This is a genomic window from Paenibacillus sp. FSL H8-0280 (assembly GCF_045040665.1).
GTDB lineage: Bacteria > Bacillota > Bacilli > Paenibacillales > Paenibacillaceae > Paenibacillus > Paenibacillus xylanexedens_A.
Map to the genome: position 1 here is coordinate 230,685 of NZ_CP150296.1, position 115,343 is coordinate 346,027.

General features: G+C 47.5%; 89 protein-coding genes, 17 tRNA genes, 3 rRNA genes and 1 riboswitch (2 of these 110 cut by a window edge). Of the genes, 87 read left to right on the plus strand and 22 right to left on the minus strand.

Going from position 1 to position 115,343, the window contains the following annotated elements; genetic code table 11:
- The 21 genes from MHI12_RS01085 to MHI12_RS01185 all read left to right on the plus strand — a co-directional run.
- A protein-coding gene (locus MHI12_RS01085) for an SPFH domain-containing protein (RefSeq protein ID WP_405171262.1) crosses the window boundary here: on the plus strand, positions 1–1,020 show its 3' portion. It extends 24 nt beyond the left edge of the window; 1,020 of the gene's 1,044 nt are visible here — the last part of the coding sequence; its start codon lies beyond the left edge, outside the window; it ends in the stop codon at positions 1,018–1,020.
- A gap of 248 nt (positions 1,021–1,268) precedes the next feature.
- Positions 1,269–1,496 (plus strand): DUF896 domain-containing protein, encoded by a 228-nt coding sequence (locus MHI12_RS01090; protein ID WP_076254330.1) that lies wholly within the window; start codon positions 1,269–1,271, stop codon positions 1,494–1,496.
- Between the two features lie 145 nt (positions 1,497–1,641).
- Positions 1,642–2,598 (plus strand): ring-cleaving dioxygenase, encoded by a 957-nt coding sequence (locus MHI12_RS01095; RefSeq protein ID WP_405171263.1) that lies wholly within the window; start codon positions 1,642–1,644, stop codon positions 2,596–2,598.
- 60 nt (positions 2,599–2,658) lie between these two features.
- A complete protein-coding gene (locus MHI12_RS01100; protein ID WP_405171264.1) occupies positions 2,659–3,747 on the plus strand; it encodes a low temperature requirement protein A in 1,089 nt (362 codons plus the stop codon).
- Positions 3,748–4,204: 457 nt separating this feature from the next.
- On the plus strand, positions 4,205–6,988 hold the full coding sequence (locus MHI12_RS01105; RefSeq protein ID WP_405171265.1) for a glycoside hydrolase family 3 C-terminal domain-containing protein: 2,784 nt from the start codon (positions 4,205–4,207) through the stop codon (positions 6,986–6,988).
- Between the two features lie 189 nt (positions 6,989–7,177).
- Positions 7,178–7,369 (plus strand): hypothetical protein, encoded by a 192-nt coding sequence (locus MHI12_RS01110; protein WP_017691199.1) that lies wholly within the window; start codon positions 7,178–7,180, stop codon positions 7,367–7,369.
- Between the two features lie 215 nt (positions 7,370–7,584).
- Positions 7,585–7,830 carry a hypothetical protein gene (locus tag MHI12_RS01115; protein WP_405171266.1) on the plus strand — a complete coding sequence of 82 codons (246 nt, stop codon included), beginning with the start codon at positions 7,585–7,587 and terminating at the stop codon, positions 7,828–7,830.
- A 64-nt stretch (positions 7,831–7,894) separates the two neighbouring features.
- Positions 7,895–8,617: a copper homeostasis protein CutC gene (locus MHI12_RS01120; protein WP_405171267.1), complete on the plus strand. Its 723-nt coding sequence runs from the start codon at positions 7,895–7,897 to the stop codon at positions 8,615–8,617.
- Positions 8,618–8,690: 73 nt separating this feature from the next.
- On the plus strand, positions 8,691–10,151 hold the full coding sequence (locus tag MHI12_RS01125; protein WP_405171268.1) for an alpha-L-fucosidase: 1,461 nt from the start codon (positions 8,691–8,693) through the stop codon (positions 10,149–10,151).
- Position 10,152: 1 nt separating this feature from the next.
- On the plus strand, positions 10,153–11,934 hold the full coding sequence (locus tag MHI12_RS01130) for a beta-galactosidase (RefSeq protein WP_405171269.1): 1,782 nt from the start codon (positions 10,153–10,155) through the stop codon (positions 11,932–11,934).
- A gap of 105 nt (positions 11,935–12,039) precedes the next feature.
- Positions 12,040–12,906: a sugar phosphate isomerase/epimerase family protein gene (locus MHI12_RS01135; RefSeq protein WP_405171270.1), complete on the plus strand. Its 867-nt coding sequence runs from the start codon at positions 12,040–12,042 to the stop codon at positions 12,904–12,906.
- A gap of 253 nt (positions 12,907–13,159) precedes the next feature.
- Complete coding sequence (locus MHI12_RS01140) at positions 13,160–14,218, plus strand: Gfo/Idh/MocA family protein (protein ID WP_405171271.1); 1,059 nt, start codon at positions 13,160–13,162, stop codon at positions 14,216–14,218.
- A gap of 961 nt (positions 14,219–15,179) precedes the next feature.
- Positions 15,180–16,592, plus strand: coding sequence for an alpha-L-fucosidase (locus MHI12_RS01145; protein WP_405171272.1), 1,413 nt, complete (start codon positions 15,180–15,182; stop codon positions 16,590–16,592).
- Between the two features lie 314 nt (positions 16,593–16,906).
- A complete protein-coding gene (locus tag MHI12_RS01150; RefSeq protein WP_405171273.1) occupies positions 16,907–17,884 on the plus strand; it encodes an ABC transporter permease in 978 nt (325 codons plus the stop codon).
- 15 nt (positions 17,885–17,899) lie between these two features.
- The gene (locus tag MHI12_RS01155) at positions 17,900–18,808 is read left to right on the plus strand and encodes a carbohydrate ABC transporter permease (protein WP_017691189.1); all 909 of its coding nucleotides are present in this window, start codon (positions 17,900–17,902) and stop codon (positions 18,806–18,808) included.
- Positions 18,809–18,937: 129 nt separating this feature from the next.
- Entirely contained in the window at positions 18,938–20,575 is a 1,638-nt protein-coding gene (locus MHI12_RS01160) for an extracellular solute-binding protein (RefSeq protein ID WP_083677571.1), read from the plus strand.
- Between the two features lie 175 nt (positions 20,576–20,750).
- A complete protein-coding gene (locus MHI12_RS01165; RefSeq protein WP_405171274.1) occupies positions 20,751–22,970 on the plus strand; it encodes a helix-turn-helix domain-containing protein in 2,220 nt (739 codons plus the stop codon).
- Positions 22,971–23,020: 50 nt separating this feature from the next.
- Complete coding sequence (locus MHI12_RS01170; protein ID WP_405171275.1) at positions 23,021–25,333, plus strand: glycoside hydrolase family 3 N-terminal domain-containing protein; 2,313 nt, start codon at positions 23,021–23,023, stop codon at positions 25,331–25,333.
- A complete protein-coding gene (locus tag MHI12_RS01175) occupies positions 25,330–28,461 on the plus strand; it encodes an alpha-mannosidase (protein ID WP_405171276.1) in 3,132 nt (1,043 codons plus the stop codon). The genes MHI12_RS01170 and MHI12_RS01175 overlap by 4 nt, the downstream gene beginning before the upstream one ends.
- A 17-nt stretch (positions 28,462–28,478) precedes the next feature.
- Complete coding sequence (locus MHI12_RS01180; RefSeq protein WP_405171277.1) at positions 28,479–29,354, plus strand: sugar phosphate isomerase/epimerase family protein; 876 nt, start codon at positions 28,479–28,481, stop codon at positions 29,352–29,354.
- Positions 29,355–29,366: 12 nt separating this feature from the next.
- On the plus strand, positions 29,367–30,239 hold the full coding sequence (locus tag MHI12_RS01185; RefSeq protein WP_405171278.1) for a sugar phosphate isomerase/epimerase family protein: 873 nt from the start codon (positions 29,367–29,369) through the stop codon (positions 30,237–30,239).
- 48 nt (positions 30,240–30,287) lie between these two features.
- On the opposite strand, the gene MHI12_RS01190 is transcribed toward MHI12_RS01185, so the two are convergent.
- The gene (locus MHI12_RS01190; RefSeq protein WP_405171279.1) at positions 30,288–31,049 is read right to left on the minus strand and encodes a MerR family transcriptional regulator; all 762 of its coding nucleotides are present in this window, start codon (positions 31,047–31,049) and stop codon (positions 30,288–30,290) included.
- A gap of 16 nt (positions 31,050–31,065) precedes the next feature.
- Entirely contained in the window at positions 31,066–31,941 is an 876-nt protein-coding gene (locus MHI12_RS01195) for a type II CAAX prenyl endopeptidase Rce1 family protein (RefSeq protein WP_405171280.1), read from the minus strand.
- 177 nt (positions 31,942–32,118) lie between these two features.
- Here MHI12_RS01195 and MHI12_RS01200 point away from each other — a divergent pair, with 177 nt between their 5' ends.
- From MHI12_RS01200 to MHI12_RS01210, 3 genes are all read left to right on the plus strand, one after another.
- A complete protein-coding gene (locus MHI12_RS01200) occupies positions 32,119–32,346 on the plus strand; it encodes a hypothetical protein (protein WP_017691180.1) in 228 nt (75 codons plus the stop codon).
- A gap of 78 nt (positions 32,347–32,424) precedes the next feature.
- Positions 32,425–32,985, plus strand: coding sequence for a hypothetical protein (locus MHI12_RS01205; protein ID WP_405171281.1), 561 nt, complete (start codon positions 32,425–32,427; stop codon positions 32,983–32,985).
- Between the two features lie 167 nt (positions 32,986–33,152).
- Complete coding sequence (locus MHI12_RS01210) at positions 33,153–33,581, plus strand: VOC family protein (RefSeq protein WP_047841503.1); 429 nt, start codon at positions 33,153–33,155, stop codon at positions 33,579–33,581.
- Between the two features lie 108 nt (positions 33,582–33,689).
- On the opposite strand, the gene MHI12_RS01215 is transcribed toward MHI12_RS01210, so the two are convergent.
- Positions 33,690–34,544 carry a hypothetical protein gene (locus MHI12_RS01215; RefSeq protein WP_405171282.1) on the minus strand — a complete coding sequence of 285 codons (855 nt, stop codon included), beginning with the start codon at positions 34,542–34,544 and terminating at the stop codon, positions 33,690–33,692.
- Positions 34,545–34,768: 224 nt separating this feature from the next.
- Between MHI12_RS01215 and ytxJ the strand changes: the two genes are divergently transcribed.
- From ytxJ to MHI12_RS01265, 10 genes are all read left to right on the plus strand, one after another.
- Entirely contained in the window at positions 34,769–35,308 is a 540-nt protein-coding gene (ytxJ, locus tag MHI12_RS01220; protein ID WP_405171283.1) for a bacillithiol system redox-active protein YtxJ, read from the plus strand.
- Between the two features lie 110 nt (positions 35,309–35,418).
- Positions 35,419–36,177: a hypothetical protein gene (locus tag MHI12_RS01225; RefSeq protein ID WP_017691175.1), complete on the plus strand. Its 759-nt coding sequence runs from the start codon at positions 35,419–35,421 to the stop codon at positions 36,175–36,177.
- Between the two features lie 32 nt (positions 36,178–36,209).
- Positions 36,210–37,406: a helix-turn-helix domain-containing protein gene (locus MHI12_RS01230; RefSeq protein WP_405171284.1), complete on the plus strand. Its 1,197-nt coding sequence runs from the start codon at positions 36,210–36,212 to the stop codon at positions 37,404–37,406.
- A gap of 340 nt (positions 37,407–37,746) precedes the next feature.
- Positions 37,747–37,809 (plus strand): potassium-transporting ATPase subunit F, encoded by a 63-nt coding sequence (locus MHI12_RS01235; protein ID WP_353884092.1) that lies wholly within the window; start codon positions 37,747–37,749, stop codon positions 37,807–37,809.
- A gap of 59 nt (positions 37,810–37,868) precedes the next feature.
- A complete protein-coding gene (gene kdpA / locus MHI12_RS01240) occupies positions 37,869–39,548 on the plus strand; it encodes a potassium-transporting ATPase subunit KdpA (protein ID WP_405171285.1) in 1,680 nt (559 codons plus the stop codon).
- 208 nt (positions 39,549–39,756) lie between these two features.
- Entirely contained in the window at positions 39,757–41,757 is a 2,001-nt protein-coding gene (kdpB, locus tag MHI12_RS01245) for a potassium-transporting ATPase subunit KdpB (RefSeq protein ID WP_405172910.1), read from the plus strand.
- A gap of 59 nt (positions 41,758–41,816) precedes the next feature.
- Entirely contained in the window at positions 41,817–42,377 is a 561-nt protein-coding gene (kdpC, locus tag MHI12_RS01250; RefSeq protein ID WP_405171286.1) for a potassium-transporting ATPase subunit KdpC, read from the plus strand.
- Between the two features lie 105 nt (positions 42,378–42,482).
- Positions 42,483–44,822 carry a histidine kinase gene (locus tag MHI12_RS01255; RefSeq protein ID WP_405171287.1) on the plus strand — a complete coding sequence of 780 codons (2,340 nt, stop codon included), beginning with the start codon at positions 42,483–42,485 and terminating at the stop codon, positions 44,820–44,822.
- The gene (locus tag MHI12_RS01260) at positions 44,823–46,421 is read left to right on the plus strand and encodes an ATP-binding protein (protein WP_405171288.1); all 1,599 of its coding nucleotides are present in this window, start codon (positions 44,823–44,825) and stop codon (positions 46,419–46,421) included. It begins immediately after the preceding gene.
- 1 nt (position 46,422) lies between these two features.
- A complete protein-coding gene (locus MHI12_RS01265; protein WP_405171289.1) occupies positions 46,423–47,124 on the plus strand; it encodes a response regulator in 702 nt (233 codons plus the stop codon).
- 116 nt (positions 47,125–47,240) lie between these two features.
- Here the strand turns inward: MHI12_RS01265 and MHI12_RS01270 are convergent, their stop codons facing one another.
- Complete coding sequence (locus tag MHI12_RS01270) at positions 47,241–48,542, minus strand: alpha-glucosidase/alpha-galactosidase (protein WP_405171290.1); 1,302 nt, start codon at positions 48,540–48,542, stop codon at positions 47,241–47,243.
- Positions 48,543–48,744: 202 nt separating this feature from the next.
- On the opposite strand from MHI12_RS01270, the gene MHI12_RS01275 reads away from it, so the two are divergent.
- Complete coding sequence (locus tag MHI12_RS01275) at positions 48,745–49,572, plus strand: AraC family ligand binding domain-containing protein (RefSeq protein ID WP_405171291.1); 828 nt, start codon at positions 48,745–48,747, stop codon at positions 49,570–49,572.
- A 76-nt stretch (positions 49,573–49,648) separates the two neighbouring features.
- Positions 49,649–49,841, plus strand: a riboswitch (cobalamin riboswitch).
- A 720-nt stretch (positions 49,842–50,561) separates the two neighbouring features.
- Here the strand turns inward: MHI12_RS01275 and MHI12_RS01280 are convergent.
- From MHI12_RS01280 to udk, 4 genes are all read right to left on the minus strand, one after another.
- Positions 50,562–53,501: a DUF5704 domain-containing protein gene (locus tag MHI12_RS01280; protein ID WP_405171292.1), complete on the minus strand. Its 2,940-nt coding sequence runs from the start codon at positions 53,499–53,501 to the stop codon at positions 50,562–50,564.
- 437 nt (positions 53,502–53,938) lie between these two features.
- Positions 53,939–55,216, minus strand: coding sequence for an S-layer homology domain-containing protein (locus MHI12_RS01285; RefSeq protein ID WP_405171293.1), 1,278 nt, complete (start codon positions 55,214–55,216; stop codon positions 53,939–53,941).
- 338 nt (positions 55,217–55,554) lie between these two features.
- Positions 55,555–55,884 carry a chaperone CsaA gene (gene csaA, locus MHI12_RS01290; protein ID WP_405171294.1) on the minus strand — a complete coding sequence of 110 codons (330 nt, stop codon included), beginning with the start codon at positions 55,882–55,884 and terminating at the stop codon, positions 55,555–55,557.
- 112 nt (positions 55,885–55,996) lie between these two features.
- Positions 55,997–56,629, minus strand: coding sequence for a uridine kinase (gene udk / locus MHI12_RS01295; RefSeq protein WP_017691162.1), 633 nt, complete (start codon positions 56,627–56,629; stop codon positions 55,997–55,999).
- Between the two features lie 313 nt (positions 56,630–56,942).
- Between udk and MHI12_RS01300 the strand changes: the two genes are divergently transcribed.
- The 4 genes from MHI12_RS01300 to MHI12_RS01315 all read left to right on the plus strand — a co-directional run bounded on the left by MHI12_RS01300 (position 56,943) and on the right by MHI12_RS01315 (position 62,374).
- Entirely contained in the window at positions 56,943–57,788 is an 846-nt protein-coding gene (locus MHI12_RS01300; protein ID WP_341005793.1) for a PRD domain-containing protein, read from the plus strand.
- 139 nt (positions 57,789–57,927) lie between these two features.
- Positions 57,928–59,856 (plus strand): beta-glucoside-specific PTS transporter subunit IIABC, encoded by a 1,929-nt coding sequence (locus MHI12_RS01305; RefSeq protein ID WP_405171295.1) that lies wholly within the window; start codon positions 57,928–57,930, stop codon positions 59,854–59,856.
- 94 nt (positions 59,857–59,950) lie between these two features.
- Positions 59,951–61,408: a glycoside hydrolase family 1 protein gene (locus MHI12_RS01310; protein WP_405171296.1), complete on the plus strand. Its 1,458-nt coding sequence runs from the start codon at positions 59,951–59,953 to the stop codon at positions 61,406–61,408.
- 6 nt (positions 61,409–61,414) lie between these two features.
- Complete coding sequence (locus MHI12_RS01315) at positions 61,415–62,374, plus strand: 2-keto-3-deoxygluconate permease (protein WP_405171297.1); 960 nt, start codon at positions 61,415–61,417, stop codon at positions 62,372–62,374.
- 104 nt (positions 62,375–62,478) lie between these two features.
- Here MHI12_RS01315 and MHI12_RS01320 read toward each other — a convergent pair whose 3' ends face one another.
- On the minus strand, positions 62,479–63,162 hold the full coding sequence (locus tag MHI12_RS01320; RefSeq protein ID WP_405171298.1) for a type 1 glutamine amidotransferase domain-containing protein: 684 nt from the start codon (positions 63,160–63,162) through the stop codon (positions 62,479–62,481).
- A gap of 383 nt (positions 63,163–63,545) precedes the next feature.
- On the opposite strand from MHI12_RS01320, the gene MHI12_RS01325 reads away from it, so the two are divergent.
- Entirely contained in the window at positions 63,546–64,010 is a 465-nt protein-coding gene (locus tag MHI12_RS01325) for a hypothetical protein (RefSeq protein WP_211175745.1), read from the plus strand.
- A 145-nt stretch (positions 64,011–64,155) separates the two neighbouring features.
- Here MHI12_RS01325 and MHI12_RS01330 read toward each other — a convergent pair whose 3' ends face one another.
- Positions 64,156–67,176, minus strand: coding sequence for a DEAD/DEAH box helicase (locus tag MHI12_RS01330; protein ID WP_405172911.1), 3,021 nt, complete (start codon positions 67,174–67,176; stop codon positions 64,156–64,158).
- A gap of 5 nt (positions 67,177–67,181) precedes the next feature.
- On the minus strand, positions 67,182–68,960 hold the full coding sequence (locus MHI12_RS01335; protein WP_405171299.1) for an SWIM zinc finger domain-containing protein: 1,779 nt from the start codon (positions 68,958–68,960) through the stop codon (positions 67,182–67,184).
- A gap of 280 nt (positions 68,961–69,240) precedes the next feature.
- On the opposite strand from MHI12_RS01335, the gene MHI12_RS01340 reads away from it, so the two are divergent.
- The gene (locus tag MHI12_RS01340) at positions 69,241–70,059 is read left to right on the plus strand and encodes an endonuclease/exonuclease/phosphatase family protein (protein ID WP_405171300.1); all 819 of its coding nucleotides are present in this window, start codon (positions 69,241–69,243) and stop codon (positions 70,057–70,059) included.
- 161 nt (positions 70,060–70,220) lie between these two features.
- On the opposite strand, the gene MHI12_RS01345 is transcribed toward MHI12_RS01340, so the two are convergent.
- A complete protein-coding gene (locus MHI12_RS01345) occupies positions 70,221–71,048 on the minus strand; it encodes a methyl-accepting chemotaxis protein (RefSeq protein ID WP_017691152.1) in 828 nt (275 codons plus the stop codon).
- Positions 71,049–71,418: 370 nt separating this feature from the next.
- On the opposite strand from MHI12_RS01345, the gene MHI12_RS01350 reads away from it, so the two are divergent.
- From MHI12_RS01350 to MHI12_RS01525, 36 genes are all read left to right on the plus strand, one after another.
- The gene (locus MHI12_RS01350) at positions 71,419–73,671 is read left to right on the plus strand and encodes a glycoside hydrolase family 105 protein (RefSeq protein WP_405172912.1); all 2,253 of its coding nucleotides are present in this window, start codon (positions 71,419–71,421) and stop codon (positions 73,669–73,671) included.
- A gap of 180 nt (positions 73,672–73,851) precedes the next feature.
- Positions 73,852–75,192, plus strand: a complete 1,341-nt coding sequence (locus tag MHI12_RS01355; protein ID WP_405171301.1) for an ABC transporter substrate-binding protein — start codon at positions 73,852–73,854, stop codon at positions 75,190–75,192.
- Positions 75,193–75,239: 47 nt separating this feature from the next.
- A complete protein-coding gene (locus MHI12_RS01360) occupies positions 75,240–76,190 on the plus strand; it encodes a sugar ABC transporter permease (protein ID WP_315939021.1) in 951 nt (316 codons plus the stop codon).
- Positions 76,187–77,035, plus strand: coding sequence for a carbohydrate ABC transporter permease (locus tag MHI12_RS01365; RefSeq protein ID WP_405171302.1), 849 nt, complete (start codon positions 76,187–76,189; stop codon positions 77,033–77,035). The genes MHI12_RS01360 and MHI12_RS01365 overlap by 4 nt, the downstream gene beginning before the upstream one ends.
- A 28-nt stretch (positions 77,036–77,063) precedes the next feature.
- Complete coding sequence (locus MHI12_RS01370) at positions 77,064–78,932, plus strand: sensor histidine kinase (protein WP_405171303.1); 1,869 nt, start codon at positions 77,064–77,066, stop codon at positions 78,930–78,932.
- Positions 78,929–80,533 carry a response regulator gene (locus MHI12_RS01375; protein ID WP_405171304.1) on the plus strand — a complete coding sequence of 535 codons (1,605 nt, stop codon included), beginning with the start codon at positions 78,929–78,931 and terminating at the stop codon, positions 80,531–80,533. Before MHI12_RS01370 ends, MHI12_RS01375 begins: the two co-directional genes overlap by 4 nt.
- Before the next feature lie 51 nt (positions 80,534–80,584).
- Positions 80,585–81,130 (plus strand): GNAT family N-acetyltransferase, encoded by a 546-nt coding sequence (locus tag MHI12_RS01380; protein ID WP_405171305.1) that lies wholly within the window; start codon positions 80,585–80,587, stop codon positions 81,128–81,130.
- Between the two features lie 630 nt (positions 81,131–81,760).
- Positions 81,761–83,313: ribosomal RNA gene (locus MHI12_RS01385) — 16S ribosomal RNA — on the plus strand.
- A 308-nt stretch (positions 83,314–83,621) separates the two neighbouring features.
- Positions 83,622–86,547: ribosomal RNA gene (locus tag MHI12_RS01390) — 23S ribosomal RNA — on the plus strand.
- Between the two features lie 80 nt (positions 86,548–86,627).
- Positions 86,628–86,744: ribosomal RNA gene (gene rrf, locus MHI12_RS01395) — 5S ribosomal RNA — on the plus strand.
- Together the 16S, 23S and 5S rRNA genes with 17 tRNA genes alongside form the textbook arrangement of a ribosomal RNA operon.
- A gap of 38 nt (positions 86,745–86,782) precedes the next feature.
- Positions 86,783–86,856, plus strand: a tRNA-Ile gene (locus MHI12_RS01400).
- 34 nt (positions 86,857–86,890) lie between these two features.
- Positions 86,891–86,966 (plus strand) — tRNA-Ala (locus tag MHI12_RS01405).
- A gap of 1 nt (position 86,967) precedes the next feature.
- Positions 86,968–87,043: transfer RNA gene (locus MHI12_RS01410), tRNA-Asn, on the plus strand.
- A gap of 4 nt (positions 87,044–87,047) precedes the next feature.
- Positions 87,048–87,119: transfer RNA gene (locus MHI12_RS01415), tRNA-Glu, on the plus strand.
- 122 nt (positions 87,120–87,241) lie between these two features.
- Positions 87,242–87,317 (plus strand) — tRNA-Val (locus MHI12_RS01420).
- A gap of 17 nt (positions 87,318–87,334) precedes the next feature.
- Positions 87,335–87,408: transfer RNA gene (locus MHI12_RS01425), tRNA-Met, on the plus strand.
- Positions 87,409–87,435: 27 nt separating this feature from the next.
- Positions 87,436–87,513 (plus strand) — tRNA-Asp (locus MHI12_RS01430).
- An 18-nt stretch (positions 87,514–87,531) separates the two neighbouring features.
- Positions 87,532–87,607, plus strand: a tRNA-Phe gene (locus MHI12_RS01435).
- Positions 87,608–87,627: 20 nt separating this feature from the next.
- Positions 87,628–87,703, plus strand: a tRNA-Thr gene (locus MHI12_RS01440).
- Between the two features lie 9 nt (positions 87,704–87,712).
- Positions 87,713–87,798 (plus strand) — tRNA-Tyr (locus MHI12_RS01445).
- A gap of 10 nt (positions 87,799–87,808) precedes the next feature.
- Positions 87,809–87,884 (plus strand) — tRNA-Lys (locus tag MHI12_RS01450).
- A gap of 6 nt (positions 87,885–87,890) precedes the next feature.
- Positions 87,891–87,971, plus strand: a tRNA-Leu gene (locus MHI12_RS01455).
- Between the two features lie 10 nt (positions 87,972–87,981).
- Positions 87,982–88,056, plus strand: a tRNA-Gly gene (locus MHI12_RS01460).
- A gap of 7 nt (positions 88,057–88,063) precedes the next feature.
- Positions 88,064–88,140 (plus strand) — tRNA-Arg (locus MHI12_RS01465).
- A gap of 17 nt (positions 88,141–88,157) precedes the next feature.
- Positions 88,158–88,236 (plus strand) — tRNA-Leu (locus MHI12_RS01470).
- Between the two features lie 7 nt (positions 88,237–88,243).
- Positions 88,244–88,317: transfer RNA gene (locus MHI12_RS01475), tRNA-Pro, on the plus strand.
- Between the two features lie 10 nt (positions 88,318–88,327).
- Positions 88,328–88,398: transfer RNA gene (locus tag MHI12_RS01480), tRNA-Gly, on the plus strand.
- A gap of 391 nt (positions 88,399–88,789) precedes the next feature.
- Positions 88,790–90,655: a 3D-(3,5/4)-trihydroxycyclohexane-1,2-dione acylhydrolase (decyclizing) gene (iolD, locus tag MHI12_RS01485; protein ID WP_405171306.1), complete on the plus strand. Its 1,866-nt coding sequence runs from the start codon at positions 88,790–88,792 to the stop codon at positions 90,653–90,655.
- Between the two features lie 53 nt (positions 90,656–90,708).
- Complete coding sequence (gene iolE, locus MHI12_RS01490) at positions 90,709–91,611, plus strand: myo-inosose-2 dehydratase (protein WP_341005807.1); 903 nt, start codon at positions 90,709–90,711, stop codon at positions 91,609–91,611.
- A 197-nt stretch (positions 91,612–91,808) separates the two neighbouring features.
- Positions 91,809–92,819: a 5-dehydro-2-deoxygluconokinase gene (iolC, locus tag MHI12_RS01495; RefSeq protein WP_405171307.1), complete on the plus strand. Its 1,011-nt coding sequence runs from the start codon at positions 91,809–91,811 to the stop codon at positions 92,817–92,819.
- A gap of 99 nt (positions 92,820–92,918) precedes the next feature.
- On the plus strand, positions 92,919–94,394 hold the full coding sequence (locus MHI12_RS01500) for a CoA-acylating methylmalonate-semialdehyde dehydrogenase (protein WP_405171308.1): 1,476 nt from the start codon (positions 92,919–92,921) through the stop codon (positions 94,392–94,394).
- A gap of 68 nt (positions 94,395–94,462) precedes the next feature.
- Positions 94,463–95,515 carry an inositol 2-dehydrogenase gene (gene iolG / locus MHI12_RS01505; RefSeq protein WP_405171309.1) on the plus strand — a complete coding sequence of 351 codons (1,053 nt, stop codon included), beginning with the start codon at positions 94,463–94,465 and terminating at the stop codon, positions 95,513–95,515.
- A gap of 109 nt (positions 95,516–95,624) precedes the next feature.
- A complete protein-coding gene (gene iolB, locus MHI12_RS01510) occupies positions 95,625–96,431 on the plus strand; it encodes a 5-deoxy-glucuronate isomerase (protein ID WP_405171310.1) in 807 nt (268 codons plus the stop codon).
- A gap of 131 nt (positions 96,432–96,562) precedes the next feature.
- Positions 96,563–97,570, plus strand: a complete 1,008-nt coding sequence (locus MHI12_RS01515; protein WP_405171311.1) for a LacI family DNA-binding transcriptional regulator — start codon at positions 96,563–96,565, stop codon at positions 97,568–97,570.
- A 327-nt stretch (positions 97,571–97,897) separates the two neighbouring features.
- Positions 97,898–98,425, plus strand: a complete 528-nt coding sequence (locus MHI12_RS01520) for a hypothetical protein (protein WP_405171312.1) — start codon at positions 97,898–97,900, stop codon at positions 98,423–98,425.
- Positions 98,422–98,928 (plus strand): GNAT family N-acetyltransferase, encoded by a 507-nt coding sequence (locus tag MHI12_RS01525; RefSeq protein WP_405171313.1) that lies wholly within the window; start codon positions 98,422–98,424, stop codon positions 98,926–98,928. Before MHI12_RS01520 ends, MHI12_RS01525 begins: the two co-directional genes overlap by 4 nt.
- A 149-nt stretch (positions 98,929–99,077) precedes the next feature.
- Here the strand turns inward: MHI12_RS01525 and MHI12_RS01530 are convergent, their stop codons facing one another.
- The 3 genes from MHI12_RS01530 to MHI12_RS01540 all read right to left on the minus strand — a co-directional run bounded on the left by MHI12_RS01530 (position 99,078) and on the right by MHI12_RS01540 (position 100,971).
- Complete coding sequence (locus MHI12_RS01530; protein ID WP_405171314.1) at positions 99,078–99,437, minus strand: hypothetical protein; 360 nt, start codon at positions 99,435–99,437, stop codon at positions 99,078–99,080.
- 261 nt (positions 99,438–99,698) lie between these two features.
- Positions 99,699–100,538, minus strand: a complete 840-nt coding sequence (locus tag MHI12_RS01535; RefSeq protein WP_405171315.1) for a DUF4261 domain-containing protein — start codon at positions 100,536–100,538, stop codon at positions 99,699–99,701.
- Positions 100,539–100,614: 76 nt separating this feature from the next.
- A complete protein-coding gene (locus MHI12_RS01540; protein WP_179198648.1) occupies positions 100,615–100,971 on the minus strand; it encodes a DUF1304 domain-containing protein in 357 nt (118 codons plus the stop codon).
- Positions 100,972–101,238: 267 nt separating this feature from the next.
- On the opposite strand from MHI12_RS01540, the gene MHI12_RS01545 reads away from it, so the two are divergent.
- Complete coding sequence (locus MHI12_RS01545) at positions 101,239–101,772, plus strand: MOSC domain-containing protein (protein WP_405171316.1); 534 nt, start codon at positions 101,239–101,241, stop codon at positions 101,770–101,772.
- Positions 101,773–101,788: 16 nt separating this feature from the next.
- On the opposite strand, the gene MHI12_RS01550 is transcribed toward MHI12_RS01545, so the two are convergent.
- The 3 genes from MHI12_RS01550 to MHI12_RS01560 are packed head-to-tail and all read right to left on the minus strand — an operon-like array spanning position 101,789 to position 103,930.
- Positions 101,789–102,628 carry a DUF6597 domain-containing transcriptional factor gene (locus MHI12_RS01550; protein ID WP_405171317.1) on the minus strand — a complete coding sequence of 280 codons (840 nt, stop codon included), beginning with the start codon at positions 102,626–102,628 and terminating at the stop codon, positions 101,789–101,791.
- 28 nt (positions 102,629–102,656) lie between these two features.
- Positions 102,657–103,394, minus strand: coding sequence for a WecB/TagA/CpsF family glycosyltransferase (locus MHI12_RS01555; protein WP_405171318.1), 738 nt, complete (start codon positions 103,392–103,394; stop codon positions 102,657–102,659).
- Positions 103,391–103,930 (minus strand): SUKH-3 domain-containing protein, encoded by a 540-nt coding sequence (locus tag MHI12_RS01560; protein WP_341005817.1) that lies wholly within the window; start codon positions 103,928–103,930, stop codon positions 103,391–103,393. Before MHI12_RS01560 ends, MHI12_RS01555 begins: the two co-directional genes overlap by 4 nt.
- A 226-nt stretch (positions 103,931–104,156) precedes the next feature.
- Between MHI12_RS01560 and MHI12_RS01565 the strand changes: the two genes are divergently transcribed.
- Positions 104,157–104,606 carry an SRPBCC family protein gene (locus tag MHI12_RS01565; RefSeq protein WP_036671932.1) on the plus strand — a complete coding sequence of 150 codons (450 nt, stop codon included), beginning with the start codon at positions 104,157–104,159 and terminating at the stop codon, positions 104,604–104,606.
- Between the two features lie 177 nt (positions 104,607–104,783).
- Positions 104,784–106,313, plus strand: a complete 1,530-nt coding sequence (locus MHI12_RS01570) for a PAS domain-containing protein (RefSeq protein ID WP_405171319.1) — start codon at positions 104,784–104,786, stop codon at positions 106,311–106,313.
- A gap of 143 nt (positions 106,314–106,456) precedes the next feature.
- Here the strand turns inward: MHI12_RS01570 and pyk are convergent, their stop codons facing one another.
- Positions 106,457–107,872: a pyruvate kinase gene (pyk, locus tag MHI12_RS01575; RefSeq protein WP_036607968.1), complete on the minus strand. Its 1,416-nt coding sequence runs from the start codon at positions 107,870–107,872 to the stop codon at positions 106,457–106,459.
- Positions 107,873–107,985: 113 nt separating this feature from the next.
- Between pyk and MHI12_RS01580 the strand changes: the two genes are divergently transcribed.
- Entirely contained in the window at positions 107,986–108,765 is a 780-nt protein-coding gene (locus MHI12_RS01580) for an AraC family transcriptional regulator (protein ID WP_047841163.1), read from the plus strand.
- A gap of 134 nt (positions 108,766–108,899) precedes the next feature.
- Here MHI12_RS01580 and MHI12_RS01585 read toward each other — a convergent pair whose 3' ends face one another.
- Complete coding sequence (locus MHI12_RS01585; RefSeq protein WP_405171320.1) at positions 108,900–109,571, minus strand: phosphatase PAP2 family protein; 672 nt, start codon at positions 109,569–109,571, stop codon at positions 108,900–108,902.
- Between the two features lie 305 nt (positions 109,572–109,876).
- On the opposite strand from MHI12_RS01585, the gene MHI12_RS01590 reads away from it, so the two are divergent.
- From MHI12_RS01590 to MHI12_RS01605, 4 genes are all read left to right on the plus strand, one after another.
- Positions 109,877–110,665, plus strand: a complete 789-nt coding sequence (locus tag MHI12_RS01590; RefSeq protein WP_405171321.1) for a CPBP family intramembrane glutamic endopeptidase — start codon at positions 109,877–109,879, stop codon at positions 110,663–110,665.
- Positions 110,666–110,815: 150 nt separating this feature from the next.
- On the plus strand, positions 110,816–111,052 hold the full coding sequence (locus MHI12_RS01595; RefSeq protein ID WP_036607962.1) for a DUF6953 family protein: 237 nt from the start codon (positions 110,816–110,818) through the stop codon (positions 111,050–111,052).
- Positions 111,053–111,447: 395 nt separating this feature from the next.
- Positions 111,448–111,648 carry a cold-shock protein gene (locus tag MHI12_RS01600; RefSeq protein WP_024633772.1) on the plus strand — a complete coding sequence of 67 codons (201 nt, stop codon included), beginning with the start codon at positions 111,448–111,450 and terminating at the stop codon, positions 111,646–111,648.
- A 188-nt stretch (positions 111,649–111,836) separates the two neighbouring features.
- Entirely contained in the window at positions 111,837–112,064 is a 228-nt protein-coding gene (locus MHI12_RS01605; protein ID WP_017691121.1) for a cold-shock protein, read from the plus strand.
- A gap of 243 nt (positions 112,065–112,307) precedes the next feature.
- Here the strand turns inward: MHI12_RS01605 and MHI12_RS01610 are convergent, their stop codons facing one another.
- A complete protein-coding gene (locus MHI12_RS01610) occupies positions 112,308–112,655 on the minus strand; it encodes a hypothetical protein (protein WP_405171322.1) in 348 nt (115 codons plus the stop codon).
- Between the two features lie 164 nt (positions 112,656–112,819).
- Here MHI12_RS01610 and MHI12_RS01615 point away from each other — a divergent pair, with 164 nt between their 5' ends.
- A complete protein-coding gene (locus MHI12_RS01615; RefSeq protein ID WP_341005821.1) occupies positions 112,820–113,554 on the plus strand; it encodes a class I SAM-dependent methyltransferase in 735 nt (244 codons plus the stop codon).
- A 58-nt stretch (positions 113,555–113,612) separates the two neighbouring features.
- Here MHI12_RS01615 and MHI12_RS01620 read toward each other — a convergent pair whose 3' ends face one another.
- Entirely contained in the window at positions 113,613–114,257 is a 645-nt protein-coding gene (locus tag MHI12_RS01620) for a GntR family transcriptional regulator (protein ID WP_338590119.1), read from the minus strand.
- A gap of 319 nt (positions 114,258–114,576) precedes the next feature.
- Between MHI12_RS01620 and MHI12_RS01625 the strand changes: the two genes are divergently transcribed.
- Positions 114,577–115,343 carry the 5' portion of a transporter substrate-binding domain-containing protein gene (locus tag MHI12_RS01625; protein ID WP_405171323.1) on the plus strand. Its footprint extends 61 nt past the window's final position, so only the first 767 of its 828 coding nucleotides appear in the window; the start codon lies at positions 114,577–114,579; its stop codon lies off the right edge, out of view.

Here is a 115,343-nt window from a genome sequence, read left to right on the forward strand (position 1 = left end):
TCGAATGTGGTGGAATGGGAAGAGTTCAGAGATGACATGATATTTTGGAAGTGGAGTAACCGGGAGATCAAGAAGGGGAGTAAACTTATCATCCGTTCGGGTCAGGACGCCATTTTCCTAAATAACGGTAAAGTGGAAGGGATTTTCGAGGACGAAGGATCATTTAATATCGATTCCGAAATCATTCCGTTTCTTTCTACATTAAAAGGATTCAAATTTGGATTCAACAGTGGCATGCGGGTCGAAGTCTTGTTTGTAAATACAAAAGAGTTCACCGTGCGCTGGGGCACACAAAGCCCGGTGTTGATTCCAACACCACAACTCCCTGGCGGGATGCCGATTCGGGCCAACGGAACATTTAATTTCAAAGTGAGTGACTATGTGACCCTGATTGATAAGATTGCAGGCATCAAACAGAGTTATCTGGTGGAGGATGTCAAAATCCGAATCACTTCTGTGCTGGATCAGCTTCTAATGAAGTGGATCAGCCGTGAAGGGAAGGATATGTTCAACCTGCAGGCCAATGCATCGGATATTGCCAAAGGTATTCAGGAAGATCTGGATATGCAGATGATGGATATCGGAATTGGGATTACCGGTTTCCAGGTGATGAGCTTCAATTATCCGAAAGAGATTCAAGATATGATTACAAAGACCGCTTCGCATGAGATGATTGGTAATCTGCAAAAGTATCAGCAGGTCAGCATGACAGACGGTATCTCATCCGGTAAAGTGCAGGGCGGCGGCGCGGCCTCGGATATGGCGGGGATGATGATGGGCATGAACATGGCCAATGAAATGATGAAAAACATGAACCAGAACCAAGGCCAGAATCAGAACAATAATTCCAATTCGTCTCAGAATCAAAATAACGACCAGAAACCAGCGGGAAACAACAACGGTGATTCAGGTAACTCTTCATCTACAGAAGGCAACAAGAAGCCAAACTTCTGCCCGAACTGTGGAGCCAAAAATGAAGGAGCCAACTTCTGTCCGAATTGTGGTCAAAAGCTGGGCTAATGAAATAAATACATGTAGGGATAGTTCAGCAATGGTTGAGATATTGCGGAGCTATCCCTTTTTTGTTTCGTTTCATAGTTAAAGCAACATGACGTAAGGTGGGGAAGCAGGTTCATTTATTTTAGTTTAAATAAAAGAGTTGACAACCGATCATAAATCATTTATCTTTAACTTAAGATATTTAATTTAAATATAAATAACAACCAAAAACAAATATCTTTAATCCATTATGAGGAGAGATCAAGATGATGATCCCAACATTGACCAGAATAAATGAACTTTCAAGAAAAGCCAAAGAGGGCGGATTGACGGAGATGGAGAAAGAGGAACAGGTTCGTCTTCGCCAGGAATATCTGCAAACTTTTCGCGGTTCGGTCAACGACATTCTGTTGAATGCAACCATCTATGATCCAAACGGCGATGACGTGACTCCTGATAAATTGAAACAAGAACAGGCCAATCAAAATAACAACTAGAATATAATTCGCTAGATCATATATCTTAATTTTAAGATAATTCAAACTTATTATAAATCAATTAACTAACTCATTTAACTAACTTAAATATATATAACACCTACTCAATTCAAAACATGCTTACCAAACCAAGGAGGAATTAATCATGACTATTCAAACAGCAGGTATTCACCATATTACAGCTTTCGCAGGAGATCCACAGGCCAACGTTGATTTTTATGCCGGAGTTCTGGGACTTCGTCTGGTGAAAAAAACAATCAACTTCGATGCACCTGATGTATATCATCTGTACTTTGGCGATGAGCACGGAAGCCCGGGTACCATCATTACCTTCTTCCCATCGGCTGGTTCACCACGGGGCAAAATTGGCGGAGGACAGGTCGGCATCACTTCCTATGTCATTCCTCCTGGGTCGATTGGCTTCTGGCAGAATCGTCTGGAACAGTATAACATTGAGGTAACCAAAACAAGTCGCTTCAATGAAGACCTGCTTCAATTCGAAGATGGCGAAGGCCTGCGGCTTGAGCTTGTTGAACGGGAAGAGGGAGCAACCAGCACTTGGGCGCACGAAGGCATTCCAACAGATAAAGCAATCAAAGGCTTCGGTGGTGCTGTCCTGTTCAGTGTTAACCCACAAAGAACGATGGATGCTCTTGAGAAAATTTTGGGATTTGTCAGAGTGAGTGAAAATGAAGAGTATGCTCGTTTCCGGTCGAGTGGAGACATCGGTAATGTTGTGGATGTTCCAGTAACCCGTATACCTCTGGGCATGGGTGGAGCTGGAACGGTGCATCATATTGCATGGCGCGCCACAGATGACGTGGAACATGCACAGTGGAGTGAAGCTGTACGTGATTACGGGTACCAACCGACTCCAGTTCGGGATCGTCAGTACTTTAATGCAATTTACTTCAGAGAAGCTGGCGGCATTTTGTTTGAAATTGCTACAGATCCTCCGGGCTTTGCCAAAGATGAACCTGCTGATTCGCTTGGACAAAAATTGATGCTGCCTGAGTGGTTTGAGAAATACCGCCCTCAAATTGAGGACAATCTGCAACCGATCGAAGTCAGAACGCTCGTACCTGCTACAGCTGCGAATTAATTGGAGGGTTATTCTGTCATCAAAGTGTAAGTGTAAATGAAACCAAAGGAGCATTGAAGGATGATGGAGAAAAAGGTTACCTGGCTGGAGCTGTTTTACGATCTGCTCTTTGTAGCAGCGGTCGCCAAAGCGGGTCATGTCTTGTTACATGCCGAACATGGAGTAATTACGTTTGAATATTTAATGAAGTTTGTGCTTATTTTTATCCCTGTTTGGTGGGCATGGGTCGGTCAGACCTTGTTTATTAACCGCTATGGTCAAGACATCCTGATCCATCGAATATTCCTCATCCTTCAGCTTCTGTCCGTTATGGTCATGACGGCAAGCCTCTCTACCCATTTTGACCAATACTACCTGTCCTTCTTCATTGGATATATCGGCTCACGGGCATTTACGGCGATTCAGTATCTGACGGCTCACAAGTCAAAAGGCGAGCATCAGCAGCAAGCGGCTCGTTACTTGGGTATCTGTTTCCTTATTGGCATATTGATCTCATCGGGTTCATTGTTCTTCGATTCTTGGTTACGCTACGTGATTTTGTATGCGGGGATTGCCGTGGACATCATACTTCCGTTGATCGGACGCAAAAATCTGGTGAAGGTACCGGTTCAGACCCATCACTTGTTGGAACGTTTTGCGCTCTTTACACTCATCCTGTTGGGTGAATCGGTAGTGAGTATTATCGCTGTGCTGCAAGCCGACCATTGGGATATGAAATCCATTCTGTTTGCCGCCTTTACGTCCATATTTGTCATTGCGATATGGTGGCAATACTTCGACAACGTGGAGAAAAAGGTTAGCAAAGAGATCCAGACTGCCGGGCAAGCGATCATATACGGCCATCTGTTCATCTACATCTCCATGAGTATGATCGCTGCGTCCATTCAGCTGTTGTATCAGAATCAGCTGAACTATGTGTTCATGATAGGGTTTGTATTTGGATCAGCGCTACTGTATTTCTTGTCGACCTCACTTGTGTTCCACCGATACAGACACGCACATCTACGACTCCGGCCACGTCATCTGGCAGTCATGGTGGGGTTACTGGTGGCATTTGTCCTTGTTGATCTGGTCTACCGGGTTCCGGGTTATGTCATCATGGGCGAAGACATGTTATTCTTCCTGGTGTATGCGAAACTTACGACTTAATATGAGTACTATAAAATGAAGAAAAGTCACGGACAACAGGTGTCCGTGGCTTTTTATTATGCCGCTAATCCTGGACATTTTTTAATAATATAAATAAAGCACAAATCTAATTTAATTTCTTCTATAGAATCTGTTAATATGAGACTAGGTACAAGTGAATCTTCCAGATCATAGAATATCTTTTATATAAAATGAGTGTACGTTTTGTTATATAAATTGAACTAAACATTTACACGAAACGGAGAGGACAGAAAAAACCTGAAGAAGCGAAAGCGTTCGCCTTTATCCCCGGATTTTCCCCATATAAGGGGGATTCATAAAATCTGGGGATAACAGCGATCGGAAGGTTATTCTGTCATCGGAGTGTCCAGTGTAAATATTCTTTAGTTCAATTTATATAGTTCATTTTATATATAGCGATTCGTAGGTATGGGGATGACAATCAGGAGGGAAATCATTGAGCACACATCAAATCGGAGTTCCATTGGAAGGGTTTGCAGAGTTTAGTCGTACGGTTGCCGCTGAAGGAGCCGTTTTACTCAGAAATGAAGGCCAAGTGCTTCCACTTCGTGAAGACGAAAACGTTTCAGTTTTTGGACGGATTCAAGTCAATTATTATCGCAGCGGTACAGGTTCAGGCGGTAGTGTTCATGTAGCCTACACAACGAATCTATTGGATGGTCTGCGCAGCAAGAAGAATATAACGGTCAATGAAGAGCTAGCAGCTGTCTATGAGAAGTGGATTGAGGAAAATCCATTTGATGATGGCGGAAAAGTATGGGCGGCCGAGCCATGGAATCAGAAAGAAATGCCTTTGACGGATGAACTTGTTGCACAGGCTAGAAGCAAATCCAGCAAAGCCATTATCGTGATTGGACGTACAGCAGGAGAAGACCAGGATAATGCGGATGCGCCAGGAAGTTACCAACTGACAGAAGATGAGAAAGCGATGTTGAAGCAAGTTACTTCGCAGTTCGAACACACAATCGTTGTGTTGAATGTCTCAAATATCATCGACATGAGCTGGTTAAACGAAACGTATCTACATCCGATCCAAGGCGTAATTTACTCCTGGCATGGCGGTATGGAGGGTGGTAATGCGATTGCCGATGTGCTGGCGGGGGACGTTACACCAAGCGGTAAACTGACAGATACGATTGCATATTCCATTGAAGATTACCCTTCGACAAGCAACTACGGCAATGAGTTCAAGAACCTGTATCAGGAAGATATCTATGTAGGTTATCGTTATTTCGAAACGTTTCGACCTGAGCGCGTTCAGTTTGAATTCGGTTACGGCCTGTCTTATACGACGTTTTTGGCCCAACACGAAGAAGCAAAATCAGTGTCCAAAGACGGCCAAACCTACATTGAAGTTCGTGTAAATGTGACCAACTCAGGTACAACATATGCGGGCAAAGAGGTTGTACAAGTCTATTATGAAGCACCACAAGGCAAACTGGGACAACCGGTCAAGGCTTTGGTGGCTTTTGGCAAAACAGGATTGTTGCAGCCGGGCGAGTCAGAACTTCTGACGATCAGCTTCCCGATCCATGCCATGGCATCCTATGATGATGCAGGCGTTACAGGTCATGCTTCCGCATACGTTCTGGAAGAAGGAACATACCGACTGCATGTAGGAACCAGTGTGAAACAAGTGCAGCATATCAGCATTGATGGCCAGGATGGATATGTGATTGAATCTCTTCAATTGGTGGAGCAACTGCAAGAAGCGATGGCCCCAACTGAAGATTTTACACGGATGAAACCAGGTACGCGCAAGGAAGATGGATCTTATGAACTGACTTATGCAGAAGTACCGAAACGTAAGATATCCATGGCGAACCGGATTGAGCAGAATCTCCCGCAAACGCTGGAGCAGACGGGTAACCAGGGCCACAAGCTGAGTGACGTTAAGGCTGGCAAAGTGAGTCTGGAAACCTTCATTGCTCAACTGAGTGATCAGGATCTGGCGGCGATTGTCCGTGGTGAAGGCATGAGCAGTCCGCTCGTTACTTCGGGGACGGCATCTGCTTTTGGTGGTGTCAGCGACAGCCTGTTTAACTACGGTATTCCGGTAGCATGTACGGCAGATGGCCCGTCCGGTATTCGTATGGATAGTGGCGAGAAGGCAACACAGGTATCCATTGGTACGTTGCTTGCGGCGACATGGAACAAGGATCTTGTTGAAGAGTTGTATGTGATGGAAGGACAGGAATTGCTGAGAAATCAGGTGGATACCCTGCTCGGACCTGGACTCAATATCCGCCGGAGCCCGCTTAATGGCCGGAACTTTGAGTACTTCTCCGAAGATCCACTGATCTCGGGTGTATTTGCCGCAGCATGTACGAAAGGTATCATGAAGGGTGGTTCCAATGCCACACTGAAACACTTTGCCTGCAACAATCAGGAGAAACACCGCAGTAAAGTAGATGCTGTTGTCTCCGAACGTGCACTGCGTGAAATTTACCTGAAAGGGTTCGAAATCGCTGTAAAAGAAGGTGGAGCGAACTCCATCATGACTTCCTACAACCCGGTTAACGGGCACTGGGCGGCATCCAATTACGACCTGAATACGACGATCCTGCGCGGCGAATGGAATTTCGAGGGTATCGTAATGACCGACTGGTGGGCGATTATGAACGATGTGACCGAAGGTGGAGAAGCTGATCGCAAATACACCAACTGGATGATCCGTGCGCAGAATGATCTCTACATGGTTGTACCGAACTACGGCGCAGAGATCAATGGCTGGGACGACAACACGATTGAATCCTTGGAAAATGGAACATTGACTCGTGGAGAGCTGCAACGCTCGGCGATCAACATCTGCAAGTTCATCATGAATGCACCAGTGTCCGGCAGAAAACACGAGATCGTGGAGAACGTTGCTTCGTTCCAAGCGAATGCCTCCCTATCTGCTGCACAAGCTCAGGCGCTGGTTGAGAACGCACAGGTAAAACCTGCGGTAGCTGAACCGGTCTACATGAAAGTGGACGAGGCAGGCCATTACCGGATTATCGTACAGATCATGTCCCCAGAGCCGGAACTCGCTCAAAGTGCATGTAACCTGCTCCTGAATGACCAGTTGGTGACTACCATTCAAACGAATGGTACGGAAGGCAAATGGATCAGACAGAAACTTGTCAAAGTAGATCTTGAAGCAGGACTGTATGAATTGAAACTGGACTTCACGAAACCAGGCCTCCAGATTGACTGGATCGAATTCAAGCAGGTGTAGAAGATAATCGGAAATATCAGGTGATAAGAGCAATCGAAAGGTTGTTCTGTCATCCAAAGCAGAATACGTGGGTATATGACAAAGGACACTGTACGCGGGTGTCCTTTGTTGTAACACAGAATAGCTACTGTTATGATAGTGTTATGAGATTCGTAGTTCTGAACAATGGGGTCAGGGGTGTTGCGAGGAATGAGAAATTATAATTTTTTGAGTCCAATCCTGCTGGTTGTGGTGGCGCTGATTGTAAGAGGCCTGGTGACTAACCTGGGAGTTCTTTTCGGACTATCACAAGAAGTGGCGAGTAATATTGCCATGATAGCCATGATTATTGCTGCACTGATTATGTTTAATCGAATGACGAAGGCTCGGCGTAGAAAATAGAAAAGCTCGGATAACCAGAAGGTTATCCAAGACACGAAGACACCCTCCGGGTGTCTTTTTTTGTATTGACGTTCTGATCCTAACGTTTTAGACTATTGCTAATAAATAATAACATTAATAATAACGAAAATAACAAAATGATCAGACAAAGTACATGAAATCCGTTGCGCTCTCTATTTGCTAGCCCATTCCGGTCCCCAAAGGAGAATCCAATCATGAAGATCATTGCCGACAAACCATATATCGTTCAGGAAGGTCAGCCTTTGCAGATTAAGAAGCTGACCGTCGTCATAATGATGAAGAAGGACCGCAGGAGCGCTGATGAAGCGTTCAGTCGGTCCTTTATGTCATGGATCAGGCTGTGTGCAAGTTCGAGTGATGTCTATCAATACTGGTTAACGATGCGAGGGTTGGGTGAGAATACGTCATTGCAATCTCGGAAGTATCTACTTACGACATAATGTCCTGCTGAAGATCACCTTAATACGCTGGAATAATCTACGATGAAGTGAAGGGAGCTACATTATGGAAAGACAGCCTGTATTGGAAGTCATCGCTGTAGATGCGGCAGATGCCAAAGCAGCTGAGGAGGGAGGGGCTGATCGGATTGAGCTGGTGTCTGCGATGTCTGAAGGAGGACTTACCCCCAGTTATGGCGTCATGGAGCAGGTGGTGTCCCAGGTATCCATTCCGGTGTATGTCATGATCCGTCCGCATAGCCGCTCGTTCCGCTATAGCGCAGATGACATCCACGCCATGACCAGGGATGTACGCGTGGCGAGGGAACTTGGAGCCGCTGGCATTGTGATCGGCGCCCTCACCGGAAATGGTGAAGTCGACCTCATATCCTTGCAATCATGTATGGCCGAAGCTCAGGGTTTGGGCGTTACGTTTCATCGTGCAATTGATGTGAGCACAAGCTTGACTGAGGCGCTCAAGGCCATTAACACATTGGGCAACGTGGAGCGTGTGCTTACATCGGGAGGGAAACAGACAGCGCCTGAAGCCATACTGGAACTGAAACAGCTTCAGCAATTGGGGCAAACCTTGAACATCGCTGTCATGGCAGGGTCGGGGGTCACCATAGAGGGAATTCAAACGCTAGTGAGTCAGACAGGTATCACGGAAATCCATATGGGATCAGGCGTGAGGTACGAAGGCAGCTTTAATTATCCCATTGATCCACATTTGGTTGAAGAAGCCAAGCAGCAGTTATTGCTTGCATCACAGCCATTTCATGGACAGTAGTGCACTGAGTAGCGGTCCAAGCAAGGGTGGTCCAATGATATAGGGATGCGCTAAATAAAAGGAGTGATACGCCATGAATCAAGAACTGCAACCAGCCGAATGGATTAAGTCCGCAGCACAGGTCAGCCCATCCGAACGCCAGTTAAGGTGGCAGGAGATGGAGTTCTACGCGTTTATTCATTTTACGGTAAATACATTTACGGATCAGGAATGGGGCACTGGGGAGGAAGACCCGGCGATCTTCAATCCTTCTGAACTGAGCGCAACGCAATGGGTGGAGGCGTGTAAGGCTGCGGGGATGAAAGGGCTGATTTTGACGTGTAAGCATCATGATGGATTTTGTTTGTGGCCAAGTCAGTTTACAGCGCATACGGTCGCGGCTAGTCCGTGGAGGAATGGTGCGGGGGATTTGGTTCGGGAAGTCGCCGATGCCTGCCGTGAGGGTGGATTGAAGTTTGGCGTGTACCTGTCTCCTTGGGATCGGCATGAAGCCACTTATGGAGATTCCGAGAGGTATAACGAGTTTTTCCTCCAACAGTTGCGCGAGCTGCTTACGAATTATGGCGACATCTTCTGTGTATGGTTCGACGGTGCGTGTGGGGAGGGCCCGAATGGCAAAAGGCAGGTCTATGACTGGGACGCCTATTATGCGCTTATTCGTGAACTTCAGCCCGAAGCTGTCATCTCGGTATGTGGCCCGGATGTTCGCTGGTGTGGCAATGAAGCGGGACACACACGGGAATCGGAATGGAGCGTTGTGCCAGCGCATATGCAGGATAATGAGAAGATTCAGGAGCAATCGCAACAGGTGGATGATGGTGAGTTCGCCACAAGGATCAATACGCAGGACAGTGATTTGGGAAGCCGAGAGATCATTCGTTCCCAAGGTGACCAACTGATCTGGTACCCTGCCGAGGTGAATACCTCAATTCGCCCAGGATGGTTCTATCATGCCAGTGAAGATGATCAGGTCAAAACACTGGAAGAACTGCTCGCCGTCTATTACGGCGCAGTGGGGGGCAACGCCACCTTTTTACTCAATCTGCCACCGGATACACGTGGTCTCATTCACGAAACGGATGTCGAGCGACTACAGGAATTGGGAGATTCGCTGCGCACCATTTTTCAGGAAAATTTCGCCTTGCAGGCGCTGGTAAAAGCATCGGAGACGATGGATGAACAACATGCTGTATCGGAAGTGCTGAGGGAACGACGGGATACGTATTGGTGTCCTCACGAAGGAACGGAGCAGGCTTGGATCGAGCTGGATTTACAGGAAGAACGATCGTTTGACCGGGTGGTACTGATGGAACATATCCAGACAGGCCAACGGATTGAGCATTTTACACTGGAGTCACTGAGGGCAGATGGTGGTTGGGAAGAGTTTTACAAGGGGACGGTGGTGGGGCATAAGCGAATTTGCTGTTTCCCACAGGTCACATCGAGAAAGATGCGTTTAAGCATTCATGAATCCAGATGGTGCCCTACGTTGTCCGGGTTAGGCATATATCTGAGCGAGCGGGGAGGGTTGTAAAATGGCGGTGCTGACGTATAAAGGTTCACAATTTATGTATGATGGCGAGCCCATTCGGATTTTGTCGGGTGCCATCCATTATTTCAGAGTGGTCCCCGACTATTGGGAGGATCGGTTACTCAAGTTGAAAGCCTGCGGTTTCAATACGGTGGAAACGTATGTGCCGTGGAATGTTCATGAGCCGCAGCCGGGGCAGTATTGTTTTGAAGGCATGACTGATCTGGAACGATTTATTCGCACTGCGGGAGATGTGGGTCTGCATGTGATTGTTCGCCCAAGTCCTTATATATGTGCCGAGTGGGAGTTTGGCGGATTACCTGCCTGGCTGCTCGCTGATGATGAGATTCGTCTGCGATGTAATGATGCAAAATTTCTGACGAATGTGGATCGTTATTATGATGTGCTTTTGCCCAAATTGAAACCCCTTCTGAGCACCCATGGTGGGCCGATCATCGCGATGCAGATTGAAAATGAATACGGCAGTTTCGGCAATGACGCAAGTTACCTGCAATATTTACGGGATGGCATGGTAGAGCGGGGTATGGATGTGCTTCTGTTTACTTCGGATGGACCGACAGATCACATGCTACAGGCAGGATCGGTACCAGGGCATCTGGCTACAGTCAATTTCGGATCAGGGACGGAAGGAGCGTTCGCCAAGCTGCGTGAGTATCAGGCAGAAGAACCTTTGATGTGCATGGAATATTGGAACGGCTGGTTCGATCACTGGGGTGAGTCGCATCATACCCGGGATGCCGCAGATGTGGCTGGTGTGTTTGAGGAGATTTTTCGGGCAGGAGCTTCGGTTAACTTTTATATGTTCCACGGTGGAACGAACTTTGGATTTTATAACGGGGCGAACTGTCAGCAGAAGGATCAGTATGAACCCACCATTACAAGTTACGACTACGATTCACTGCTCAGTGAATCCGGGGAGCCAACAGCAAAATTTCATGCCGTACGTGATCTTATTGCTCGGTATATCAACGAAGATATGGGTGAGCTTGTGCTGCCAGAATCGAAGGGGACCCTCGCCTATGGGCGAGTGGAGTTGAACCAGCAGGCGTCATTACTTACACAATTGGACCGGATATCAGCCCCAGTGCAACGCACGAATCCAGAACCGATGGAGAAGCTGGGTCAGGATTATGGATTTATTTGTTATCAAACCCGAATTTCCAGGCCTAGAGAGCAACAGGAACTGGTGATTCAGGAGGTGCGTGACCGTGCGCTTGTGTTTGTGGATGGGCAATTTCAGGGCGTGCTGGAACGGGGGAATACGGCGTTATCGATTTCCTTTGAAGTACCGCCAGAGGGCGCAGAACTATTGATCCTTGTTGAAAATATGGGGCGAATCAATTATGGTCCGTACCTGAGAGATCCGAAGGGGATTACGGAGGGGGTGCGACATGGCTTTCAATTTTTATATGATTGGACGATTCATTGTCTGCCATTAACTGATCTGTCGGGTTTACAATTTAGTGATGTGATTAGCGAAGCAATTAAAGAAACAATTAATGAAGTACAGGGACCAGCATTTTATCGAGGAGAGTTTAATATCAGGGATGTAAGAGATACTTTTTTGCGACTGGATAGCTGGACCAAAGGGGTTGTATTTGTAAACGGATTCAATCTAGGTCGCTACTGGAATAAAGGACCGCAAAAAACATTGTATGTACCTGCTCCGCTCCTTCACGAAGGTGAGAATGAAATCATCGTATTTGAGCTTCATCAGACGGCTGATCTGGCCGTAACGTTTGTGGATACACCGGATTTGGGCTAGGAAAAGGAAAAAAGTAGAGCCAAACGATTATTGGCAATTGTCGTGTCCGCCGGAAAAAGGTATACGTTGGATATGGACATCGACTACAGGAGAGGATGAGGAAAAATGAAAATTGGACTCAGCACCTACAGTCTGCAACAAGCACTGGATCGCAAAGAATTAACCGTGCCGGATGCCATTCGCTGGATCGCCGATCAGGGCGGAGAACATGTGGAGATTGTTCCAATGGGATTCAGTCTGATTGATAATCCGGAGTTGATTGATGAGATTAAAGCTGCGGCAAAAGAGGTGGGGATCGACATTTCGAATTATGCCATCGGCGCTAACTTTGCTGTGCAGGAGGACGCCGAAGCGTTGGAGCAAGAGATCCAGAATGTGATGCGACATGTGGATGTGGCTGCTGCATTGGGTGTGAAACTGATGCGTCATGACGTGGCTTTCCGCCCTGCACCAGAGGGAACTGTAGCACAGTTCGAGATCGACCTGCCGGTACTGGTGAAAGCCTGTCAGCGGATAGCCGATTATGCAGCGGGTTTTGGAATCACAACAAGCGTGGAGAACCATGGGTACTATGTGCAGTCGAGCGAGCGAATTCAGCGTTTGTTACACGAAACGGCGCGGAGCAACTTCAAAACTACACTGGATGTTGGCAATTTCCTCTGTGTGGATGAAGATCCGGTGAGTGCCGTAAAAAATAATATTCCGTACGCATCGATCGTGCACGCCAAAGACTTCTACTGGAGACCTTCCTACCGGAATCCCGGTGAAGGGTGGTTCCAAACCTCGCATGGCAACTACCTACGAGGAGCCATTGTAGGCCAAGGTGATATCGACATGCCAGAGGTTTTCCGTGTGTTGAAACAATCCGGGTATGACGGATATATCTCGGTTGAATTTGAAGGCATGGAAGATTGCAAAACCGCCTCACGCATTGCTATGGAAAACGTCCGCCGCCTATGGGAAGAGGCATAGGGCTGAGTACTTGTTTTACATGAATAAAATTGAATCAAATTCTAAAGAAGGCGTGAGTAACAGTGGGGAAGCTTGGAACTGTAGGAGCGTTAGCGACCGCCTTTGTCTGCGGATTTCAACCGCTAGAGCGGTCAATAAAAGAAATTTGCAGACAACAGCGGCCGAAAGTCCAAGCATTCACCGTCGTTACGTTAAGCCGAATATTATAATTTCTTGAGTCAATTCATATGAAAACGATGGAGGAATCAGCACTATGTCCAAATTGAAAGTCGCCGTCATCGGTGCCGGATCCATATCCGATTGCCATTTGCAAGCCTACGCCAGTAACCCGGACGTTGAAATATACGCTATCTGTGACCTGAATGAAGCACGTGCCACGGAAGTGGCAAAGCAATATAATGCACCTCATGTGTTTACCGATTACAAAGAACTGCTCGCACTGCCCGAGATTCATTCCGTCAGCATCTGTACATGGAACGACTCCCATGCGGAGATTAGTATTGCTGCTCTGGACGCAGGCAAAAACGTGTTATGTGAGAAACCACTCTGCCAAACGGTGGAGGATGCGCTCGAAGTAGAGAAGGCGGTTCATCGCAGCGGAAAGCTGCTGCAAGTTGGTTTTGTTCGCCGCTATAGCGACAATGCACAGATTCTGAAGAAGTTTATCGACGAGGGTGAGCTGGGCGAGATCTATTATGCCAAAGCCTCCAGTCTGCGTCGTCTGGGCAATCCGGGTGGTTGGTTCTCGGATATCAACCGTTCCGGAGGTGGTCCGCTGATCGATATCGGGGTGCATGTGATCGACATATGCTGGTATCTGATGGGCAGACCGAAGGTGAAATCCGTCTCCGCTAACGTGTCTAACCGATTGGGGAACCGCTCGAACATTAACAATCTGTCGTTCTACAAAGCAGCGGACTATGATGCGGAACAGAACACTGTTGAGGATATGGCAAATGCCCTGATTCGTTTCGAGAACGGCGCGAGCCTACTCGTGGATGTCAGCTTCACGCTCCATGCCAAAGCGGATGAGACTTCGGTCAAACTATATGGCGACAAAGGCGGTGCCGAGTTGGAGCCGGAAATTTCGATTATTGGCGAGAAATTCAACACCATTTTGAACATGACTCCACAGGTGGATTTCAAATCATTCGACTTTATGGGCTCATTCCGCAACGAAATCAACCATTTTATCGACAGCACACAGGGCCGTAAAGAAACCCTTAGCCCCGTCGAGGACGGCGTCGAAGTGATGAAAATGCTTTGTGCCATCTACGAATCGGCACGCCAGGGACACGAAATCACGCTGTAAAGGTAGGATTGTATGGCGTTGTTACGCTACGTTGATACTTTACTACTCCGTTTCATTGAAAGTTATGAGCACTTCGCTCCTTTTCAATGAAAAGCTTCGCTCCGAGCAGGTATGGATTCGTCCTCTCCTCTTGCGGTTGGAGCAGAGCATGGAGCGAGCGCTAACGAATCTGAGGCGTCTTATTCAAGGATTCGAAGCGCTAGCAGAAATCTAAGGAACCTGACACACGCTATATCAGAATAAGCAGCAGTATACAGCGTTTCTATCAGCTGATTTCGTGAAATAAGGTGTCTGATGTTCCTTACAATTTATAAAGTGGACCTAAGGACCAAATAAGACGCCCTAAGTTCTTTAGAAAGTTTTCTACCCATTCGCAAGGATCAACCGCTTGGATTTCGAGACGTTATAAACGCGCTGACATCTATCATCGTAAATCTTCCCTGAACTGAAGTTGAAGACACATCCTATAGAGACTTACCGTTTACGCCATAAAAGAGAGTGCAGAACCAATCGAAAACAACGAAGCGCACTCTCTCTACCCTTGGATTTCCCTATAGAAACGAGGGAAATAAGGGGTTCCATAGTGACTGGAGAGGGCACCGCACTCAAAATAACAGAGTTACTAAGCCCCTTAACAGTTAAGTGAACCGTTTACGCCAAAACGGAGAGTGCAGAACCAATCCGAAGCAGCAAGCTAAAAGCTTCGGAAGATCCTACTACACTAAAAATGACAGGATTTAGGATGTCCTTCTTAGTTGAATTAATCGTTTACACGATAACGGAGAGGGCAGAAGAAATCTGAAGAAGCGAAGCGCTCGCCTTTATCCCCGGATTTCCCCTCTAGGGAAATAATCAAAAAAATCTGGGGATAACAGCGATCGAAAGATGGTACTGCACTCGGAGTGACCAGGCGTAACTTGCATGGTTTATCTTTTATCCAATCCAAAGGAGATGAAACAGGATGAGCGAAACCAAAGAAACCGTACTGGAGCAGGAAGAGCAGATCGTCGAAGCCGGGGTGCACAATTTTAGCAAAGAGGATGAGTGGATCAAACCGGAAGATCCGTTGCTGAATGAGCGGCTGGAGTGGTTCAAGGATCAGAAGCTGGGGTTGATGATGCACTGGGGGCCGTATTCCCAGCTTGGCCTCGTGGAATCCTGGGCGCTGAGCGACGAGGACGGCGATTGGTCGCGCGATGACATCGACTGGACGGATGACATGGAAGACTTCAAGCGGGAATATTTCGATCTGAACAAAACCTTCAATCCGATTCGCTTCCAGCCTGAGGAATGGGCACAGATGGCGGCAGATAACGGGTTCAAATACTTCCTGTTCACCACCAAGCACCATGACGGTTTCTGCATGTGGGATACCAAGACGACGGATTACCGGATTACGGGCAAGGACACGCCTTTTCATACCCATAAGTATGCGGACATCTGTCGAGCACTGTTTGACGCTTTTCGGGCCAAAGGACTCGGCATCTCAGCATATTTCTCCAAAGCGGACTGGCATACCCCGTATTACTGGGCACCGGGCATGGAGCGTGGACGGCATATGTGGCGCGGGCCCTCGTATGATCCCCATAAGTATCCATGGCTGTGGGAGAAATTCGTAGAGTTCACACATGAGCAGATCATGGAGCTGCTGACGAATTACGGGCGGATCGAATGTCTGTGGCTGGATGCCGGCTGGGTGCGCGAAGGTCGCCATGGTCAGGATATCAGGCTCGGGGAAGTCGTGGAACGGGCGCGTCAGACCACACAACCTTGGCTCCTGTCCGCAGATCGTACCGTCGGTGGACCGTATGAGAATATTGTTACCCCCGAGCAGACCATACCGGAACATCCGATGAACATTCCATGGGAAAGCTGTATTACTGTGGGGAACTCCTTTGCTTTCGGATTCGATGATCAGTATAAAACGGGAAGACAGCTGGCACATATTCTACTTGAAGTCGTGTCCAAGGGTGGTAACCTGGCGTTGAATGTAGGACCGCAACCCGATGGGCGTCTGCCAAAAGGGGCAATTCGAGGCATCAAGGGCCTCGGTGAATGGTTGGGAACTCATGGAGAAGGCGTCTATGGAACCCGGATCTGCGGGCCATATTTTACGAAGGATTGGGCTTTCACCCAGAAGGAAGAGATCAACACCGTATATGCCTTCCGTTTATACCGAAACGAGAATGAGAACGTACAACCACAGTTAATCATTCCTTATCTGGAAAAGGTAGAGCGGATCGAACTCGTCGGTAGCGATGACGTACTTTCGTATCAGCAGACGGAAGACGGACTTCTTGTGGATCTGCCACAATCCGCTGCAACGAGTGAAGCGCCGATCACACATACGTTCAGATTAATCACAAGCGCATAGAATGCCATGTCAATTCCGGGGGAGATATAACCACCTCCGGGATTTTTTTATTCATACATAAGGGACACAATTCCCAATAGAAACGGCTCGCAATCGCTTGTCACACAAGGGTTTGTGGAATAAAGAGAAGTCGGAGAAAATTGCAAATTGATAAAAGTTTATCGGGCGATGTACTATCAAATCAAGAAAGCGCTACCTGATATGAATGTTTACATCGTATTCGCTGAAGAAGGAACTAAGAACAGAAAAAAGGATGTTTAAGGGATGTAAATGTAATGTATTATTACACTTGAGGTGTAGAAGGAGTGACGCAAATGAGTCGAGCTACGGAAAGCATACCCGCCAAGATGGAACTCCAACAGAGGAAGCATGTGGAGCCCAAGCGGCAGCATCCATTCATCAAAAGCCTCAAGAAACACTGGGAGCTCTACCTGCTCGTGCTGCCCCCGGTGTTGTATCTGTTGATCTTCAAGTACATTCCTATGGTAGGTGTTCAGATCGCCTTCAAGGACTTCAGTGTAGTCAAAGGAATCTGGGGAAGCCCGTGGGTCGGATTAAAACATTTTGAAGCCTTCTTCCAATCTCCAAACTTCTGGCTGTTAATCAAAAACACGATAGGCATCAGCTTTTATTCCTTAATTGCCGGTTTCCCTATTCCGATCCTTCTGGCGCTGGCGCTGAATGAGATTCGAACGGGTTACTTCAAGAAGACCGTGCAGATGGTCACTTACGCTCCGCATTTTATCTCAACGGTTGTTATGGTATCCATTATCATTCTGATGCTCTCCCCGCATGTGGGCGTGGTAGACAAGCTGTTCACACTGCTCGGCTTCCCGATGACCAACTTCATGGGCATCCCGGAATACTTCAAATCGATCTATGTCTGGTCAGGTGTGTGGCAGGGCATGGGATATTCATCAATTATATATATCGCAGCTCTTGCTGGTGTTGATCCATCTCTCTATGAAGCAGCAAAGATGGACGGCGCATCAAGGCTTCGGAAAATATGGCACATCGACCTCCCGTCGCTCGTTCCAGTCACCGTTATCATGCTGATTCTGAGTCTGGGCAGCATTATGGGCGTGGGTTTCGAGAAAATATACCTGATGCAGAATCCACTCAACACAAGCGCTTCGGAGGTCATCTCCACGTATGTGTACAAGGTGGGTCTGATCGGAGCGAATTTCAGCTTCTCCTCGGCAGTTGGGTTCTTCAACTCCATTATCAACCTGATCCTGCTGGTTATCGTCAACGGCATATCGCGCAAAGTATCCCAGAACAGCTTGTGGTAAAGGAGGAGTTTATCCATGTTCAACCTGATTAATCGTAACCGGATCAAGGACCCACTCGGTGACCGCATTTTCATGACATTCAACTACATCTTTCTGTTCGCCATACTGCTAACGGTGTTTTACCCGCTTTTGTATATCATCAGTTCTTCGTTTAGCTCTTCACGAGCCGTGACATCCGGTCAGGTGTGGCTGTTCCCGGTAGACTTTAACATCAAGGCGTACATCTCCATTTTCAAAAGCCAACAGCTTATGCTCGGTTTCTATAACACGATCATCTACACCGTGGTGGGCACGTTCATTAACGTGGTGCTGACCGTCATGCTGGCGTATCCTTTGTCACGAAAATCGTTCTATGGACGAGGGGCCATCATTATTTTCATGATGATCACGATGTTCTTTGATGGCGGTCTAATTCCCACCTACCTCTTGATGAAGGATTTGCACCTGCTCGATACACGTTGGGCGATGTGGCTGCCCGGGGCGCTCGCAGTATTTCAGGTCATCGTGGCAAGAACTTTCTTCCAATCTTCCATCCCGGAAGAACTCGGGGAGGCCGCGGAAATGGACGGTTGCCGGGATATCCGGTATCTGATCAGCGTAGTTCTTCCCTTATCAAAGCCCATTCTGGCGGTCATGACACTCATGTATGCCGTAGGTCACTGGAATGCGTACTTTGATGCACTGATATACCTGCGTTCCGAGAAATTGTTCCCTCTACAATACGTGCTTCGCAATCTGCTTATCCTGAACGCGGCTGATCCGGCGATGCTTGCCAATACCAGCCAACAGATGCGGGACCAAGGGTTCGAGCAGGTGTTGAAATATGCACTGATCGTTGTGGCGAGTATTCCAATTCTGATTATGTATCCATTTGTACAGAAGCATTTTGTTAAAGGGGTCATGGTTGGTTCCCTCAAAGGTTAATCCTTGTGAGTTAAGCCTGGTTGCCTCTTGAAAGGAGGTGGAAGGAACACGCCGGCTTCCGGGGTCGATTTTATAAACGTGCAGTACAAGTCAATAATTTGCCGTTATGAACAAAAAGGAGGAGTCAGATTGAGAAAATCTTGGATTTCGATGTTGTTTCTGGTCTTTGCTTCGATGGCTTTGTTGTCCGCATGCAGTTCATCCGAGGAATCGGGTGGAAGTAGCGACGGTAGCGGGGAGAGCGGCGGTCCTGTAACCATGACCCTCTTTGCTCCGCAAGGCAAAGCGTCCATGGAAGAGAATGAATTTACCCAATTTATCGAAGACAAGTTCGACGTTACCCTAAAATGGGATCTGGCCCCAACGGACGCTTTGCAGGATCGCAGACAATTGCTGCTGGCTAGTGGTGATTATCCGGAAGTATTTCTTCACGGCAAGTTCACCACCTCAGACCTTCAAACCTATGGAAAACAGGGCGTGTTCCTTCCGCTACAAGATCTGATTCAGAAGTATGGTCCGAATCTGACCAAGATTATGGAAGAGAAGCCATACTTCAAAGAAGCTATTACGGCACCGGATGGCAACATCTATGCGCTGCCGATCTTCAATGAATGTTACCACTGTACGTATGCACAGAAATACTGGATCAACACGGAGTGGCTTGATAATTTGGGCCTGAAAATGCCAACCACAACTGATGAACTGTATACCGTTCTGAAGGCGTTTAAGACACAAGATCCAAATGGTAACGGGAAAGCGGACGAGATTCCACTCACGGGCGCACCGAACAAGTATGTATGGAATGGCAACATTGATGCCTACCTGATGAACAGCTTTATCTACAATGATAACGACAAATACCTGATCGTGAACGATGGCAAGGTGAGTTTTGCCGCCAATCAGGAAGGCTGGAAGAAAGGGCTGGAGTACATGAACAAGCTGTATGCAGATGGCCTGATTGATCCGGCTTCCTTTACACAGAACGATCAGGCGATTGGACAACTGGGCAACAAGGAAGGCGATGAAGTGGTCGGTTCCATTACAACGGCGCTGGTCAGTTATCTCGTGAATACCTATGACAAAGACATCACCCGTCACCAGCACTGGGAGATCGTTCCTCCATTGAAAGGGCCGGATGGGGTGCAGACGACAGGCGCCACGCAGAGCGTAGGTGAGTTTGAGTTCGCCATCACCAACAAAGCGACAGAAGCACAGCAGATTGCCGCCATCAAAATCGTAGACTACATGTTCAGTGAAGAAGGTGCGCTGTACGCGGAGTATGGACCAACTGAAGGTAAAGGCTGGAAGAAGGCTGATGCCGATGAGAAAAACATCAATGGCGAGCCGGCCAAATACAGCTACTACAACCTGCCTGAGCGTGATCCAAACGTTGTTGTGAACGAGAGCTGGTCACAGATCGGAGCTCATGACTTATCCAACACGTTCCGTAATCTGTTTGCGGAAGGACAGAATCCTTTAGAAGCAGAGGGTTATGGTACACGTCTGGCTCAAGCTACCAATGTGTATGAACCGTATGCACCCAAAGAAGTATACCCTGCGAACGTATTTATTCGTCCAGAGGATACGGAATCAGCTGCACAACTGACTACGGCCATCAAGGATTATGTGCAGACGAATATGGCACAGTTTATTATTGGCAGCAAGAGTATTGATAAGGAATGGGATTCGTATGTCAAAGGCTTCGATGGTCTCGGACTGAGTAATTACCTTGAGATCTACCAGCGTGCCATTGAGAAGAATCAATAATTGAAGGATTCAATATAGAGGCTGTCCCGTCTGTCACCCGTGACCGGGACGGTCTTCTCCTATGACAACCCCACGTCATCCGATATAATGTACTGAATATTTATGGAAAATTAGCGATCAGCACAGATGTTTGTCGTCATTCAGCATGAACAGTAATGGTGGGGGGATCTCGGAGATGAACAACAATTGGTTTAGACGTTTGCTGTTATCGTATCTGCCTGTTTTCTTTATTGTGACGACCATTCTATTCTTTATTTTCTTTCAAGTATTCAATGAGCAGAACCGTAGAGAAGCGCTTAAGGCCAATGAATTTCTGGCCTCTCAGGTCACGCAATATCTGGACAACTCCCTGCGTTCCATCGACTTCAAGGTACTGCGTGAGATTTTGACCAACCCTAACTTGAAGAATTATTTCTCGGTATCTGGCAGCGATGATGTGTATGCCGGCATTCAGGCGGTCCAGGTGGTTGATGAATTGAAAATAGAGTATCCGCTGATTGATTCAATTTATCTCGTTCGATACGGGGATGGCACGGTCTTCAGTAACGGGAAGGCTGTTCCGATTGAAGAGTTCCCGGATGCAGACTTTATTGCAGATAGCCGGTCAAGGGATGAACAGAAGTGGGCAGGGGCACGAGCGTTCCGAGCTTTTCCTTCACAAGCGACGGAGCAGGTGATTACGATTGTGCGAAGTGTAGGAAACGGCAAAGGACTTGTGGTGACAAATGTGGACCTGAGTACCCTGAGGAAATCCATTATGCAGATGTATGATCCGGAATTTACGTTTGTGAACATCTTCAACCGTTCGGGCGGCAATCTGTGGGATAGCAGTATGCCAGAAGGGGTTGCAGCTTCTACTAAAACCACGTCGGGAGAAGTCTTCTCCGAATTTACGTCGAGTTATAGTGGTTGGAAGGTGCAGACAGGTCTCAATAATGGAAAAATCGTCAAATGGACTCTGCAATTTTATAATATCTGGTTTGCCTTTGCTGTAGTGGTTGTGTTGATTGGTGTGGTGTGGGTGATCTATGTGACTCGCAGAAACTACAAGCCGATTCAGCAGATTGTCACGTTAATTCAGACCGTCTCTTCGCAGAAGCAATCGGGGCTGGGCTATGGCAAGGAGAATGAGTTCCGATTCATCCATACAACGCTGGAACGCATGATTGATCAGACGAGACAATATCAGGAGGAGCATGAAGAGAATCTGATTTTGCAGAAAAAAATGTTCTTTCAGGAGTTGCTGGAGGGCACACGAGACTTTACGAGCACGGAGCTGACAGCGGAGATGAAGAAGTTCAAACTGCCTGAGCTGGAGCATCGTTGGGCCGTCATGGTGGTCGAGATGGATCGGTATGATGCATTTGTGAAGGAGTATCATGATCAGGACCAATCCCTTCTGAAATTCGTGTTATCCAGTATTCTGCAGGAGAGTGCGCGTCATGAAGGAACGGAAGTATGGGCTGAATGGATCTCCGATCAGCGTCTGTACGCTATCCTCTGGATGCCGGCAATGGAACAGGCCGAGGAGACCGAGCATCGATTGCTCGCTGGTTATCTGGACAGAATCGATCAGTATCTGAACTTCACCGTGACCATTGGTGTTGGTCGGGTCGCTGTTGATATTCGGGGACTGAGAGCTTCTTTGAAAGAAGCTGTGCACGCGCTGGACTATAAGGCTGTACTGGGTATGAATCGCATCATTCCCTGTAGTGATGTACCAAATTCGACCAATGATGTGTATGAGTTCCTGAAGACCATCTCGCTGCTGGTACAGGCGATGCGTTTATCGGACGATGTGTGGGAAAAGCATTTTGAGAGGCTATTTGAGCAGATTAGCAAGTCCGTCCTGTCCCGTCAGGAGATTATGAATACGATCCAATTGTTATTTCAACATTACAATCGGGAATTCGCCGAACTTCCACGAGAGTACCAGGAGTCGTGGGCTGCTATATTCACCCCACTTCTGCCAAGGCTTGAGGGCTGGGAGACGTTAGATGACCTGCGTGAGCTGTGCTGGGAAGGGTTCAGGGAACTGGCGCTGCAGATGCAGACGCTGCATTGTTCTCGAAAACACAGATCACATATTCTGGAGATTCGCAAATACATCGAAGAGCATTACAACAATCCCGATCTGTCGCTGAACTACCTTAGTGATCTATTCGATATTAATCCGAAGTATCTGAGCAAGCTTTTCAAGGATGAGATTGGGGAGAAGTTTGTGGATCTGCTCATTAGTCATCGTATCGAAAAAGCCAAGCTGCTCATGCAGGAGACCGATAAGGCTATTCAGGAGATCAGTGAGGAAGTGGGATACACGAATTATAATTCCTTCAACCGGGCTTTCAAGAACGTGGTGGGTGTGGCACCGAGTGACTACCGCAAAGCCATGTGATGTAAGTGCACGCGCCTAACTAATTCCGAACGCATAAGGAGAATGTGCATATGGACTATAAAGATGCTTCGCTTCCCATTCAGGAACGGGTTCAGGATCTGATCGGACGGATGACAACGGCAGAGAAGATTGGACAACTCATTCAGCCGATGGGCTGGAAGACGTATGACAAATTAGCTGATGGTACAGTAGAGGTGACGGAAGCGTTCAAAGCGGACATGGAACAGGGCGGTGTCGGTTCTCTGTACGGTGTGCTTCGAGCCGATCCATGGACCGAAGTGACGCTGGAAACGGGGCTGACCCCACGGCAGGGAGCCGTTGCCACGAATGTCATTCAGCAGTATGCCATGGAGCATTCCCGGCTGGGCATTCCCATTTTGTTCGGAGAAGAGTGTTCCCACGGGCATATGGCGATTGGAGCGACAGTATTTCCGGTACCGTTAACAGTGGGCAGCACATGGAATATGGAGTTATACCGCAAGATGTGTGAAGCCATCGCTGTGGAGACCCGGAGTCAGGGGGGAGCGGCAACGTATTCCCCGGTGCTTGATGTCGTACGTGACCCGAGATGGGGACGGACAGAGGAATGTTTTGCCGAAGATCCATATTTAATCGGTGAATTTGCAGTGGAAGCCATGAAGGGACTACAGGGTGACCGCCTTGATTCCAATCAGACAATTGTGGCGACACTTAAGCATTTTGCAGCTTATGGCAGCTCGGAGGGTGGGCGCAATGCAGCACCTGTGCATATGGGATTACGTGAATTGCATGAAATAGATCTGTTGCCGTTCAAAAAAGCAGTGGAAGCCGGGGCATGTTCCGTGATGACCGCTTATAACGAGATTGATGGCGTACCTTGTACCTCCAGTACGTATCTGCTGAATGACCTTCTACGTGAGCAGTGGGGGTTTGATGGGTTTGTCATTACTGATTTTGGCGCCATTCAGATGCTGGTCCATGGACATAACACTGCTGAGAACGGGGAGCAGGCCGTGGCACAGTCCCTTCGGGCAGGGGTAGACATGGAGATGTCCGGGTATATGTATCGCAAACATCTCGGTCAGGCGCTGGAGCAGGGATTGATCGAAGAGAAGGATCTGGACTTGGCTGTGAGGCGGGTGTTGGAGATGAAATTCAGACTCGGGTTATTCGAACGGCCTTTCGTAGATCCTGACTTTGCAGAGCGGGTTATCGGATGTGAAGACCATACTCAGCTGGCGAGAGAAGTCGCGCAAGAGGGAATTGTTTTACTGAAAAATGAAGGGAATACCCTCCCACTCGGCAAAACAGGTACGAAGCTGGCCGTCATTGGTCCGAACGCGAACCATATCTATAACCAGCTCGGGGACTATACCTCGCCACAGCCGAGAGAACAGATCGTTACCGTACTGGATGGCATTACGCGCAAGCTTGGTGCGGATTCGGGTCAGGTGCTGTACGCACCCGGTTGCCGGATTAAAGGCGATTCCAGAGAGGGCTTTGCGCAAGCGCTCGCCTGTGCGGAACAGGCGGATGTCATCGTGATGGTGATGGGTGGGTCCAGCGCCCGCGATTTTGGTGAAGGTACGATCGATTTGCGGACAGGTGCGTCTGTGGTAACGGATGATCCATGGAATGATATGGAGTGTGGCGAGGGTATTGACCGGGCGTCCCTGAATCTCATGGGCGTTCAATTGGAGCTGGTGCAGGAGGTACATAAGTTGGGAAAACCCGTTATCATAGTGTATATTAACGGCCGCCCCATTGCTGAACCTTGGATTGATGAGCATATCCATGCGATTGTGGAAGCGTGGTATCCTGGCCAGGAAGGTGGTAACGCGATTGCGGATATTCTGTTTGGCGATGTGAATCCATCTGGCCGCCTTACCGTCTCCATCCCCAAGCATGTTGGGCAACTTCCGGTCTACTATCATGCCAAGCGTACTCGTGGCAAGCGGTATCTGGAGATGGATCTTGCGCCGCAGTATCCGTTCGGACATGGACTGAGCTATACCGAATTCAAATACGAGAATGTAAGGGTTATACCGGATGTGATCGGCCCGGACGATGAAGCACAGGTGATGGTTGAAGTCACGAATACCGGAGCGGTATCGGGAAGCGAGGTTGTGCAGTTGTACATCACGGATGTGTCGGCTTCGGTTACGCGGGCTGAAATGTCTCTGAAAGGTTTTCGTAAAATCCATCTAGAGCCAGGACAGACTCAGACCGTTACGTTCCCTGTGCAAAAAGAACATCTCGCACTGATCGACTCTCGTCTCCAGTCTGTCGTAGAACCGGGTGAATTCAGGCTCATGGTTGGCCGTAGTTCCATAGAATGGACTGCTTGCAGTCTGCATATCCAAAAGGTGGGGGTGGAGGTATGATTCGAATTCAGCGATTCATCGAAGATCTGAAGCAGCGGCAATGGCTGGATACGATCGAGCTTCCGGCATGGGAGATGCAGAGGGCCAGATACATTCGGCCAGGGGAATACGAGTACGAGCAGGGATATGAAAATGAAGATGAGCAGGCAGACAAGGCCATGCAAAGCTTGAATCCGCTGAATAGCGTTCACGGCACGACGTATTTTCTAAGCAAACGTGTGGAGATTCCGGTGGAATGGCAAGATCAGGCTGTAGGGCTGATCTTCGAGGCTGGAGGAGAAGGGCTGCTGAAGGTGAATGGCATACCTTATCACGGACTGGACCGGAACCACGGGTTCGTACCCCTGCCGAGAAGTCGGGTAGGGGATACGCCGCAGTTGGAGATTGAACTCTACGATCCGATTCCCGAGCCGCATGATCCACTCAACCGACAAGCCGTTATCCAACCGCCTATTCAGGGCATTCGGGCAGCACTGGTTCATGTTAATCAGCCTTTGCAGAGCCTAATGTACAGTGTGACGGTACTCGCCGAGTCGCTCCGGGCATATAACGAGAAGGAACCTAAGCGGATGGCACTTGTTCAAGCCATTCATCAGGTGATGGATGACATGTACAATGACCCGAACCGCTGGAGTGATGCAGCCTGGATACAGAACTTTGAACATGGATTAGTACAGTCGGTACAGCAGGAAGACCCGGAGGAGTATCGAAGTGGCTTCATGCATCTGGTTGGACAATCCCATATTGATATTGCCTGGCTGTGGCCTGTACGTGAGACGGTTCGCAAGTCCAGTCGCACGTTCTCGACCATGTGTACGTTGATGGACACATACCCGGATTTTGTGTATTCCCAGAGCCAGCCGCAGTTGTATGCCTTCGTGAAGGATCATTACCCGGAGCTGTACGAGCGAGTTAAAGCCCGCATTGCCGAAGGCCGCTGGGAGTTGGTTGGAGGCATGTGGGTCGAGCCGGATCTGAATATTCCCAGTGGCGAGTCGTTAGTTCGGCAGATTCTGTATGGACAGAACTTCTACCAGGCGGAATTTGGCAAGCGCTCCAACATCGAGTGGCTGCCGGATACCTTTGGCTACTGTGCTTCCTTGCCGCAGATGCTGAAGCTCGCGAATATTCCTTATTTTATGACCACCAAGCTGAATTGGAATGATACCAATGCGTTTCCATATGACCTCTTCGACTGGGTAGGCATTGATGGTACTTCGGTGCTTGCGTATCTGAACCATGGCGTGAATGAGCATACGCGTCCCAAAGATGTGGATGAACATTGGCAATCATTTAAACAAAAGGATGTGCACCCTGAGCAAATGTTGCTTTACGGACATGGCGATGGTGGTGGCGGCGTGACAAATGAGATGGTGGAATTTGCGGAGCGATCCCATTTGATGGTGGGACAGCCGATCAGCAAATTCAGTACGGCTGGTGCTTTTTTTGAAGACATATCGTTAAATCATCCGACGTTGCCAAAGTGGCACGGGGACTTGTATCTGGAACTGCATCGCGGAACGTATACAACTCATGCGAGGAACAAACGTAGCAATCGAAAGGCAGAGGTACTGTATCGGGAAGCGGAGATCTGGGGGCAATTTGCCGGAGCTTGGGCTGCACACACGAAGAATGATCTGGATGAAGGCTGGAAGCTGATCATGCTCAACCAATTCCATGACATTATTCCGGGAACGTCGATTCCTGAAGTATACGTAACGTCCACCGAGGAGTACACGAAGGTATTTGCATTAGGTACATCCGCACTGCGGGAAACGCTGGATACCCTTGCGGAGAACATTGCAACAGATGAAGTCGATGGTCTTCCCTACATTATATTCAACAGCCTTGGCTGGGAACGTGGAGAAAATATCACCATTACAGGGGATGCCCACCTCGCCGGGGTGGCTGCATTTGATCGTGAAGGGAACCGTCTGGCCTGTGATCTTGAACAAAAGGAAGACAAGTATACGCTGCTCGTGCATGTTCCATCGATTCCTGCTTTTGGGTATACAACCATATGGCTGCGCGAGGCATCGGATGTTATCCTTCCAGTAAGGGGAGAAGAACACTTCCCTTCCACATGGGAAACCGAATTCTATACCCTTGAGTTCAATGACGTGGGAGAGATCACCCGATGGTATGACAAAACGGTAGGACGCGATTGGCTGAAGCCCGGTGATCGGGCGAATGAGTGGCAGTTTTTCCACGACAAACCGACGTACTGGGATGCATGGGATATCGATCCACGATTTGAATCCCAGCGAGCAGGTGCGGTGAAGTTGATCTCCAGAGAGGTTGTACAGCGCGGGGCTACGCGAGATGTACTGCGTTTTGTCTGGAAGCTGAATCAATCGGAGATCAGTCAGGATATCATTTTACATCGTCACCAGCGGCGTGTTGATTTCCATACGAAAGTGAACTGGAAGGAGAGCCATAAGCTACTCAAGGTGGCATTTCCGGTGGATCTGGTGGCAGCCAAAGCAGCCTATGAAATCCCGTTTGGAGCGTTGGAGCGTCCAACCCATAACAATACCAGTTGGGAGCAGGCGCAGTTCGAGGTCTGTGGACATCGCTGGGCGGATATCTCGGAGGGAAACAGCGGTGTGAGCTTGCTGAATGATTGCAAGTACGGGTATGACATCAAGGATCGAACGATCCGCCTGTCTCTGCTTCGTGCCCCGAAATGGCCGGATGAACATGCCGATCAGGGCGATCATGAATTCGAGTATTCGATCCTGCCGCACCAGGGCGATTGGCGACAAGCCGCCGTCGTTCGCCGGGCGATGGAGCTTAATCATCCGGTGGAGGTTGTTGCAGCGAGTCAGTCTTCCGGTCACTTGCCAGCTGAACATGCTTGGGTTCAGTTCCACAGTGAGCATGTCATTCTGGATGCAATCAAGCCTGCGGAAGACGGCTCGGGAACGGTGCTGCGTTTCTACGAATCATCAGGAGGTCGGGAAACGGTGCAGGTTCAGTGGGCTGAGAAGGAAATCAAGGCATCCATCATTAATTTGTTAGAGGATGAGATCCATCCGTTGGTTTGTCCGAACGGAGCATTCGAACTGACATTCAAACCGTATGAGATTAAGTCGGTGAAACTTGTTCCAGTGAATCCAAATACGTAATCTTCAGGAGGTATGACATGAAATTAACGAATAAGATCGGTGTCATCGTGGATAGCTTTGGCGTAGGTGTACGGGAAGGTTTGAACAAGGCCAAAGACGTAGGTGCGGAAGGTGTGCAGATCTATGCCGTCAAGGGAGAAATGGCCCCTGAAAATTTGTCGCCTGCGGCGCGCAAGAAGCTGAAGAGTTACATTGATTCTCTAGGTCTCGAAATTTCAGCATTGGTTGGCGATTTGGGCGGACATGGGTTTCAGGTCAAGGAAGATAATCCGTGGAAAGTGGAGAAGTCGAAGCGGATCGTGGATCTGGCCCTCGATCTGGGCACCAACATCGTCACAACACATATCGGTATTGTTCCACATGACCCTTCATCGGAAGTTTATGCCACGCTGCATGCTGCTTGTGAGGAACTGGGCCAATACGCCAAGAGTGTTGGCGCATACTTTGCCATTGAGACAGGGCCGGAAACGGCTGCTGATTTGAAAAGATTCCTGGATACGTTGTCGACCAACGGAGTATCGGTGAATTTTGACCCGGCGAATATGGTGATGGTGACCGGAGATGATCCGGCGCGGGGCGTTCATCTGCTCAAGGATTACATCGTACATACCCATGTGAAGGATGGTGTGCGGCTGAAGGAAGTTGACCCACGAGACGTATACGGAGCGGTCGGTTATGCCCCTATGGATCACGATAAGATTGCCGAGATGGTCTCTTCCGGAACCTTTTTCCGCGAGGTGCCGCTGGGCGAGGGTGGCGTTGATTTTGACGGATACTTTGCAGCGCTTCAGGAGATTGGTTACACCGGTTATCTGACGATTGAACGCGAGGTAGGTCATCAGCCGGAGCAGGACATACGCAAGGCGGTTCAATTTATCCAACAATATCGATAGGGAGCTGAGCAGATGAAAGTGGGCCTGAGCACATATAGTTTGTTGAACGATCTGAATTCGGGTGAGATGACGGTGCTGGATGTGATCGACTGGATTGCGGCGAACGGCGGCGAGCATATGGAGATGGTGCCTTACGGTTATACCGTGGAGGATAATCACGATCTGGCGGATGCAATTCGAGAACGGGCAGCATCTGCGGGTATTGAACTGTCCAATTACTCGATGCCAGCGAATTTCGTGCAGGAGACGGAAGAGGCGTTTGCAGAAGAGATGGCTCGGGTCAAAAGGCATGTGGATGTCGTACACCGGATGGGATTAAAACATCTGCGTCATGACGTCACGGCGTTTACCCTGCCGAAGGAGAAAATGACCATTGCCTGGTTCGAGGAACATCTGCCGCTGATGGTGCGGGGAAGCCAGATCATTGCGGACTATGCTGCGCAGTTTGGTATTACTACAACCATTGAGAACCACGGCTTCAGCGTGCAGGCCAGTGACCGGGTGCAGCGTGTGCTGCATGCTGTAGATCGTCCGAATTTTAAAACAACACTCGATATTGGCAATTTCATGTGCGTGGATGAGAACCCGATCATTGGCGTCATGAAAAATCTGCCGTACGCTTCTCTGGTCCACTTCAAAGATTTCTACTTCCGTCCTTATGATGAGTATCCGGGTGAGGGTGAATGGTTCACGACAGCCTACGGTAACTTCCTGCGAGGGGCCATCGTTGGACAAGGGGACATTCCAATTCGTAAAATTGTAAAGCTGATCAAAGACTCCGGCTATGATGGCAACATTACGGTGGAGTTCGAAGGCATGGAGGAATGTAAATCCGCATCCAAAATCGCCATGGACAACCTGCGCCGCTTCTGGGAAGAGGCGTAACAAAGCATGACGAGGAAATGGATCAAGGGCCACTTTTCGAAGTGGCTCTTATTGTTGATCATCAGGATTCTGGACTGCCCATCGATCCAGGATCATTTCGATGTAACGCATGGTTTCGGTTGTCATACCATATACACGAGCTGACTGATCATCCTCTGGGGTGATATAATCCCAATATTTTTCTGCCAATTCTGCATTCCCTTGAAAAGTCCTTTCAGCATAATCAGAGATTCGGATGGCCAGTAACCGTGAGGCTTCGGAATCCTCCGGTTCCATCTTGCATGCATGAATATCTTTAAGAATATCAGCCCATTCCATGGATATTGAATTGTTCTGATTATTCAGAGGTAACGATTCCATTTCTTCAGGTGTAAAAACATCTTGACGGAACCTGCCCGGAGGCTGATCCAGTTCACGGATGAAACCCAACATCTCATCCAGACTGATTGTACCGGAGGCTCTGATGGCATATATGGTTGAAAAAAGAAGATGCTCTACCTTGCTTAATCTCTCCTGCTGTTCCTTAACGACGGCCAGTTGTTGTTCCAACGTATTATTCCATAAAGTAAGGGTACTCTCTCGTTCAGAGCGAGCAGCATCCTGATCGAGGAATTCTCCAATCTCATTCAATTTAAAATGCATTTTCTTCAAAATGGTAATCTGCTGAAGCCGTAAAATATCCTTTTCACCATATAAGCGATACTGATTGTTCTCATTACGGGCCGGTCGCAGTAAACCCAGCTTCTCATAATAATGCAGTGTTCGGATGGATACTCCGGTATGTTTGGATAGTTGTCCAACGGTATACAACAGGCAGATCCCTCCCTCATGATTTATGTATTCTCCACCAGCGCCATGCATGGAGCACCGCCAGAATGATCGCACCGACAAAGATTATCATCATATACAAAATAAATATTTCGGCTAACCCGTTATCTTGCGCGGTATAGTTTAACAATGCCGGTCTATCACCTGGCATAACAACGAATCTGGCTACTTCCAGGTAAGCGACATGAAATCCGATGGAGGCCCATAAAGATCCGGTCAAACTTCGCAGAAGCTGTAACGTAATACCATAGGTCAAGAGCAGGATCATATAATCCAAGGTTATCCGGTTTCCGGCATCCATACCGACGAGCTCTTGCAATAGGCTGACACTCATCGGAACCAGCAGAAAGAGTATGATTTGAGTTACATAAGCGAAAAACACAGGAAGTCGCAGTCTGAAGCGTAATCCATCATAGACCATGCCTCGCATGGATAGTTCCTCTGGCAAAGCTTCGTACAAGAAAGCAATACAACTATTAAGTACAACAGCAAGCAAGAACTCGGCTGAGAAGTGCCACTCCGTAATCGTAATCCAGTTGTTTATACTAGCTATCGCCAACCCGATGAAGGCCAGAGAAGTGGCAAATAATGCGCCAGAAAGCAAGTGAATTATGCTTTTTCCTGTCAGAGGAAGAAGAACGGACTTCATATGGAAGTGTCTTCGAATGACGAACAGTACGGGTAAGACGATACTAATAATGACAACAGCTTGGGTGAGATGAACCATCCATTCAGCAACACCAATAGTGCTGACAAACTCCCCTGCGAGTGTAGCAAAAAACAGACCCAATGTCATCGTCAACCAACTCATTCCAATAATGGCTATTCCACTGATGCGTCGTTTCTTGGTTACATGTTCAGTTGACATACTCATGCTAATCCCCTCCTGAAGCCAGTATAAACCCTCGAGTTAACGTCAGGGTCAAGCAGGAAATATGCCTATCAGAATATGGTTCTGCGCAAGGATTAAGTTACGAGCAGCACAAGTGTGGTATACTGGATATATTCAGCCTGATAATAACTGGCTATGGATAGGAGATGTCACTGATCTATGCAGGTATTCGAGGACTGGAATCAGAAAGTAAAGAGGACGTTTAATGCTACGAACCCAGAGGTAGTATTGACGGTATCGGAAGCTGGAAGTTTGCTTGGTTTGACCAAAGACCAGATGAAACTGTACGTGGACAAGAACAAACTAACGAAGGTCCCGATCATGAGAAGTGTTCACCGATACCTCTTATTGAAAAGTGAAATAGATAACATCGTTCAAGCTCGATAACTTCATAGGATTGAACACAACCATTTTACCGACAGGATTCGGGAGAGTGGTCTTTTTTTTTCAGAAAGGGGACAGAACGTGCTGAATCAAGTGTCAAATTGGTTCTATCAGCGGGTGAATTGGAAATGGGTTGCAGCTGCGGTTGTTGTTTTTGCCTGTTTCATTGCATTTATTCTGCCTTGGCAGGCGGCAAAGTCGGAGCAGGCCACAGGTGGAGGGCAGTCCCCGGATTCCTCTTTTCTGTACACGGCGGATGATCTTTATCAGATGGCTGAGCAGTATGGTGAAGCAGGGCGGATCGCCTATATTCAGGCACGGTTCACATTTGATCTCATATGGCCCTTAGCCTATCTGTTCCTCTTAGTTGTTCTGTTATCGATACTCTATCGCGTGCTTCCGATAAAAAGTCGCTGGCGTTGGGTGAATCTGATTCCGGTCTTAGGTTGGGTTATGGACATGCTTGAAAATATAGGTGCGTCCCTGATCATGCATCGTTATCCTGAATGTACGCCTGTGCTTGCTGAGCTCACTCCGATATTTACCCTATTGAAATGGTGTCTGATCTATGCCAGTTTTGCAGCACTGGTTCCGGGTGTTCTGATCACGGTTCTCTACTATATACGCAGGCGCAAGAAGTAGTGGAGAGAGGGATGGATTAAGAGTATGTTGGCAACCCTAATCGTGTAAAGGTCCGCAGAGATGAGTGCAGAAATATACGCTTGTCAAAGGACAACCTGTTCATATATACTCATGTCGCAAGTGGCGTGAATCGTATAATTACAAGAGCCCAAGGAGATGAAGAACGCATGTCGATCAGCTTGAATGTGTATCTGGTTACAGACGGTAATGGACGTGAAGCGGTAGATTTTTATCAAAAGGCATTTGGAGCCGAAGTGCTCGCGCTTCAAACATTTGGCGACGGTCCATCTGACCCGAATCACCCCATCCCGCCAGAAGCGAAAGACCGTATTATGCATGCTTCTTTGCAGATTGGCAGCTCGGTATTAATGTTGTCTGATACGTTTCCAGGTATGCCGTACACTGTAGGTAATCATGTTACGGTTACGGTGAACACGGATACGGCAGATGAAGCCAAAGCGATTTTCAACCAGTTGCAAGACGGTGGCGAAGTGAAAATGCCGATACAAGAGACATTCTGGAGTCCAGCCTACGGCTCGGTTGTTGACAAGTTCGGTGTACAGTTTCAGATCAGTGCTACGCCGGGACAAGCTTAAGAGCGTACTCTTCACTAATATAATCTTCAGATGGAAAAAACCTCCGTGGTCTGCTTTGAGCAGTTGTGGAGGTTTTTTTTGTAATGACTCGTGATTAATTTTCCTTGATTAGTCTTCCTTTTGAATCTTGGAAGGGTTGTTGATTTTATAAGGAACCGGGTTACGTGTCAGCTTCTTCTTGATGATTTTCGCTTCAAACGTGATAACGTCTCCCACTTCGAGTTCCTGTTTCTTAACGGTGGCACTGTGGCTTGACCAGGCTTCCCCAACATCAATGACGTCTGGATCCGTAATGGTAACTGCTTCATAGATGATGACTTCATCATCATTGTCAGAGAAATGATTCGGTACGGTGGTGAACTCTTTGACAACGGCACTCATCTTCACTTTGCCTTCGGGCAGATCAATCTTGACGCTCTTAGCTTTGCTTGCTGTTTTGGCTTTGGGTGTGGCTTCACTGGTTGCTCCAGACTGAGGTCCAACATACTCTTCTACAAGCCCATCCGGATCACCCTTCATCCCCGAGGAGAATTCATCTGTGTCCGTGTCGTCCGAATCATCCAGATCCGGCGGAATTTCATCCAGGCTAACCAAGGCATCTGGAGTTGGCGTAACATCAGCAGCGACTGGTGGGACTGTATCCGAAGTTGTCGATTCTGTGCTTCGATCTGACCCGGCATTACTTATGCTTCTGGCGCTGTAACTGGACGCTTGCATTTCCTTCAGATACGACGGGTGAATACAATGTTTTTGTCCATTATCCAGTTGAATAACGGCTGCCATGTGATCCACATATCCAATGATGGTGCACGGCATGTTTAATCCGTTTCCTTTATAATAGAACGTTTTGAGTTTGGTCGCTTTACCCGAAAGCAGGCCCCACTCCTGACATTTCTCAATCAGCTCATCTTCGTTATCCAGCGCAATAAAATCCTGCGGTTCAATCATAAATGCGTATGTCATATGGAATTTCCGCCCTTCCAATCCATTCTTCATGTTCATCGTTTCCAAATTACAACCAGTGTATCACAAATGAGCATTTTGCATAAATCCAATCACTGAAATCTGTACCCGGAAATGAAGATTATCAAAGCCTGCTCACAGAGGCCTATGCTATAATTTGATCAGAATATAAGGGTAGAAGTTATATAGCATGGATATACATATTTCAGGAAGGGAAGATCTGCATGGATAAAAAGGTGAATCATCAAGCCGTATGGCTTGCTATAGGTGTTGCCATGGGAGTCAGTATTGGTACGGTTACACAGCAGCTTGGACTCGGGATTGCTTTTGGCGTGGCGCTTGGCATTGTTATTGCTTCGGTGGTTAGCAAACGTGCCGGGTCAGACTCGGAACATATGCTCAGCGAACATGTCCATGAATTGCACAAACCAGGTGACTGGGAAGAGGCAATCCAGCGTTCACAGGATCATCCGGTGCTTATCCTGAAACACAGCACGACGTGTCCGACCAGTGCGAGAGCTTACAGAGAGTTTATGGCGTTTGTGGGCACCAATGCATCAGATCCCAAACAACCCATGGATTACCGCATCGTCAAAGTGATTGAAAATCGCTCGTTATCCCGCTACATTGCGGAAGAGACAGAGGTTCACCATGAGTCACCACAGGTACTTTTGCTCGATCAGGGAAAAGTCGTCAAACATACCTCTCATGGAAAAATAACGAAAAAGAGATTAATGCAGTGGGCACAGAATCCATTTGGATGAAGCGTTTGAGATAGGTTTACTTTAAAAATATCAAAAAAAATCATATCTTTGCACACGAACTTCGATTAAAATATAACTTGTCTTCATATTTATGAATCGGAGTGATCTATATGGAACAATATAAGTTCAAGTCGGAACATAGTCAGATGCTTGTTGATGCTATTGTTGAAGGATACCGCGAATATATTGATCACCGTAAAGATCGGAAGAGAAACATGAAGATTAGTTCAGCCTTTGCCTGGACAAAGGGGAATTTTATTGAGAGCAAAATCGCAGATTATTGCGGTGAACAAGGATTCACTCACAAGAAATCCAAAGCAGGTTTAACATGGGATTATCTCCAGTTCACACATGAAGAATCAAAAGTTCTGTTTCTGATAAAGAACGCAGCCTACTTTAATGAGAATAGTTTTTCCAGTGCCAAGCTACCTACGGGCGTTGACAACAAAGGTGCTTTCCGTACCTATTTACACGATCTCTCCAAGATTAATAACGATCTGGAATTTTCTTTGATTCAACCACGTCGTAATGAACATGGTGAGTTGGAGAGGGTTGAGCAACTTTCTTTTCCAATCTCAGAGAGTCAGGTCAGTCGTGTGAAAGAAGAACTTGAACATCTTGCATCTACATATAATGAGTTTCATATACTCACTTATGCTATTGATGATGCATACCAAATTTCGAAGGTTCAGCATTATCTGCCTAATCCGCATGATAATATCGCTTATTTTATAGAAGATTTATCAGACCTCATCTCTGGTGCTGAACTGGATGATAGTGAACGGGAGGCGCTTACGCCTGATGTGGAAGATATCGTTGATCCGGCAGCTTATGATATTGAAATTTTGGAAGGAGAACAGCGGGGGTGATTCCCTGTGTCGTTCAGTAAGGAGGGAGCAGCATGTTCGTTGGTGAAAATTTGACCAATTTGCGGATCATGCATGGGTATTCGAGAAAACAGCTCTCCGAACAATTAGGTGTGACAGAACAAGCAGTCTGGCAATATGAAAATGCGTATACCTCTCCGAAGGTGCCAATTGTGAATGAATTGAAACGCATTTTCAGTGTGAAAAGCAAGTATTTTTATACGAAAGATATGCTTACACAGCGTAATAACGCAGCCAACATTGATGTTATGAACATTGCCTATCGTTCGAAAGTGATGAATGTGATATCCAAGACACAGACAGAAGCAAAGCATGTAGAATATCTGGACACGTTCATTAATTATATTACCGCTCAGATTAGCCTTCCCACACTTAATATTATCCAATTGCGGGAAGAGGCAATTGAGTATATGAACCATACAGACGATGATCGTACGACTCAGATCCATTATGTTGCCCATCTTGCGAGACAACGGCTGAATATGGAGCCATCCACGAATGAGAATCTGATTTTCCGGATCGAAAAAAGTGGTGTATATGTTTTTGAAAAAGCGATTGGTGAAGAAATTGATGCGTACAGCCTTTGGACACGAAATGATCGTCCGTTTATCATACTGGGCAACATCAAACGTTCTGCGGTTCGCAGGAATTTCGATATTGCACATGAGCTTGGTCATTTGTTGCTTCATTATCGTCTTGAATTTGTCAATCTGGACCGAAAAGAACACAAATTGATTGAAAATGAAGCTAATCTGTTTGCGGGTGCATTTTTATTGCCCGAAGAAGAGTTTTCATCGGACATGAATGAAATCACTTATAAGACGAATCCCGATCAATATCTTGATTTGAAAAATAAATGGAAGACTTCCCTACAAGTGCTGGGATACAGAGCAGCACATCTAGGAATGATGGAAGCTAAGGATCATCGTAATTTCTATGCGGCGATGCACCGAAGAGGATATCTGGAAAAGGAGCCTTTCGACAGGGAGATTCCACTTCAAAAGCCGATGCGAATTAAAACCATTATTGACCTGCTTTCCAATAAAGGTCTTGTGGATATCCGCTATATGATTGAGGAGGATTGGAAAGTGGAAACTTCCTTCTTTCATCATATGACAGGAATAAACACGGACTTTTTTAACAAGTACATGACGAACAAGCCACAAACTAGTATTAAAAATGTTAGGGAAATGCCTACACGTAGCTCTTGAAATGACTGGTAGGTAATAGACTGTTACGTAATGGATTGCTCCGTATAAAAATGATGATAGACCCGTTCTTTTCAGCCTTTAGCTGAGGAGAGCGGGTCTTTTTTACGCTTTTTTTACACCTGTGGAGGTATTTCTTTACCCCTTTTTTACAGCGTTTCATATTACGATTTTACATGTAGCAGGTGCAGAGAACGGTAGAGAGAGGGAGGAAGGGCGCATGGTGAATGATGCCACGATGATTGGATTGGTTGTGCTGCTGTTTGCGGTGTTTTGGGGATTCTTGAAATTCTGCGAGAAGGCTTGAGGGTAGAGAGGGGGAAGCCAGATGATCGTCATCGGCATGATTGTGCTCGCACTGGTGATTTATCTCGGTTATGTGTTGGTGAAGCCGGAGAAATTCTGATGCTGACGATGTGCGTAATGCGTGAACAAGGGAAAGTCGAATAGGGAGGAAATGCGGATATGGGTATCGGTGTAGTGCAAGTAGCGGTGACGCTACTGATCATCCTGCTGCTGGTGAAGCCGGTGGGAAAATATGTAGTGAACGTGTTCGATGGACAGCGAACGGGGCTGGATCGGATTTTTGGCGGACCGGAGCGACTGCTCTATCGAGTAATGGGCGTACGCGAGAATGAGTCCATGGGGTGGAAAAAGTACCTCACGGCGGTTCTCCTCTCGAACTTTGTAATGTTGGTATTGATGTTTCTGGTGCTGCGGCTGCAAAAATATTTGCCACTTAATCCGGATGGGATCGGCAATATGCCAGCGGCGCAGGCATTTAATACGGCCGTATCGTTCATGACCAACACGAACTGGCAGTCGTATACGGGCGAGAACGCCTTGTCGTACCTGTCACAGATGCTGGCCGTGACGTTTCCGATGTTTACGTCGGCAGCGACGGGATTTGCGGTGGCTATTGCGTTCATTCGCGGGCTGGTAGGCCGCCGGGATGAACTGGGGAACTTTTACGTCGACCTTGTACGGTCGATTACACGTATTTTTTTACCGCTGAGTTTCATTGTGGCCCTGTTCCTCGTGTTCCAGGGTGTGCCTCAGACACTCGCGGGAGCGGTGAACGCTACCACGCTGGAAGGCGCGCAGCAGACCATTACACGTGGACTGGTCGCTTCACTAGAGTCGATCAAACACATTGGCACCAACGGTGGTGGCTGGTTTGGAACCAATGCTGCACATCCTTTCGAGAATCCGACGGCCCTGAGCAATCTGGTGCATATCGTCTGTATGATGCTGCTGCCAACTGCACTGGTATACGCCTTCGGCTTGATGGTCAATAACCGGAAGCAGGGTTGGGCATTGTTCGCGGCGATGAGTTTTCTTTTCCTAGTGATGTTGACCACCGTATTTGTCTCCGAATATCGCGGTGTACCCGCGCTGGATGCAGTAGGTCTCCAAGGCAATATGGAGGGGAAAGAGGTCAGGTTCGGCATACCCGAATCGGCTTTATTCACAGCAGTCACGACAGCGGCTACTACAGGTTCGGTCAACAATATGCACGAGTCGCTCACTCCACTTGGAGGCATGGTATCACTGGCTCAGATGATGCTCAATAACGTGTTTGGGGGCAAAGGGGTAGGGCTGATCAACGGACTGTTGTATGTGATTCTGGCTGTGTTTATCTGTGGATTGATGGTGGGACGCACACCTGAGTTTCTGGGCAAAAAAATCGAGGGCAAAGAAGTGAAGCTCGCATCCATCGCCTTGCTCATTCATCCTTTGATTATTCTTGCGCCAACGGCACTCGCGCTTATGCGGCCCGAAGCCATTGCGTCCATCTCGAACGGGGGCATGCATGGCCTGACCGAGGTTCTCTATGCTTTTGCCTCAGGTGCAGCCAATAATGGATCGGCCTTTGCCGGACTGAATGCCAATACAGACTTTTACAACATCGCCATTGGTATCGTTATGCTGCTGGGAAGATACGTTTCGATGATCGCTATGCTGGCTATTGCGGGTTCACTCGCCACCAAACGGGTTGTGCCGGTAACTACAGGTACGCTACGTACACACACACCTCTGTTTGCTGGCATTCTGGTCATGATGATCGTTGTTGTGGGCGCACTCACATTCTTCCCGTCGCTTGCTCTTGGACCGATTGCAGAGCATCTGGCGATGATTCAATGAGGTATATGACAAGGAAACGACAGATGGATCAGCACAAGGACGTAACGTATGGAGGTGGCAGTGCACGATGAATGCAGTCGAACGAAAGAAGGAGCAGACGATGCAACAGATGGATACAGAAATGTTCAGAAATAAGGCCAACGAGCCGGGTAACAACCGCGGTAATATTCAACGTGATCCCGGATCGAAACGGTCGTTAAGCAAGGATATGATACTTCAGGCTTCACTCGATGCGTTCAAAAAGCTAAATCCGGTGGTCATGATCAAAAATCCGGTCATGTTTATTGTTGAGGTTGGTACATTCATTACGCTTTTATTATGCATTAATCCCAATCTATTCGCCGCATCCGAGGCTGGGCGTGGGTACAACATTGCCGTGTTTTTCATTTTGCTGTTCACGCTGCTGTTCGCCAACTTCGCTGAAGCACTTGCAGAAGGAAGAGGTAAGGCACAGGCGGATACGTTACGCAAGACGAAGTCGGACACTATGGCCAATCTGGTGCAGAAGGATGGAACAATTCGGAAAGTGTCTTCGACCCAGTTGAAAAAAGGCGATATGGTCCGTGTGGAAGTCGGTGAACTGATCCCAACGGACGGTGAAATTATGGAAGGCTTGGCCTCTATTGATGAATCGGCTATTACGGGAGAATCTGCCCCGGTTATCAAGGAAGCAGGAGGCGATTTCTCCTCGGTTACCGGAGGTACACGCGTCGTGTCCGATTACATCGTCATGCGTGTTCAGACCGATCCGGGTGAGTCATTCCTTGACCGGATGATCTCTCTGGTTGAGGGTGCACAGCGCCAGAAAACACCCAATGAAATTGCGCTGACAACCCTGCTCGCCGTATTAACCCTGATCTTCCTAATCGTCATTCTGACGATGGTTCCGATGGCAAATTACCTGGGTATTCGACTAGATCTGGCCACCTTAATCGCACTTCTCGTCTGCCTGATTCCAACAACAATTGGTGGGTTGCTGTCCGCCATTGGTATTGCCGGAATGGACCGTGTTACGCAGTTTAATGTGCTCGCCATGTCGGGTAAAGCGGTGGAAGCGGCCGGGGATATCGATACGTTGATTTTGGACAAAACGGGGACGATCACATACGGAAACCGTATGGCATCTGAGTTTATTCCCGTTCAGGGAATTACTTTGTCAGAGATGACGCAAGCTGCTTTACAGGCTTCTGTGCGAGATGAGACCCCGGAAGGACGATCTGTTGTGGAACTGGCAGGCAAACAAGGCCAGAGCTGGGCTGAGACGGAGTATGCAAATGCGGAAAATGTGGAGTTCACGGCAGAGACCCGGATGTCCGGTCTCAATCTGAGCAGCGGAATGAAGATCCGCAAAGGTGCGGTGGATGCGATCAAAAGATATATTGCTTCCGCAGGAGGCCGTATACCTGGTGATCTGGATGAAATTGCAAATCGAATTGCAAAGGCTGGGGGTACGCCGCTTGCTGTAGCTATCGATGAACGAATCTATGGTGTGATATATCTGAAAGACACTGTGAAGCCAGGGCTGAAAGAGAAGTTCGCTGAGATGCGCGCCATGGGCATCAAGACCATTATGTGTACAGGCGACAATCCGCTGACCGCAGCGACCATAGCGCTGGAAGCGGGCGTGGATGATTTTATTGCCGAAGCGAAGCCTGAAGATAAGATTGCGGCGATCAAAAAAGAGCAGCAGGAGGGCAAGCTCGTCGCCATGACGGGCGACGGTACCAACGATGCTCCTGCTCTGGCACAGGCCGATGTGGGCCTGGCGATGAATTCTGGCACCATGGCGGCCAAGGAAGCGGCCAACATGATTGACTTGGATTCCGACCCGACCAAGTTATTGTCGGTTGTCTCCATTGGCAAGCAGCTGCTGATTACACGCGGCGCACTCACAACCTTTTCGATATCCAATGATATCGCGAAATATTTTGCCATCATTCCAGCCATGTTTATTCTCGCCATGCCGCAGCTTCAGGCGCTGAACATTATGAATCTGGCTTCGCCGCAGTCTGCGATCCTGTCGGCGCTTATCTTCAACGCCATTATTATTCCACTGCTCATTCCCATCGCGATGAAAGGGGTCAAGTACCGGGCGATGTCAGCGGAACGGCTGCTTGGTCGCAATGTGTTCATCTATGGCGTAGGCGGTGTGATTGTGCCTTTTATTGGTATTAAGCTGATTGACATGGTTCTGTCGGGGATTCTTTAACGAGATAACAACGCATATCAAAATTTTTTTTATCCTAATGAATTCAGGAAGTGATCTGTATGAACATGTTCTTGCCCGCTGTACGGTTATCCGTTGTGCTTATGCTGATATGCGGCCTAATCTACCCGCTTGTAACGACTGGCGTAGCCCAACTTCTCTTTCCTGCGCAGGCGAACGGCAGTCTGATTACGCAAAATGAGAAAATCATCGGCTCGTCCCTGCTGGCGCAGGATTTCCAATCGCCGGGGCTGTTCCAGCCCCGGGCATCAAATGCCGGTTATGACCCAACGGCTTCAGCCGGTTCAAATCGCGCCGTAGCCTCGGAGGAGTATATCGGCGAGATGAAAGAAAAGATGGCTCAGCTCCAGCAGGAAAACCCGGGATTGAAGCAGATCCCTGCTGATCTCGTGACGGGTTCAGGCTCTGGACTTGACCCAGATCTCTCTCCCGAAGCCGCTGAGGCACAGATCCCACGCATTAGCGAAGCTACCGGGCTTAGTGAAAAGCAGCTTGTGCAACTTATAAATGAGCATACTGAAGGCCGTCAGATGGGTATATTCGGGGAACCGCGTGTAAATGTAACGGCTCTGAATCTGGCGCTGACAGCAGAAATGAACTAACGAACGAACATATTAGCCTGCTCACGATATATCGGGAGGGGCTTTCTCCATTTTTTTCTTCATATTTTATGACACGCTCTAATAAGGAAAGGGGGAGAGGGACGGATGGAAGACAGCTTCAAGCGCAAATCACCAGAAGAGATGCTGAAGATGATTACGAAGCTGCAGCAGGGTACGCTCAAAATCTACATCGGCCCAGTTAGCGGATCGGGCAAAACGTATCACATGTTACGAGAAGGGAATACGTTGCGCGAACAGGGCATTGATGTGGTCATCTGCGCGGTCTCCACAATGCGCAGACCGGAAACAGTGGAACAGCTTGGCGCACTCGAACGGATTCCAAGCATTCACTGGTTACGCGAGAGTGATGATGTAGAGATGAAGGATCTGAACTTGGATGCACTGTTGGCGCGTAATCCGGAGGTTGTGCTGGTGGATGGTTTGGCACATCGTAACAGAGAAGGTGCTCGGTATGCTACCCGGCTGGAGGACATTCAGTTCTTGCTCCAAAACAACATCAGTGTCATGACAACGGTGAATGTGTATGAGCTGGAAGGGTATACCGAGCTGGCCCGGCAGCTCACCGGTATCGCAGCAGAACATACGGTACCTGCGGATACACTGGAACTTGCGGATGAAGTCAAGCTGATTGACGTCACGCCTGAAACCATACTGAGTCGTCTGGCAGAAGGTCATCTGAAGGGGCATGAGGGAGAAGCTGTATTTCGTCAAGGTAATCTGGGTATTCTGCGCGAACTGGCCCTGAGATTGGTGGCAGAAGGGGTGAATGAATCCCTGCGCGAGCATCGGGAGGAGATGGGAATTACCGTCACAACAGGCATCATGGAACGGATTCTCGTGTCCACGCAATATCATTGGAACGGCTCGATCTATATCCGGCGTGGACAACAGATTGCTAAACGGTTGAATGGTGATCTGTGCGCCGTGGTTTTTCGGAATATGCAGCAGCCATTAACCAAGGAGGCAACCGTATTTCGGCGAAATATGATCAAGCTGGTAGAGAAGTTTGACGGCCATATGGAGGAGCTGTCTATATTACACCGTCGCAACATTCCGTCTACGCTGGCGCGTTACGCCATGGAGCACCAGATTACCCGGATTGTGATGGGGCACTCCCGGCGCACGCGCTGGCAGGAACTTTGGCAGGGTTCCGTTGTTAACTCGCTGCTACGCAGATTACGTGGTGTCGATCTGTTTCTGGTTGCTGATCGAGCGGCTCGGGAGGGTGAACGTGTGGTTCCGGCTAAGGTTAACGATGTGGAGTCGCTGACATACCGCAGACTAAGCGAGCAGGAAATGAAGGAACAGATAGGCCAGATTCAGCGCGGTACATTCAAAATATATATCGGAGCCGCACCAGGTGTAGGCAAAACCTACATGATGCTGCGGGAAGGCAATGATTTGCTCCGTAAGGGCATCGATGTGCAGATCGGCTTGCTGGAGACACATGGGCGGGCGGAAACCGTGGAGCAGATGGGTCACCTGTCTGTGATCCCTCGCGCACAGCGAGTGTATCAGGAGGCTCGTCTGGAAGAAATGGATACGGAGGCCATTCTGCATCTTTGTCCAGAAGTGGTGCTTGTGGATGAACTGGCGCATACGAATGTGCCCGGAAGTGTCCGGCAAAAGCGTTATGAAGATGTCCTGCTCCTGCTGAATGCAGGCATCTCGGTGATTACCACAATGAACGTACAGCATCTAGAAAGTCTGAATGATGCCGTTGAACATATTACCGGTGTTCGTGTCCGCGAGACGGTACCCGATCGGATCATTCAGATGGCGGATGAGGTGCAGCTGATTGATGTGGCGCCTCAGGCCTTGCGGCAGCGCATGAGGGAGGGTAAAATCTATGCAACTGCCAAGGTCGAGCAAGCCCTTGTGAATTTCTTCAAAATTGGCAATCTGATTGCCTTGCGTGAACTTGCCCTGCGTGAACTGGCGGATGATGTGGATGAACGGCTTGAAGCACAGCAGGCCAAAATTGCACTTCGAGGACCTTGGCGCAGACAGGAAGCAGTCTTCGTATGTGTAAGTAGTGATCGTCATGCCGAGCGGCTGATCCGGCGCGGATTCCGCATGGCTTTTCGTCTAAAAGCCATCTGGCATGTACATCATATCCACATCGGTGAGTCCATGAGTGACGAAGTGAAGTGCCATCTGGAAGCATTGGAGCAGCTGACGATTCGGCTTGGCGGTCAATTTCATATTCATCATAGTCCAAGGCTGCGTGATGTATCTGAGATTTTGGCAAAAAAGGCATCGGAGGCGCGAGCAACCCAGCTGGTGGTCGGGCAGGCAAGAGGGGTGTGGTGGCTGAATGGTTACCGCGGCTCGGGCTCAGTGGTCAACCGACTTGTACGCTTGTCGCGGCATTTGGATGTATTGATCGTTGCGGATTATGATTATGAACTGAGCAGGATGTGAATGATTTTGTCTGAACGAATAAAAAAAGAAACGCGGGCAGCCCATGGTAAACGGGTTCCGGCATATGTATGGGTGACCCTCGGGGTGACGCTGCTAACTTTACTGCTTCATGCCATCGGCATGAGTGGTGATCTGGTGAATGTAGCGCTTGTATACCTGTTTCCCGTACTGGTGAGTGCTGTGTATTGGGGAATGGGGCCAGCTGTATATGCCGCGAGTTTTAGCGTGATTATGTTTGACTTCTTTTTTGTACCGCCATATCTGAGCTTTACGGTTGAAGATCTGAGATATCTCATTTCCTTTGTTGTATATCTTGCGGTGGCGATCCTGACAGCGAGTCTTGCAGGTCGATTGCGTCAACAGTTGGAGAGGGTAAAAGCACGCGAGGCCACGACTAACTCCCTATACGCATTGAGTCGTCAGATGACAGCTATTACGGATCTGAATACATTACTGGTTAACATTGCAACCCAAGTATCGCTTACCCTCGGTAAGCCAGCAGCTGTGTATCTTCCGAATGGGCAGGGGGATCTGCTGGTTACAAGCTCTTCTGCACCCGCATTAGAAGGGGAAAAGGATGGCTGGGGAGATGGAGAGTCGGAGATTGCCATTGCCAAATGGGTGTATCATCACGGACAGATCGCTGGTAAAGGATCATCCACTTTGCGGGAATCTCTCGGGCTATATGTGCCGCTACGCACAGAGGAGCAGATTCATGGCGTGCTCGCCGTAAGCATGGACGCTGGCGAGATTCATGAGCAGCAAGAACAGCTTCGTCTGCTGGAAGCATGCGGAGGACTGGCCGCAGGTGCCATTGCCCGAGTGAAGCTGGCTGAAGAGGCCCGATTGGCGCAGATCACTGCTGAATCGGAGCGCATACGCACAGTACTGCTGGATTCTGTCTCCCATGAACTGCGTACTCCCCTAACTGCCATTATCGGCTCGGCTACGGGATTGTTGGAGAATGATGCTCTTTTTACACCCGAGGATCGGAGAGAATTAACAGGCAACATTCGGGATGGAGCTTTGCGCATGAATCGTCTCGTCACGAATCTGCTGGGCATGGTTCGGCTGGAGAGCGGCATGTTGCAGCTGAACCGGAAATGGTGTGACGTGGGAGACATGATCAGCGTTGTACTGACACAAGTTCGGGGATTCAGTCCGCATCGCAACATTCAAGTTGACCTGCCTAATGACCCTGCCTTTATCTACGGAGATGAAGTATTGCTGGAGCAGGTGCTGGTCAATATCGTCAGCAACGCCATCAAATATTCGCCTGATGAGAGCCCGATTGTCATCACTGTGGCAAGCGATAAGAGTACAGATCAATTGACGATCTGGGTAGCTGATCAAGGCATCGGTATAACGGAAGCGGAAAGATTGCGTATATTTGATAAGTTCTATCGCTCAGAGTCGACTCAGCATGTCACAGGAACGGGGCTTGGTCTGGCGATCTGCAAAGGCATTGTTGAAGTCCACGGAGGTACCATTGTGGCAGAGCCGAATCCGGGCGGGGGGACGAGAATGCGTATAGATATCCCCATGGAGGCTCACGGATCACGGTTTCCCTATTCAGAACAAGGAGAGGTTGAAGAATAACATGAACGCACCACTAGGGGCTCGCATACTGGTGATCGATGATGAGCCGCAGATTCGCAAATTGCTCAAGGTCACCCTTCAGGCACACCAATTCGACCTCCACGAGTGTGGGGATGGCGAAGAGGGGGTTATCCAGGCCAGTATTGTACATCCGGATCTGATCATCCTTGATCTTGGTTTGCCGGGCATGTCTGGCATGGAGGTCCTTCGCCGGATTCGCGAATGGTCACAAGTGCCAATTATTGTGCTGACAGCGAAGGACCAGGAGGGAGACAAGATTGCCGCGTTGGATGCTGGTGCAGATGATTATGTGACCAAACCATTTGGAATGGGTGAGTTGGTTGCCCGTATTCGGGTGGCACTGCGTCATGTAGCCAAAACAACGGATGAGCCAATACTGCGCTTTGGATCACTCACGATTGATCTGGCCCAAAGGCAGGTGGAACTGGAGGGTACTTTGGTCAAATTAACCCCAACGGAATATGAGATGCTGAAAGTGCTCGCCTCGAATGCGGGGAAGATCATCACCCAGCGTCAGCTTTTGCAGCAAGTATGGGGAGGGCATCATCATGAGTCTGACAGCCACTATCTTCGGGTATATGTGGGACATCTGCGTAAAAAATTAAATGAAGATCCGACGAATCCGCGATATATTCAAACGGAGCCTGGCATTGGTTATCGCTTTTTGCTCCCTGCCGAATAACGTTTAAGAGAGCGGGACATTTCGTAACCATGATGTGATGCACCATTCAGCGGGTGAGCATATGGAAAGAACAAAACACCGTCCCCTTTAGCTGCAAAGGAAACGGTGCTTTTATATTATGACGTGTATTTTGGCAACCAGTCGCCGTGAGCCTCAATCAACTCATCACACATCGCTACGATGTCATCAATAGACAGTTCGGCAGCCGTGTGTGGATCAAGCATGGCAGCATGATAGATATGTTCTTTTTTGCCAGTGATTGCTGCTTCAATCGTCAGCAGTTGCGTGTTGATGTTTGTCCGGTTCAATGCCGCGAGTTGTGGAGGCAGATCCCCAATATACGTAGGGCTGATTCCTGATCCATCCACCAAACAAGGGACCTCGACACATGCTTCACGCGGCAGGTTCGTAATTAGTCCGTTGTTCATGACGTTGCCGCCAATCTTGTACGGGTTATTCGTCTCCATCGCTTCGATAATATGCGATGCGTATTCACGGCTGCGGGTATGTTCAATATTTTCGCTGGCAAACAGCTTGGTACGCATTTCTTTCCAGCCCTCAATCTGGTTCACACAGCGGCGTGGATACTCATCCAGTGGAATGTTGAAGCGTTCAATCAGCTCCGGGTAATTCCGCTTGATGAAGTAAGGGTGGTACTCGGCATTGTGTTCGGAGGATTCCGTTACATAATAGCCAAAACGCTGCATCAATTCAAAACGAACCATGTCGTCATGCTGTTCTTTCTGTTTTTCCTTCGCCAAATGTTTAATCTCGGGGTACAGATCCTGCCCGTCTTTTGTAACTTCGAGCAGCCACGCCATGTGGTTGATCCCTGCAATCTTCGCCACAACACCTGTCTGATCGATCCCCAGTGCATCGAACAGATGTGGTACACATACCTGCACACTATGACACAAACCTACGGTATTAATCCCACCATGCACATTCATGACGTTGGTAAGCACGGCCATCGGGTTGGTATAGTTCAGGAACCATGCATCCGGACATACTTCCTGCATATCCCGGGCGAAATCCAACATGACGGGAATCGTCCGCAAGTTACGGAAAATTCCGCCGATACCGAGTGTATCTGCAATTGTTTGACGCAGTCCGTATTTCTTCGGAATCTCGAAGTCCGTAATGGTACATGGATCATATCCACCGACCTGGATGGCGTTAATGACATATTTGGCCCCGCGTAGTGCTTCTTTGCGGTCATGATATACGTTCACAACGCAACGACTTCCGAGTGAACGGGCCAGACTGGTCAGCAAACGCTCTGAATCGCTCAAACGTTCAGCATCGATATCAAACAATGCCAGTTCAAAATCCTGCAGTGCTTCGGTCATCATGACATCACCCAACACATTTTTAACAAAGACGGTGCTTCCCGCACCGAGAAACGTAATTTTGTTCATCTTAAGTTCAGCCTCCCTGAAAATGTTGTACCCCAACTATAGGCCGATTCGGCACATATAACTATGGTTCAACCCCTCTCAAACATGGCATAATCCCATTTTTGTTCCCGCTTTCAACTAATATGGAAGTACTTTAGCTGTTATAATATAAATAAACTAAATGAAGAGATAAGCGGAATGAAGTCAGGATGGAGGGCTAAAAATGAGTCGCATTGAGATGAATGTGGTTCCCGCCGGCTGGACACAGATGGAGCTGATGTTGTTGTTTTTCGGGTGGGAGGCATGTGATCCTGCGCATTATTGGGGACCGGGTGTACGTGATTCTTACATTGTGCATTACATCCATGAAGGACGGGGCACCGTGTACATGGGGGATCGGGAGTACAAGCTGACTCAGGGACAGGGCTTTGTGATTCTACCAGATACACTTATTCATTATGAGGCAGATCCGAAGGAGCCCTGGACGTATTCGTGGTTTGGTTTTAAAGGCGTACAAGCCAAAGCATTCATGCAACGTGCCCAATTGAGCCCGGAGCACCCGATATATGATGCCCATGATACAAATACGATGGAACAGTTGTATACGGAGATGGTCCAGGCTTCCACGCGACCGGGAGGCGATGTGTTGAACCAGAGTCTCTTGTACCGCTTGATGGCAGAATTAATCTCTTCTTCGCCTGTAGAGGAAGAAATAGGACAGCTTCTTTCGAACAAAGAGACGTACATCCGACAGGCGGTGCAGTTTATGGAGAACAGGTACAGCCAGCGAACCTCCATTCTGGATATTGCCCAAGCTGTAGGGTTGGATCGCACGTATCTATCGGGATTGTTCAAAGAGCGATATGGCATGTCGCTACAGTCCTTTTTTCTGGAGTACCGTATGAATCGGGCTGCCGAACTTCTTCAGAATCCAGGGCTGTCGGTCAGTGAAGTGGCCCATTCTGTCGGTTATACAGACCCATTACTGTTTTCCAAGATGTTCAAGCGAGTGACGGGTGTGTCTCCAAAGGGTTCGAGAAATCGAGATTAGACGCATCTAGTGTTTCAAATTTAAAAGAAAAGTTTTGATCATTATTCGTCGTCCCGCTAAACTGATCAGAAGTATAATTGAATATGTAGAACTTGGTGCTTTGCCTGTCAGGGTGGAAGCTTAATAGGGAAGTCTGGTGTAATACCGGCGCGGTCCCGCCACTGTAACAGAGGAGTCAGGTAGCGATAATTCACTGGTTTTGACCGGGAAGGAGCTGCAATGACGATAATTCTGGAGCCAGGAGACCTGCCAGGTTTAACAAACACAGTAGTACCCTACGGGAGATAGGAAGGTGTTTAGAGAGCATGATTTTTTTCTGGAAATCTGTTTATTTAAGGCGTTCTCAACCAGTAACCCGGAGAGGGACGCCTTTTTTGATAGAATTTATAAGTTTTCAGCGGAGCTGTGGACGGAGAACATCATGGCACGTACATAAAGTTGTGGGGAAGGACGTTAGAGCACTTGAGCAGATATATCGTTAAACGATTATTACAACTCGTAGTCGTATTGCTCGGCATCACGTTCCTGACGTTCCTGCTAACCTACCTGTCTCCTGGAGAAAGTTTGTCAGGATAATACTGATCTGCCGGTTTTCTTTATAGTCTAAGTAAGGTTATAAAAAGAGAATGATGCAAGAAGGGTTACCCCAGAAGTCCATAGATGACTTTCAGGATAACCCTTTTGTTGTATAACAGGCATGTTGTGTGTAGCTGGGATGTGGCACTGTAATAACTTGTGAAAGCTTTATCGTATGTGGTTCAGTGCACCTATGTCATTCAGTACACCATAGTTTTGCGCAGGCTGTATAGTACTTATTCTGACACTTCATGGCTATTTTATCATACAATTATTGATTGCTTCATTGGGGGATTATCGCTATAAAGACAATCAGTCTTATCTTGGAGAGGTACTCCGCATATAGACTCTTCTGTCCACATGTAGTTGGCTACATCTGCTTAGCCAGTTGTATTGACATGAGGGATTCAGTACTAGTGTGGTACTTGGGATTGGAAGTCATTCCGGCTGGACTGATCAGCATGGTAAAAGACAATATCGCCATCCTTCAGAGGCCAGGTTCTGCCTTGACTATCTGTTGGATTTTTGTTGAAACCTTCCATCTGCCATTGATTCATCAGTGGTGCATGAATGTATTGCAGATGGGGCGCCTCTGTATTTCCATTCCGCAGGCTCTCCATGTTGAAGTTGACTACGATATAACCATTCTTTAGAAAAATCTTCGATTTCTCATCCAGCTGATTTTGCCGGGCAAGGGGTTCGAGATCCGTCCCTTTTGGTACAGCATATACATCGGCTGGCAAGCTGTACTCCCCGTACCAACGCTGGATTGCTGCATTGGCCCGGTCCACGTTGACCCCGGAAGGAATGCCCGTTTTGGGTCCGATGAGTGTCCGAATTGGAGCAGACAGGATCATCCAGTCATAACGGCCTACCCATGTTTTTTGATGAGAAGTCTGATCGACCAGGCGAACCATATGTTCTGCCAACGTACGCTGGCTGCGTTCTTCCGCTGTCAGTTCATAAGTATACTGATAACGCGCTGTATCGCCTAACTCTGTACCGGGCACATTTCGAAGACGTGAGTTAAGGACAACAAAGCGTTTCTCCAGATCCTGAGCCGATCCGATACGGATTAGGCGTTCCTGGCCTCGATGGTAGTACAGATCCACTTCTTGTCGGGATGCCCCGTCTTTACTCACAAAAGCAAAAGTGGGTGTAATACGAATACCATCCTGTTTGCCAAACATATTGCCCTTGGTCTTCAGATCGAACTTGAAATGATACCCCGTCTTCACAGTCGCGTTAACGAATCCCTGCACCGGATGGCTTCCTGGTCGGATGGGCAATACAAATGGAGTCAGATTACCTCTCGGAGCACCATCAATGCTATTCATCCCTGTCCAGTAGCTAAGGCCCGTTGGGTCGGGACTACCCAATCGCTTGCGAAATACATTTTCCCAGTTGTAATCAGAGATATCAGTGACGTGAAAATCATATAACCTTCCGATCACATCTACCGGTACGGTATCTGCTGCAACATGATGTGTCAGATTGGTATTGGCATCCTGTTGCTCGGTAAAGTTTGCAGGTGCATTCTCTGCAATATTGCGGAATACAATATGGTATTTGCCTTCGTCTACCCATACAGGGAGATAAAATGTGGTGTCCAGTTGATTAACCGGAATATCAACCCATGTCTTGGCAGGGATAAACTGACTTCGATCTGCGTTATAGACATCAAACGGGAACTGCACCTGTTTGATCCGAAAATATTTGGCATAGTCCCGATTTCCATAACCGGGATAACTCGCTGTGTCCAAGTGCTGTCCCGATGTGGGAATTCGCACAATGAACGGACGTTCCAGAATGAGTGCAGCGCTGGTTGGGTCCGGTACGGTTTTCTGATTATGCGGCTGATCATCCGATACCCAGGCGTAGTTGACGACAGGGGTGTGTACCGTGACCGTGTTGATGCCGTTAATCGGTAATACTTTATTGGAGCCGCCATTTACGTTACCCGGTAGCAAATCATAATAGATCTCGCCAGAGCTTGTGGTGTTTGCTTTATTCAGCAGGGAACTGCTGATCATATTACCCGGTTTGTACAGCACATCACGCCCAATCGTTGTTGGATTAGGAATGTTGGATGGTGTTGGGCCATCTTTGGTTGCTTCCACATCATTCATAATGGTTGTGTTGTTGAATTTCACTAAATCATTATTCACTTTACTTTGAGGTGTGTTGGATTCAGCCATTCCTTTTAACCGTGATGTATCATCAGGCACACTGGGAGGTTGGTTCAAACCACCTGTTAATTTGGGTGGAGTATATGTGATTGAAGTGGTTTGCCCTGGTCGAACATGGCTTTCTACGGATTCATCATTTTTAGACTCCAGTGTTGGTGGTGTGTATCCTGTTGGATTGATCTTAACGGTCTCACCAGGCAAAGCGTAATTATTCATGGTTGCTTTAGCGATCTTGTATACTTCCAGATTGTTAATTTTCCAGTAGGAGTAGTCTCTTGTGATCTGGAAGTTGTATGGCTTGGGTACCGTGTCGTTCGCGGGTACAGGTGGCCCTGGTGTACAACCATCATCATCACATTCCTCTGGTCCAGGTACTGTCCACTCTCTGTCGTACGAGATTGTGACATTACAGTTGTATGTAACTTTACCGCTCATTTTCGCCCAAGCTTGTTTAAACAGATAATTGTCAGCAAAGGCATTTGTGTAGAGTGACTCGGAAGTAGGGATTCCTCTTAACACATTAAATGTCTCATTGTCTCTGTTATCTGACTTAATAACACCGTTGGCATTTGGATCGAGATCATTCATGCTCATGATGGTTCCAGCAGAAGGTGGTCCAATCGTTGGTGTGCAACCTCCACCGCCTCCGTTACCGTCGCCTTCGCCAGTACCTGGGCTCTCTTCAACACCGATGTTTGTTTTGGTAGTTAGCTCAAAATCATCCTTTTCCCACAATACGGTAATGGTTGTGGTTCCTCTGCTGACTGCTTGAACTACTCCGGAGTTACTAACGGTAGCAACACCAGGATTGGATGATTCCCATGTCGTTGTACCACCGCTGCCAGTGTTAACATTGGTCTCCGCTCCAAAGTTTCCATCTCCAGTTTTCGTCTTGACCGTAGCATTAAGTTGTTTGGACTGGTTCAAGCTAATTTGTCCACCAGCGGTTAGGTTGATCTCTTTGGTTATTTCAGCTACAGCACCCCAGTATAAATCTGTGTTGAATTGATAGTCAGCATTCCATTTGGATGGGGTATATTCTTCCGTTTTGATAGGTGAAATAGCACCACCAATTTGAGTGGTGAATTTTGTGTTACGACCTGTAAAAGATTCAACAGAAACTAAAATGGGCAACCCAGGCTCATAGTAAGCTGTATTATCCATGTAGTGAGGTTCGTTAGATTTATCAGTTATTTCCGCAGAAGAATGTGATTCACCTACTTTATCAAAGTACTCAGTCGGAATATAAACATCTTTATTCAAATCAAGATCGACACAGATTGTTGAAGATACCGGAAGATTTTTGGTAGGGTCGTTTTCTAGTTCGATGTTATTGCAATGGCCATCAACCTTCCATTTTAGATTATCAATTTGGTAAATATATACACCTATATTAGTTTTCTTTTTCCCTTCAACAGGGATAACCTTTTTTTGTGACTTCGCAGGTGTAGAAGGCTCCATATGGAATGTGTTTAATTCAGGTTTAATTCCAGGCCCTCCACCTGCAGAGACTTGAGTTACTGATGATACAAGTACTACGAGTGATAACACGAACAACATCATTTTTTTAATAGCTTTTTTCCTCGTCAAATTTAATCCCTCTAATCTGTGGCTATTACGCTGTAAGCGGGTCCTTCTTTGGTCACAAGACTCACAGCAGAAATCAGCTCTTTATCAAAATGTAGAAGTCCTCTGCTCCAGTAGACTGGATTATTAACAGCGAATACACCTCTAGTTTTTGTGAAATCATTAATTACAGGCCCAGCATATGCTGCAAAGGCTTTTGAATTTGGAGAGTTCATGGGATTAATCGTTGCCGAATTAAGTAAACTTCCGGCTTGAAGTGTATTCATAGTAGTACTTTTCACGCTCAATTCAAGCTCTGCAAAAGAATAATAAGCTCCTCTTAAGAGGGTGTATCCTTCATCTACAAAAACAGGGTAAAAAATACTTCTTTCCGCATCCTTCGCATAGGTATTAACAATAATCCAATTTTTTATCTTGAGATCGGCATATTTAGTATCTGTAATAATATTTTTATTGCGAACTTTCGAGAAGTCGTCTGTAACCTCACTGTAGTCCATGTTGGGTGAAAATTTTTTCTCTGGTGTTTTCTCGTACTTAGGCGCAACAATACTCAAATTCGTCCCCGTCAAACCCACTGCTCGCAGCTCATTTAAACCTTGAAAATCGGCAGGCTTAGTCTTGGCAACTGCTGCATAACGGGCAATTAACACAGCAACCTCCGCCCGAGTGGTTGTACGATCAACGCCAAATGTTTTATCGTTTGCCACACTCATCAGTCCTGTTCCCAGGGCAACGGCTACTGCATTTTTTTGAGCGTGTGCGAGTTTACCTGTAAAATATTCCTTTGCAGGCACAACGGTGTTGGTCACATCAGAGAGTGCTTGTTTGTACTCAGGATCAACCACGGTTAGTCCTTGCGTCAGCCATGTAGCCATTTCACCTCGTTGAAGAGCGCCTTGTGCATCCAGTTTTCCCTTGTAAATAGAAGGGCTGATAAAACCTTTTGCTATAGCAGTAGAGACACCACTTTTTGCCCACTCGGGGATGTCCGTGAAATTGTTTTGTTCTTGTGTTGATGCATTAGGTTGGTCGGATAAACGTCCTAGGATACTTGCCATTTCAGCTTTGGTGACCGGTGAACTTGGTTTAAATGTCCCGTCGGCATACCCTTTGAAATAACCTTGTTCCACGGCCGAATTAATCGCTGCGGATGCCCAGTGTGTAGCTGGAACGTCCTTGAATTTAGTTGTTGCTTGTGCGGCTTCTACAGAACTCCCAACACCTCCAAAACCTACGATACCCCCTGTTAATAAAGCTAATGCCGTTACGCCGGAAATCATCATTTTTTTCATGAATCTTACTCCTCTCAATTGTGAATTTTTCTCCTTGATATGTACTTTTCAGGCTACTAGATACTAAATTTGTAATAATAATCAATATTCTACCATGTATAACTAGGCTGTTGGTATGATTTATCAATATATTTCCTCCTCTCCATACAACTGCTACTAATGCTCAAGACCTATATTTCCTCAAAAAAAAACAAAAAAAAAGGCCACGAATCCGTAGATTCATAGCCTTATGCTTTAAGGTCTCCAACATATGTAGTTCCGTCATCAATAATCAATGAATCAAGAATACTCGATTTCCAAACATTTGAAAAGCCCTATTCTTCTTGCTCAAAATAAAATCAGGCTATCGGTGTTCCATTAGGTAATGGACTATCCGGTGAGAGCAAGACAACATCGCCTTTACCAGGCACGCCGCCAAGCACAAGTACTTCAGAGACAAAACCGGCAATCCGCCGGGGTGGGAAATTAACTACAGCAACGACCTGTTTGCCAATGATCAAGTCAGGCGTGTATCGCTGAGTAATCTGAGCACTGGAACGTTTCAGGCCAAGTGGTCCGAAGTCGATCGTCATTTTAATAGCGGGTATGCGAGCCTTGGGGAAGGGTTCAGCCTCCACCACGGTACCAACCCGGATGTCATGTTGCATGAACTCTTCAAAAGTAGCCATAGGGGAAGATCTCCTTTCAACTATTGGGAACTATTATAAATGAAAAATCAACAAAAAATCCAGATTACGCTGTATCGTAACCTGGATTTCTGTTGTGGTGCTTTGCAGCTAGTTAAGCCCCATTCCAATTCTCTCCGGTGAGGTATTTCTCAGTGAGGATGGATAACATCTGAATACCTACTTCATTATGTCCGCCTTCTGGAATAATGATATCCGCATACTTTTTGGATGGTTCGATAAAAGCATCATGCATCGGTTTTACCGTTTCAAGATATTGTTTGTATACGGATTGGATCGTGCGTCCGCGTTCCTCAATATCCCGCAGCACTCTACGCAGAATCCGCACATCGGAATCGGTATCAACAAATACTTTGATGTCCATCAGACTGCGAAGATGTTCGTCGATCAGCACATGCAATCCTTCTACAATGACAATATGGTTCGGTGCCAGTTCAACCGTCTCATTGGCAGCACGGTTATCTATGGTGAAGTCATATACGGGAGCATACGCCGCTTGGCCTTTTTTCAACAGGGTGAGATGCTCAATCAACAGATCATTATCGAATGCAAACGGGTGATCGTAATTGGTGAGTCGGCGTTGCTCAGGTGTGAGCTGCGACTGGTCTTTGTAATAATTGTCTTGGGATATAAAAGTAACCTTACCTGATCCCAGACGGTCTATGACGGAGCGAGCTACCGTCGTTTTACCGGAGCCGGTTCCTCCGGCGATACCAATGATGAGCATGGTTGTTCCATAAGCCTCCCTAGAATGGCAGCATAATCATGAATAAAGAGCACTGATCCACAATCGATTCAGCACCTTTACCCACATGTCTGTCTGTGAATACACAATTCTTTCATTGTACCACAGCGCTTTGCTTTTTTCATCTGCTTTGGAGAGGGATGTATTCCCTAGGATTGGATGATTGACTTTTTTTAAAACAGCACTATAATAAACTTATATTCATAACACGGACTGTTACTGGGGAAACCAGGCATGACCGAATTCGATTGCTTTACTGTAATCGCTTTCGGTCTTTTTTTATTTTTGTTGGGGGGTGAGAACATTGAAGGTTATCAAGAAAGTTAACAATAACGTAGCCATCGCTATTAATGAACATAACGAAGAGGTTTTTGTCGTAGGCAAGGGTGTAGGATTCCTGAAAACGCCTTACGAGCTGACGGAGACGGACTTGGTGGAGAAAATATTTGTAGCACCGAAGAACATCCGTATGTATGACCTGCTGAACAGTATTCCGATTGAGGATATTTATCTCGCGGAGGAAGTCATCAAGTTGGGCAGTCAGATCCTGAATAAAACATTTAACCCGAATCTGCTTCTCACCCTGTCTGACCATATTAGTTTTGCATTAACCCGAACCAGAGAAGGCATCCTTATCAAAAATCCGCTGGAATGGGAAGTGCGGACACTCTATCCGGACGAGACCCGGGTGGGGGAGGCTGCGCTGAAGCTGATTCAAGAAAAAACGGATATCGCTCTGCCAACAGCCGAAACAACACTGATTGCTCTGCATTTTGTTAATGCACAGGTGGGCTCAGGAGAGATGACGGATACCACCAAGGTGACCACAGTTACGGGCGAGATCCTGTCAGTGATCAAATATGCTCTCAAAATTGATTTTCAGGAAGACTCCATTCACTTTATGCGATTTGCCACACATATCCGGTATTTCATTCTGAGGCAGATGAGCGGTAAATCGCTCAAAGACGAGAATGAATCTCTGTTCTTGATGGTGAAGGAGAAGTTTCCGAAAGAACTGGCTTGTGTGGAGAAGATTGCTGACTTCCTGAAAAATAATTACGGCTGGACCTGTTCCGATGATGAAAAATTATACTTGATCTTGCATATTCAACGATTGATTTCGAATGAACCAACAGAATGAACCTAATGAAGGAACTAACCGAATAATCCATATTGGACTGTTACTGATTCGATCAGGCATGACCAAGCGTAGGGAATGACGATTCCCCGGCTTGGTCATTTTTTATATATCCAATTTATTCATGTAGAGGAGAAGGGTCATGAACAACAAAGACTTGGCTAAAAACGTACTTGATCTCGTTGGCGGCGAGCAAAATATATCCGGGCTAACACACTGTGCAACCCGTCTGAGATTCGTATTGAAGGATGATAACAAAGCAGACCTTAAGGCGCTGGATCAGCTCGAAGGCGTGCTCAAGGCACAAAATTCCGGTGGACAGGTTCAGGTTGTTATCGGTGCCAAAGTAGACGCGGTATACAGTGAAGTGAAGAATCTAACTTCTGACCATATTGGCGAGCTTACGGAGTCTACAGACAGTGGACCGAAAAAGAGACGCAACCCCGTTAACGTAGTGCTTGAAACCATCGCAGGTATATTCACCCCTGTTCTGCCAGCACTTGTTGGTTGCGGGATGATCAAGTGTTTGGCTACCGTTATAACTGCCATGGGTTACCTGGAAGGCTCCGGTTTCCTGACGATCATTAACATGATCGGGGACTGTATTTTCTATTTCATGCCGTTCTTCCTGGCTGTTAGTGCAGCAAACCGTTTCAAAACCAATCCCTATTTGGCGGTAGCTCTTGCTGCGGGATTAATGCATCCAACCATTTTGAACGCTGCGGCTCAGATTGCTGAGACGGGTGTAAACAGTATTGATTTTCTCGGCATGCCGATTCTGTTGATGAAATATTCCTCTTCCGTCATTCCAATCATTTTGGCGGTATGGATTATGAGTTATGTGTATCCGATCGTCAATCGAGTGATTCCCAAGTTTCTACAGGTCCTGCTTACCCCAATGATTGTTTTGTTCATTATGATTCCACTGGAACTAATCGTGCTTGGCCCAGTAGGATCATATATCGGTGACTGGTTGACCAATGGCATCAACTCATTGTTCTCAACAGCAGGTGTTCTTGCTGGTGCGATTCTTGGATTTTTCAAACCAATTATGGTCATGTTTGGTATGCACTATGCCATCATGCCGATTCAGGTTCAACAAGTGGCTACATTGGGTGCAACCGTGCTGTTACCAACGGCACTGGCAGCAAATTTGGCTCAGGCTGGAGCAGCCTTCGGTGTGTTTATCCTAACGAAGAGTAAAACGATGAAATCAGCGGCTGCTTCGAGTGGATTTACCGCGTTGTTCGGGATTACCGAGCCGGCGATCTATGGTGTAACGCTGAAATACAAACGTCCGTTTTTCGCAGGTTGTCTGGCAGGCGGACTAGTCGGTGGATTTTACAGCTTGGTGCATACAACAGCGAATGCAATCTCACTTCCAGGTGTATTGGCAATTGGTACGTATACATCTGATCGTTACATGTATGTCGTTATTGGCTGTATTGCCGCAGTTGTACTCGGCTTTGTGTTCACGCTGTTGGCCGGCATCAAGGAAGATACAGATGGAAATAAATCGAAGCAGCAAGCTACGGATAAGGTAAATAGCAATCAAACAGTTGTTGCCACAGAGGTAACTCCAGCGTCCGTATCATCACAGACATCTACTTCTTCTGACATGCTTATCGTTAGTCCAATGACAGGGGAGATCAAACCCATCTCTGAGGTGGAGGATCAGGCGTTTGCCCAAGAGTTGATGGGTAAAGGCATTGCAATCGTTCCGACAGATGGCAAGGTATATGCTCCATTTGACGGGGTAGTCGAAGCACTTTATCGCACCAAACATGCCATCGGATTGAAAGCTGCGAATGGTGTTGAGATCCTGATTCATATCGGGGTGGATACCGTTAGTCTGAAAGGGAAATATTTTAACGCCCATATCGAGCAGGGACAGACAATCAAAGCCGGGGATTTATTGGTGGATTTTGATCCGGAGGGCATTACTTCAGCGGGCTACAACACCATTACGTCCATTGTCGTTACCAACATGCAACAGTACGGAGACGTGTTGACTACAGCGACCAGTGGCCCGATCCGGGAGAGTGAACCTTTGATCAAGCTTATTCCGTAAGAACTGCTCATCTTTTCACTGGTCCAGCTACGAGTTACAAGCTAGATGGTCTTAATAAGACCTTAATAATACGTAATAACAGGAGGAAACTAAAATGACGAATTCCAATTTTCCAAAAGGTTTTTTATGGGGCGGTGCACTGTCTGCCTGTCAGGCGGAAGGTGCTTATAATGTAGATGGCAAGAGTCTGACCATTCCAGAAGTGATGAAGTTTAACGAGAAGAACGATCGCAAAGTGACCAAGCAGATCAGAGTGAATTGGGAGATGATTGAAGAGGCCAGGAATGACCCGGATACGGTTAAATATCCGAAGCGCCGGGGGATCGATTTTTATCATAACTTCCGTGAGGATATCGCCTTGTTCGCCGAGATGGGATTCAAAGTATTTCGTTATTCCATTTCATGGGCCAGAGTATTTCCGGGTGGCGACGATGCCGCTCCGAACGAAAAGGCACTAGAGTTCTATGATCAGGTGATTGATGAATGTCTAAAACAGGGTATGGAGCCCCTGATCACCATCAGTCACTTTGATACACCGATTGTACTGATGGACAAGTTCGGAGGATGGTATAACCGCAAATTGATCGATCTGTATGTGAACTATTGTGATGTGCTGTTCAATCGCTACAAGGGCAAAGTGAAATATTGGGTGACGTTCAATGAGATCAACATGAGCGTGAAAGCATCGGCCAAGACGCTGGGAATCATTGATTATGATGCTCCAAATTATGAAGAAATGCTGTTCCAGGGGCTGCATCATCAATTTGTAGCTGCGTCCAGAGCAACCAAGATGGCTCATGAGATTGATCCGAATAACCAGATCGGAAGTATGGTGGCTTATTTTACAACGTATCCTTACACTTGCAAGCCGGAGGACGCACTCCAGATGCAACAGGATGATCAGATGAAAAATCAGTTCTATCTCGATGTGCTCAATAAAGGCGAGTACCCTTACTATAGTAAAACGTATTTCAAAAACAAGGAGATCCAGCTGAATATCGAGGACGGCGATCTGGAAAGCATTCGCGCACATACGGCTGACTTCGTGGGGATGTCGTATTACAACTCGATGATTTCCAGCAGTGATACGGAGCAGCTCGAACTAACGGCAGGGAATGTACACAGTGTCTACAAAAACCCGCATCTGCCCGCTAACGAGTGGGGTTGGCAGATTGATCCGATTGGCCTGCGTTATACGCTTAATCTTGTCTATGATCGGTATCAAAAGCCTGTCTTCATTCTGGAGAATAGCTCAGGTTTCTACGACAAGCTAAATGAGGACGGAACGATCAACGATCCATACCGGATTGATTTCCTGAGTAAACATATCGAACAGATGGGACTCGCCATTGCGGATGGGGTGGAAGTGTTGGGATACACGATGTGGGGGCCGATTGACATGATCAGTTCAGGGACTTCCGAGATGAGCAAACGGTACGGGTTTATTTACGTGGATCAGGATGACTATGGCAATGGTACGCTGAAAAGATATCGGAAGGATTCGTTCTTCTGGTATCAGAATGTGATCCGTACCAACGGAGCAGAACTGTAACAGACCATGAATATTCTGGGTCGTATCAAAAAAATACCCGGCGGCTTGTTGATTGTTCCCATGCTGGCCGCCGCGGTCATCAACACAGTGTTTCCATCTATTTTTCAGATCGGTGATCCAACAACAGCGCTGTTCACATCGAAAGGTACCATGGTGCTGATCGGTATGATTTTACTGATATCAGGAACACAGCTTAACTTGTCACAGCTTCTGGTGACTTTGAAGAGAGCAGGGGTGCTCTGTATTTCACGTATCCTCATCAGCTGCCTGTTCGGATGGGCGTTTGTACACTTTTTTGGCATAAGTGGGGTCGGGGGAGTTTCTGCGGTAGCCTTCATTGCCGTTCTGACCAGTTGTAATCCGGGATTATATCTGGCCTTGATGAACACATATGGAGATGATGTGGATCGTGCTGCGTTTGGCATTCTGAATCTGATCGCCGTACCGGTTATTCCGGTTATGATATTGAATTCGGCTAGCGGTGTCGGTATAGATTATCTCAGTGTACTTGCTACGCTAGTACCTTTCTTGATCGGGATACTGCTTGGTAACCTGGATAGCAACATCCAGAAGATGTTTGCTCCGGGAACACTGATTCTGCTGCCTTTCCTGGGTACAAGCTTTGGGTCCAATATTGATCTGCGTATTGCATTTCAGTCCAGTCTGTCCGGCTTGCTGGTCACAGTGTTATTTTTGCTGATCTGCATGTTGCCGCTCATTGGAATCGATCGCGCGATACTAAGGAGGCCCGGTTACGCAGCGGCTGCGACATGTTCGGTAGCTGGATTATCCATGGTGGTGCCTTCGATGGCTGCCGGGTTCAATCCGGCGTATGCGCCATATGTGGACACAGCTATCGCTCAGATTGCCTTTGCTGTGATCCTGACGTCGGTTACCGTACCTTATATCGTGAAGCGTTTGGCTGGAGGAACAACGACGGAAGCTTCTGCATCAACAAATCACTAGAAAAAAACAGCACGTGTTCTGTCAGGTCATGACGGATCACGTGCTGTTTTGCTTTGTACATCTATATGATCTCTTGGGGGAGGAGAGGGATCGATCGGTTTATTTTACAGACCCAGCAGTTGTTTAACACTTTCAGCTACAGCTTTGCTGGATTGCGGATTCTGTCCTGTGACCACGCGGCCATCTGTTGTGACATAAGAGCTGAAGGCAGCCGCTTTATCGTATTGTGCAGCACGTTCTCTCAAAGCATCTTCCAGCAGGAAAGGAACATACTCGGTTTGTTGAGCCAATGCTTCTTCTTCATTCGTGAAGCCGGAAACGGTTTTGTCGTTGATCAAAAGCAGGCCGTTGGACAGCTTTACATTCAACAGGGCTGTAACCCCGTGGCACACGCCGGATACAACGCCGCCTTTTTCATAGATTTCACGAGAAAGCTCTTGAAGTTCAGCATTGTCCGGGAAATCCCACATCGTACCGTGACCGCCAGTGAAGTAGATCGCATCGTAGTCACTCGCGTTTACTTCGCTAGGTTTCAGTGTATTTTTCAATTGGTTCATGAACGTTTCATTTTCAAAATAGGCTTTGGTGCTCTCATCCAGAGAATCGCCGAGGCTTTTCGGATCAAGAGGTACGTTACCACCTTTAGGGCTAACCAGATCGATCTGAACATTGTCATTATGGTCAAACTCTTCAATAAAGTGAGTTGCTTCGCTTAACCATAAGCCAGTAGGCTCGTCCTTTGTTGCGTATTTATCTACATTTGTTAGAACAACCAGTATCTTTTTCATATAAAAACCTCCCGTAAAGTATATAACATCCATTTATATTAAATATCACAAAATTAAATTGTGTAAAATCTATTATTAAATATAACATAACCATGTTCTAAAGTAAAATCATGAACGTATCGTCGATCTCCAATGTGACTTTCAAGCGTAGGAGTAAAGAACAATCTAGTCGTAGTAAATATGCCCGTAAGAATGCACTTTTTCTTATAATGCCCTGTTTATTTTACTCATATTGTAAGCGGAGGTAGGCGTGTGTAAGCGATATCGAAATTAATTCAAATTTGAAGTTAATTTGATTGTACAACTAGTACTTTTGATTTAGAATGACGGAAGATACCAACAAAAAACTGGTACATATTACATATGGACTCGGAGGAACAGTCATGAAACGTTCAGGTAAATTTTTCGCTTCATCCGTAGTTGCTGCTGTCGCTGCAGTATCTATCGTCTCTTCAGCTTCAGCGAGCACAGTTTCCGTCTCCAACATCTCTGGCGTAACACCTATCAACTTTAGCAGTATGGATATCGAAACAGCTTTGATGATGGTCCAACAAGAACGTACCAAATTACTGGATGCACAATTGCAAACGCAAATCCAGGAGGTACAGAACCGTAATCAACAGATCGCGGATTTGAACTCTCAATTGCAGATAGCCCAGCAAAACGGGGATGAAGCAGCTGTTCAAAAGCTGAAAGGCCAAATTGACGCAGCGAGCAACTCCCAACAGATGGACATGCTTCGTCTGCAGTCCATGTCCAACAAGCGTAATGAAGCATTTGATGTAATGACAAACTTTGTCAAAAAAATGCAGGATTCCAGATCATCCATCATCGGTAACATGCGTTAAGAACGGATAATAAACTGCAACAACACAAAAAGAGCGAAGCCGGAATTTTAATTCCGAAACCTCGCTCTTTTTGTATTTCTTTTATGATATATCACATCTAATCCGGGTGTGGCCCCAGTCTTTATACTGCTTTCTTCAATCCAAGTTAGCCCGACCAGTCACGACGCCGAGTGAACAGATCCTGCAACTCATCCGTGGACAATTCGGTAATCCAGTTCTCGGAGCTTGTGATGATGTTATCGCTGAGCTGCTGTTTGCTCTCCAACATCTCGTCGATCCGTTCCTCCAGTGTGCCAAGAGAGATGAACTTATGCACCTGAACATCCTTGGTCTGACCCATCCGGTAAGCCCGGTCGGTAGCTTGATTCTCAACAGCAGGGTTCCACCAGCGGTCAAAATGGAAGACATGATTGGCTGCGGTCAGATTCAATCCCACACCGCCAGCCTTGATAGACAGAATGAAGACGGACGGTTGCTTATCCTCAGGCAATGTACGGGATTGGAATTCCTCAATCATACGATCCCGTGCCGTTTTGGAGGTACCCCCGTGCAGATACAGCACAGGCTCCTGCAACTCCTGACGTAGTACCTGTTGCAGCATCTGTCCCATACCGATGTATTGGGTGAAAATCAGGCATCGCTCGCCCTCATCCCGCAATTCGCGGACAAGTTCCATCAGTCGTTCCAGCTTCGCGGAGCGGCTGATCAGCATCGCCATATCCTGCGGGCTGTACACGTCATAAGCAGATGTTAGTGCACCGTCTTCAGGCAGTTCCTCCGGCAAAGCTTCTTTTGTCAGCAGCAGCGGGTGGTCACACAATTGCTTAAGCTGAGTTAGGGCTGAGAGGATCGCACCTTTACGCTTGATGCCTTCCAGTTCTTTCATTTTATCCATCAGGGCCTGCACGGACTGGTCATACAATGCACTTTGTTCGCCCGTAAGGTGAATGTAAGTCTTCATCTCGTTTTTGTCCGGCAGATCCAGCTGGATATTTGGATCTTTTTTCTTCCGGCGCAGCATGAACGGTTTCACTAATTGCTGCAGATCCTGCATGCGCTGCTCATCTTTATCTTTTTCAATGGCACTGATGAAGCGATTCTGGAATGCCCGGGCGTTGCCCAGATATCCTGGATTGATAAAGTCATAGATCGACCACAGCTCGGACAACCGATTCTCGATCGGCGTACCTGTCATGGCAATGCGGTGTTTCGCCGGGAAACTGCGGACCGCCAAGGACTGTTTGGTCTGGGCGTTTTTGATATTCTGCGCTTCATCGAGACAGATGCATGCCCAGGTGTAGGTTTGTAACATCTCTTGATCCAGTGTAGCCGTAGCAAAGGACGTGATAATAATATCCACCTGCTCGGTCTGCTCCCGGAATTCTTCTCCACTTAATCGGCGTGCGCCATAATGCAGACTGACATTAATGGAGGGTGCGAAGCGGCTAATTTCCTTTTGCCAGTTGCCCAGTACGGAAGTTGGGCAGATCAGAAGAACCGGGGCTTGTCCCGGCTTACGTGGTTCATGATCCTTGATGTGTAACAGATACGTAATGAACTGAATGGTTTTCCCGAGACCCATATCATCGGCAAGACATGCCCCAAGTCCGAATCTGCGCAGGAAACCAAGCCATGCAAAACCTTCCTTCTGATATGATCGCAGCTCGGCATGAAGCCCTGTCGGAATGGGCAGGGAAGGTGCGCCGCCTTGTCCGCCCCCGAGTTGTGCAATAACCCGGTTCAGGTGCTCATTCAGTTCTACTTCCAGCCGAATGTTCTGATCATCCTGTGGTTGCTGCTCTTCCTCGGTTTGTTGTCCTTCCTTCCATTTCTGGTTGCGATATTCCCGTTGCTCATTATGCAGCAGATGCAGGTGTAGAATATCCTGGAATGAGAGTCCCTGTTCCCGATCTACACCGCCCATGGCACGACGTATCTGTTCCAGCAGATCAGGGTCAAGTGGAACCCATTCTCCGCGGAAGCGAACCAGTCGTTCATTACGGGCAACAAGGTCGGCGAATTCATCTTCGCTGAGATCTGTGTCACCGATCGCAATGCGCCAGTCAAAATGAATAATCGAGTCCAGTCCAAAGAACGACTGTCCCCGCTCACTGCCTTCCTCCGGCTGCACTTTGGCACGCAACTTTGGTTTCTTCTTACGGGCTGCTTCCCACCAACCAGGCAGCAGAACTTGCCAGCCCGCTGCGAGTAACCGCCCGCTATCCTGCGTCAGGAACTGCCAAGCTTCCTGATCTCCCAAAGGATCACTCAGCACGTCCCGTCTGCCGCTAATGGAACCTCCAAGACGCGGCAGATGTGCACGCAGCTGATCCAGCCATCCGGCGGAGCGATCCAGAATGAACGGTGTCCATACCTCGGGCCACTCCCCTTCAAGCCGGCCCCGTGAATCTAGCATGACGGGTACCAATACAGCGGCATCCAGCTTATTCTGCAATACCAGTCGTAGCCGCCAAGATGGCTCATCCTCGTCCGGCTCCTGCAATTGCAGCATGGGTCTGAATGGTGCGGCATCTGCTTTCCAGCCAATGGATACGAGCCAGGACTGAGCATCCATTCCGGCTGTCTTAGGGAGAATCCCACGCTCTGGGAACAACTGCGGGAATTCACGCCGCAGATCGGTCGCAGCTTCCTCCGAACTGTACCAGCGCTGGAACACAAAGGCGGAGTAAGCCGCCCCGAGTCCTTCGGCATAACTCTCGTCCGTTTGCTGAATCGCTTTGGAAAGCGATGCCCGATCCTGCTTTTTCAAGCTATCCGGGTCCCAGGTCCACTGAAGCTGTCCTGCACGGTATGCCTCGAAGCTAGGTACGTATTTTCGTTTCTCTATGGAGGATGCCAGTGCTGGAGCTAGTCGAATCAGATGTTCCGCTTGCTCGTCCCACTTCCATTCAATATGAAGCAGAGTATGCATCTCGGCAAAAAAGGGAATCACTTCTTCCGCAGGCAGAACAACCAGCTCAATCTCCTCAATCTGCCGAACTTCCAGTTCGGTCCCGTAGAAGGAAGGCGCATGCCAAGCGAACAATCGCTGCTTAAGCGACTGTCCCGGTACAAAGTGGTGTGTGTTGAGTGCTCCGTAAAACAAAGCATCGCCATATCCGGTTAAAGCGACGTGAACCTCAATCGTTTCAGTGTAAGGATGAATTAAGCTCATGAGATCAGTTTACCTTTCCGAAGCTCTTCCTGCAGGGCGCGCAGCCGACTGTTACGAACGGCGAGTGTGGTGATGAATTGCTCCCAGTGCGCTTCTTGCTTCATTTTTTTATAGATTTTGGACAGACGTTTCAACAGCTTCACCGCTGCTTTGTATCCGTCCCTGTTTTTGTGTCCGATATAACGCTCCACTGCCTGATGATAGAAGGGAAGCAGCAGCTCAGGTGCATCCTTTTCGATTGGTTGCAGCATCGCTACGCGGAATTCGAGAGGTTCCGTTCCCGTACTCAGCTGAAAATCAATCCATCTGCGCCACTGTCCACGCGAATGCATAGCATCCTCGTAGGCGGGGCGGGAGTGGGGAAGCATACTGACAAGCGTGTCCCACATACGGTTCTCTGCAACGGGCAGATGTTGAATGGCCGTATCCCATAGATGCATGTAATCATTCAAAGGTGTATTGCGCCGATTCGCCAGCAGGGGGCCAAGTTGTACCAACCAATCCCCAAGCCGCTTCCATTCAGCTGAATCTGCGAGTACATGAAGAAAATGCAAGAGCTGTTCTGGCGGGAAACCGTAGGCCGAGCTTCCATGGATGAGTCGCTGCCATGCCTGATCATCTTGCCCCAGATGGAAGTGCATCCAACTCTGCGCGAGTACTAGCGGCAGGGGCAGTGTTACGGCTTTGCCTGGCCTATCACTACTACTTCCATTACTTTGAGCACCACCCAAGACACTTTCACCTGACTGGGAAGGTGTCGAAGCGGCGGTTATATTACGTTCTATATCATCTAAGATAACCTGTTCCGATGCTAGCATATCCCGCGACCCTTGAAGCTCAGGTACAATCCAGTTCAACCACAGTTGTCGATAGATCGGAGTGAAGAACATCATGCTGGCTGTCTCAGGCATCATCTGTTTACGTAAATAAGCTGAGGTTTCAGATAGTCTGTTCCAAAGTTGTTCAAGCTTGTTTCCCTTTAGACCTGACAGGTCTAGTGGATGGTTAAAGATCCGTTCAATGTCTTTCTGAAGTGCATCCACCGCGAGCTGGGCAGGGTAGCTCAAGTACACGGGGGTATGCGTGATGGAGTTACGAGCCGGCGGCACGCAGAATCGGATGAGGTGCAGCTGCACATGTAGTTCAAAAAGTTGGTCCATCGCAGCGTTCAGCCTTGGCTTAATGGCATACAGCTCGTCCGTTGCTTCTTGCACGTAGGATGTGCTTGCTGTGCCGGTACCCAGCCGTCTCAGACAGGAGTGGAATAGCTCGTGCCATTCCGAGATTTCGAGATCAGCAAGCTCTGTTGCACGTTCCTTGATCTGGCTGTATTGGTTGTCCGGAATGTCCGTATCCTGTTGTTCATCGGCTTCTGTATAGCTGGATAGTCCTGCGGACATGGCACCGATGGGTTTGGTCGTTTGTTTGAGCGCAGTACTGGAGTGTGCATTTACAATAGCATGCACAGGTCGCTCCAGTTGTTCGGCATAACTCATCAATACAGCCGTCATATGTTTGCATACGGAACTCACCGGGCAGGTACAATGACTTGTAGTCAGGGATTGCATGCTCAGGGTGACCTCATATTCTTCCGATCCTTGTACAACGGCCGAGATCCCTTGTTGTTCGGAATAGGTTAATGGTCCGACACGTTTCTGTTTATAATATTGGAATCCGCGCATGATCGTCAGGTTATTAAAATGCTCCGCAACCTGCCTGATCAACTGTTGCCACTGCGCATCATCCATCCTCATGTTATTCGGTATGTTCATCATTCCATCTCCTGGGGTAAACATAGGTTCAGTAATCACCACGTCTATGACGTGATGTTGTAAATTTGTTGTATCCATCATATCAGTTATGAGCCAATTCGTGCATGGGTTATGAAGAATTTGAAGTTATTTTAGACCAACTGGAATCAGGATGAACACGTCGGTTCTGCTGGCGGCCGACATGCAAGAATGCACCATATTGTGTATGCTTATGGTATGTATTCCTATCAGGAACGATGCAGGCCGGGGAAACGGCCATATTACACACAACAGGAGAGAGCATATGAAAATACTTACGTTAAACACACACGCTTGGGCGGAAGAGGATCAACTGAACAAGATCAGTCAACTGGCTGATTTTATTAATACACATCAATTCGATGTGATCTCCATGCAGGAGGTCAACCAATCGATGCAGGAAGTCGCGCTTTCTGAAGAAGAACTGAAGATGTATTATGCTACTGAACCCGATGCTGTGATTAAAAAAGACAACTATGCCTACGTCCTGCTTCAGCAGCTGACAGAGCAATATTACTGGACGTGGATTCCCGCGCATGTCGGGTTTCAAAAATACGATGAAGGACTGGCGATCCTTAGCCGGACGCCGATTAAGCAGGCTTTTGGGGAATACGTGTCCCACATGCGGGATTATAACAACTATCGTACACGCAAGATTGTGGGAATCCAGACGGTCGTCCAAGGTGAAGCAACCTGGTTTGTGAATGGACATTATAACTGGTGGGATGATGCGCAGGAACCTTTCAAGGGACAGTGGGAGTTGACAGAGAGCAAGCTTGCCCCCTACATAGACCAACCGTTATATATAATGGGTGATTTCAATAATGTCGCGGAAGTGCGTGATGAAGGCTATGATTATATGATGAGCAAAGGCTGGAATGACCTGTACACCACAGCATTGCAAAAGGATGATGGAGCAACCGTGGTCAAGGCCATTGCCGGCTGGGCAGATAACAAACGCGATCTTCGGATCGACTATATTTTCTCCAATCGTCCGATTCAGGCTAAATCTTCCACCGTGGTCTTGAACGGTAAAAATGGACCGGTCGTGTCTGACCATTTTGGCGTCGCTGTAGAGATATAACAGCCGTGTGAGCATAAACCGTAAAGGGATATCATCGCAAATACGAAACAAAGCCTCCGCTGACTTCCTGTAAAGGGAAGTGGCCGGAGGCTTTTCACATTCTAAATCATTTGTTATGTACATTTCACATCGTTTGTTCTTTCTGTTGTGGAACTCTATTGTTATTCGAGCGCCAGCATCTGATGTACAAACTTTTTCAGATTCGCGCTTGTCTCACTAAGCTGTTCGATACTTTCCATGAACTCGGTAACAAGCTTGGCCTGATCCACTGTTGCGGTTGTAATCTGACCGATCTCCTGCTCCATATGTTTCATGGAATCTTGTACGCTGCCTAGGGATGATTCGATATCAGCTGCTGCTTGCTTCGTATGATCTGACAGCTTACGTACTTCACTGGCCACCACACCGAATCCGGCGCCCTGATCGCCCACACGGGCTGCCTCTATCATGGCGTTGAGTCCAAGCAGATTGGTTTGTTCCGATACTTCACGAATGACGTTTGTTACTTTACTTACACTGACCGAGTTCTCTGAAGCTTTTTTGGAGTTGCGCAGAATCTCTTCCGAGGTCGCGGAGAGTTCTTCGGAATGTGCAGCAATCTGCTGAATGCCACCAACGAGCGCATTAATGGTTGTTTCATTTTCACGGATCAGCGTTTCCAATGTCATGTGACTATCCAGTGCGTAGTTCACACCCAATATACCCACGACCTGATCGTTCTCTTTAATAGGGATTAAAATAGCATCAAAAGGTCTGCCCTGCAGATCACCAGGCATGCGTGCCACGGTACGGGAATCTCTGTTAGTCAGCATTTTGAAATGTTTATAATCGTCATGCAGCTCATCTCCAACCTTCACGCCAATCTCCAGACTTTTTGCTTCGGAAAAATACAATACTTTCTCATGATCATTAATGGATATGGATATGTCGTCACGGAACATTTGGCTAACAAAAGGCATAGCATTTACCAGAGATTCAAGAGTATTCAATGTGCATCTTTCCTTCCCGATACAAAAAGTGGAATTTTTCAATCTAGTATTTATATCGGTAACGTTTTCTCGTTTTTAAACCATTGTTTAAATTTAAGTTAACCTAGAGAGAAAAGGCGACTAAATCCGATATAATTGTAAGCGTAATCAAAAATCTGTAGCCACCACCGAACATGTCAGTTATACTGGGATTATTATTCGGCTATTCAGAAGATAACCAAGGGACATACCTATTTCCCGGTAAGGGGATTACCCACCTAGGTTAAGCGCTATACTTAGTTACTGCATATTAGTTTGGTGCTCCAGTGTGGATGGTATGAATGCAATGATATAAGACTTTATTTCAACGGGAGAAGGATGTGTGCCATCGATGACGACCTATTTCAGTGAACCGCAGAGCATGTATTACCGATTTGGAGAAGATCAGGATCAGGTGTTGAAGGTACTGGCCGAGAGGTATATTGGAGCCAATGCGCAGGCTGATTTTGTATATCGGGTATTCCAGAAGTCTGGTATTTTGCAAAATGAAAAAGGGCTTTATGATCTGAATTTAGGTAAACGCTTTCCTGATGCACCTAAAGACCATATATCCTACGCAGCTGCACTGGTATGGGGGGACGAGGACCGAAACCTGGATGTACTGGTCCGCTGTTATGGACCTGTTCGTTTCTATTTCAATGAGCAGATGGTCTATCGCTCAACCGTAATGGATGAGATTAGTCCAGACGCAACGGTGAAGCTCAGCATCGATATCAAGCCTGGTTGGAACACCATTTGGCTGGAAATGAAAAACACCCCTGCCGGATTTGGCTGCCAATTTGGGTCAGATGAAGGTAAAGTGCGTATTCTGAACGTATTTGCGCCGTTTCAGGAGAGACAGGGACAAGCGGGTTGGGTGTTCTCCCAACCGAACCCAGCCACGAGTAAACAACCGAACCTGCTTGGAAAAGAATCAGACTACAGCTTGAACTGGCTGCCTGAGACAGGCTGGTCTGATGAAGATAAAACCAAGCCAGCTTTCGAGCGAATATTCGGAAATCTTGCTGGTAAGCATGCTTATGCTTGGACCCATCTGAACAATAACGATTCAACCGGGAATGCAGTGCGATTGTCAGGTCAATCTTCCGGTTCTCTGAGTATTTGGATTAGCGGTAAGCCTGTGGCGCAAGTGAAGGAGCCGGGTCCGTTCGAGGTGGATGTACCAGCCTCTTTTGGGCGGAGTGACCTGCTTGTCCGAAGTGAATATGACGATACGGCGGGACCTTGGCATTTTAATTTGAACGCAACCGTGTCGGGCAAGCCGCTCTCACTGGAACTTCCTCAGCGTGTGCACGGAGCTAATGGAGAGTCTTGGTTATATGTTGGCCCTTTTGAGTCGGAGGTTGAACCCGATTTGCAGGATCTGACTCGAACGGACCGAGTGTATCAAACGGGTCTAGAACAGACGTATTGGCGCTTAGATCGACCGGATGCTTGGATCAGACCTTATTATGAGAACGCGATGTTAAGCAACAAATGGACAGTGGGCAGTGTGACCAATTATGGTCGCTGGGATTATCCATTGGGTGTCACTGTATATGGTCTATTACGGACGGGGCGTTATTTGCAAAGACCGGACATTACACGTTATGCGGCTGAGCATGTGCAGGCATGTACCCAGATGTATGAATACTCCTTATGGGATCGGGAGCAGTATGGTTTCCCGGCAGTCAATCAACAATTGGTCATGCTGAAAATGCTGGATAACTGTGGTTCTTTTGGTTCGGCCATGCTAGAAGCGTATTCAGAGTGTCATGAACCAACGTTTCTTCCGATTGCTGAACGGATTGCAGATTTCATGCTTTCCCGCCTGGAACGGCAGGAGGATGGTGCATTTTATCGCACATGTGTAGGGGAGTATGCCGAGAATACCATGTGGGCAGATGACCTCTATATGAGCACGCCGTTTCTCGTTCGTTATGCACGGGTGACAGGCAACTCAGCCGCATTGGATGAAGCCGCCAGACAATTTTCACTGTATCGGAAGTATCTGTTTATGCCTGAGTTCAAGATCATGTCCCATGTGTATGATTTCAAATACGGACAGGCAACGCAGATTCCATGGGGACGGGGGAATGGCTGGACACTGTTTTCCTTGACGGAGGTACTGGAAGCTTTGCCAGCAGAGCATCCCGAGCGCCCGGCTCTAATTAATTTCTTCAACGAGCTGTGTGAAGGGTACGCAGCGCTTCAAGGGGAAAGCGGGTTGTGGCATCAGGTGTTGAATGTTCCGCAGACGTATGAAGAAGCCTCCTGTACGGCGATGTTTGCCTATGGTTTTGCGAGAGGTGTACGTTTTGGCTGGTTCAAAGACCCTGAAGTTTACGTCACAGCTGCCGAGCGGGCTTGGAAAGGACTCATCTGCAAAGCCATTGATCGTCAAGGGAATGTCCATGGCGTGTGTAGCGGATCACGATATGCATTTACAGCAGAGTATTATGATCAGGACTTGCGTACCGTCACCAATGACAATCACGGAATAGGCATTATGATGCTGGCAGGAACTGAAGTGGCAAAAATGAAGAAACATCTGGCTGAACACAGGTTGTCTTCTGCTCCACGTAATACGGTTGTATATCCGTAATCATATTTGAGACGGGATCATCACCGCCGGGAATATCATTCCTGGTGGTTTTTGATTCCTGTAACTCCTTACTTTTTTGACAGGAAAGCTTACTTTTGTTTATGTCATGTACAGTAATAGACCGATACAATAGGTTTTGTAAGCGATTCCATAAATGCAAGAAGGGGAGGAAATTCATTTATGATGATTACAAAAAAGTGGGTAACCTTGTTCTGTCTGTCCCTGTTATTGTTCGCTACAGCCTGTTCTGGAGGGGCCACCGATACATCTTCTTCTTCTGGGGAAGCAAGTGGAAGTGAAGGAGATTCATCAGGCAAGATTGAACTGCGCATGACCTGGTGGGGATCACAGACCAGACATGATCTGACGACCAAAGTCATCCAATTGTTTGAAGAGAAACATCCGGGAATCACCATTAAACCTGAATATTCCGGTTGGGACGGTTATTTTGACAAGTTGACCACACAGGTAGCCGGTTCGAATGCACCAGATATCATCCAGATGGATTACGCCTTTTTGACTGACTTTGCCCGGCGTGGTGCCTTGCTTGACCTGACCCCGTTTGCAGAGAGCAAAGAGCTGCGGACAGAGGATCATGATCAGAGCATGATTACAGCCGGATCAATTGACGATAAATTATATGCGATTACTCTCGGAGTTAACGCACCAGGTGTCATATATGACGCCACCGTATTTCAGGAATTAGGTATTGAAGAACCGCAAGAGAGCTGGACATGGAAGGACTTTGGAGATATTGCGACCAAGATTGCCGAAGCCAAAGGTGAGGGGTTCTATGGATCGGCAGACATTTCCGGTACAACGAACATGTTTGAAGTGTTTATTCGGCAATCCGGAAAAGGATTATTCGACGGTGGCACAATGACCGCTACCAGCGAGGAGCTTCAACAATGGTTCGATATGTGGAGTGCACTGCGCGAGAACGGTGGAGTGACCACAGCAGAGATAACAGCATCCACAACGAATGCGCTGGAGACACGCCCGATCTCACTGGGCACAGCCGCCATGGACTTCGCATGGTCCAATCAATTGCTGACATTCCAGCAGGTGAACAAAAACCAGGATCATAAGCTTGGCATACAAGTGCTTCCGCATGGTGTAGGTGAAAAGCAAATCGGTGAATATCTGAAACCAGGCCAGTTCCTCTCCGGTTATGGTAAAACCAAACATCCCAAAGAAGTGGCCATGTTCATCGATTTCATGGTGAATGATCCAGAAGCAACTGCAATTCTCGGCTCTGAACGTGGGGTGCCGGTCAATTCCAGCATTCGTGAACAGATGCAGCCTACGCTACCGGAAGCGGAACAAACCATTTTCCAATTTATCGATACCGTATCGAAACATTCCAGTGAGATTGACCCGCCATACCCGCAAGGATTTGCTGAAGTGGACACGAGTTTCAAGAGCGCAAGCGAGCAGATTGCCTTCGGTCAAGGCAATACTCCAGATGTCATTGCCCAGTTTATTGAAGGAGCCAAGACTACGCTTGGATCGAGTCAATAATAATTGAAACTGTCTCAGACTTCTAATTCTGCGGGGAGGTTGCGAAGATGAACACATCACAGGTCAGTCAAGCCCGAATCGAGCGTGTAGCTACCCGGCGGGTCAAACGGAGATATGCGCATAATGGAGCGGCGCTTCTGTTTCTCGCCCCATGGCTTGTCGGATTGTTATTTCTCACCTTGGGTCCAATGTTGGTATCGTTATACATCTCGTTCACCGATTACAGTATCCTGGCCGCCCCTTCCTGGGTCGGTCTGGATAACTACACGACGATGTTTACATCGGATAAACTGTTCACCCAGTCGCTCAAAGTCACATTCACGTATGTCGCTGTATCCGTACCGGTCAAATTGATTTTCGCGCTGCTGGTAGCAATGTTGCTCAACAAAGGGATTCGAGGATTAGGTATTTATCGGACAGTGTATTACATCCCGACATTGCTTGGAGGTAGCGTGGCGATTGCAATGTTGTGGCGTAAAATGCTGGGTGGGGACGGGCTCCTCAATAGTGTGCTTGCCATGGTGGGCATTAAGGCGCCCGATTGGGTTGCTAATCCGAAGTATGCCCTGTACTCCATCGTCCTGTTATCCGTATGGCAGTTTGGATCATCCATGATTATTTTCTTGGCAGGTTTGAAGCAGATTCCACCCGAATATGATGAAGCCTCAGCGGTAGATGGTGCAGGTCCACTGCGGAGATTCTTCTATATAACGTTGCCGATTCTGTCACCCGTCATCTTTTTCAATCTCGTGATGCAACTGATTACGTCTTTTCAATCATTCACACAGGCTTTTGTTATCAGTAATGGTAGCGGAGGGCCAGTGAACTCAACCTTAATGTACTCTCTGTATCTGTACAAAAAAGGATTCTCATTCTTTCAGATGGGCTATGCTTCTGCGATGGCCTGGGTGCTGGTCATCCTGATTGGCGTATTTACATTGCTCGTATTCCGCAGCAGCAAGCTGTGGGTGCATTATGAGGATGGTGGGAAATCATGATTGGACAACGGAACTCTACAGCATGGGTCGTCAGCAAACATGTGTTGATCTCAGGCATCGCCTTTGTCATGCTCTATCCAATTCTCTGGATGCTGGGCAGCTCGTTCAAACCAGGACACATGATCTTTACAGAGACCTGGTTCTGGCCGCAGGAATGGAATTGGAAAAATTATATAAATGGCTGGTCCGGTATTCAGGGCAATCCATTCTCCCGCTTTCTGACCAACTCTGTCATCCTGTCGCTTGGCGCCGTGCTGGGCAATGTCATCTCATGCTCTATGGCGGCATATGCCTTCGCCCGACTGAATTTTCGTTTCAAAGCCATCTGCTTCGGCCTGATGCTTATGACGATCATGCTGCCCCATCATGTGACGCTGATCCCTCAGTATATTCTCTTCAACCACCTCGAGTGGGTGAACACGTATCTGCCGCTTGTGGTGCCAAAATGGCTGGCGACCGACGCCTTCTTCATTTTTCTCATGGTACAGTTCTTCCGGGGATTGCCCAAAGAGCTGGATGAGGCAGCTACCATTGATGGATGCGGTCCTGTGAAAATATACACCAAAATCATCATTCCACTTGCTTTTCCAGCGCTGGTTACCACGATGATCTTTACGTTCTTGTGGACATGGGATGACTTCTTCAGTCAGTTGATCTACTTGAGTGATGTTAGCAAATACACCGTGCCGCTGGGTCTGCGTCTGTTCCTTGATTCCAGCTCTCAATCCGATTGGGGTCCGATGTTTGCGATGTCAGTGTTGTCGTTGGTGCCATGTTTCATTGTATTTATCGTGTGTCAAAAGTACTTCGTGGAAGGAATCGCGACTTCTGGGCTCAAAGGGTAATTCCAAGACGAAACGAGTTGATTTTTCCATGGGGAAAGGAAGATGGTCTTCATTCATTAATCAAAAGCTGCAACAAAGCAAGCTCTCCACGTTGATGGTGACTTGCTTTATTGCGTTTAACCTGTTGCTCGTCTCGGTTGTCGTCTGGCTTGCATATCAGTCTTTCTCTGCGGTCACATTTGCCGAGATTAGCAAAGCACGTCTGGCTCTTCTGAACGAAAGTACACGTCGGGGATTTGATTTCATCACAGGGGTAACAGGAACCGCCTATGCTCTGGCAAGCAATCGGGAACTGTCCAATTTGCTCGAAACGGCTGATACGGGCAGGCTTGCCCAGATTCACCAGCGGAGAGAGGTCTCTCGAATCCTGGATCATACCATGGTCGTGAGTGAAGGCATCACTTCCATCGAACTGTATACGGATGTCTTTAATGAAGTGACAGTCACTATGGCTGATCGCATATTTCCGGTGGACACCATCACACACGACTCTTGGTTTGCTACGCTGGAAAAGGCTGATGCGGCTTGGGTTCCGCTGCGTGAGAACGAATCGGGCCAATCCCTGGTCGGATACGCCCAACGGATTTTTGACAGTCGTGGCGGAACGGTCGCTTATGTGCTCATTCGACTGAGCAGATCGGACATCGTACGCAGATTTGCTGATGTCCCCATGGTGCTTGATGGAAAAGTGCTGTTGGTAGACACGGCTGGTAATGTCGTAATGCAGATGGGGAAAGTTGATCCGGCAGGGGATAATGTACGAGCAGATAGAAGAAATGAAGGGAGTACAGTACAAGAAACGGGTGAAGCTGTAAATTCATCTTCTTCTATTATAGATAGTGCATGGATTCAGGAACATGTCCAACCTGGTGCAGACGGATACGAAGTCGTTTCTGGCCAACCGGGAGGTGCTCAATTGGTGCTGTACTCCAGGCCAGCCATGCTTCAGTGGCGACTCGTACAGACTATTCCAGTATATACACTGTTATCTCCGCTCAGACAAGCGGGCTGGCAGATCCTCGGCATCGCCGTGCTGGGACTATTATGCTCAGCTGTGCTTGCGTATCTGTTCGTTAGGCGGATCATCCGCCCTCTGCGACAATTGATTAAGCGAATGAGACAACTGGAGAAAGGGGACTTCGATACCAGGGTCCAACTTTCGTTTACGGAGGAATATGCCCATTTGGCTTATGGCTTTAATCACATGGCTTCACAGCTCACGACGCTGATGGAACAGGTGAAGGAGGAGAGTCGGGCCAAGCGTGAAGCCCAGACGGGCTTGCTTGAGGCCCAGATCAAACCCCATTTTCTATACAACACCCTCGACATGATCCACTGGCGCGCACTCGATTATGAAGCGAAGGATATCAGTCGCATGATTGTGCAGCTTAGCAAGCTGTTACGGATCGGACTGAGTGGAGGGAGATTGTTTATTCGGATTCGAGATGAGTTGGAACATGCCCGTTGCTACGTTAACATCCAGTCAGAGCGGCTACCGTTCGCCATTCAATATCAGGAGCAGATCGATCCGCATATTCGCGGATGTTACATTCCCAAAATCATTTTGCAGCCCTTTATCGAAAATGCCGTTATGCACGGGCACCCTGAAGAAGGTACACTTCGAATTCAGGTGCATATGCACGAAGAGGTTGGCTCGCATGAGGATATCGTCATTCGTATCACGGATAATGGGCGGGGTTTGCCGGAGGGGTGGAAACTCGAAGAGACGTGTGGCATCGGTGTACGGAATGTACATCAGCGCATTCAGCTTTATTGTGGGAAGAGGTATGGCGTTCAACTGAGCGATAGAGAGTCAGGTGGCGTGGAAGTGACCATTACGCTGCCGCGTATTGAGACCGACGAGCAATTAAATCTATGGCTGGACGGTGAAAAATGATGAAGACCATTATGCTTGTTGATGACGATCCTCATATTGTAAAGGCATTAACAGACCATATCGATTGGCCTTCTCTGGGCCTCAGCATTGCAGGCACTGCTTCCAATGGCTTGGATGCACTGGAGCTTTTTCACCGCATGCATCCAGATGTCGTTATGACTGACGTCTACCTGCCGGGGATGACCGGGCTTGAGATCACACAGACGTTGCGACGTGATCATCCCCATCTGCCGATTATCATCCTTAGTGGATATGACGAATTCGAGAACGCCCGGGCAGCCATGCGCTGGGGGGTGAATCACTTTTTGCTGAAGCCAGCGGAGGTTGAGGAGATTGAGTCTGTGCTGCGAGAGGTACTGTTGGAACAAGATGTACGAGAGCGGCATGAGCGGCTGGAGCGGACGTACAAGCAGGAGGTTGGACGGGTACTTCCGTATTTACGCAAACAATTTCTTCACGAACTGCTAACTACGCGATATCGGGCAGATGAACTGCCTAAAGAACGCATGGACTATATAGGCATTCATATGTCCTCACAGGCACGAGCCATTAGTCTGCAATTGAATCGCCCCGTATTTCTGACACGAATGAAAGAACGGGATTGGCAGCTTCTCCGCTATGGGGCGGCCGATATTATTCAGGAGACGGTGAAGGAGCAAGCGGCGAGCATGAATGGTCAGGTAGAGATTGTTGATTATTCGGATCAGGTATTTGTGTTGCTTCTATTAGGAGATAAAGACCATCTGGAGGAATGCCTGCCACTTGTGGAGCGAATGATCGATCAGATCTTTACGTATCTGAAAATTGAAGTGAGTGCTGGAATCGGGAGATCCAAGAGTCACCCATGTGAGGTGATAGATTCCTATCTTGAGAGCAGGGAAGCGGTGGAAACAGCAGAGTTTCAAGGTGGAAGTCGTATCTACCACTATGAAGCGTCAGAGGATACAGAACCAAGTGTGACCGATTATTCGCTATTACTTCGTCAATGGAATGAGGCTTGGACGGATATGAGACCTGATCTGGCGGAAGAGGTATGGCATCATATTCGGCTTTTGCTGAAAGAGGGCAACTGTGTTGGGATACAGGATGTACAGGTTGTGGCCGTCAGTCTGTTCGACACGTTGATGCATAGCTGGAACCGACTTCATCCTATGTTAGCGCCACCGCTAGCGATGAGTGATTTTTTGCGTGAAATTCAATCGAAGTATGCTCTGCATGATCTGGTAAATTGGATGGATCGTATTATCTGCGACTGGCTGGAACAGATACGTAAGGAGATGGGCGAGAAGAAAACCAATAAACTTATCGAGCAGGTAAAACAGTATGTAGAGCTTCATTACGCCGAAGAGATTAGTTTTGAAGCGATAGCCAAGGGGCTGTTCGTACATCCGAAGTATCTGAGTCAACTGTTCAAAAGGGTGACCGGTGAGAATTTCGTGAGTTATTTGAACGGGTACCGGATTCAGAGAGCGTTGGAACTGTTGCAGTCGGGACATTACATGGTATATGAGGTGAGCGAGATGACGGGGTTTCGTAATGCAACGTATTTTAGCCAGGTGTTCAAAATGCTTACGGGCAAGAGTCCGTCTGAGGTGGGGTAGAGCGATACAGGTACAGTAATTAAATAAAGTGGAAGAGGAGGTATGGTTCTTATGATGATCGATCAGCAGGAATATTACATTAAAGGCTTATCTTACTCCATTAGATCGGCAGAGGAAAAGGATGCTGAGGCCTTGTCTTCACTACGTGTACAAATCGATAGGGAAACCGAGAACATGGATCGTGAAGAGGGCGAGGCGTATATCGACGCAGCCGGGTTTAGGCGGATCATCCATTTGGACACTGAGAAGTCACGGAATCTGTTCCTTGTTGCTGTAGTAGCGGGTGAGATTGTGGGATACTCCCGATGTGAAGGTAAAGAGCTGAAGCGCTTTTGCCATAAAGTTGAGTTCGGCGTGTGCGTAACCAGACAGTTCTGGGGGCATGGGATTGGCAAGAACTTGTTGGAGAAGTCGATAGAATGGGCAGACCAGACTGGTGTAGAGAAGATGACGTTGAACGTGCTGGCATCCAATGTAAAGGCAATCGAGTTATATCAAAAGAGTGGCTTCGAGATCGAAGGTATTTTGAAAAAGGATCGGCGACACACGGATGGACAGTATCACGACACGATAGTGATGGGCAGGTTCAGAGACTAAAAGTATAAAAAGTGAAAAGTACAATCTATATAAGTCCACAGCTTATGGAGTTAAATTATTAGATTCGAAATCCACATAACAGATAGCAGCGTTATTGAGTAGAGGTATTATGTTTCTTATTTTATAGAACGAATGTAATGACGTTGAATGGGTCTGTTCGCAACCTATATTGAGATAGATTTTACCGGTGAGTGTATATAGGGTATAGTAAGAGGATATTGCCATTGGAAAAAGAGATTATGAAGAAATTGAACTAGATATATAGTTAGCTTGGTAATGGGATATTTTACAAGTGGTAATTGTATTGTGCATATGATATATTCTATATCCGGCCAAAAAAACACGAGAAACAAAGTGTTGCAGGTGAAACAAATAAGCTTCGAAAGAAACTTAAAAAAAGAGCTTGCTAAGTTGGTTCGGAAGTGTTATGATATAAAAGTTGCTGAGGAGAACAACGCTTGGTAACGAAACAAGTTTGATCTTTGAAAACTGAACAACGAGTGAGTAAACATTCTGCTTGCAGAATGAACGCGAAAGTTTGATCCAAGCCTTGGCTTGGATCAACTGGAGCACAAATGAGATTTTTAATCTCGTCAGATTCAAAATGAGCTTATCGCTCTTTTCAATACTTTATTGGAGAGTTTGATCCTGGCTCAGGACGAACGCTGGCGGCATGCCTAATACATGCAAGTCGAGCGGAGTTGATAGGAAGCTTGCTTCCTTGATACTTAGCGGCGGACGGGTGAGTAACACGTAGGCAACCTGCCCTCAAGTTTGGGACAACTACCGGAAACGGTAGCTAATACCGAATAATTGTTTTCTTCGCCTGAAGGAAACTGGAAAGACGGAGCAATCTGTCACTTGGGGATGGGCCTGCGGCGCATTAGCTAGTTGGTGAGGTAACGGCTCACCAAGGCGACGATGCGTAGCCGACCTGAGAGGGTGATCGGCCACACTGGGACTGAGACACGGCCCAGACTCCTACGGGAGGCAGCAGTAGGGAATCTTCCGCAATGGGCGAAAGCCTGACGGAGCAATGCCGCGTGAGTGATGAAGGTTTTCGGATCGTAAAGCTCTGTTGCCAGGGAAGAACGCTTGGGAGAGTAACTGCTCTCAAGGTGACGGTACCTGAGAAGAAAGCCCCGGCTAACTACGTGCCAGCAGCCGCGGTAATACGTAGGGGGCAAGCGTTGTCCGGAATTATTGGGCGTAAAGCGCGCGCAGGCGGTCATTTAAGTCTGGTGTTTAATCCCGGGGCTCAACCCCGGATCGCACTGGAAACTGGGTGACTTGAGTGCAGAAGAGGAGAGTGGAATTCCACGTGTAGCGGTGAAATGCGTAGATATGTGGAGGAACACCAGTGGCGAAGGCGACTCTCTGGGCTGTAACTGACGCTGAGGCGCGAAAGCGTGGGGAGCAAACAGGATTAGATACCCTGGTAGTCCACGCCGTAAACGATGAGTGCTAGGTGTTAGGGGTTTCGATACCCTTGGTGCCGAAGTTAACACATTAAGCACTCCGCCTGGGGAGTACGGTCGCAAGACTGAAACTCAAAGGAATTGACGGGGACCCGCACAAGCAGTGGAGTATGTGGTTTAATTCGAAGCAACGCGAAGAACCTTACCAGGTCTTGACATCCCTCTGATCGATGCAGAGATGTATCTTTCCTTCGGGACAGAGGAGACAGGTGGTGCATGGTTGTCGTCAGCTCGTGTCGTGAGATGTTGGGTTAAGTCCCGCAACGAGCGCAACCCTTATATTTAGTTGCCAGCACTTCGGGTGGGCACTCTAGATAGACTGCCGGTGACAAACCGGAGGAAGGTGGGGATGACGTCAAATCATCATGCCCCTTATGACCTGGGCTACACACGTACTACAATGGCCGGTACAACGGGCTGCGAAATCGCGAGATGGAGCCAATCCCAACAAAGCCGGTCTCAGTTCGGATTGCAGGCTGCAACTCGCCTGCATGAAGTCGGAATTGCTAGTAATCGCGGATCAGCATGCCGCGGTGAATACGTTCCCGGGTCTTGTACACACCGCCCGTCACACCACGAGAGTTTATAACACCCGAAGTCGGTGGGGTAACCGCAAGGAGCCAGCCGCCGAAGGTGGGATAGATGATTGGGGTGAAGTCGTAACAAGGTAGCCGTATCGGAAGGTGCGGCTGGATCACCTCCTTTCTATGGAGAATCGTTTCCTGCAACGGAAACATTCAAATACGCAGCTTAGCTGCAAAACACTCACTCGTTGTTCGGTTTTGAGAGCTCAAACTCTCAAACAGCTTGCTTTTGCATGGAGCTTGTTCTTTGAAAACTAGATATCGAAACGAAACAAACGCGAATTAGAACATTCCTTTTTAGCTGAACTTGTGTTAAACAAGTTTCAATAAAAACGGTAGATTGCTGGAGCGAGTGATCGAAATGGAGCGACTTTTGGATTTGGACGTAGTCCAAACCAAGCGGAGCGACAGCTCGAACACGAGCGCAATGGTTAAGCTACTAAGAGCACACGGAGGATGCCTAGGCGCTAGGAGCCGATGAAGGACGTGGCGAACAACGAAACTGCCTCGGGGAGCTGTAAGCAAGCTTTGATCCGGGGGTGTCCGAATGGGGAAACCCAGCTGGGGTAATTTCCAGTTACTCACAACTGAATACATAGGTTGTGTAGAGGCATACCAGGGGAACTGAAACATCTAAGTACCCTGAGGAAGAGAAAACAATAGTGATTCCGTCAGTAGCGGCGAGCGAACGCGGAGAAGCCCAAACCAGAGAGCTTGCTCTTTGGGGTTGTGGGACGTCTCACATGGAGTTACAAAGGAACCGGTTAAGCGAAGAGGTCTGGAAAGGCCCGCCAAAGAAGGTAAAAGCCCTGTAGTTGAAAGTTGGTTCCCTCCGAGACGGATCCCGAGTAGTGCGGGGCACGTGAAACCCCGTATGAATCCGGCAGGACCATCTGCCAAGGCTAAATACTTCCTAGCGACCGATAGTGAAGCAGTACCGTGAGGGAAAGGTGAAAAGCACCCCGGAAGGGGAGTGAAATAGAACCTGAAACCGTGTGCTTACAAAAAGTCAGAGCCCGTTTTAGGGGTGATGGCGTGCCTTTTGTAGAATGAACCGGCGAGTTACGTTCCCGTGCAAGGTTAAGGTGAAGAGCCGGAGCCGCAGCGAAAGCGAGTCTGAATAGGGCGACATAGTACGTGGACGTAGACCCGAAACCGGGTGATCTACCCCTGTCCAGGGTGAAGGTGCGGTAACACGCACTGGAGGCCCGAACCCACGCATGTTGAAAAATGCGGGGATGAGGTGGGGGTAGCGGAGAAATTCCAATCGAACTCGGAGATAGCTGGTTCTCCCCGAAATAGCTTTAGGGCTAGCCTCGGAAAACAGAGTCGTGGAGGTAGAGCACTGATTGGGTGCGGGGCCCGCAAGGGTTACCAAGCTCAGTCAAACTCCGAATGCCATAGACTTACTTCCGGGAGTCAGACAGTGAGTGCTAAGATCCATTGTCAAAAGGGAAACAGCCCAGACCATCAGCTAAGGTCCCCAAGTGTGTGTTAAGTGGGAAAGGATGTGGAGTTGCACAGACAACCAGGATGTTGGCTTAGAAGCAGCCACCATTGAAAGAGTGCGTAATAGCTCACTGGTCGAGTGACTCTGCGCCGAAAATGTAACGGGGCTAAACACACCACCGAAGCTATGGCTTGATGCTTTGCATCAGGGGTAGGGGAGCGTTGTATAAGGGTTGAAGGTGTACCGTAAGGAGCGCTGGACATTATACAAGTGAGAATGCCGGTATGAGTAACGAAAAGATCAGTGAGAATCTGATCCGCCGAAAGCCTAAGGGTTCCTGAGGAAGGCTCGTCCGCTCAGGGTAAGTCGGGACCTAAGGCGAGGCCGAAAGGCGTAGTCGAAGGACAACAGGTCGAAATTCCTGTACCACCGTAAGCCGTTATGAGCAATGGGGGGACGCAGTAGGGTAGTGACGCGGACTGATGGATGTCCGTCTAAGCAGTAAGGCTGATGTGTAGGCAAATCCGCACATTGTAAGGCTGAGCTGTGATGGGGAGCGAAAATTATAGTAGCGAAGGTCATGATCTCACACTGCCAAGAAAAGCCTCTAGCCAGGTGATGGTGCCCGTACCGCAAACCGACACAGGTAGGCGAGAAGAGTATTCTAAGGCGCGCGGAAGAACTCTCGTTAAGGAACTCGGCAAAATGACCCCGTAACTTCGGGAGAAGGGGTGCCCCGGTAGTGTGAATAGCACGAGGGGGCCGCAGTGAAAAGGCCCAAGCGACTGTTTAGCAAAAACACAGGTCTGTGCGAAGCCGTAAGGCGAAGTATACGGGCTGACGCCTGCCCGGTGCTGGAAGGTTAAGGGGAGTGGTTAGGAGCAATCCGAAGCTGTGAACCGAAGCCCCAGTAAACGGCGGCCGTAACTATAACGGTCCTAAGGTAGCGAAATTCCTTGTCAGGTAAATTCTGACCCGCACGAATGGCGTAACGACTTGGGCGCTGTCTCAACGAGAGATCCGGTGAAATTTTAATACCTGTGAAGATGCAGGTTACCCGCGACAAGACGGAAAGACCCCATGGAGCTTTACTGCAGCTTGATATTGAATTTGGGTACGATCTGTACAGGATAGGTGGGAGCCTTTGAAACGTGAGCGCCAGCTTGCGTGGAGGCAACGTTGGGATACCACCCTGATCGTATCTAGGTTCTAACCTGGTACCGTAATCCGGTGCGGGGACAGTGTCAGGTGGGCAGTTTGACTGGGGCGGTCGCCTCCTAAAGAGTAACGGAGGCGCCCAAAGGTTCCCTCAGAATGGTTGGAAATCATTCGAAGAGTGCAAAGGCATAAGGGAGCTTGACTGCGAGACCTACAAGTCGAGCAGGGACGAAAGTCGGGCTTAGTGATCCGGTGGTACCGCATGGAAGGGCCATCGCTCAACGGATAAAAGCTACCCTGGGGATAACAGGCTTATCTCCCCCAAGAGTCCACATCGACGGGGAGGTTTGGCACCTCGATGTCGGCTCATCGCATCCTGGGGCTGAAGTAGGTCCCAAGGGTTGGGCTGTTCGCCCATTAAAGCGGTACGCGAGCTGGGTTCAGAACGTCGTGAGACAGTTCGGTCCCTATCTGTCGTGGGCGTAGGAAATTTGAGAGGAGCTGTCCTTAGTACGAGAGGACCGGGATGGACGTACCGCTGGTGTACCAGTTGTTCCGCCAGGAGCACCGCTGGGTAGCTATGTACGGACGGGATAAACGCTGAAAGCATCTAAGCGTGAAGCCCCCCTCAAGATGAGATTTCCCAGTATGTAAGACCCCTTGAAGACGACGAGGTAGATAGGCTGGGGGTGGAAGTGCAGCAATGCATGGAGCTGACCAGTACTAATCGGTCGAGGGCTTATCCAATAGCAAGTTGTCATTCGCGTGTTTCGTTTCGAATCTAGTTTTCAGAGAACAAAACTCTGAAATGTAAGCTAAGCTATGCGTTTGGTGGCGATGGCGGAGGGGTTCCACACGTACCCATCCCGAACACGACCGTTAAGCCCTCTAGCGCCGATGGTACTTGGACCGCAGGGTCCTGGGAGAGTAGGACGCCGCCAAGCGAAACCCCATTGGGGTATTTTTTTTCGAAAATTGATAAGGGCCCTTAGCTCAGTTGGTTAGAGCGCACCTCTGATAAGGGTGAGGCCGGTGGTTCGAGTCCACCAGGGCCCATAGCAAGACCAAAACAAGAAATACACCAGAGTATGGGGCCATAGCTCAGCTGGGAGAGCGCCTGCCTTGCAAGCAGGAGGTCAGCGGTTCGATCCCGCTTGGCTCCACCATTCCCTGATAGCTCAGTTGGTAGAGCACTCGACTGTTAATCGAGTTGTCACAGGTTCGAGCCCTGTTCGGGGAGCCAGTAAGGCCCGTTGGTCAAGGGGTTAAGACACCTCCCTTTCACGGAGGTAACAGGGGTTCGAATCCCCTACGGGTCATAGCAATACCTATTGCTTCAACAAGGGATGAGAATCCCAAAGGTTCGTCGGAGGATGTACTTCGTTAGCAACAGCTTCGCAGTCTCGAACGAAGTGAGAGTATCCCCTACGGGTCATAATATGGAGGCTTAGCTCAGCTGGGAGAGCATCTGCCTTACAAGCAGAGGGTCGGGGGTTCGATCCCCTCAGCCTCCACCATATAAACTTTATAACGACGCGGGGTGGAGCAGCCCGGTAGCTCGTCGGGCTCATAACCCGAAGGCCGCAGGTTCAAATCCTGCCCCCGCAATTATACTTTCCTTTGAGAAAGTGATCTGGAACCGTGGTGTAGTTGGCCTAACATGCCTGCCTGTCACGCAGGAGATCGCGGGTTCGAATCCCGTCGGTTCCGCCATTTTTTTTAATGTAGTAAGGCTCGGTAGCTCAGTCGGTAGAGCAGAGGACTGAAAATCCTCGTGTCGGCGGTTCGATTCCGTCCCGAGCCACCATTTATAACACCATGTAATACGCCGGTGTAGCTCAACTGGTAGAGCAACTGACTTGTAATCAGTAGGTTGGGGGTTCAAGTCCTCTCGCCGGCACCATGTAATCCTGGAGGATTAGCGAAGCGGCCAAACGCATCAGACTGTAAATCTGCTCCCTTACGGGTTCGGTGGTTCGAATCCATCATCCTCCACCAGTTTTTCTATGAGTCATTAGCTCAGTTGGTAGAGCACCTGACTTTTAATCAGGGTGTCGAAGGTTCGAGCCCTTCATGACTCACCATTATATGCGCGTGTGGCGGAATTGGCAGACGCACTAGACTTAGGATCTAGCGTCTTTGACGTGGGGGTTCAAGTCCCTCCACGCGCATTCTTTATTTGCGGAAGTGGCTCAGCGGTAGAGCATCGCCTTGCCAAGGCGAGGGTCGCGGGTTCGATTCCCGTCTTCCGCTCCAATATTTTGCGCCCTTAGCTCAGCTGGATAGAGCGTTTGACTACGAATCAAAAGGCCGGGAGTTCGAATCTCTCAGGGCGCGCCATTATAACTTCATATTTTGCCGGCGTGGCGGAATGGCAGACGCGCTCGACTCAAAATCGAGTGGGAAACCGTGGAGGTTCGAGTCCTCTCGCCGGTATAGATAACGGGATGTAGCTCAGCTTGGTAGAGCACCTGGTTTGGGACCAGGGGGTCGCATGTTCAAATCGTGTCATCCCGATTGTTGTTATGCGGGTGTAGTTCAATGGTAGAACTTTAGCCTTCCAAGCTAATAGCGTGGGTTCGATTCCCATCACCCGCTTATATATTGAAAAAGAAAGAGATGGTACTCACCGTCTCTTTCTTTTTTTGCATTCACAGGCATATTGACCAAGATTGTATACAAAGATCACGGATTATTTGGCTGAATATAATGTACCAACATGTATCCCATCCTCACGATATATTCCCCCTCATTTAAATCAGTTCTTAGTCATTGTAGAAGTGTTCAAATAGAGAAGGTCTAACACATGTTCGAACACAAGAATATCTTTTCTTTAACACATTTCATAAAAACGCTTACAAAAATAGCTTGCGTAAATCATTAACCTGTAATACCATATCAATTAAGCGCTTAACCTTTAGAGGTAAGGCGCTTAAACTTAACGTAGATTAAGCGCTTAACCCGTAAAGGAAAGGACGGCGATCAATTCATGAATACAATTCGATTAACGATGGCTCAGGCACTGCTTCGATACCTGGATCAGCAATATATCTCTGTTGACGGGGTGGAAACCAAGTTTGTGAAGGGAATCATCGGTATTTTTGGACATGGCAATGTAACAGGCATTGGAGAAGCGCTGGAGCGCAGTCCGGGAAGCCTGACGTATATGCAAGGCAAGAACGAACAAGGCATGGTGCATACGGCAGCGGCTTATGCCAAGCAGAAGAACCGTAGACAGATCTATGCATGTACAACATCTATTGGACCTGGTGCTTTGAATATGATTACAGCGGCAGCTACTGCAACGGTGAACCGGATTCCGGTTTTATTGCTTCCAGGAGATAACTTTGCTACACGGGAACCAGACCCGGTACTTCAGCAGTTGGAAGTGAGCAGTGATTATACAATCTCAGCCACTGATCCATTCAAAGCCGTCAGTAAATACTGGGATCGCATCGTTCGTCCTGAACAGTTGATGATTGCTGTTACACAGGCCATGCGTGTGCTAACCGATCCAGCAGAGACGGGAGCAGTAACGCTCGCACTGCCGCAGGATGTGCAGGCAGAGGCGTACGATTATCCAGAATCGTTCTTTGCCCGCAAAGTACATTATCTAGATCGTCGCCCCCCGGTACAGGCAGCCATTGAACGGGCAACGGAGCAGATTGCCCGAGGCAGGAAGCCGCTGCTCGTTGCAGGCGGCGGTGTGTTGTACTCTGAGGCGTCCGCCCAACTCGTGGAGTTCGCCGAGGCATTTGGTATTCCGATCGCCGAGACGCAGGCGGGCAAGAGCGCAGTCTCTTGGGACCACCCACTGAATGTGGGGGCCATCGGGGTTACCGGCTCTCTGGCAGCCAATAGGCTGGCGAGAGAAGCAGACGTTGTGATCGGCGTCGGTACCCGGTTCTCGGATTTCACGACGGCGTCCCGCTCTGCTTTTCAACATCCGGAAGCTTCATTCATCAACATTAACCTGAATGGTATGGATGCCGCCAAGCTAGGCGGGGAAGCCATTCTGGCAGATGCACGCGAAGGATTGCAGGCTTTGCAGAAGGAATTGCAGCAAAGACAATATCGAAGTGCATATGGCGCATCCGAAATCGCTGATCTCCGCGCTGAGTGGAATGCAGAAGTGGATCGGCTGTATGCAGCTCAACATGAAGCAGGGCTGGCACAGACTACAGCAGTTGGCATCGTTAACCGGACCATTGATCCATCCTCCGTTATTGTGTGTGCGGCGGGCAGTCTGCCAGGCGATCTGCATCGTCTGTGGCGTGCGGCTGAACCAAAGACGTATCACATGGAGTATGGGTTCTCCTGTATGGGGTACGAGGTAAGTGGAGCGTTCGGAGCAGCACTTGCCGAGCCGGATCGTGAAGTGTACGCCATGGTAGGGGATGGCAGTTATCTGATGCTGCATTCGGAGTTTGTGACCAGTTTGCAGGAACAGAAGAAGATGACTATTTTATTATTCAACAACAATGGATTCCAGTGTATTCATAATTTGCAGCGGGAACATGGTAGTGACGGGTTCGGCAATGAGTTCCGTTATCGGGAATCCGAGAGTGGACGACTGACCGGGGATTACATGCCAATGGACTTTGCAGCTCACGCCCGAAGCATGGGAGCCAAATCCTATAGAGCGGAGACAGCAGAACAGCTGGAACAAGCACTCCGAGATGCGAAGAACGAAACAGTGAGTACGTTGATTGAGATTCCGGTCGTGCCTGGAACCAACGCAGGTGGATACGAGTCATGGTGGAATGTGGGTGTACCTGAGGTATCTGTCGAAGAGAAGGTAGTTCATGCTCATCACACCATGCAAGCCAACCGTGCCAAAGCAAGACCGATTTAATCCGGTTTAATATAGTGAACCACAATGTTGAACGACAAAGGAGACGTGGAGCAATGAGCAAGCTGCCATTCCAGCTTGGGATTCATCCGATCAATTGGGTCGGTGAAGATGTGAAGGAGCATGGTGATGCGACAACGTGTGCACAGATTCTGGATGACATTCAGCGTCTTGGGCTGACAGGCACAGAGATGGGACGTAAATATCCAACTGATCCTGCTATATTGCGTGAGGAATTGAGTAAAAGGAATATCAATCTGGTCTCCCAGTGGAAATCGGTACTGTTCTCCGATCCGGTGTATCGTCAGTCGGAGTTGGACGGTTATCGCAGACATGCGGAATTTCTACAATCCATGGGCAGTAAGGTGATTAGTACGGCGGAAGTAGGCGGGTCGCTTCATTTTGATCCAAGACGAACTCCGAATGAAAAAGAAGTGCTCAGACTCAACGAATCTGAATGGCATATCCTCGCTGAAGGGTTGAACGAAGCAGGAGCTATCGCCCGTGAACACGGGTTGAAGCTTACGTACCATCATCATGGAGGCACGGTGGTAGAGCAACCGGATGAGATTGATCGACTGATGGAGCTGACAGACCCTTCTCTCGTGTATCTGCTCTATGATACTGGTCATGCCTACTATGGCGGAGCCGATCCACTTGAACTGCTGCGCAAACATTATGATCGGATCGCCTATATCCATCTGAAAGATATCCGCCCGCATGTGCTGGATGAAGCACGCGCGGAGCAATCTGACTTTGTCGGTTGTATTCGTAGAGGAGTGTTCACCGTACCAGGGGATGGATGCATTGATTTTGCACCAATTCTGCAAGAACTGATCACACGAGGGTACGATGGCTGGGCGATGCTTGAAGGAGAGCAGGACCCTGCGATTCATAACCCATATGAGTATGCGAAGCGATCTTTGAACTATATGGAGTCGTTATACCAACACAGCTGATTCGTTTAGCATTGCAGCGGTCAGAGGCCACACCTATGAAGTGAAAAAGGAAGAAGGCCAGCAAGAGTATAACGTTACGATTGGAAAATAAAACTGACTTACTCTAGCCGTTAGAGTTCTTACGATGGAATGAGTAACTAGTCTAGATATCCATATACAACATGGAAAATCCCACTACAGAAAGGGGCTCACATGCAATGACTTACGTATCCTTTCCGGTATCCAGGAAGAAGGATTTCACCGCGATTGGCCGCTTGTGCATCGACTTGAACGCCAATGAGATCAATCGCCCGATGGAAGAGACGATGACGTTCACGAAGTATGTAGGTGGCTCTCCGGCCAATATTACGATTGGCATGTCCAGATTGGGTATGAAGACGGCTTTTATCGGCAAAATCGCAGGTGACCAGATGGGCAGATTCATCCAGAGTTATTTGGAGAAGAACGGCATCGACACATCAAATGTAGTTACAGATGACACCGGAGCGGTGACGGGGCTTGCTTTTACCGAAATTAAGAGCCCAACGGATTGCAGTATCCTGATGTACCGGGACAATGTAGCGGATTTGTTATTACAGGCGCAAGAGGTGCAAGAGCAGTTGATTGCTGACTCCAAAGTGCTGCTAATCTCAGGCACAGCCCTCGCGCAGAGCCCATCCCGTGAAGCCGTATTACAGGCACTAACGTATGCGAAAAAACATGGCACAGTTATTGTGTTTGATCTGGACTATCGTCCATACACATGGATATCGGACGAAGAGACAGCGGTATATTATAACCTCGCAGCCGAGAAATGCGATATCATCCTCGGCACACGTGAAGAGTTCGACATGATGGAGACATTCGACCACAATCCGGATCATAGCGATCAGGTAACTGCACAGAAATGGTTTGATTTCTCAGCGAATATTGTAGTAATCAAACACGGCAAGGAAGGGTCCATTGCTTATACGCGTGAAGGGCTTTCTCACCGTGCGGACAGCTATCCGGCAAAAGTGGTCAAAACGTTCGGTGCAGGCGACTCCTATGCGGCCGGCTTCCTATATGGATTGATGCAGGGCTGGACGATTGAGCGCAGTATGGCGTATGGCAGTGGCGCAGCAAGTATCGTTATTTCAAGCCACAGCTGTTCGGATGCAATGCCAACGGTCGAACAGGTAAATGACTACATTGAACGTTGCAATCGGGGCGAGATCACCGTGTCTTGAAGCTCGTTGCAATACTTTGAATAACACACTCATACAGATCAACATCAATCATATAAGTTCAACATAAGGGATCACAGATAAGCGAAGGGAGACAGGGCTATGGGAAACGGAATTACTGAAGCGTCTGCAACAGCGACAATGGTACAAAACTGGATCGGAGGTGCCTGGGTAACCCCAGTGTCAACTCGCACGGAGCCAGTGGTGAATCCGGCCACGGAAGAAGTTATTGCACATGTGCCACTGTCCGAACAAGCGGACGTGGATCTGGCGGTTCAGACAGCACGAGAAGCGTTTAAATCCTGGAGCAGCACACCGGTTCCGCGCCGTGCACGTATTCTGTTCCGCTACCAGCAGCTGCTGGTAGAGCATTGGGAGGAACTCGCTCGCCTGGTGACGCTGGAGAACGGTAAAAGCTACGCCGAAGCGTACGGCGAGGTATTGCGTGGCATTGAGTGCGTCGAGTTCGCGGCAGGTGCCCCGAATCTGATGATGGGCAAACAACTCCCTGACATCGCGACAGGACTGGAGTCGGGCATGTACCGCTACCCGATCGGTGTTATTGGGGGAATTACCCCTTTCAATTTCCCGATGATGGTACCGTGCTGGATGTTCCCGCTGGCTATTGCGTGTGGTAACACCTTTGTCCTGAAGCCGTCCGAGCGCACACCGCTACTGGCAGGCCGCCTGGCAGAGCTGTTCAAGGAAGCAGGGCTTCCGGACGGCGTGCTCAACATCGTTCACGGGGCGCATGATGTAGTGAACGGTCTGCTTGAACATAAGGATGTTCAAGCGATCTCCTTTGTCGGATCACAACCTGTGGCGGAATACGTCTACACCACTGCATCCAAGCATGGCAAACGGGTACAGGCACTGGCTGGTGCCAAAAACCACTCTATCGTTATGCCGGACGCCGATCTGGATCTAACCGTGAAAGAGATTACCAGCGCAGCTTTTGGTTCAGCAGGGGAGCGTTGCATGGCATGTGCGGTTGTTGTGGCTGTGGGTGATGTGGCTGACGAACTGGTACAAAAGCTGGTGGAAGCGGCAGACCGCATTAGCATTGGTAACGGCATGGATGAGGGCGTGTTCCTCGGTCCTGTCATCCGTGGACCACATAAAGAGCGTACACTCAGTTACATTGAAGCCGGAGAGCAGGAAGGCGCGGCATTGATTCGGGATGGACGTAAGGATCAGGCGACAGGTGAATCCGGTTATTTTGTAGGGCCAACGGTATTCGACCAAGTTGATAGCAATATGAAAATCTGGCAGGATGAGATCTTTGCTCCAGTACTCTCGGTGGCAAGAGTGTCTACGCTGGAGGAAGCAGTTGAGCTGGCGAACCGTTCCGACTTTGCCAACGGGGCGTGTCTGTTCACCCGCAGCGGAGCGAGTATGCGTCAATTCCGTGAAACGATTGATGCGGGCATGTTGGGTATTAACTTGGGCGTACCTGCACCAATGGCATTTTTCCCGTTTTCCGGTTGGAAAAAGTCCTTCTACGGTGATCTGCATGCCAATGGTACGGATGGTGTTGAATTCTACACTCGCAAGAAGATGGTAACGGCGCGCTGGTAACAACCAGAGCATCACTCGGGCTAAGGGAACGCCTAGCCCATATGGACGCACATAGGGAGGATAACGGAATGGGCAAGGACAAAGTGAGAATTGGCATCATCGGTGCTGGACGGATCGGCAAAATTCATGCAGACAATCTCCTACGCAACCCGCATGCCGAGATTGTGGGAATCAGTGACTTGTTTGCAGGTCCTGAATTGGAGGCTTGGGCCTCCGACCGTGGCATCCCTGTTGTAACAACGGATAGCAGCCAGTTGATCTCGATGCCTAATGTAGACGCGGTGCTGATCTGTTCTTCAACAGATACACATGTGCCGCTGATCGAACAGGCCGCTCAGGCGGGCAAACACATCTTCTGCGAGAAGCCGGTCAGCATGGATCTGGCACAGACCCAAGCGGCTGTAGCGGCAGTTCAGAAGGCTGGCGTGAAGCTACAAATTGGATTTAACCGCCGCTTCGATCACAACTTCAGACGGATACGTGCGCATGTGCAGGATGGTACGATTGGTGATCCACATATTATCAAAATTACGTCTCGCGACCCGAGTCCGCCTCCTGCGGAGTATATCCGGGTGTCTGGCGGGATTTTCATGGATATGATGATCCACGATTTTGACATGGCTCGGTATCTGTCCGGGAGTGAAGTGGAAGAAGTATACGCTCAGGGTAACGTGCTGATCAATCCGGTCTTTGCGGAACATGGGGACGTGGATACAGCGATTGTAACGATGACGTTTGCCAATGGAGCGATTGGTGTCATTGATAACAGTCGTCAGGCTGTATACGGGTATGACCAGCGTGTTGAAGTGTTTGGCTCGATGGGCAGCGCCGCAGCGGCGAATGATCATCCGAATACGGCTGAAATCAGTACAGCGGCCGGGCTCATGCGCGACAAACCGTTACACTTTTTCCTGGAACGCTACAATGAAGCGTATGTACAGGAGACAGCCCTCTTTATCGATGCGATCATTCATGATACACCGGTTATCGTAGATGGCGACGATGCAGTACAGGCAGAACGAATTGCGCTGGCAGCAAAAATGTCCATGGAGCGGGGAAGACCTGTGAAGCTGAGTGAAGTTCCTGGGATGTCACTGGAATCGCAAACGGCAACGCCATAGTGGATGATTAAAGTCACTTTTTTCAATAGAGGACATGAATAGTCCAAATTTTGTTTTTTTATAAGTATCAGGTTGTTGTGGACGACTACAGAAAGGAGTGGATGGCAAGATGTCAGAACGTATTGTGAAACCTGTGGTCAACCCTGAGGGAGACGGTACACTTATAAACGTAACACCGGAGTCGGCAGGATGGGAATATGTTGGCTTTCAGGTAGCGAAGCTGGCGGAGGGGGAGACGCTAACCCGTGAGAGCGGTGATCAGGAACTCTGTGTGGTGCTTCTCAGTGGTTTCGCCAATGTAAGTACCCGGGAGCACACATGGGATAATATCGGAAAAAGAATGAGTGTTTTCGAGAAAATTCCGCCGTATTCAGTCTACGTCTCAACTTCCGATCAAGTACAGATCACAGCACGTACCGAACTGGAAATCGCTATATGTGTTGCACCAGGTAAAGGCACGTACCCGGCTCGTCTCATTGCACCCGAAGATGTAGGGGTAGAGGCAAGAGGGTATGGCAATCTGGAACGCCAGATTCACAACATTTTGCCGGAACAGAAGGAAGCAGACAGTTTGCTTGTTGTTGAGGTATTCACACCAGATGGGCATTGGTCCAGTTACCCGCCACATAAGCATGATCGGGACGCACTCCCTGACGAATCTTTGCTGGAAGAAACGTATTATTTCCGTGTGCAGCCTGAGCAGGGGGTTGCCATTCAGCGCATATATACGGATGATCGTTCTGTGGACGAGACGCTAGCAGTGAAAAACGGTGAAGTGGTGCTTGTTCCGGACGGATATCATCCGGTAGGTGCTCCTCCGGGGTATGAGGTCTACTATCTGAACGTGATGGCCGGCCCAACTCGGACTTGGAAATTCCATAACGACCCTGACCATGAGTGGTTGATGAAAAAGTAAAGCAGTTCATGCTACGCACATTGTGCTGGCTTCAAGTTGCGTATGCAGACTTCCCCCTGCATAATGAGAAGAAGAGAACAATTATCTATGTATAACGAAATTTATATATAGCACAAATGGGGAAAAAAACAATGAAAGCAACCATATACGATATAGCACGCGAGGCGGGTGTATCCATTGCAACCGTCTCGCAGGTCATTAATGGCAAAGGCAAGATCAGTGAAAAGCGGCGCGCCGAGATTATGGAGATTATGGAACGCCTTCACTATCAGCCCAGCGCGATCGCAGCTGCACTTACAGGCAAGCAGACGTATACATTGGGGCTGCTCGTACCGGACATCTCAAACCCGTATTTTGCAGAACTGGCGAGAGCGGTCGAGGATCGAAGCCGTCAATTGGGCTACAGCGTGGTCATCTGCAGTACGGATAATAAGGACGAGCGGGTAGAGCGTTACCTGAATCTACTTCAGCAAAAAAGGGTCGATGGCATGATGATCGGAACCGGGATCGATAATGCCGAAATTTTGTCACCCCTCTTGCAACAGTCAATACCTGTTGCTCTGATTGCCCGTCATATGCCATCGCTGTCGGTACATACGGTCACCATTGACGACATACTCGGCGGAGCACTCGCAGCGGAGCATCTGCTTGAACTTGGGCATACTCGTGTAGCGGTTCTGTCGGAACCGTCCAAAGTCAGCAGCAGCCAGGAACGTGTACGCGGATTTCGTGAAACCCTGATTAAGGCAGGTCATACGCTGGAACCGAATCAGATCCGAGAATCGGCAGCAGACCTGAGCTCGGCCAAAAAAGAGGCGCTACTGCTGCTCGGTGAGAACGATCACCCGACAGGTTTGTTCTGTTGTAATGACATTCAGGCCATTGGTGCTCTTCAGGCAGCCAAAGAGCTGGGGCTACGCGTGCCAGAGGATGTGTCGATTATCGGGTTTGATAATACCATTCTTGCTTCGGTAACCAGTCCACCACTTACGACCGTTGCCCAGCCAATTGAAGAACTGGGACATCGCGCTGTAGATCTGTTGATTGAAGAGTTAAAGGATGAACAAAAAGAGCCACAGAAGATTGTGCTGAAGCCTGAGCTGGTCATCCGAGAATCAGCAGGTCGTGTATTGAGCTGAAAACAATTAGGTTTCTGATGTAACCTGATCAGTTGTGAGGCCAAGTCTACGTGTGTCATATTCATGCTCGGGATAAGGGTATCGTCTTACCTGGTTCTGATTAGGTGATAAAACAATATAACAAAGTCATGAACAAGCCGCGTTCACCCTATGGGAGAACGCGGCTTGTTCATTTAAATCTTCAATTTTAGTGTAGCCCAAATGTATCGTAATTGAGGGACCAGAGCTAAGAAATGACATTGGAACAGAAGAAGTGAGATGATATACTGGAATGTATCAATAATTACCAATTTATATGTTTTGTGTAGGTATAGAAAGGGGATTGGGATGAGTAGACAAATCAAGATGATTATGGGTATCGCCATGATTATTGTTTTTTTAGCTATTGCAGTGCGTATGTATACCTCTGGTCAATATACTATGTATATCCCTAGCAAACATACGACGTTTCGAGCAGAGGTTACCGATCATATGACGATGCTGGATACATTGGATCGACTGACGATTAGGAAAATTTCCAACAATGAACCTTATAATGAAGATGATGAAATAACGATTACAGATCCCAAAGAGATTAGAGACATGCTGAAGCTGTTAAAGGATGTTGATCTTAAAAGAGTAGGGGAATTCGACGTTTCCGAAAGGAATCCGCACTACTATGAGTGGCGACTTACCATTAATAAAGAAGGTCGCTTTACCGATGGATTTGGACTGACGTTTTATAATGAAAAGTCCATCTCAATCTACAGCGAGGCAAAAACGAGAGACAAACTTGAGGACTACGAGATTACCAATGAGTTTAATCTGAATGAGATGGACCGCCTTTTTGAAAAGCTGAAGGAGGAGCAAACATGACCAAGACCAACTATCATGTACGCCCTATTGAAGAACAGGATATCCCTTTCCTGTGGGAGATGTTATACGCATCCCTGCATAGAAGAGAAGGTGATGAACCTTTTCCAATCGAAAGTATTCATACTCCCGGACTGTCCAAATACGTTGAAGACTGGGGGAGAGAAGGGGATTTCGGGTATGTTGCAGTTGACCAGCAGGGCAAGAGACTAGGTTCAATAACATTAAGATTCTATACGGATCAGAATGCGGGATACGGTTATGTGAATGCAGCTACGCCAGAGATGGGGATGGCTGTAACGGAAGATGCACGTGGAAAAGGAGTAGGGACCTTACTGCTTCAGACCGCATTAGATGAGGTTGAACGGCGGGGAATTGCAGCAGTCTCGCTCAGTGTTGACCCGGATAACCAAGCGATTCGCTTATATAAGCGGTTAGGATTCGTGGAGGAGTCCCTAAATGGTACATCGGTAACGATGGTGCGTGTAAGTAAACTTGAATCTTAAATGATGAGCGTTCGGATCACTGGCAAAACTGAGTAAGCAAAGTGGAACTGCAAAAGAAAAGGCGCTTCCTCATGGGGAACGCCTCTTTCTGTGTGCCATGTACAGCATCGGTACCTCTCTTATTATACTTAGTCCGTATCACTTCAATATTATTTCAACAAAAATGCCAAAGCCTCGTCATACGTTTCCCATTGGAATTCAGTCTGGTGCGCCGATTCTTTGGAAATCCGATTCAATTGCATTTTGGCGATCGCACCACCTACAGCTACACTGGCTCGCTTCATACCCCACTGTGTCAGTAATTTCTGGTGTTCCACAATTTTTTCTTTGGTATCCTGAGGGAAAGCCTTCATGTTCTGCATATCCACTAGCACATCAAACGAATTTCCCAATTGTTCCGCTATTCTCTGGATTTCTGTATTCGCTTGTTCGACATGTTCAGGAGAAACAATACCTTCCCAGATAATTTCAATAATAGGCTTAGTTGAATCCAAACGTCTAACAGACATGTAGGCAGCTCCTCGATAATAAAATAATATGTAATATATGAGACTATAAGCCTATTAATTATACCTTTTTATAACGAGAATGAAAACTGAATACATAATATAGTGGTTCTTATGGACTACTTATTCCTAGGGAAGTTAAATTCAGGGATTGTTATCATATCGTCAATTGAAAGGAAGCTAAATAGCTAAAAGCCACCCAGAGGTTGAACTCCAGACGGCTTCTACAACTGTGACACGATAAAGTTAAGATAACTACTTAAATTAGAAGCCAATCTTCAAACTGTTACCTTCCGTTGCTACACCTTTGGAAAGGGAAATGCTCAGCTTTTGTTCTGCCGAGAAACCAAGTGTTTCCCCATCATGCAGTGTGACGTCGTTCTCAACCACATACGTTGTGGTCATAAACATCATCTCAAATACATCGCTTAAGGATTCAGACGATTGCATAATCTCCATCTCTTCTTTTCCAAAGTTACGTAGTCCGTAAGTGTAAGCTGAAGCGCCTTCGGCATTTTGGAATAATCCGATGAAAATCCAGAGCGAGACTGGCAACTCATCATGTTTGATCCCACGGCTGGTTTCGACATATTGACTGGCTTCAACAACAAGTGGGGCCATGTATATGGCCAGCGCGTGATCCAACTGTAACAAGGCATTCGCTGTTTGAGTGAACAGAACATGTCCCTCAATAGCATTTGTTGCGTTCAGAACAGAGACAATAATCTGAGACTGGTGCCGTGAGGTAACTTGCTCCGCTTCTCGCCAAAGGATGTTTAACTTGGCATTCTCCTCAACTTCACGGTCAGGCACAGGCGCAGCAATGTGAGCACATACCACCTGCATTCCATTCACTTCGAAAAAGAGATTGCCCTCCTCCGGGCGTTCTTCAATCTCGATATCCCATTCGTTCTTCATGTTCCTGATGAAGAGGTCAAAATCACAATCGTCACGCTCCAGCAGGACAAAACCCACGATGGTTTCACTGTAATTCGTCGATTCGACAGCACCGCCTGCAGGTACCTTCTCCTTTTTGCGCCGCCGAAGCTTGTCAAACAATCCCATGACATGTTCTCCTTCCAATTCCAGATCGATTCTGGTCATTGTACACTGCTATCTATTCACTACCTTACCATAAAGGAGTTAACATGAATCGAGGCAATGCACCATTCGACAGAAATTACAGGAACAGAACTAGCAACAACGCAATGATCGCAGGCAAACCTTGTTTGATAATGATCGATCGTGAAGAAGTTGCTCCTCCATAAAGAGCCGCAATAATCACACACGCCAGGAAGAAAATCTGAATATGCTGTCCAACGGCAGCATCCGGATATAGGAGTCCCCAGATCAGACCTGCCGCAAGAAACCCATTGTAAAGACCTTGATTGGCCGCGAGGGATTTGGTGGACTTGGCGAATTCCGGCGTGAGATTAAAGGTTTTCATTGTGCGTGGACGAGTCCACATAAACATCTCCATCACCATGATATAGAAGTGTTCGACAGCTACAAGAGCTACAAAAATAATACTAATCAAAGGAAACACCTTACTTTCTGATATGTAATTTATTTACTTGTCCATCCTAGTATAAATGTTTGCAACAAGAACGGAAAGAACAAAATTAATTTGTAACAATTTAATTGCGTATTATTAAAATTATTTATCGTTTTTCAGTTGAGTTATGATGTTGAAATTAAAAAAATGGTTACAAAGGTAAGCATACGCCGATTGTCGACAATCCATTCATTGGGTAATAATGAACAATAAAGAAGTAATATTGCTCAGGAAAGGGAGGAGATTACTATGGGAACAGTTCAATTCGTCATGTTGGCTGATGATCCATCCACATTTGTGACCCGAGTTGTACCTTTTATCGACATTGAGCTTGCAGGAATTCCGGGTGACCGTCATTATGGTCTGCTTCGTCCGGCGGACTCACGTCAGAAAATCTACAAGCGTGGCACACCGATTGCGAATCGCCGTCAGATCAGTATTGTGTCTGAGGAAGAATGTGCTCTTATTGCTGAGAAAATGAACATTCCTGAAGTGCGTCCAGAGTGGCTTGGTGCCAATATAATGGTCCGTGGCATTGATCGATTGACGGAACTACCTGCTGGAACGCGGCTCTTATTTCCGAACGGGACAGGGTTAATATGCGAAGGGGAGAACCTTCCCTGTGTGCATCCGGGGAAAATGATTGAACAATTCTACGAACAGGACGGTTTGCGCAAAAAATTCGTGCCTGCGGCTCGCAAAAAACGTGGGATTGTATGCTCGGTTGAACGGGAAGGTGTAATTCACACGGGGGATACCATAGAAGTCATTCACCTGTCCTGATTTTCAGGACAGGTTTCTAATTGATCAGCCCTCGGCCCTCACCATTCGGATGTCTAGAGTGTAGGTATTCCTCTGGTGTACTGCCAATAATGGACTTGAAATCTCGGATGAAATGGGATTGATCATGATATCCAAGATCCTGAGATAGCTTAATCAGGTCACAGTGAAGACCGCGGTCCATCCATTCTGCAGCATTTTGCAGACGATACAACTTGATTACCGTTTTGGGTCCGATGCCCACATACTGATTGAACAGGCGTTGAAGCTTTCGGGTATGTATATTCCAATGGGACGACAGATCATCGACTCTCAGCATCTCCCGGTTCTGTTCAATCTGTTGCACAATATCGTTAACCATTCTAGCTTGAGCATCTTCAGCAGGAAGGTGTGCACATAATAGCTGGTCGATGTAACTGGTTTTATCCGCATCATCCCCCGCCACAAGAAGACGGTCTTCCAAGGACTCCGCTGTGACGTCAAGAATATTGGATACATTCATCGGTTGTCCGTACAATGAAGAAACAGAAACCCGAAGGAAGGGATAAAACCCTCCTGGGTTGAACTTCACGCCAAATACACGACCTTTCCCGCTCACAAGATAGGAGAATTTACGTCCCGATGGTCCGAAGAAAAACGTATTGTTCCGTTCCACAATCAGATTGACACAGGGGTTAGGCACGACATGTTGGGGATACGGTTCAAGTCCAGTCAGATCCCATGATACGATCCAGTAATGTTTAACAAAAGGGCGAAGTGCTTCGGAAGGAGCATGGCGTGTTAGTTGATATTTATGATCACCTTCATTCAGATTCAACAGGCCCATACTTGGTCTGTCTCCTTGTTCTACCTGTTTCATCCGAATCATCCCTCCTGCTCATCTCACATTATTTAGGTTCTCTGAACAACAATGCCCGCACAGCAAAACGGGGTAAAATGAGTTGCCTACGCCATCTCGAAGGTTGACTGAGGAGGCGATAGAGCCATTCCAGGTTAAGCTTCTGCCATATCGCAGGGGCACGTTTGGTTTTGCCAGCCACGATATCGAGACTACCTCCAACACCTATGGCTACACGAGCGTTCAACTGGTGGCGATACTTATTAATCCAGTGTTCTGCCTGTGGTGCACCAAGAGCAACGATAAGAAAGTCTGGTTGAGCAGTACAAATCTCTTCCACAATCTGTTGTTCCTTATCTGCCTGGAAGTAACCATGGTGTCTACCTTTTACAACAACTCCCGGATAACGTTGCGCAATAACTTTCACGGCCTCTTCACTGACACTTTCTTCTGCTCCCAGCATGTAGAATGACCAGTGTTTTTGATCGCCTTCCTCTAATAAACGAAACAACAGATCACAACCGGTTACCCGTTCGGTCAATTGACCGCCCCGAAAACGGGATACCATCACAATGCCAGCACCGTCAGCCGTGACCAACCCGGCTTGATCGACAACCTTGCGAAGAGAGGCATTCTTTTGACAGGACATAACAATCTCGGGATTGCCTGTGACGACATGGAAGAGTTCATTGCTTTCCTGATCTACGACTTTATCAAGGATCGCAACGGTTTGATCCATCGTGACATTGGGAAAAGGGATACCCATAATATTTGTTGATTGGCTCATATCTCATTTCCTTTCTGATTCCGTCCCATGAGTGAATGGGGAACAAGCTTATGCATGTGAAGTTCATGTATCATACTGTCAATCAGATTATCGAATGCATGTACGTTTGGATCATAGTCGTGTAACAGATACAGTTTGCCCGAACGGCCAATGGCTGTGACTGCGGAATAGTAGTATCCGGTTAATCCAAGACAATAACAATCTTCATTAGCGTATTTCAAGATCGAATGCATCTCTGTGGAACAACGTAGTGTCTCTTCAGCATTCGGAATAAAATGAAATTCATATTCATGCCAGGGGCTTTCAGCCAGCACTTCCCCGGAGATGCGGCTATAGTATTTAAAATATATAATTTTATCTATTCCCCAAAACTCTTCTAGAAACGATCGGGCAGCCGGAAATAAATCTGCGGATGTAGGGCACTGCTCTATGTATGCCGAGATGTCAACGCATCGGTTCTCATACCAACCCGCTTTCTGCAGCAACTGAATCATTTGTTGATAGGGTAACAATGAGGATTGTGACGTTCCAGACATATTGAACAACTCCTGTTATTTCATTCCATTTTAGTATATCTGATCTTCTGGGAAAGCACTATATGGGCGCAACCTTTTGGATCGTGGTATAAACATTCCGGGAGAATTAAAGAGCTTATATTTTACCTGTTGTCGCGTTTTTACAATACGGCCTTTGGGGTATAACGATAGGATAGGAGTGCGAGGTTGGCAGATCGCGTATCCAATACATAAAGGGAGTGAGTCCATGGAACTGAAATATGAATTCTATATCAATGCAGGACTGGAACAGGTGTGGAATGCTCTAATATCACCAGACGGCACACGGAACAGCTTTTTCGGCAGTGAACTTCGCACCAATTTCCAACCAGGCCAGCCGTTTGCTTATGTAGGGCCGGGCAATGATGGTGCGGAGACTGTCCATGTGTATGGAGATATATTGGAATTTGAACCGTTGTCCAGACTTAGTTATCAGGAGCATCCCGGACCGTCGTACCATGCGAATCATGCCGAGCTTCAATCCAGAGTGGTCTTCCAGTTGGAAACTGTAGGTGAGTGTACAAAACTGACGCTGATCAATGATCAATTTACAGATAACCATCCTTCCATTGCGAATGCACAGAGCAGCTGGTGGATGATTCTAAGTAGCATCAAAACTTGGGTGGAGACGGGGAAAACACTGAATTTTGGGTGGTAGCTGGTAAGAGGTAGTCATTTAAGATTTATTTTCATAAAAAATAAAGGCATTTAAAATAAGAACCAGTGCTGATTCAGCGCTGGTTCTTATTTTTATGCAAAATTAAGACTATTGCTCTACATTTAATGTCTGATAATGTCGAAATATATATCATATGAGCTAAGAGGAGAAATGAGCATGTTTCGTAAACGTACTGAATCGACCAAACACCTTCGTACAGATACTCATCAGAAATTATTGGAGTATAGTCGTAAACTGGTAGCAAATGCAGAAAAAGGCGACTATGACGCATGGATCGAAGATGGCATTGAGTTTCAGGATACCGATGAAATAGCTAGTAATATCAAAAAAGCAGTACATATAATGAAATCACAAAACGAAGCCGTGGAAATGCGGCTTAGAATGCTGAATCAGGCGATGAATGTGGGATTATGGGAATCTGAAATTGTTGCTGGTGATCCACTGGATAACAATAATATCGTATCATTTTCGAATGAATTCCGCCAAATGTTAGGGTTCCATAATGCCAAGGATTATCCCGATTCATTTGCAAGCTGGGCGAAATCGATATATCCGGATGACAGACCCCAACTGGTGCAGGAGATTATGAAACATGTGAATGACACAAGAGCAACAACTGCCTATAACGTCATCAGCCGTATGATTACAAAAAGTGGAGAAATTCGCTGGTTCCGATGCCTTGGACAAGTCATCCGAAATCAGGCTGGCGTTCCAGTCAAACTTCTGGGCATCATGTTTGATATTCATGAGGAGAAGAGCAAGTCCGATGAGCTGGAAGCACTCGTCACCCGATATGATCTGGTTAACCGCGCCTTGGTGGAGGCACCATGGGATATGACCGTTGTGGCTGGAGATGTAGTTAATCCGAACAATGAATTTTGGTGGTCACCCCAGTTCCGTAAAGAGTTAGGGTTTAAAGACGAGCAAGATTTCCCGAATGTGTTCAGCAGCTGGAGCAGCCGACTTCATCCGGAAGACCATGATCGGACAATCAACGAATTTGCCAGACATATGAACGATTACAGTGGTCGTACGCCGTACGATCTGGATTATCGTCTGCAACGCAAAGACGGGGAGTATCGGTGGTATCACGCGGGTGGGGAGACCATTAGGGATCAGGATGGAGTACCACTCCGTGTAGCTGGAACCATTCGAGATGTAACCCATGAGAAGAATAAGGAACAGATCGTGGAAGCCATGAATCTGAAAACAAAACAATTATCGGAGTCCATTGGCGAGATGGTACGTGGAATCAACTCGATTACCGACCAGGCACAGGATCTGGTTACTGCACAGGAGTTATCTGCCGATGCAGCTATTCAAGTGAAAAGCAGTGCAGATGATACGAAGAACATCACCGTGTTTATTCGAGAGATTGCCAGTCAGACCAATCTGCTAGGGTTGAATGCAGCCATTGAAGCTGCACGAGCGGGAGAGCTGGGACTGGGATTTGGTGTCGTTGCAGGTGAAGTGCGGAAACTGGCTGATCACAGTTCGGAGGCCACAGTAAATATCGAAGATAGCATGCAGAAGATGAAAACATTGATTGATCAGATTCTTGAACATATCGGTAATATGTCCACGTTAACGCAAAATCAGGCTGCCTTGACACAGCAGGTGAATGCTTCAATGGATGAGATTAACACCATGTCACAGGATCTGGTTGATTACTCACGGAATCTATAATCTCAAATCCGTTTGTTGTAACATCACAATCATTGGCACACATCATCAACAAAAAAATCCACCGGGAAGCATTTCTGCTCCCGGTGGATTTTTTGTATCTCTATATATAGCTAAGATGTATAGCTTCAGTTTCAGCTATTGAATTAAACTTGTTGAACTTTGATCAGGTTTGTATTACCGGATTGACCGATTGGAACACCAGCGGACAATACAATGATGTCACCTTTTTCGATGTAACCTGTTTTGATTGCGTTACGCGTAGCCGATTCGAACATTTCATCCGTTGTCGTTACTTTGTCGCCCATAACCGGAATAACACCGGAGAGCAGGCAGATTTTCGCCAATACTTCTTCATGTTGTGTAACTGCGATGATTGGCGCTTTTGGACGATATTTGGAGATCATGCGTGCTGTGAATCCACTCTCAGTCGAAGTGATGATTGCTTTTGCATTCAGTACGAGGGAAGAACTTACAGCGCCCTGACTGATAACTTCAGTAATATCAGCGATCTGTTGAGCCGATTTTTGTGCGAATTGCTCTTTGTAATCAATCATCGTTTCAGCACGGCGAGCAACAGCAGCCATCGTGCGCACGGATTGTACCGGATATTTACCAGCAGCTGATTCACCGGACAACATCACAACGTCAGCACCTTGAAGTACAGCGTTTGCCACGTCACTAACTTCGGAACGAGTAGGGCGTGGGTTCACTTGCATGGACTCCAGCATGTGTGTAGCTACGATAACCGGTTTACCAGCGCGGTTACATTTATCGATCATTTCTTTTTGCATCATTGGTACGTCTTCGATCGGCACTTCAACCCCGAGATCTCCACGAGCTACCATGATACCGTCAGATGCTTCAATAATATCGTCCAGGTTCGTCATACCTTCCTGGTTTTCGATTTTGGAGATGATCTGTACGTGGTCTACACCGCGTTCTTTCAAAATGCTGCGGATTTCACGGATGTCATCGCCTTTACGAACAAAGGATGCTGCGATAATTTCGATATCGTTTTCGATCCCAAATCCGATGTGCATAACGTCACGCTCGGTTACACCTGGCAATGTCGTTTTGATTCCTGGCAAGTTAACCCCTTTGCGTGGTTTCAGAATGCCGCCACTGATGATTTTACAATGGATATCGGATCCTTCCACAGACAGTACAGTCAGATCTACAAGGCCATCATCGATAAGGATACGATCGCCAGGTTTCACAACGAGGTTCAGTTCTGGATAGTTTACCGAGATACGCTCAGCGTCACCGAGAATTTCTTCGGTAGTCAGGATCAGCTCTTTACCCGCTTGCAAATGGCAGGATGCTTCTTTCAGTTTACCGATACGTACTTCCGGCCCTTTGATGTCCATCATGATCGGTATATAGGTGTTCAGTTCGGAAGCTGCTTTGCGGATATTGTTAATCCGTGTAACGTGATCTTCCAGTTCGCCATGAGCCATGTTCAGACGGGCAACGGTCATACCTTCCTGAATCATTACTTTTAACAATTCGATTGAGTCACAAGCAGGTCCCATGGTACAAATAATTTTTGTTTTTAACATGCTAAATTTCCTCCTCATATTTAAGCTTATATGTGTATTGTAGCGTTTTCTGTCGAATCAGGGTATGAACTATAGTACAATGATTAGAGTATAGTCCGATAATGAGGTGTGTTATGGTCACTCCACTTGAAGTACGACATATTAATGGTGTCGGTTGGTACGAAGAAGCTGTGCAATCTCAAGAAACTTGGCGGCTTAGCCTGGTTACTTATGGAAAATGTGTATATTGGGTGAACGGTGATAAACAGATCATGGAAAAGGGTGAATTACTCCTCATTCCAGGTGGTACCCCATATTACGGCAAGAGTATTCCTACAGTAACGCACACACAGATTGTAATTCAACTGCAACGCGACCATATGGAAACTTTGCCTGCACTGGAACGGTATGAGGCTTTGCGGCATAAACCTGGATGTTACGAACTGATCCATCAACGCATGAGCGCTATTTATCAACAATGGCAGGAGCGTCCGTCTTATTATGTCATGATGAGCCAAGCCTTATTGATGGAAGTGTTGATTTATATGAACAGGGAGCTTGATCGTGGAGTTATCCCGCCGGAGAGGCATAATCATGTTGAGCGGATGAAGCGATACATTGAGCGGCATTATCGGGAGAAAGTGACGAAGGAAGAACTCGGGGACGAGATCAATAAAACTCCCAATTATGCTGCCGCATTATTCAAAAGCATGACAAATCAGACCATCAGTCAATATGTCCATGATCAACGGATGAAACGAGCCATATATCTGCTCACCGAGTCACAACTCTCCATCCAGGAAATTGCCGAATTTCTCGGCTACCGGGATCTGTCTTATTTTTACCGCATATTCAAACGTATAACCGGAAGCCCACCGTCTGACCTTCTTCATGAACGGCCACCTATAGCATGAAACGCGTAGTCCAACCCAAATAAAGTTCTTCTATATAAGTAGGTTTAATTCAATGAGTACAAAAAAAGAGGGCCTATGCCCTCTTTTGCTGTATAGCAGGATCATCATCCCACCTGTTACATCTATAAATGTCGTTATACATGACTGCTTGGGTTAGAAGCTGTGAGTGGCTGCTTGCCTTTTTTTCGCGCCTGCCCAAGACGAAGAGCAAAGACATGTACAGTCCAATACGCGGCCTCAGCAAACAAAATGCCTCCAGCGATGTCCAGCAAGGAATGCTGTTTTACAAACACCGTCGAAGCAATGATCAACCACAGCCATACCGACCAAGAAATCCGTGCCAAAGGCTTAAAGTTCAAGTGTCTGTTAATCACAATAAACAGCAAATAGCTGGTCAGAACGTGAACACTTGGGAAACAGTTGAAGGGCGCATCATTTGTATAGATAAACTGTACTAACACGCTGCTCAGATCAGTTCCGCCGACCTCCGGGCGCGGGACATGGGTAGGGAACACCGCAAAACAGACATTGGCAGCCATGACACCAACATTATAGGTAATCAACGTACGCCAGAATAGCGACTTGTTCGTCAGACCCAAATAGAGAAACCCAAGATACAGAATGGGCATCCAGCTAATGTATGGATAAATAAATTCTTTGATAAAAGGAATCTGTGTGTCAATCCAAGCATAATTGTAGAAGACATCACTTCCGGTGTTACTGCCTAGAAATACGTAAATGGAGCCTTGGAGCGGTATGCACAGAATAGCCAGTAAATGCCCCCAGCGCTGAAAGAATGCTTTCATAGTATCCCCCTGATTTCATTATGCATTGTGAAACTATCGTTAATGGGTACTTCATAGATATATGACGTTGAAGAGTCGCAACACCCCTGCAGCTTTGAACTCTTGTAATACTATAATGGACAGATAAAGGTATAAGCCATACCTGATTTTAGGGGAAAAGAGGTTAGGATAAGTCTCTTTTTTGTTACTTTTATAGTTTTATCCATAATAGGGATATTCAATATACGGATGATGTGATACAACTATATTGGCATATAAGTTCTTATGACAACGGAAAACATAAATGAAACGAGGTAGGCAAATGTATGATTAATGCGCAATCCAAGCCAAAACATTCCTTTTCCGAGCGCAAACCTGTGCTCACCGTTGTAATTATTGAGCTGCTTCTTCTGTTAGCCGTATTTGCTGCAGGGGCCATTGCAACGATAAAACAACTGGACTACACTTCCCCTGTACTCATTTCCTTTACACCCATCGCCATTGTTCTGATGATCTATCTGACGTTAAGACACAAGTGGGGAGAGACTGGCTTCCGATCTTTGCGAAGTATCCCGGCTGGCCACGCAAAGTATTATATTCCACTACTCCTTGTACTGGGTACACTTACCCTGAAAGGATTTGGGGAGCTGAGCTTGTCACGAGTAGCCTTTTTCATCTTTTTTACCTTACTCGTAGCTTTTGTTGAGGAAACGATCTATCGGGGGCTTATTTTCAAAACATTGCTTCAAAAAAGTGCAGTGGCCGCAGTTGTGACCTCCAGCATCTTGTTTTCGATTACACATCTATTGAACGCATTGTCTGGTCAGGATATGACGGATACGATCATACAATTGATCTATGCGCTGCTCCTGGGAGCTGTACTGGCGTTATTGATGCTGAAGAACGGAAATATCGTACCGCTTATATTGTTTCATTTCATACATAATCTGATTCAATTTCTAGGGAATGATCTGGAGGACACAGGTACACTTCCTTACGATCTGTTTATACTGGCAGTACTGATTGCTTACTGTGCATGGTTAGTGTGGAGCATTCGAACAAATTCGTCTATTCCATCCAAAGGGAGTGAGCAAGCGAATAGGGTTGTTCATTAAGGGTATTGCGGGTATTGCTTGAAAGTAGTTATCATACAGTTTCCCGTCAGCAGTTGGATCATGGTATACTTCAGTCTGGCGGGAAGACAGATATGTTCATGATACGAGGTCTGCCTATCCGTACATTAGGTTTAGACAGTAGGTGATATAGTGGAGAAGACAGCACAAGGTGTAGCGGAATGGATGGTACAGGAGATTAAATTCACAGGAACACTTCATCAGGAAGCTGCCATAGAATATGTGAAGACCCATTTTGGTGAAGAGTTTGTTTTTGTGAATGAGAACGGCAATACATCATTGTCCAAGGAAGTGAAGAAGGCTTTCCGAAAGCTTCATCGTGGGCAGATCGCCTGGGATCGGGATGCATTTATGTGGGCATGGACATAGTGTGTTATACTGGAGTAAGATGATTCATTGGTTGTGTTGGATATGCATGTCAGAATATTATATAAAAAATGTATAAGATGGATTAGATCTGCATATCCTTTCATAAGACCGTACACAAGCGACCAGGCACATAAGAGTGATAAACCCTGGCCCCACGCGTGTTAATAACATGTATTTCCAAAGCTGTTTGAAAAGAAAATACAAAGATTTGCTTTTTGGCTGAAATGGAGTTATAATAAAAACAAGTTGTAGAGAGTGGAAAACCTAATTCATATATTGTAAAGGGCGATCACTTATAGGTTTATGACTGGTACCTTTTTCAATGTGTGAATTTTTATTTGCTTGCTGCAAAGAACAAAGGAACATGTTAATCTTTATTTGGAGGTGTAATTCACATGCAAAACGGAACAGTAAAATGGTTCAACGCTGATAAAGGCTTCGGTTTCATCGAAGTTGAAGGCGGAGAAGATGTATTCGTACACTTCAGCGCTATTACAGGCGAAGGCTTCAAAACGCTGGACGAAGGTCAACGCGTGCAATTTAAAATTGTACAAGGAAACCGTGGTCCTCAAGCAGAAGAAGTTGTAAAACTGTAATTAAAGCATAGCTGCCTTTAACATGTTATAATGGTAAAGGCAGCTTCTTTTTTTTGATCAGTTATATAAAAGTCGGCCCATTAGTTGTCGAGGCAGGAGTCCGGTGGGACGTGAAACTTCCGCTAAGTGTAGGCTTCTGTGAAATAACGTCGGTTAGATGTTTTTCCATAACAAAGGGGGTAGAAGTCATGTATAATCGCAAAAAACCGTTGGAAGAGATTCCACAAGCTGATGCGGCAATCTGGGAATGTACGAGTGATACGTGCAAAGGATGGATGCGGGACAATTTTGCGTTTGATAACGTACCTACTTGTCCGATATGTGCTTCTGAGATGGTCAGCACGACTAGGATGCTACCATTGCTTGAGAATTCGAATAGTAATCTGAAAACGATGCCTAAAGGAAATCGGATTTAACATAGCTTACCCGCCTCTAACGAGGTGTTTTTTTTTAAGATTAAATAGACACCCTGTGCGAAGGTAAGGGTATTAAATATGAAGTTCCCGGCATTCGTTTTGGCGAATGCCTTTTTTTGTATCATTTTTTAATAGTAAATATAGTGTAATTGACGTGAATCATATGAAAAAGATAAAGACCCTTTTCGCTAAAAGCAAAAAGGGTCTTTGTTATGACTACAATTTTACCAATCAGATTGGAATTTAGATGAACAGGAATGGCAGCAGAAACAATGTTGCTACCAGAGCCAGATCAATTCCTGCTCCATAGCCGTAACCCCCACCGTATCCTCTGTAACCATATCGACCGTAGGCCGAAGATTTAACTTTTTTTGTTGCAACAGCGTTTTTCTTGCTGCTTTTTACCAGCTGCTGTTTGGATTTGACTGAACACAGCCGTGGTCCCTCGAAACACCCGTTCAAATAAATTTTGCCATCACGACATTGACTAAGCGTACCATACATATGCTTACCGTCGTTCATAACGAGACAAACGGAACGTCCAACGTGCGGAGAAACCGTTTCTTCACATACCCGATTAATTCTGTACATGCAAATCCTCCTCATTAGATGCGGTTGCCGCTTGAATTCAACGGTTTGTATATCATAGTAAAAAGAAGACCAATTGGTATGGACGAGTACCCGGAAAATCGAATGGGGAGGAGCCGTTTTTGAATCTGCTCCATACAATGGGAGGAGTGAGGAGGGGATGTCGCGTGGATTATCATGACATGCTGGCTCGGTTAGGGGAGGGGAGTGCCCATCCCGGAGGATTTTTGGCAACGCTGAAGTTGCTGGAGAGTTTATCTCTGCCTGTGGATAGTCATATCCTTGAGATAGGATGTGGCACTGGGAGGACTGCGTGTTACCTGGCTAAAAGGGGTTATCAAGTAACGGCCATTGATCTTAATCGCCAGATGCTGGATAAGGCCGTTCGGCGAGCAAGACGAGAACGGGTGGATGTTCGATTTGTTCAGGCTGATGTAGCATCGTTGCCTTTCCCGGAAAATCATTTTGATATGGTATTCGTGGAGTCGGTTACAATCTTTACCCCATGGCGGAGTGCGCTAACTGAGTATAGAAGAGTGTTGAAGCCCGCTGGACTTTTGGTAGATCGGGAGATGGTTCTATCAGGCCAGAAGACCGAATTGATGTATCGCGGATTAAAGCAATTTTACGGTATACGAACCCTGGTAACGGCGACAGCATGGAGAAAACGCCTGAAACAGTGTGGTTTCACCAAGGTTGAAGTTAAAGAACATTCACGATCAATGGGAAAATGGGGCGTTGATCATGATCCACATCGCGAGATCGATATGAATTGGTTTGAGGATGAACGTATGCAGCGAATGAGTCAAACCAATGATCGGTTGCTCGCGAAATACGGCAAAAAGTTGGGGTATGCTGTTTTTGCGGCTAGGGCACCGTTGGAAGTCAAAAAGGAAAAATAGGAAAAAGACAACTCACACAATCGTGTGGGTTGCCTTTGGTTTGTTTCGACAGAATGTACTACAGCATATCGTTGTCGATAATCCGCCAGTGGTGTTTGAGCAGGGCTTCCAGTTGGCTCTTATCCTTGGCTCGAAAAGCACTTAAAATTTGCCGGTGCTCTTCATTAACTTCGAGCAGTACCTCAGATAGCTTTGGTTTATTATCACTAACATACGACTGCCGGATGAAACTGTTCTTCAATGTGTTTAACATCTCAATGACTGTGGCGTTACCACATCGCTGAATGTACAGATTATGGAACTGATATTGGTTCTTGTTGTAGGCAGCAAGATCAAGTTGGCTGATATCTTCGTCCATTCGGACAACGAGAGTTTCCATCTCCAAAAGTTCAGATGGTCTGAGATGGTCTGCTGCAAGTGTGGCAGCGAGTGCCTCCAGCACACCAATCGCTTGGGAGAACTCCAGTTTTTTGCCTGCATCAAAAGGAGTGACAATAAATCCCCTGCGTGGGATGTATTGCAGCAGATTGTCTGAAGCCAGCTGGAAAAGGGCCTCCCGAGTAGGCGTGCGACTGATGTCCAGCTTTTTGCATATTTCGGCCTCGTTGATCTTCTGGTTGGGAAGTAACGTCCCGTCCTGAATCTTCTGGGCAATGTAATCGTATACGTGATCTTTCAAGGACCGGTATTTGGGTACCTCCATACCGAATCCTCCTTTCTATGTATAGTGAATGAATAGATGGGTTTGAGGCCGTACTGTGCGCGCCGTTCAGGCGTTTCAAGTTTTTATCATCTTAACACCGAGGGGGAAGTTGGGCAAGCAAACTTCATGTCTCAGCCGATGTAAATGCCGTGTTATATATAGAACATTTTATGGAATTAAAGCGTATAAATGTTTAAATAATGATTGTGATAAGCCAAAATATTTGTTAGTATTACTTACATATAAGTCCATATATTGTCTTATGTATATTGTATACAAATTTATCATTATGCTACTCAGTCTAAAAAAGAATAGGGGTATGTCTGTGAAAAAAGTGCTTTTGCCAATGATGCTGTTGTTAGTCGTTGTAATCATGTCCGCATGTGGTCAGGAAAAAACGACAGGAACCGGATCAGATGCTACTTCGTCTTCGGGAAATAATCCTGCGGAAAAGGAAGTAATTGTACTTGGAACCAGTGCGGACTATGCACCCTATGAATTTCATAAGAAAATCGATGGTAAAGATACTATCGTAGGTTTTGACATCGAGATTGCGAAAGCAATTGCGGCTGATCTGGGAGCCGAGCTGAAGATTGAGGACATGGACTTTGATGGCCTTCTTATGGCCCTCGGTACAGATAAGGTTGATTTTGTAATATCAGGCTTAACCCCTACCGAAGAACGCAAGAAGAATGTTGATTTTACAGATATCTACTATTATGCAGAACAGGCTGTACTCGTTAGAGAAGGTGAAGATGTGGCATTGAAGTCCATAGAAGATCTATCAGGTAAGCAGATTGGTGTGCAAAAGAGTTCCATTCAGGAAGGGATTGCTCAGGAAATAGAGGGAGCAAAGCTCACTTCTCTGGCCAAAATACCTGAACTGATTCTGGAGTTGCAGACGGGGCGTGTAGACGCACTCATCCTGGAGAAGCCGGTGGCTGAACAGTATGTGAAGAACCAAGAGGGGCTTGTTGTTGCAGGTGTGGAGATTAAACAGGCTGAAGACGAGGGTGGTTCGGCCATCGCAGTGAAGAAAGGTAATCAGAAGCTGCTGGATCAGATCAACACTACATTGGAAAAGCT

Excerpts from the sequence above, each read along its gene's own strand:
- MHI12_RS01115 (WP_405171266.1), top strand. The coding sequence starts at position 7,585 with ATGAAGATCATTGCCGACAAACCATATATCGTTCAGGAAGGTCAGCCT.
- MHI12_RS01530 (WP_405171314.1), bottom strand. The coding sequence starts at position 99,437 with ATGTCTGTTAGACGTTTGGATTCAACTAAGCCTATTATTGAAATTATC.
- MHI12_RS01225 (WP_017691175.1), top strand. The coding sequence starts at position 35,419 with ATGGAACAATATAAGTTCAAGTCGGAACATAGTCAGATGCTTGTTGAT.
- iolG (WP_405171309.1), top strand. The coding sequence starts at position 94,463 with ATGGGCAAGGACAAAGTGAGAATTGGCATCATCGGTGCTGGACGGATC.
- MHI12_RS01340 (WP_405171300.1), top strand. The coding sequence starts at position 69,241 with ATGAAAATACTTACGTTAAACACACACGCTTGGGCGGAAGAGGATCAA.
- MHI12_RS01095 (WP_405171263.1), top strand. The coding sequence starts at position 1,642 with ATGACTATTCAAACAGCAGGTATTCACCATATTACAGCTTTCGCAGGA.
- csaA (WP_405171294.1), bottom strand. The coding sequence starts at position 55,884 with ATGGCTACTTTTGAAGAGTTCATGCAACATGACATCCGGGTTGGTACC.
- MHI12_RS01535 (WP_405171315.1), bottom strand. The coding sequence starts at position 100,538 with ATGACCAGAATCGATCTGGAATTGGAAGGAGAACATGTCATGGGATTG.
- MHI12_RS01355 (WP_405171301.1), top strand. The coding sequence starts at position 73,852 with ATGATGATTACAAAAAAGTGGGTAACCTTGTTCTGTCTGTCCCTGTTA.
- MHI12_RS01525 (WP_405171313.1), top strand. The coding sequence starts at position 98,422 with ATGACCAAGACCAACTATCATGTACGCCCTATTGAAGAACAGGATATC.
- MHI12_RS01100 (WP_405171264.1), top strand. The coding sequence starts at position 2,659 with ATGATGGAGAAAAAGGTTACCTGGCTGGAGCTGTTTTACGATCTGCTC.
- MHI12_RS01145 (WP_405171272.1), top strand. The coding sequence starts at position 15,180 with ATGAGCGAAACCAAAGAAACCGTACTGGAGCAGGAAGAGCAGATCGTC.
- MHI12_RS01175 (WP_405171276.1), top strand. The coding sequence starts at position 25,330 with ATGATTCGAATTCAGCGATTCATCGAAGATCTGAAGCAGCGGCAATGG.
- MHI12_RS01265 (WP_405171289.1), top strand. The coding sequence starts at position 46,423 with ATGAACGCACCACTAGGGGCTCGCATACTGGTGATCGATGATGAGCCG.
- MHI12_RS01150 (WP_405171273.1), top strand. The coding sequence starts at position 16,907 with ATGAGTCGAGCTACGGAAAGCATACCCGCCAAGATGGAACTCCAACAG.
- MHI12_RS01580 (WP_047841163.1), top strand. The coding sequence starts at position 107,986 with ATGGTCACTCCACTTGAAGTACGACATATTAATGGTGTCGGTTGGTAC.
- MHI12_RS01310 (WP_405171296.1), top strand. The coding sequence starts at position 59,951 with ATGACGAATTCCAATTTTCCAAAAGGTTTTTTATGGGGCGGTGCACTG.
- kdpA (WP_405171285.1), top strand. The coding sequence starts at position 37,869 with ATGGGTATCGGTGTAGTGCAAGTAGCGGTGACGCTACTGATCATCCTG.
- MHI12_RS01605 (WP_017691121.1), top strand. The coding sequence starts at position 111,837 with ATGTATAATCGCAAAAAACCGTTGGAAGAGATTCCACAAGCTGATGCG.
- MHI12_RS01230 (WP_405171284.1), top strand. The coding sequence starts at position 36,210 with ATGTTCGTTGGTGAAAATTTGACCAATTTGCGGATCATGCATGGGTAT.
- MHI12_RS01335 (WP_405171299.1), bottom strand. The coding sequence starts at position 68,960 with ATGATGAACATACCGAATAACATGAGGATGGATGATGCGCAGTGGCAA.
- MHI12_RS01305 (WP_405171295.1), top strand. The coding sequence starts at position 57,928 with ATGAACAACAAAGACTTGGCTAAAAACGTACTTGATCTCGTTGGCGGC.
- MHI12_RS01570 (WP_405171319.1), top strand. The coding sequence starts at position 104,784 with ATGTTTCGTAAACGTACTGAATCGACCAAACACCTTCGTACAGATACT.
- MHI12_RS01600 (WP_024633772.1), top strand. The coding sequence starts at position 111,448 with ATGCAAAACGGAACAGTAAAATGGTTCAACGCTGATAAAGGCTTCGGT.
- MHI12_RS01545 (WP_405171316.1), top strand. The coding sequence starts at position 101,239 with ATGGGAACAGTTCAATTCGTCATGTTGGCTGATGATCCATCCACATTT.
- MHI12_RS01360 (WP_315939021.1), top strand. The coding sequence starts at position 75,240 with ATGAACACATCACAGGTCAGTCAAGCCCGAATCGAGCGTGTAGCTACC.
- MHI12_RS01180 (WP_405171277.1), top strand. The coding sequence starts at position 28,479 with ATGAAATTAACGAATAAGATCGGTGTCATCGTGGATAGCTTTGGCGTA.
- MHI12_RS01135 (WP_405171270.1), top strand. The coding sequence starts at position 12,040 with ATGAAAATTGGACTCAGCACCTACAGTCTGCAACAAGCACTGGATCGC.
- MHI12_RS01365 (WP_405171302.1), top strand. The coding sequence starts at position 76,187 with ATGATTGGACAACGGAACTCTACAGCATGGGTCGTCAGCAAACATGTG.
- MHI12_RS01270 (WP_405171290.1), bottom strand. The coding sequence starts at position 48,542 with ATGAACAAAATTACGTTTCTCGGTGCGGGAAGCACCGTCTTTGTTAAA.
- MHI12_RS01515 (WP_405171311.1), top strand. The coding sequence starts at position 96,563 with ATGAAAGCAACCATATACGATATAGCACGCGAGGCGGGTGTATCCATT.
- ytxJ (WP_405171283.1), top strand. The coding sequence starts at position 34,769 with ATGGATAAAAAGGTGAATCATCAAGCCGTATGGCTTGCTATAGGTGTT.
- MHI12_RS01375 (WP_405171304.1), top strand. The coding sequence starts at position 78,929 with ATGATGAAGACCATTATGCTTGTTGATGACGATCCTCATATTGTAAAG.
- MHI12_RS01210 (WP_047841503.1), top strand. The coding sequence starts at position 33,153 with ATGTCGATCAGCTTGAATGTGTATCTGGTTACAGACGGTAATGGACGT.
- MHI12_RS01185 (WP_405171278.1), top strand. The coding sequence starts at position 29,367 with ATGAAAGTGGGCCTGAGCACATATAGTTTGTTGAACGATCTGAATTCG.
- iolB (WP_405171310.1), top strand. The coding sequence starts at position 95,625 with ATGTCAGAACGTATTGTGAAACCTGTGGTCAACCCTGAGGGAGACGGT.
- MHI12_RS01170 (WP_405171275.1), top strand. The coding sequence starts at position 23,021 with ATGGACTATAAAGATGCTTCGCTTCCCATTCAGGAACGGGTTCAGGAT.
- MHI12_RS01255 (WP_405171287.1), top strand. The coding sequence starts at position 42,483 with ATGGAAGACAGCTTCAAGCGCAAATCACCAGAAGAGATGCTGAAGATG.
- MHI12_RS01120 (WP_405171267.1), top strand. The coding sequence starts at position 7,895 with ATGGAAAGACAGCCTGTATTGGAAGTCATCGCTGTAGATGCGGCAGAT.
- MHI12_RS01195 (WP_405171280.1), bottom strand. The coding sequence starts at position 31,941 with ATGAGTATGTCAACTGAACATGTAACCAAGAAACGACGCATCAGTGGA.
- MHI12_RS01325 (WP_211175745.1), top strand. The coding sequence starts at position 63,546 with ATGAAACGTTCAGGTAAATTTTTCGCTTCATCCGTAGTTGCTGCTGTC.
- MHI12_RS01590 (WP_405171321.1), top strand. The coding sequence starts at position 109,877 with ATGATTAATGCGCAATCCAAGCCAAAACATTCCTTTTCCGAGCGCAAA.
- udk (WP_017691162.1), bottom strand. The coding sequence starts at position 56,629 with ATGCTCATCATTGGTATCGCCGGAGGAACCGGCTCCGGTAAAACGACG.
- MHI12_RS01285 (WP_405171293.1), bottom strand. The coding sequence starts at position 55,216 with ATGAAAAAAATGATGATTTCCGGCGTAACGGCATTAGCTTTATTAACA.
- MHI12_RS01275 (WP_405171291.1), top strand. The coding sequence starts at position 48,745 with ATGAGTCGCATTGAGATGAATGTGGTTCCCGCCGGCTGGACACAGATG.
- MHI12_RS01370 (WP_405171303.1), top strand. The coding sequence starts at position 77,064 with ATGGGGAAAGGAAGATGGTCTTCATTCATTAATCAAAAGCTGCAACAA.
- MHI12_RS01155 (WP_017691189.1), top strand. The coding sequence starts at position 17,900 with ATGTTCAACCTGATTAATCGTAACCGGATCAAGGACCCACTCGGTGAC.
- MHI12_RS01260 (WP_405171288.1), top strand. The coding sequence starts at position 44,823 with ATGATTTTGTCTGAACGAATAAAAAAAGAAACGCGGGCAGCCCATGGT.
- MHI12_RS01125 (WP_405171268.1), top strand. The coding sequence starts at position 8,691 with ATGAATCAAGAACTGCAACCAGCCGAATGGATTAAGTCCGCAGCACAG.
- MHI12_RS01555 (WP_405171318.1), bottom strand. The coding sequence starts at position 103,394 with ATGAGCCAATCAACAAATATTATGGGTATCCCTTTTCCCAATGTCACG.
- MHI12_RS01200 (WP_017691180.1), top strand. The coding sequence starts at position 32,119 with ATGCAGGTATTCGAGGACTGGAATCAGAAAGTAAAGAGGACGTTTAAT.
- MHI12_RS01140 (WP_405171271.1), top strand. The coding sequence starts at position 13,160 with ATGTCCAAATTGAAAGTCGCCGTCATCGGTGCCGGATCCATATCCGAT.
- MHI12_RS01350 (WP_405172912.1), top strand. The coding sequence starts at position 71,419 with ATGACGACCTATTTCAGTGAACCGCAGAGCATGTATTACCGATTTGGA.
- MHI12_RS01560 (WP_341005817.1), bottom strand. The coding sequence starts at position 103,930 with ATGTCTGGAACGTCACAATCCTCATTGTTACCCTATCAACAAATGATT.
- MHI12_RS01320 (WP_405171298.1), bottom strand. The coding sequence starts at position 63,162 with ATGAAAAAGATACTGGTTGTTCTAACAAATGTAGATAAATACGCAACA.
- MHI12_RS01550 (WP_405171317.1), bottom strand. The coding sequence starts at position 102,628 with ATGAAACAGGTAGAACAAGGAGACAGACCAAGTATGGGCCTGTTGAAT.
- MHI12_RS01130 (WP_405171269.1), top strand. The coding sequence starts at position 10,153 with ATGGCGGTGCTGACGTATAAAGGTTCACAATTTATGTATGATGGCGAG.
- MHI12_RS01280 (WP_405171292.1), bottom strand. The coding sequence starts at position 53,501 with ATGGATAATACAGCTTACTATGAGCCTGGGTTGCCCATTTTAGTTTCT.
- iolE (WP_341005807.1), top strand. The coding sequence starts at position 90,709 with ATGAGCAAGCTGCCATTCCAGCTTGGGATTCATCCGATCAATTGGGTC.
- MHI12_RS01110 (WP_017691199.1), top strand. The coding sequence starts at position 7,178 with ATGAGAAATTATAATTTTTTGAGTCCAATCCTGCTGGTTGTGGTGGCG.
- kdpC (WP_405171286.1), top strand. The coding sequence starts at position 41,817 with ATGAACATGTTCTTGCCCGCTGTACGGTTATCCGTTGTGCTTATGCTG.
- MHI12_RS01380 (WP_405171305.1), top strand. The coding sequence starts at position 80,585 with ATGATGATCGATCAGCAGGAATATTACATTAAAGGCTTATCTTACTCC.
- MHI12_RS01565 (WP_036671932.1), top strand. The coding sequence starts at position 104,157 with ATGGAACTGAAATATGAATTCTATATCAATGCAGGACTGGAACAGGTG.
- MHI12_RS01610 (WP_405171322.1), bottom strand. The coding sequence starts at position 112,655 with ATGTACAGAATTAATCGGGTATGTGAAGAAACGGTTTCTCCGCACGTT.
- MHI12_RS01585 (WP_405171320.1), bottom strand. The coding sequence starts at position 109,571 with ATGAAAGCATTCTTTCAGCGCTGGGGGCATTTACTGGCTATTCTGTGC.
- MHI12_RS01165 (WP_405171274.1), top strand. The coding sequence starts at position 20,751 with ATGAACAACAATTGGTTTAGACGTTTGCTGTTATCGTATCTGCCTGTT.
- MHI12_RS01500 (WP_405171308.1), top strand. The coding sequence starts at position 92,919 with ATGGGAAACGGAATTACTGAAGCGTCTGCAACAGCGACAATGGTACAA.
- kdpB (WP_405172910.1), top strand. The coding sequence starts at position 39,757 with ATGATACTTCAGGCTTCACTCGATGCGTTCAAAAAGCTAAATCCGGTG.
- MHI12_RS01520 (WP_405171312.1), top strand. The coding sequence starts at position 97,898 with ATGAGTAGACAAATCAAGATGATTATGGGTATCGCCATGATTATTGTT.
- MHI12_RS01620 (WP_338590119.1), bottom strand. The coding sequence starts at position 114,257 with ATGGAGGTACCCAAATACCGGTCCTTGAAAGATCACGTATACGATTAC.
- pyk (WP_036607968.1), bottom strand. The coding sequence starts at position 107,872 with ATGTTAAAAACAAAAATTATTTGTACCATGGGACCTGCTTGTGACTCA.
- MHI12_RS01090 (WP_076254330.1), top strand. The coding sequence starts at position 1,269 with ATGATCCCAACATTGACCAGAATAAATGAACTTTCAAGAAAAGCCAAA.
- MHI12_RS01215 (WP_405171282.1), bottom strand. The coding sequence starts at position 34,544 with ATGACATACGCATTTATGATTGAACCGCAGGATTTTATTGCGCTGGAT.
- iolD (WP_405171306.1), top strand. The coding sequence starts at position 88,790 with ATGAATACAATTCGATTAACGATGGCTCAGGCACTGCTTCGATACCTG.
- iolC (WP_405171307.1), top strand. The coding sequence starts at position 91,809 with ATGACTTACGTATCCTTTCCGGTATCCAGGAAGAAGGATTTCACCGCG.
- MHI12_RS01315 (WP_405171297.1), top strand. The coding sequence starts at position 61,415 with ATGAATATTCTGGGTCGTATCAAAAAAATACCCGGCGGCTTGTTGATT.